We start from the raw sequence: 110,813 nt of genomic DNA on the forward strand, positions 1-110,813 counted from the left end.
CCTCACCACGGATAAAATTGGCCATATTATTTTTTTCTATATATGCACCGCCTGTATTAACATTATTTTTTTGCAGGGCATCGAAGACTTGGGAAATAGAAACGTTTAACGCATTCAGTTTTTCGGGATTAATGGCAATTTCATATTGTTTTATAGAGCCCCCAAATGAATTTACCTCTACTACACCTTCGACGAGGGTCATTTGACGCTTTACGATCCAATCCTGGATGGTACGCAATTCCGTAGGGGAATAAACAGTGTCATACTCTTTTTGGGGCTTTATCGTATATTGATAAATCTCACCCAAACCTGTAGTAATGGGCCCCATAGCGGGACTTCCAAATTTTTCAGGTATTTGGTCCCTGACTTCGTTCAGTTTTTCCTGAACCAGTTGTCGGGGTTTGTAAATGCCCATATCGTCCTCAAAAACAATTGTAACCACGGAAAGGCCAAACCGGGAAACAGATCGTATTTCCGTAACCCCGGGCAGGTTCCCCATTGAGAGTTCTACAGGATAGGTTACAAATTGTTCAATATCTTCTGTTGCAAGATTAGGTGATTGGGTGATCACCTGAACCTGGTTGTTAGTAATATCTGGCACCGATCCCAGGTTGACGGTCATCATGGACCAAATACCCGTACCTATAAGCGCTAAGGTAAGTAGCCCAATAATAAATTTATTATTAATGGAAAATGAAATGATTTTGTTAATCATAGAAAAAGTATTAATTCAGTTTAAACTGCGCAATGCGAATAGATGCAATGCGTTTATGATGTAATGCTTACTTTAAAAAAGCACCAAGTTAGGACATAGCTATCCTTAAAATAACTGAATTATACTTGAGGGGGTTGGAAAAGCGCTTCCAGATATCTGGAATGGAAGTTGATTTTATAGAAGTTGTTCTGTTTTTCATTTTCAATCTTTAATCGATTGAATAGAGGTATATTGTTGTTAGCTATTAATAATACAGGATGACAACATTGATGATGGGAATGGACTGGCATATTCTCCTTATCCTGATCGTTATGATGCCCTTCATTTTTTGAATCATTATCGATGTAATCTTCAACTACATATTCAAGGAAAGAGTCGCCATAAACTTTATGGTCTTGATAATGGGTAATAACGTTTGAAATTTCTTTAATTGGTCCACAAAAGTCCATATCAATGCTAATTCCCTGAAAAAAGAATAAAATTGACATTGATATGGAAAAAAATATTTTCATAAAGTTTGACAAAGATACAAATTAATCGATGCACAGGTTGTGCAAAAAAAATGCTTGGCGGGTAAAGCTTAAAAGTTGATTACACTATCCAATGCCTTATCCGCATCTTTGTGAATAAAGTTTGCTTGGTAATTTATAGTTGTAGTGATGGATGAATGACGGTAAAGTTTTTGGAGCATTTGAATAGGGATTTTATCGCCTGAGATATTACCAAAACTATGTCTTGCAATGTGCATACTCATCTTTTTGGTTATGCCCAGTTTTGTAGCAACTTTTTTCAAGTGTCTGTTTAGGTTTCGCGTTATGGTCTGTGTTCTTACAGAGACCTTCTGCGAATCGTCTAAATCGATATCTTTAAGGTAATGAAAAATTAAATCGTTATCAAGACTATATTTCTCTCGATATCTATTAAGTATTGCACTCGCCTTGTCGGGTGTTTTAAGCGTAACCAATTTACTGTTTTTGTTCATACGATAAACTAACCTGCCATCATTAAAGTCAGACCATTTTAATTTTAAAACATCGCCAACCCTTATCCCAGCGAAATAAAAACTAATGAGCCATACGTGAACTGCGTTCTGTTGAGCCTCGGTTAAGTCTGTGGCATTTTCTAATTTCTGAATTTCTTTGCGGTTCAGTCCAATCTTTTGTGATTCAGGGATTCTTATCTGCACTTTCCCTTTTCCGAATGGATATCTGCCCCGGTCAACTAAAGATTCAGATATGGCGAGGTTGTAAATAGTTCGTATTAGAATCAGATAGTTCACTACCGTTCTCGGCGAACGTTTTTTATCATGAAGCAAGTAGGTCTCGAATTTTTTGAGAAGTGGGACATTAAGCTCATTAAACGATAACTCATTTTTTCTGAGAAAACTCTTAAACTTTTTAAGACGACCTAGCTCAGTATCGTATTGGTGATGCTTTTCCCTATTCTTTAAGTTTTCAAGATGCATATCTGCCACGGCAAAGAAATTAATTTTTTTGTTTTGCCTAATTTTTTTCTTGATCGCATTGACGGTTTGATAATCTTCGTTATTTTCAGCTTCTAAGACTTTTTTATTTGCCTCAGCAATTTTAGTAATTAAAAAGTTATTGATGATGTTGGCATTGGGGTGGGACTTTCTAATACATCTATTTTTTTCATCCCAATGCTTTTCCTCAATATGTTGCCCGGTTCCCAAATAGGAACTTTTTCTGTCTTTGGTGATCCTGATAGCTATCGGATAACAACCTTCCGGATTTTTTTTCTTGCGGAGTACTGCTTTAACTGTTGCCATAATAATTGCTTTAGATTATAAAGATAATAAAAACAGGTACAACATAGGTACAACATTTTATGCTTTTAATTGATATTATTTGGTTGCATATATTATTAAAAGTAGGTTAAATAATTGGTTATCAGTGTTATTGTATATTGTTGATGTTATGCGGTAAAACACTCATAACCCGAAGGTCACTGGTTCGAGTCCAGTTCCCGCTACTAGCAATGACAAGGCTTCACAGAAATGTGAAGCCTTTCTTTTTTGCAATGGGTACAGAATAGGTACAGAATCATAGCATTTTCAATTTGACATTTCTCTTGATTTCAAATGATATCATTTTGTAGCAAAAAACAGTATTGATGAAATATTTTAATACTTAAACGCATTTTTCATTAATTCCATTTCATTTCTGGAGATACCCAAATCAATAGCCATTTGCTCCCATTGGGCCACATTCTGCTGAATTGTATTGATAACAGCATTGGCTTTTTTTTCTTTTAACCGAAAATAAGGAGCGACTTCTCTTACTAAGTCTAAATCCAAAGCATTTTCATTTTCCGAAATATTAAGTTTTAAACCAGTACCATTTGGAGTTGGATTGATATCATAAGCCGGCGAAAGTATCCAACCGGAATCCGTTAAAAGGAATCCGTGATTGCGAAGGTGATCATCCGTATTCGAAATACAAACATTAAACGCAATACGTCTCCATAACTTCTGGAGATCGTTATCAACATCAGCTCCATTCTGCATTAAAAATTCCAGAAGTTCCAAATAACTAACCCCATCTTGATAGTCCGTTCCATCAGTATATCCTAATAAGGTCATTGCAGAAGCAAAATGAATACGGGTGCCATCGTTTTTACGATCAAATCGTTGGGTTAGAAATGTATGTTGATGGTGTGAAAATTTTTGTATCCTTGACGGTGCCATATCAATACCGGATTGAATCGCAAGTCGATAGGCAAGCATTTCCCAAGCACCCATATCTTGCTGGTCATTTTGGCTTGGAAATTTAGCAATCCATAAACTTCCTTCTGTATCCCGAATATTTGCCTTGGGTCTTGCTCCTCCCAAGGAAGACCCTGGTGCCATTAGCATATTGAGCCATTTTAGGTATTTCGGATTGTCTGGGGCGTTTTCTTTTTCAAGTTGTAAGCTGGCAAATTCAAGGTCTCTAAGTGCAGCGAAAGGTGGGGCAGCCATCGCTTCATTATCATCTAAAAAAGCACCGTTCTGTACTGTTTTAAAACGAAGTCCTCCCATTCGGTTATTATCGTAAACCCCGAGTAGATAATCCGACTCCATTAAAGTTTTAGGCCGGCGTTCTTCTTTCCTAGCTTTAGCAGCCTCTTTACGCATCATTAGGACTCGACCCCACCGATCAGGTGAAGAATCTAAAAAAATACCGAAATTGGATTTCTCATTGTTGAGGTACTGGGTACCTTCGAATAATTGTAAATCTGGATCTATGATTTGGGCATAATCCGATTGTAACCACCCTTTATCATATTCAAAAGAAAATATTTCTTTCCCTCTAGATGGCGTGACATATAAACTCCCCATTAGGAATGGTGAGTCTATTCCATCCCAATGCGCATATACCAATATTTCTTTTCGTTCCTGTGTCATTATTTCTTGGTATTTTTTGGACCACGTTCCTTAACGGTTAGATCAGCATCCTGTATTTTTCTGCCCAATATATCATCGTCGGCCAAAATCAATATATCCTTCTCCAGACCTAATACTAATAAAACTTGGAGAATAATACCTAAAGAAACTGAAGGACTCCCTTTTTCTAGGGAAGAAAGTGTGGGACGGGAAATCCCTGCTCGTTCTGAAACCTGATCCATCGTTAGTTTCCTGCGTAAGCGTGCCAACTTGATATTTTCTCCCACTGCTTGTAAAAGCTTCTTATTTTTAGGTAGTAATATAATACTGCTTCTAGACATAACGTTAAATATATTTTGCAAATATATGGAATAAAGTAAATAGTATTTTACGTTACGAAAAAATTTTTTGTTTCCATTGGATGTTTATCCAACTTTTTTACAAATAATTTTAGAAAATTTTTCGGAAGGTGTGTCGCTTGGAATTTTTATGGGTTCATTTATTTCTTCAGCTTTAACCAATCCGTATGCTCCAAACTCTTTTTCCAATGAATGTGAGTCATAAAAGAATAGTTCTATCCCGTGTTTAGTGAGGTATGTATTTCTGCTGATTTACTCACCTTTTCCGAATCGGGCATCATTCGTAGAAAGTGCTATAAAAATCATAATACCTCTATTTTGATTTTATAATCAGGAACAATCCAATCAGAAGAATTAAAGCTCCTGGCCAAAACAAGAAATCGGGAATTTCATCTAGGAATATAATCGCTAAAAATGCGGCCAACAGTGGGGTAAGCAACCTTAATGACGTAACTGTGACCGAAACCAAAACCGAAGAAGCGTAGGCATAACACAGTGTAGGTAAAAGGGTAGCTAAAATTCCTAAGGCCAAGAAGTAATATAAGGCATTAAAATCCAGAAAATTAATAATAGAACCCATATCTCCAGAAAAACCAATGATAAGGAGGCTTATGGCACTGCCGACAAAAAATGTAAAAAAACTTGCTAGTTGTGAGGAGGGTTTTTTCTCAATTGGAATGTTCCTATAAAAAATAGAATATAATGCCATTGCTGCCCCGGCAACTAATGCCATAAAATCTCCTAATAAATGCAACGTACCAGAAGAAAATTGGGGAGAGGAATTTCCTGAGATCACTACTAAAATCACTCCAATCATTCCCAAAGATATGCCCCATATTTCCTGAGACGAAATTGAAAGACCTTTACTTCTTTTGTAAATCAAGGCAAACAATGGAGTTGTATTAGTAAGTATGGAGACTTCTGCTACCGGCGCAATCTGATAAGAGGTCACAACCAGCAAAAAATAGCAGGCCATAAGAGTTCCCAATCCCCAGGCTTGTTTAGACTTCCATATTTTTTTGCCTAATGAGTTTTGGCGAATCAAGAAAAATAAAAGAATAAATATCAGACCAATAAAACAACGTCCAGCTATAATTTCCAAGGCAGAAAAATCCTTTAAAAATCGTACAAAGATACCTGTAGTTGACCAAGCCAATGCTGAGAACAAAGCAGCTAAAAAGCCTAATTGCTTGGTATTTTTAAAACTCATAACTTGTAATTGGTTTTAATGTTAAGATATTATTTTGTCATGAGGTAGTTCTCAATTGCTAAAGTAATTCATAAAAAATACCCAGTCGAAATATTATCTAACTAATAATTGATAACAAATAGCTTTTATAAAATGATAAATGAACCAATTTTTTATTTCCTTTTTGCTATTATGAAATAATTTTCTATTATTTATGAACATATTTTGTCTTTAAGAATGTGTCATTCATAACCGTTTTGGTTTATAGAGAAAATTATATTCTGTACATTAATTAGCTCCTTCAACACGTAAAATGCTATGATCACAAGGATAGTTTGCTATGGGTGTCTCTATATCAAAGTCAATCTTTAAATCGGAGAAAGAGATTTTAAGGCATTTTATCATCTGGTTTCCAGACATTTGATTTGGAGTATTGGTGATGAATACTTCAATCATTATCTTAATTTTATTAAAAATGTTCTTTGGTCAATTCGGCGTTGACCATTGCGCCGGCGAGGTTTCCATTGGCCACGGCAGTAGCCACAGAACGCATCATTGTCGAATTATCTCCACAGACATAGATACCCTCAATAGTTGTTTGCTGAAATTCATTGACCTTGATATGGCCGTGCTCTGTCAATTCACAGCCTAAAGAAACCGGTATGTCGGAATGTTGAGTAGTTGGAAATCCTGCATAAACTGCATCGAAAACTACTTTTTCTCCAGTACTAAAGATTACCTTCTGGAGATAGCCCTCCTGATGTTCAAGTTCTGAAATTTCAGTTTCGATGATATTTATATTATGCGATTCCAGTTTAGCCAGTTGTTCGGATGAGAAATCTGCTTTGCCGGTCGTCAGGATGGTTAAATGATCTGTGAGGTTGTTCACTAGTGAAGCTAGGTGAAATGCACGCTCACCATTCGCCATAATACCTGTTTTCTTATTTCGAAATTCATAACCGTGACAATAGGGACAATGGATCATCGAAATTCCCCAACATTCTGCAAAACCCCTGATATTGGGAATCAAATCCTTTATCCCGGTAGCAAAGATCACCTTCTTGGTAGTAAATTTTTCCCCTGATTTAATAATAACTGAGAAGCCATTTTTACTTTTTTCCGCATTGACAGCAAGATCATTAACAAAATCTATTGTTTTGTATTTTAGAACTTGTTCTTTGGCTTTTGCCGCTATTTCTGCTGGAGGAATGCCATCCTGTGTAATAAAATTATGCGAATGCGGGGTCTGCCGATTACAGGGATGACCGTTATCAATAATCAACACTTTTCGCAGGGAGCGTCCTAATGCCATTGCTGCGGAGAGGCCAGCATAACTTCCGCCCACTATAATTACTTCAAAATTTTTAGTACTCATTGTTTTAAATTTAAACTGTCTCAGAAATGAGACATATTGATGTAAATTTTTTTAAGGTGCTATTGCTTTTATATAGGAAGTCCAGGCGAGCTCCTTGATTTCCTCAAAACTTTTAGTTGTGGTTTGCCTTGCGTTGACCGTACTTTCAATAATTCCGGAATGTAAAACCTGTATCCATTCTGGGGACATTGCTGGACTTATCTTACCCTCTTTCTGTAATTCGATGATAATACCTTGGAATTGGTTATAGATATGATCGTAATCCGCACAATTCTTATTTTGGTGGGTATGTTTATGATCTTTACTTTGATGCAGTTTATAAAAAACGGAATATTTTGCTCCACAATCAATTCCGGCGTAGAGCATCCGTTCTAATTGAATGAGAGCATCATCGCTGCTCTGAATAGCCGATATCATTGCTTTTTTGCAGCTTGATTCTATGGCTTGTTTGCAAACTGCTACAAGTTCATTCCGATCTTTAAAGTAACGATGCAATGTTCTTCTGGTCACTGCTGCATTATCCGCAACTTTTTGCAAAGGAGCAGATAGGTCTTCATTGAAGATCCTGATGGCAGATTCTATGATTCGTTTTTTTGTATGGGTCATAAGACAAGGCAAAGATATAAATATTTCTCAAATGTGTGACATTTGAATTTGGTACAATATTTTCCAATATAAAGTATAATTAGTCCAAAAGGCATTATTCTTTTATGGAGTTTACTCAGCACATTCCTCCATTTTAGAAAAAAGCCTGTCCTGAGCATAGTCGAAGGGCAATATTTCGAGCAATGAATTTTTTTACAAAGTCTCGAACACCAACCACAATTCAATTTGAATACTAAAATCCCTTATTTGATTACTTTTAACTTTTAAGCCTTCAATAAGTTTGTGTGTAAAAAAAACAATATATATGAGCACACAAAAAGTTTGGTTTATTACAGGAGCGTCCAAAGGGATGGGCCTTGAAATTACAAAAACAGTTTTAAAAAACGGAGGTAAAGTAATTGCAACTTCCAGAAATACGGAAACGCTTTTAGAAAAAATCGCGGATTACAAGGGCAATCTACTTCCCGTAAAGTTGGACATTACCAAAGAACATGACGTGGAAGAAGCTATTTCCAAGGGTATAGAAAAATTTGGTCAAATAGATGTCGTGGTCAATAATGCAGGATATAACCTGTTGGGGAATATTGAGGAACTAAGTGATACCGAGTTTAGGGAAACAATGAGCATAAATGTCTTTGCACTGGCCAATACCATCAGGAAAGTCTTGCCGCATTTACGCAAGCAAAAATCAGGGCATATCATTAACACTTCATCAATGATGGGCTATATGGGGTATGCGGGTAATGGAAGCTATAATGCGTCCAAATTTGCTGTGATCGGACTATCAGAGGCTCTTGCCCAAGAAGTTGCTCCTTTTGGGATAAAAGTAACGATTCTTGCACCAGGAACATTTCGTACAAATTTTATGAGCGAGGACAGTCTCAATGTGGCGAAAAATAAAATTGACGCATATAATTTAGATGAACAGGTTGAACAGTTTACGGGATTTGATGGCAAACAATTGGGAAATCCGAAAAAATTAGCGGAAGTTTTACTTAAAATTACCGAAATGTCAAATCCACCCTTACATCTTTCTTTAGGTTCCGACAGCTACAACGCTATTTTAGAGGTACGCAAAAATGAGGAAGAAGAAATGGAAAAATGGAAAGAACTATCTTTATCTACTGATTTTAAATAATTATAAAGTGAAAAAAGCTGCTCCATATAGAATCGGGTCCATTTCTGAACTCCACCGTTTATTCGGTTTGCCAAAGCCAGACCATCCACTGGTGAGTGTTATCAATTTTGAACTTTTGAAATTTGGAGATAGCGAAATCTGGAAAAATTTTTATTATTATTTTTATTGCGTTGCCTGTAAAAAAGGATCTTCGGGTAAGTTCAAATACGGGCAACGTCATTATGATTTTGAAGAGGGTATTATGAGTTTTACCAAACCCGGACAAATTTTTTCCGTTACAGATGTTACAGATGATCCAGTATCAGGATATATGCTAATATTTAAACCTGATCTTATTCGCCATTATGGATTAGGAAAAGTCATTGGAAACTATGGCTTTTTTTCATATTCCAGAGCTGAAGCCCTACATCTTTCGGAAAAAGAGGACGAAATAATTATGTCCCTTCTTCAGCAAATGCAGGACGAACTAAAAACCAACATAGATGGTTATAGCCAAGGTCTTGTTGTTTCACATATTGAACTACTTCTCAACTATGCGGATCGTTTTCATAATAGGCAATTTCTTACTCGAAGTGCGGTAAATAACGATCTACTTACCGAAATCGAAAGCCTGCTGACCGACTATCTAAATAGCGAATCGGCACTTTTGGGCCTGCCAACAGTACAATTTTTATCGGAAAAGCTTAATTTATCTCCTAATTATTTGAGTGATATGTTACGAAGCCTTACTGGACAAAATGCCCAGACCTATATTCAGAAATTTGTAATCGATAAAGCCAAAGACCTTCTTTCAACGACCAATTTAAGCGTAAAAGAAATAGCTTATGATTTAGGTTTCGAGCATCCACAGTCATTTAGTACGATGTTCAAAAAGAAAATCCAAAAAACCCCCCTGCAATTTAGAGCTTCATTCAATTAAACAATTACTGCTAACCACATAAAAAAATACTATCGAAATAAATAAGAATCAATTTGGGTAATCTCTTCAGACTATTTTCTTGCTTTTCAAAAAGCGATCTTATTGTAAAAGAGCTACATTCCCGGAAAAAGACGATTCTCACACAATTTTCACCCCCTACAAATATTGGAATTCCTTCAGGCTTTATATTCCTGTCCTACACTTTCATAAGACATTGACCGGTTTAAAGCTACTATCTTATCGTGATCTTGTTGAAGGTCATATTCTTGAAGTTTATCCATTATTTTATCTCTTGTTTCAGGAGCCTTGTTCCGAACTGCAATATCAAGGGCTTTTTTTAGTTCCGCTGCATTAAGTTCTGTACAATATGCAGGTGTACCGGGCTGTTGCCTCCAAGAGTCAGAAAGGTTACCCGTGTCAACAGTATCAAATCCTGTAATATCTGCCAATTGAGAAGCAGCTTTTTTATGCTCTGGGTTATCTCCAGCGACGGCAATGGCTATCCTATCTTTTCCCCCAGAGGCCTTTCCTTTATTTTTAAAGGTGTACTCCATAATATTATTGAAGAGTTTGGTAAGCGGTCTGCCCAAAACACTGGAAATATAATCGCTTTCGGTCTTATCATTTAATTCGGGGATATCGCCATCACGCATCGGATAATAGTTGGACGTATCAATTATGACAACATCTTTTGGTACATCCTTCAATAAATCTTTCGGTAAATTTTTATAGGCGCTGAAGGGCATTGAAAAGATAATAACATCTACATCTTTTACAACATCTTGCGTAGATGCCGCTTCTGCTCCCAGGTCTTCTGCAATTTTCTTAAGTTCGGGCATTTCCCTGGTATTGGTAACTTTTACCGAATTCCCGGCATTGGCAAATTTCCGTGCAAGGATGCTTCCTATGGCTCCTGTTCCTAAAATTCCTATGTTCATATCTATGTTTTTTAAATTATTAATTTCTGTTTACTTGTTATGGTTTATTAAATCAATTGCTAAGCATTGTAAGAATATGCAGGTTTTTCTTGGTTGATTTCAGTCATAATTTCGCCGAACAATTGGGTGGATTTTATGCGGTCTTCAACTGAATACATCGTAGCCACGGCAATAAGTTCATCAACGCCCGTTTCCTCTAAAAACACTTTGGTCTGTTTTTTTACACTTTCTTTGCTTCCCACAAAAGAATATTTTAACATTTGGTGCACCGAAGGATGATTATACATTCCTTTGAGCTCTTCAGTCATTGGAGAAGGGGGCTGTAAAGGATCTTTTGCCCCCGTAAGTACCCCCACAAACATCCTGATAACCGTGGTAAACAACTTTTCGGCCTCCTCATTGGTATCAGCTACAAATACGTTGACACCGGCCATTGTGTAGGGCTTTTCTAGAAATTCAGAAGCTTTAAATTCCTGCTCATAAATCCGTAGCGAATTATGTAAATGCGTCGAGGCAAAGTGACTCGCAAAGGCGTAGGGCAAACCTTTTGCTGCGGCCAAATGGGCACTATCGGTACTGGAACCCAAAATATATAAGGGTACGTCAGTTCCTTCAGCAATTGTTGCGCGGACTTTCGCGCTCTTATTCTCCAATGAAAAATACTGCTGAATTTTCTCTATTTCCTTTGGGAAAGAATGCGCCGCTTTCATAAAATCTGAACGAATGGCCCGCGCAGTTTGTGGGTCTGTACCCGGCGCCCTTCCAAGGCCCAGGTCGATACGGTCGGGGTATAGATGAGCAAGGGTTCCAAATTGCTCTGCTATAATCAAAGGGGAATGATTGGGTAGCATAATCCCGCCCGAACCTATCCGTAAACTGTTTGTATTTTCTGCAACATAACCTATAAGTATTGAGGTGGCGCTGCTGCCTATATGTTCGGCATTGTGGTGCTCTGCAAACCAATAGCGCTTGTAGTTGGAAGTTTCTGCTACTTTTGCAAGTGCCAAAGAATTGTTCAGGGTTTTTTTTATGGTACCACCTTTGGGAACCAGGGCGAGTTCTAAGATAGAATATTCTGTTTTTTTAGTATTCATATATTTATATGTTTCGATGTGTTATTCAAATAAAAAATCATAATCTCTTTAATGTTGACAGGTAGGCATCCAAAATATCACAATTTAAAGAGTAAAAATAAAAACGACCCTCTTTGTGCGGCTCTATTAGTTCTGCTTCCACCAATTTTTTGATATGATGGCTTACAGAAGGTTGTGCTAAATTGAGGGATGAAGTAATTGTGGTACATTCCAACTTACCCTTATGAGATTGTATGGCCTTTAAAATCTTAAGCCGGTTACTATCCCCAAGTGCTTTCGATATTTTTTCTATTTGTTTTAAGTTCAAAATCAACTATTATATATTTATAAATGCAAATGTATAAATAATTAATGAAGTTATTAAAGCATTTAAGCTTATTCTACCTATTTAGGATTTCCCCTTAGGTTCAATAGATTATTTTATTCCAAGCAATTTGTTCCGCTCAGCACATTCCCTTGCATTCCACGAAAAGCTACATTCCAGGCGGCAGCGCTTCCCTAAAAAGTATTGGATACCATCCCCAATTTCTCCTTTCCATTCCGTTAACCCTTCCCGTCCCGATAGCTATCGAAACTAGAAAACAACACTACATTCCCAATCCAAAACCGTGAACGGAGTCCGCTCCATCGGAATTCCATTTAATCATTTGGTGCCGCTTCCTATATATTGGTACTTCACAAAAGTCTTTAGACCTACTCCCGCACCCTCACTGTCCCTCCCTTTTTTTGACAGCAAAATACCAACATTTGGAAGTTGAAACGGACTGCATAACCGGTCGTCCCTCCCTTTTATAAGTCCTTATCAATTCCAAATATTGAAACTGTATCAGCAACAAAAAAAGGTAACAGCGAGGGCGCTATGGGAAGTAAATCTAAAATGAATCTTATGAAATCGTACAAAAACATCAAAAAGGAAGCGGCACCAAAAAAAACAAAAAAGGAAAACGCTCAAGATATAATAAGTAAATCACTTCAAAAAAATACAAACGCAAACTGTCCGAATGGTTCGGATAGCATTATTAATCTTTAAATATTTTATTATGAGTACTTTAAAAAATCACGTACAGTTAATCGGAAATGTTGGGCAAGAACCAACCATTACCAACCTTGAAAGCGGTAAAAAAATAGCCCGTTTTTCAATCGCCACAAATGAACACTACAAAAACAACAAGGGCGAAAAAGTGCAGTCCACAGATTGGCACACCGTTGTGGCTTGGGGCAAGACTGCTGAGATTATCGAAAATTATGTCGGCAAGGGAAAAGAAATAGCCATTACTGGAAAATTGAGAACCCGCACCTATACCACCGATGACGGAAACCAACGCTATGTAACCGAAGTGGAAGCAAAGGAAGTCCTTTTGCTCGGAAATAAAAATGATAAGTAATCTTTAAAATTTAAGAGGGCGTTCCCGTGGAAAGTAGCGCCCTCTTTTAATTATTAACCAATTAATAAGTTAACAATGAAAAGCAAAGTTAATGAAATAGCTATAAGTTACAGCGGAAGCACAAAGGCAAATTTGCTTCCCAAAGTAACCTGTTCCCAAAGTGCTGCCGATATAGCCTACAGCCAATGGAACAAAGAAACAATTGAACTGCACGAAACCTTTAAAATAATGTTGCTCAATAATGCCAATAAGGTAAAAGGAATTTATGAGGTTTCAAATGGAGGTATCACAGGTACTTTAGTGGATGTCCGCATTCTATTTGCCGTACTTTTAAAGAGCTTGACAACCGCAGTAATTTTACTTCATAACCACCCGAGCGGTACCTTAAGACCTAGTGAAGCGGACAAGAGCCTGACCCAAAAGATTAAAAAGGCTGGCGACTTACTTGATATTAAAGTTCTAGACCATTTGATAATTTCTCCCGATGGCGACTATTACAGTTTTGCAGATAATGGAATCCTTTAAATTGAAAGCTATGATTTATCTAAATTTTACCGACTTGAGCGAAGAGACTCAAAACCGACTTATGGAAAATTCCAAGAAGGATGTGGAACGAAAATTTGGGGAGGACATCCGCAAATACGTAAGGAAAAATCACGCTTGTTTTGAAACGATGATAGCCGAAGAAGCATTACGCAATTTGTATTCCTATACGTTTGTATTCAACATCTGAATTTCTAAACTTCATAGTCAAGCACCTCTAAATTTTTGGAGGTGTTTTTTTGTTGCATCGATTTCAATTCAATAAAAATCACTATCTTTATTTCGCTGAAATTCAGCATTCAATTTCACGTAGGGTTATCCATTTTTTGACTTTCGCCGATAACCGTACCCATCGAAAAAATAACATATCGGAAAAATTATTTTCCTTGAAATGGCAATTGGCTTTTTAGCCAGATTGTACGGAATTTTGTCCCGCTGCGCGAGACGAAAAGGAGTAGCAAGAGGGTAACACGCGATGCGATGTTTAGTACTCCTTTTTATTTACAAATCACTGATATTCAGTAATTTGAAAAAATATAAAATTCCCGACCTTCTACAATTTGCGACAAATGCCCTGTGAACGCCCATTTTTAGGGAAGGATTTGCGACAAATCGGCGAATTATGGACTCATTTATCGGCCTCAGGTTCAAAAAGGAAACGGCAAAACGTTTTCAGGAATTTTCAAGGACACACTTCAAATCACACACTGAAGCATTGGAAACAATGCTCGACTTTTTCTTCTACAATGAGATTTCCCCAAAGGAAAAATTGGGACCGACAGGTAGGACAATCGAAGCTTCACTAAAGAAACGTATCAATGCGGTCATCGCGATAATGAGGGATATGGAAAAGACACAGACCAAACCCACGGTCGCAATGATATAATCCCTTTTTCAGACGAACGAACCTTCAAAAAAACCTTTGATTTTGGAAAAGAAAGCGGTCGAAGAAAAACCTAAAGTAAGATTTCAGGAAAAGCAAAACCATAATAACGAACTCTAAATTTTTGAGCTATGTATATCACAATTACACCTCAAAAACTGGGAGGAAATTATTCACAAAGTTCAGGCGATTTTGTCGGTTATCTGGAGAAAGAAAACCAGGGTTTGGAACAGGAAGAAATGGAACACTTTTTCAACCAGTATGGAGATAAAATTTCCGCTGAAGAAGTTGTGAAGGATATCGATGGCAACGGTGCCAAACTCAAAAAGACCGAACCGAAATTCTATTCCATTACGGTCAGCCCTTCCAAATACGAACTGAACCGGTTACAGAACAGCAGTGAGGATCTAAAAAGATACACCCGTGAACTGATGAAGGATTATGTGGCATCCTTTAACCGTGAAATCAACGGAAGACCCATTACCATCGATGATATAAAATATTATGCGAAAATAGAACACCAACGCACTTTTAAGGGAACGGATTGGCAAATCAAGGAAAACCAGCCTTATGCAACGAAAATCCTTCAGCTTAAAACTGAAATCAGGAATATTGAAGAAGGGCGGGCTGAAGGCAATAGCAAATTATTGCAGCAGAAAATTGACCGACTGGAAAAGGAAGCCCCGCACCAACAGGACGGGAAGCGAATTGTCCAGGGAATGCCCAAGGCAGGAAACCAAAGTCATATCCATATCATCGTAAGCCGAAAGGATGCCTCCAACACTTTTAGTCTTTCTCCGGGAAGCAAGCATAAGGCATCGGAAGTGGAGATGCACGGTAAGAATGTTAAACGGGGCTTTGACCGTGACCAATTTTTTGAACGTGCGGAAAAGACCTTTGACAAGACTTTTGGCTATCAAAGAAACTTCGCCGAGACCTACAAAGCTCGGAAGGATTTTATCAAAAACCCTAAAACCTATTTTGCGTCGTTGTTGAAATTGCCCACCAATGAAAAGACGATTGCCTTTAAAATGATGAAGGAAAGTGGTGTTCCAATGCTACCAAGCATTCCTGTGACACAGGCGCAATTGGCACTGAAGGTATTCAACCGACTACGCCGTGGCGTGGAAGTGGCCATCAAATCAAGTTCCATAGGAATCTAATTCGAGTATGATGTATATAGACAACCTTTTTACCGCTCTTTTAACCATTGGTCTGGCCAGTGCCATATTTTATGGATTGTATCAGGTGTCCAAATATGCATTTCTTGCAAACAGCCTTTTGTTGTTTGCCCTGACCTATTTTTTACAACCTTGGAACGCTTTGATTTTAGTTTTGTTGAATGTAGTCTGTCCGCTTTTGTTGATCAATACGGTATTGTATGTTTTCTTTCATAAAAAGGAGGTGCCAAAAAATGGCGATGACCGATATCAAATCAATTTTGCCACTACCAATGGAAACTTCAAACTGGACAATATCAAACGTGGCGCATCCATCATAGGCTCTGCGGGAAGCGGAAAGACTGAAAGTGTAGTGTATGGATTCCTGAAACATTTCCGGAAGGAAGGATTTTGTGGTATCATCCACGATTACAAAGATTTTGAGCTTACGGAAATGGCGTATCCACTTTTTAAGGATGGGGATATACCTTTTAAGATTATTTCCTTTGATAAAATCATCCATCGGGTCAATCCTATTGCAACAAGGTATTTGGAGAACGAGGAAAGCGTCAACGAGGTTTCCAGGGTACTGATCGAGAACCTTTTGGAGCAACGGGAATCCGGAACTTCGGGAACAACTAAATTTTTCAATGATGCTGCAGAAGGTTTGATAGGGGGATTGATCTGGAAACTGAAAACAAGCTATCCTAAATTCTGCACACTTCCCCATTTGATTGCCATTTATCAATATCTGGACACCGATAGCCTGATACAGTTTTTGGAAACCAACACGACTTCAAGGGCAATGGCAGATGCTTTTATTAGCGGCAAGGATTCGGAACGACAAACCGCCGGGGTAAAAAGCACCTTGGCCAATGCACTGAAACGCCTCAGTACCCAACGGATTTTTATGGCGTTGTCGGCAGATGAAGTACCAATCAATATCAATAGTGAAGAAAATCCTGCGGTAATTTCAATCGTGAACAATCCAAAATTTGAAACATCCTATTCGCCAGTGATTGCTACCATCATCCATACCATTACCAAGCAAATGAGCGTGCGCGGTCAAAGACCGTCTTTTTTATTGATGGAAGAAGCACCTACCATCCGGTTACTGAATATGCACCGCATTCCTGCGACACTGAGGAGCTACGGTATTTCTACAATCTATGTGATGCAGGACAAGATCCAGAACGATATGATGTACGGCGATAAGGCGAGCAAGGCGATATTGAGCAATCTTTCCTATCAGTTTTTTGGAAAGGTCAATGACCCCGATACGGCCAAATACTGTGAGCGTTTTTTTGAAATTATAAAGGACCCAACAAAGAGCGTTAGCCGTGGGCATAATCTGGATTTTGATACACGGGTAACCACAGGGGAAAAGGAAATTCCAAAAATCAGGGCGGATGTTTTCTTTCGACTGAAACAGAGGGAGTTTATTACGTATGCAGATGGAACGGATAAAAAAGTGCAGTTTAAATTAGCCAATATTCAAAGGCGGTTACCAGAGGATTCAAAGCAGTTTTCTCAAGCTGAGTTAAAGCTGGTGATGAATCCTTATCATTATTAGCAATGCAAAATGGAGATTTTAAGGTGTATCAATTATATACAAATTCAGAAGCTAAAATTAAGTCTTACGGAATGACTATTGGTTACTTTAGCCCCCAATAATATCGGAGTGATATTTTAGATTTCAATCAATACCTTTGAAATATGAAATACAAGAGATGGAGTTTATCGCAGAAGTTGGAAATACTAGCATCTTCGGAAGAGATTGGAGTTGTTGAAACCTGTAGAAAGTATAGTGTTAGTACAGGGACCTTTTATAATTGGAAAAAGAAGTTTGATCATAAAGGAGAGGCAGGTCTAAAAATAAACTATGACCTGAAAAGCAAAGAGCTCAAGCAAGTAGAAGAAGAGAACAGAGTTCTTCGTAAACTACTGGGAAACAAAGAAATTGAACTAGAAGTACAACGGGAACTCTTAAAAAAAAAGTTTGGGACATCCGATCCAAGAAAGATCTAGTGGATTTTATCTTTAAGAAGCACCGGTGCAGCAAAACTAAGATCATTAAAATGGTTGGGATGGTCTCCAGTAGTTATTATAGAAAACCCAGTCCGGGCAGAAAGGGAAATAAGCCTTCTAAATTAACCTATAACAAGCACCAAGGTTGGGTCGAACAATCAACTGTATTAAATGCAGTTAAAAAGCTTCTGAGCCATGAATTCATTGATTGTGGATATAGGCTTATGACCTCCTATTTAAAGAGAGAGGGCTACCTGATCAATCATAAGAAACTATATAGGATTATGAAAACCGCTGGCTTGCTAAAATTGGAGAACCGGATCAACAGGAGTGGTGCTGGCCGTAAATTTGTAAAATTCCGAAAAGTGAAAACCTCAAGACCTCTTGAATGTCTGGAAATGGATATCAAGATGGTCTGGATCCCAAGTGTGGGTAAAAATGCCTATTTGCTCTCGGTAATTGATGTACATACCCGTAGGATACTGAAAGATCATTTTTCTTTTTCTATTAAACAGGCTCAGGTAATAACCCTTCTCTGCGAGTTATTTGAGAATTATGAGTATCCTGAAAGTGTGGTTATCAGAAGTGATAACGGGAGCCAGTTCATAGCCAGCAATGTTCGCGAATACTTAGGACTCATTGGGGTTGATCAAGAATTTACCCATGTGGCCACACCAGAAGAAAATGCACATATCGAGGCCTATCACGGTATACTTAAAAAGGAAGTGTTTACTAGGTTTGATTACAGAACATTCGGTCAGATTGAGCAGATCTTAAAAAGATATGTTACATTTTACAACAAGGATAGGCTTCACGGGCTATTAGGAAGAATCACACCAATGGAAAAATGGGAACAGGACCGACACCTGATTTTAATAAAAAAACAAACCGCTTAATTAATCTTTGAAATCTAGAATAATACCCTTGTTTTATAGGGGCTAAAACACAAATACCCCATAGGAAAAAAATGAAGGCAAACCTTTTGATTCGAGTAAATTTGAAATATTTAAAATTCCGTTACTTAACTTATCCACGCCATGAAAAAGCATTAATGCACCAGTTGTAAGTCTAACTATTAAAATTCCTAAATCTTAATTTTTCATTTTATTTTTTTTCAAATTTAATATCAATAGACTGAACATGATTTGTTGAAAAGACCAATGTTCTTTGCTGAAAAGACCAGATATATAATACTTTTTATTGGTAAGGGTTTTATAGCAAGTCTGCTTTTGCTGATGCTATTTTTCCGTCTTTGAAAATAAAGTCAAATATTCCGCCTGTTTGTCCACCTGGAAATTCTCCTGTAAACTCAACTTCAAGATGTGCTTCGTTGTTTGAAATGATGTCTAGCTTAACAAGTCGTGTTTGGGTCTTATAGCCAATGAAATAACTTTCAAAATACTTTTTAATTCCCGAATGTCCCTTAAAAACCTGTCCAACTGATGGGTCGTCAAGAATGGCATTTCTATGCCATTTTTCTAAATAGGCTTGTATGTCGTAAGCGTTGCTTTTGTCAAGCCAATCGTTTATAAATTTATTAATGTCCATTTGCTAGTTTTTTATTCACAAATATCGAAATAAAGAACTTGGTTTTATTTGTTAAAAAATCCAATGATTATTTGTTGAGAGGCTCATTTTTTTTAATATTTATAGGGGTGGTCACCTTACCGCTAACGGTTGTTTTATTCTTTTCATTAATTCAGGTTCATTAGTCCCGTTGTAAATATTACTGAATTACTTCTAATAATTACTGAATTTTCCATTAATTCCACTTCCATACTTCCTGTTCGTTTTGAACATTGAAATGCATTCATTTTACCCTTCTTTAGCTTGTCTGACCAATATTTTGCTAAAAAGCTCTGAACTCCACCAGTAACCGGGTCTTCATCTGCTCCAGACCAAGGAAAGAAATAGCGGTATTCATAGTCGAAGTTTTCACGTTCAGATTTTGCAGTTACAAGTACTCCGCTGATTGTGGTTTCAATATTTCGTAATATTGAAAAGTCGGGCTTTAGGTTTTCAAGTTCCTTGCTACTTTCCAACTCCAACATCAGCATATTGTGAAAAGAATTGTATCTGGAATTTAGAACCTCATTTATTCCCAAGGCTTTTCTTATTTCATCATTAAATTCAGTCGTTTCTGTTTGATGTAAAGGAAATTTCATTTCAATTTTTCCATTGGTTTGGCTTATTTGCAATGTATCTCCGAAATGGGTTTGGAAAATGATTTGGGATAGTTCTTTAAATTCCGTGAAAATTGCTTTTGAAGAAGCCAAAGTAGCGTGTCCGCATAATGGAATTTCTTTTACTGGCGAAAAATAACGTATCAAAAATGAATCTGTATTTTGTTTTATAACAAAAGCTGTTTCCGAAAACCCAAATTCCTTGGCGATATTGAGCATTGTGATTTCATCAAGTTCATTTTCAATTAAACAGACTGCCGCTTGATTTCCCTTGAAAAGCTCTGTTGTAAATGCGTCAATAATGTATGTCTTTATGCTCATTTATTGATTAATCTTCAATTTCAACAATTACTTCAACTTCTACTGCAAAATTTAAGGGCAATGCGTGCATACTTACTGCACTTCTTGCGTGTCTTCCTTTTTCGCCAAATACGGAAAACATTAAATCGCTATATCCATTAATGACCTTTGCTTGGTCAACAAAATCACTTGTGCAATGTACCATTCCAAAAGCCTTCACAATTCGTTTTACTTTGCTCAAGTCACCTAATTCGTCTTTTAATACTGCAATATGGTCGATTGCAACTAAACGAGCAGCTTCATTTCCTTGTTCAACAGTCAAGTCTTTTCCAACTTTTCCTGTTACATAGGTTTTGTCTTCTTTAATCGGTCCTTTGCCTGACAGGAATAATAAATTTCCTGTTTGTACGCAGTTTACATAGCTTGCAATGGGTTGTGAAACTTCGTTTAAAGTAATTGAAAGGTCTTTTAAATTTTGTTCAGGGGTTTTATCCATTTTATGTTGCTTCTGTTCTTAATTTGCCAGGTTCAAGTTATAAGTGCGACTGGCCAAGTAGATTTTAGTTTTTCTATTGTACTAATGTAGCCAAACTTTCTAACTCTTCTATTATTTATTAATTTTTCTATTTCTTTAAACCGTTTAGAACTCACTAAATTAAAGTCGGTCTTTTTAGGTAAAAACCTTCTTATTAAGCCTATTCTGTTCTCTACTGTTCCCTAATCCTGTGATGTGTACGGTCTTGTAAAGTATGTTCATCGTTTTAATTGAACTGTGTTGGCTGCATCGCGAATTTTCTTCCTCGAAATAATATAAGTGATGCTGCCCCAGCAGAAAACAAGAATGAAATGCCCAATGCTGTGCCCAATTGATTCACTTAATAAAAATAAAACACTGATTAATCCCTATTTACTAAAATTTTACACTTTTTTTACAATTGAAAAAAGATCTATCTAGCAAAATGACATAATTTTGAAAAGAAAACCATTCAATGAACCTATCGTGTCAAAAGAAAATCTTTTTGAATGGCCTATTGAATATTTTTCTTTACGTCTTAATAGTGCTGACCTTAAACAATTGCAAATCTCATGAAGAAAGCACTTATATACAAACATCTTCAGGTCTACAATATCGCATTCTCAAAAAAGGAACTGGAGAAAAAGCCGTAAAAGGACAAGAAGTACTTGTTCATGAAACTATGTCTTACCGTAACGACTCGCTTTTGTTCGATTCACGCACGCTACCGAACCCTGTCCGAATAAAGATTGGAGCAAGTCAAGCAATTGATGGTGTTGATGAAGCCCTGATAGGCATGAAAATAGGAGAAATAAAAAAGCTTATTATCCCTCCTAAATTGAGCAAAAGAAGTGGTGAACACAAATTTCCTCATCCAGATTCTATATTAGTCTATAAGGTAGAACTCATTGATATCTTAAAATAATAAAAGGAGAGCACGACGGTTCTCCTTTTATTATCAATACTTCAATTTTTTGTTTTAAAATTGCCATGTCCTCACTAACTTTTTTCAACACTTTTGCGTTTTTTTTGTTGTATTAAAATTTTTATTATTACATTTGAATCGCACACGATTTAATCGATAAAGATGTAAATATGGAGACAAACATATTTCAAAAAATAGCAAGAATTGTATTAGGAGTTGCAATGGCCTTTGCTGGGGTTGCCCACCTTACCTTCCAAAGGGCGGAATTTCAGGCCCAGGTTCCTAGATGGCTTCCTGATAACGCAGCATTTATGGATTTAGTGGTCATATCTTCCGGTGTTGTGGAGATTTTGTTGGGATTGGCTTTGGTTTTTTTAGTGAAACATAAAGTTAAGGTAGGTGTCGCATTGGCCATTTTTTATGTATTGATCTTTCCAGGAAATATTTCCCAATATACCAATGGAATCAATGCGTTTGGTCTGGATACCGACCAAAAAAGATTGATCCGTCTTTTCTTTCAACCGGTATTGATTCTTTGGGCCTTATGGTCCACAGGTGCCCTAAAATATTTAATCAGCCGATCAAAAAATTAAGATTATGGGGCCGACAACGTCATTTTATGATTTTGAAGCAGTCCGTTTGAATGGCGAAAGGCTCAGCTTGGACCGATACAAAGGAAAAGCGGTCATTGTGGTGAATACCGCGAGCAAATGTGGACTTACCCCTCAATACGAAGGGCTGGAAAGCTTGTACCAAAAATATAAGGACGAGGGTTTGGTCATCCTCGGTTTTCCATGTAATCAATTTGGGAATCAGGAAAAGGGGAACTCTGAAGAAATCAAGCAATTTTGTCAAGTGAATTACGGGGTTAGTTTTCCGATGTTCGAAAAAATCGAAGTGAACGGCAAAAATGCCCATCCGCTCTTTAAATTTCTAAAAAAAAGCCTTCCAGAAAGTAGTCTATTGGGCAGCAGTAGTAGTAAAATAGAATGGAACTTTACCAAATTCCTTATCGACAAAAACGGAAATCCCACAAATAGATATGCCCCGAGAATCCTACAGGAAAAAATGGAAAAAGACATTAAAAAAACTATAGTATGACCAAGCAGAATGTGCCCGAACTCTATTTGGACAATCAAGTTTGCTTTCCGCTTTATGCGGCATCCCGGCTGATCACAAAAATTTATGCTCCTTATTTGAATGAGTTGGGAATTACCTATCCACAATATTTGGTGATGCTTACCCTTTGGCAATACGGCGAACAAAGTGTGAAAACAATTGGCGAACGGTTATACTTGGAATCCAACACTTTGACCCCCCTGCTAAAACGGTTGGAACAAAAAAAGCTGATTATGCGGGCTCGCTCAAAGATCGATGAACGTACGGTCCTGGTTTCCCTGACCAATAAAGGAAGGGAAATGAAGGAAAAAGCAAAGGAAATACCCGGAAGGATAGTGGAATCTTTTGACGATAAAACAATCACTGAAGAAGAAATAAGCATTTTTCAAAAAACCTTGTTCAAGCTACTAGTGGTACTAAATAATAAAAGGAATGGTAACAACTTACTCGATAATCTAGATTTAAATGCTCCGGGGCTTGCCCCGAGGTAGTTTACTAATTGATAAAAATTTAAAAAATGATTAAAAAAATGTATACGACCAGTGCCACGGCCGCTGGAGGAAGAGAAGGACACGTAAAATCCGTAAACGGTGAATTGGATGTTGACGTAAGGGGACCAGGAACCCCTGGCAACTATCTTAATCCAGAGATTATGTTTGCGGGAGGGTATTCCGCTTGCTTTGACAATGCCATAATTGGCACCTTACGAATGAATAAAATCAAAGATGTTTCTCACGAAACCACGGTAGAGGTTACACTTGGAGAAATAGAAAAGCAACAATATGGATTCGAGATTACCATAAGTGTCGCTTTTAAAGGGCTGGATATGGAAAAAGCCAATGAGATTATCAATCAAGCCCACCAGATGTGCCCCTATTCCAACGCCATCAAAAGCAACGTAAAAGTTGACCTTAAGGTAGAAGAACTTGCATAGCACAAATGTTTTATCATAGCTTTTTACCCTTTTATAAACATCAATAATTAACATATAAGAAATAAAACAATGAAAAGATTGGAAAATAAAGTCGCAATTATAACAGGCGCAGCAAGTGGTATGGGCGCAGCCGAAGCAAAATTGTTTGCCGAAGCGGGTGCTAAAGTAGTCGGAACAGATGTTCAAAAGGAAAAACTAAAAACCTTTTTTGACGAACTGGAAAAAGAGGGTCACGATGTAATGTGCTTGGTCCACGATGTTTCATCAGAGGAGGATTGGAAAACTGTTGTAGATGCTACAATAAAACAATATGGTAAAGTGAATATCTTGGTGAATAATGCCGGAATTCAAATATCGGAAGATTCGTTTTTGGAATCCAAGTTATCGGACTTTAAAAAAACAGTGGATGTTAATTTAACAGGCCAATTTTTGGGTATGAAAACAGTTGTACCAAAAATGAAAGAAATAGGAGGTGGCTCCATTATAAATATATCATCAATTGCCGGTATTGTCGCAATACCAGGATCCAATCCTGGTTATGCCTCTTCTAAAGGAGGGTCTAGGTTAATTACCAAGACGGCAGCCATTGAATTTGCCAAAGACAACATCCGCATCAACTCTGTGCACCCAGGGGTTATCAAAACACCAATGATAGATGGTCTTGATGAACTTTTAGAGGCAGTGAGTGCTGCCATTCCGATGGGTAGGACCGCTGAACCTGAAGAAGTGGGGAAGGCAGTCTTGTTTTTGGCCAGTGATGATGCCTCGTACATAACAGGAACAGAAATTATTGTAGATGGGGGTTACACTGCCCAATAACGCTCTTTTATAGGGTTCTACTAAAGTAGCCTAACTAGGTAAATTACGAGTGGTGTAATTTTTGGATTGGCTACTGTTTGCCCGATTCTTGTCTTGCTGTTTTTAGCCTCCTAAGACTCTCCATGCACCTATGGCACTACGATAGTTGCCGATGGGGGGCTTATGGCACGCACCAGCCAGCCCGATATAGCCAGTATATTTATGGAAGCCGGAAATTAATTGATTCATTCATAGAGAATACGATCAGAGTTTTTGCGATATTCGGGTACAATTACCACAAATAACAAACCATGACATTTTCAAAAACTTAGGGATCTTAAAACGATTAAAAATCAAGAATGGAAAAATTCTGGACTACGTATCAATATGATATTATTTGGGCAGCCATCGTATTGGCTACGGTAGCTACTTTATGGTTTCTCACCAATGTTTTTATACGTTTTGTACAGCGTCGGATCATTAAAAAGCTGTATAATGTCAAGGACCGTTCCGTACTGCTTATCCGTCGTATTTTGCGGGCGTTATGGATCGTGCTTGGATTGATTGCGCTTAGCTATATTTTTATTGATAAGGACGCTTACCAAGAAGCGACCAACAACTTCAAGCTCATATTATATTTGGGGATCGTGGCCGTTGCAACTATTGTCACGGCAAGTACGGCCAACGAATGGTTTAGCCGAAGCATACGACAGCGTAAGAATGCGGAAATAGATTTTACGAGTTATAAATTCCTAAGATATCTGGCTGTTGTTGGCATCTATTTTGTAGGGGTCATTTTGGCCCTATCGGCCTTCCCGTCTATGCGGGGCATAGCCGCCACGGCCCTTGGGGGTGCAGGTGTTTTTGCGGTAGTCTTAGGGGTAGCCTCCCAGGAAGCACTGTCCAATCTAGTGGGTGGCCTTTTCATCGTGGCCTTCAAGCCTTTTAAGATAGGCGATATCATTAAGGTAACCGATACCATGGTGGGCAGCGTAACGGATATTACCTTGCGACATACCATCATCCGCAATTATGAGAACAAGATGATCGTTATCCCGAACGCGATCATCAATAAAGAAAAACTTATCAATTACGATCTGGGGGAACGTTTTTGCTGCCAATGGATCGAAATGGACATCTCGTACGGAAGTGATATCGATCTGGCAAAGCACATTATGCGGGAGGAATGTGAGTCGCACCCTCTAATTTTGGACAACCGAAGCGAGCTCGAAATGCATAATGAAAAACCAAAGGTGGTCACAAGGGTCATTGGCCTAGAGGAATCTTCGGTCAGGATACGTTGCTGGGCCTGGGCCCGTAATTTTGAGGAAGCATTCTCTATGAAATGCGACCTGTACGAGAGCATCAAGAAGCGATTTGACAAAGAGGGGGTCGAGATTCCCTTTCCCTACAGAACACTTGTTTTTAAGGAGGAGCAATTGGAAAATCTATCGAAGAATATTTCCGTAAGATTGGATAATAATAAGAGTACGGATAAAGAAACAAACCGCTAATTTTCCCTCAAACCTTTCCAAAGAAATGAATAGGGTTGGTGTAGTGGAAAGGTCAGGTTTACTTTTTTACATTCAAAGTTGGACCGTGATAATGCCTATTGGAAACCGGAAATAAAAAATTGAGAAAAAAAGGTTGCCGAAGCCATTGGATTATGTAAATTGAAAAAGGTTAAGCGGTTTCACTGGAAAAGCTAAGGTATAACACGTTATTCAGGGATGAACTACCTAAAAAAAGAAAATTCGTTTGTTTTGATCACATAGCCAATACGGATCATGCTTTGTGATTCTTTATAATTGAGAAGTCCCTCTGCCTGCCCCAGGTACCATTCCAGCATAAAGTATTGGTTGGAACGGTTTTTTTTGAAAGGATTAAAGTATATGCGAGGTCTGAAGGTGCCATTTGCTTCAAAGTTAAGCCCTTTTCTAACCATTAGGGTAAAATATAGCTTGTCCGGTTTCAATTCATGTTCTATGTTTATTTCCCCCAAGCCGGTATACTCCAGAATATCGCTATTACCCTCTTTATATTGAAAAGGTACCCAGAACTCAAAATTTGCCGTGGTATGCTTAAAAATCCTCGTAACATAGGAAAAAGTAATCCGGTTCCAACTTCTGGAGGAAATACTGTCCCGTCCGTTCGATTCGTGATCAAAGGCGGCAACTGCCAACCCTTTTAACTCTTCATTCTTATTAAAGATGGGTTTGCCCAATGAAAGGGAAGGATTAAAATTAATGTCCCTAAAAGGAAATGAATCCTCATAAATGTTCCAAAAAGCCTTTTGTGTATAGGTGAGGAACAAGTATGTATCCCAAGGTAGTTTGTCCCTAGTGATGATCTGTTTAAAACTTACTTGGTATTTGGCATCGGCACTGCTCCCGTTTATTTCTCTGTTTGTGGGAATCCCGGTCACAAAGTAGTTGTCCTTATGAATAGAGAAATAGGGAAGCTTTTGAACAGAATCCCTAAATTGTTCCCTAGTTATAGTTTGTGCCATGGATGTGTATTGGGTAAACAGGGCAAAGCAAATTAAAAGCAAAACTGTGAAATTAATCGATTTTATTTTCATTTTAAAATAACTGTTTGAATATTAGAAAACTGTATACGGGGTTGTAGGTAGTAACGAGCACCACTTTTAATTTTATGGTTGATGCTTTTAGATATCTTTTCTTTCTTTAACGATTCGAATAAAAGGATGGTCGTCTTAACAACTCTCAGCCCTCAACGGCAAATACTTCAATCGGGTGCTCTCTTCCTTCCAATAGTTGTGGTCCTAATGGAGTAACTTTAAATTTCCGGGCTATTTCCTTGTTTTGATTGACCTGCCCGGAGATGAGTATTTTTCTATTGAAAATTTTGCAGAGCCCTTGTATTCTGGAACAAACATTCATGGTGTCACCGTGAAAGGCAATTTCCCTTTTTAGGTCCCCAATTTCAATGGCCGTAACTTTCCCCTCGTGCACCCCGGCACGAAAAAACGGTACCGTTGCATAGATAGAGGTATAATGCTCTTCCCTTTTTTCAAGTCTTTTATGCACGGCAAACAGAAATCTAATAGCATCCAATGTATCGAAATGTTCCAATTTCCATGTCAAGACGATCTGATCACCAACGTACTGATAGATATGTGCCTTGAACTTTTTGGCTATCTGGTTGACATCCATGATGCTTTCCTGGATAAAACTACTATACTTGAGATGCCCCAGTTCTTGGGCCAAATGGGTAGAACCTTTGAGATCCAGAAATATAAAAACCCTGTTTTCTTCCCGGGGGAACCGGTATTTGCCAAGAATCAAAGGCATGGTAAACCCGGGACTGTTTTTACTGACCATTTCATTTATAAAGCTCACAATAAAAATCATAAACAAGGTATAGGTGAGGATAATGATATCAAAATTCCTTGTATTTGAAGGTGTGGCCGGATATCCGCTTATAAATAAGTAACTATAGCTATTCAATACATTTTTAATGATAATCACAATAAGCCATAGGGCAACAAAATAAAAAGTGGTCCTGACCAAACTATCAAAGACCAGGGACCTGCTTTTAAATGGCAATATTTTCAGTAATCCTTCCACTAAAGAAAGAACGGTCCCCGTCAACAACCCAAAGCCCATAAAAAAGAGAAAAAGGCTCCAAAATTTTATGTCGCGGGTTATGCCCAATGGTGTGTGCACCATTTGTGCCGTATAGTAAAGGATGATCAACAGCACGCCATAGGCTATTAACCAAAAGACTACCTGCCTGAAAAACAACCTCAAAAGTGGATATTGGTAAATAAGGCTTAGTATGGACATTTTTTAATATAGTTAATATATGTTTGATATAAAAGATGGGACAACCATTAACTCCTTGCTAATTTTTATAAATTATCCGTAACAAACAAATAATTGGATTCTGCAATCTTATAATTGGCATAGGCATTGGCGTATTCGGTTTCTGCCGATTCTTCTTGTTGCTGCGCGTCTAACAGATCAGTAAGGTTGTTCAGTCCGCTGTTGTAATTATCCCGTTGTACCTTTAGGTTCTCATTGGCGTACTCCAGATTATCCTTAGCATAATTAATCTGCTTATAAGCATCCATCAGGTCGTACCAGGACTTCATAATGCCTATTTTAAGCTCGTCTTTGCGATCTTCGAAATTATTCTGTACAATTTTTTCCTGCAGTGCTTTTTGCTTCACTTTATGGCGACCGGCTCCCCACCAATCGGAGATGGGAATGCTTACCATCCCAAAGGCCACTGGCATAAACTGACTGTCAATTGCATCGTTGAACGTCCCGAAATAACCTGCGTTTACTCCAACAGAAACCTGTGGTAATAAGTCGGCTTTTGTGATTTCCGTCTGTAGTAGCGATGCGGTAATCGATTTTTCAAGCAGCTTGTAATTATTGTTATTTTGAAAATCGAGATCGGGGTTAGGATATTTAAGTTGGGGAGGGGTGACTTGTTTTAAGGTATCTGTGACTACAGTAGTCGTATCGTAAATTTTCCCTACATACAGCCCAAGATCAAGTAATGCCAGTTTGCGCTGATTGCCGAGTTTGCTTTGCTGTAAAAGTACCCGGCTGCGGTTGGTCCGTACCCGTAGCAATTGATTTTTAGCGATAAGTCCGGCTGAAAGCAAATCCTGTTGTTGCTTCAGTAATTCGTCCAGGTAGATTTTACTGGCCCGAATGGCTTTGAGTTGTTCTTGTACCTGTACCAGTTGCCAATACTTTTGTTCGGTATTTAAAATTACCGAATCTGTTGCCTGTTCGGCCTGTATGGTTCGGGTTTCTGCCTGAAGACTTGCCAAAGTACTTGAATTTCTTATTTTCCCACCGGCATAAATAACTTCGGTCGCTGTAGCACCGGCCTGATAAAAATTATCGATGCCTTCTGATAACACATCTGGTATGGGGGGTATAATGTCTTTAAACCCATACAGACCGATTCCCGTTGCACTAATCTGGGGAAAATAATTGGCAATAGCTTCCTGTTTGGCGGCTTCAGCCTGTTCTATTCTTATTTTTCCGTTTTTGATATCGTTGCTGTACGATAATGCGGCTTCCTTAACTTCTTCTAAATTCAGTTTTTCTTGTGCAAGTAAACTTCCGCAGCACAAAAAACTCAGCAGACACCAAATGACAAGGGGTGTACTGTTCTTTATGAATATCTTTTTCATACTAATTCTAGGCGTTTGCATTATTTTCTTGTGTTTCTTCTTTTTCCTCTTCGTCTTTTTGGTTCCTAAAGAACAACCAGTATAATACCGGTAAAACATATAGGGTAAGTACCATAGACATCATTAAACCAAAGGCGATAACGGTTCCTAATGGTCCCCATAAACTTGATCTACTAATAATCATCGGGGTAACTCCAACGGCTGCTGCAGAGGAGGTAAGGAAAATAGGACGCATTCTTCGTTTGGCGGCGTGTGCGGCAGCTTCGTATACCGAATGGTCGTGATGGATTCTTAATTCATTGGCAAAATCGATTAAAATAATACCGTTTCTTACCACGATACCACAAAGTGCCAATAGCCCCAAGAAGGAAGTAAACCCAAAAGGATATTGCATTAACATTAATCCTAAGGCTGCACCGAATATACTAAGGGGCATGGTGATGAAACTTAATACGGCTTGTTTAAATTTCCTGAAATGCCAAAGCAGGATTAAGAAAATAATAAGGACACTTATAGAAAGGGAAATTCCCATAGGGACTAAGTTTTCCTGTGTCATTTCGTGTTCACCTCCATAGCCCAAGGTGATGCTATCGGGGAGGTTCATCTCTTCGATTTTAGGACGAAGCTTGCCTAATACCACATTGGCCACGGCTCCTTTTTCAATATCTACACGTACGGTTAAGCAGCGCATTCCGTTACGCCTTACAATTTGTTCTTGTTCCCAACCCGGGCTTATTTTGGCTACCTGCCGTAGCGGTACTGTTTTACCGGTTGTAGGCGAAATAATGGATAATTCCCTTAGGCTGGAAACCGATTGATCTTGGTGATCTTCAGCCTTTACTTTTACGTTAATCGCATAATCGCCATCCCAAACCTGTGTGGCATTTAATCCTTCCATATTCATTGCTATGGTGTTGGCGATATTTTCACGGGTGAGCCCTATGCGTGATGCTTCGGCTTCATTAACATTAATGGCAACGGTTTGCTGCATTTCCCCATAATTGGTTCTGGACCAAATGGTTTCTGGGGTTTCCCTTGCCAGGTCAATGATTTTATTTCCGTAGCTTTTCAAGGTGTCAATATTATCACCAAAAAGGCGCACTTCTACTTGTGCGGGTTTGGCAATCATATTCAGCTGTTTCATCCTCAAATACGCATTGGTGAACATTTCAGCGTATTTTTTATCATATTCTTTCAGTACTTCTTCTGTAGCATCGTCTGAGGTAGTGGTGACCAAAATTTGGGCATAGTTCTTAGCGGGAAGGTTAGGCGCATACACCATATGGAAACGCGGTGAACTTTCGCCTATAAAACTGGTATAGTCGTGAATACGCTCGTCTTTTTCTAAAACCTTCTCAAACTCTTTTACTACTTTTTCGGTTTCCTCGAGACTGCTGTTTTTAGAAAGATAAACTTCTACTGCAAACTGGTTCCTTTCAATTACCGGAAACAATTCCTGCGATAGGTTAGAGAACAGGAATATTCCCACCACTATGGATAAAATACCAATACCTACCGTAATTTTATAGTGTTTCATTGCGCTTTCCACACTCTTATCGAAAAAGTGCTGAATCCTTTCTAGCATCGATTTTTTCTTCTTTTTGTCATCTTCCTTTCTGTTATGATGCAATCCTTTTTTAATGAATATGGTATTGAAGAAAGGCACCAATAATACAGAAATGGCAAGTGAAAGGAATAATGCAAGCATTATGGTATAGGGGAAAGTACTTAAAAAGTCTTTTGCGGTTCCCGTCATAAAGAATACTAAAGGCAGGAAGGTGGCCGATATGGCAAGGGTTGCCGTAAATACCGATGGGAAAAGTTCTTTGGCACTGTTAAAGGCTGCTTTCCAAACCGATTGTCCTTCATCTAGTTTCTCTACGTGGTTGTCTATCACCACAATGGGGTCATCTACCACAATTCCCAGCACGATGATTAGGGCGGCTAAGGTTACGGTATTCAGCTCCATTCCCAACATAAACATTAACGCAAGGGTAGCGAGAATAGTAATAGGAATGGTGGCTGCGGCAACTGAAGCTACACGAAAGGGTAGGAGCAGTAGCGTTACAATAATTACCCCCATTAGGGCAAAGCCAAATTCTTTAAGGAAGTGGCTTATAGAGTGATGAACTACTTCGGGCTGATTTGCAATTTTTCTTAACTGAATATCCTGCGGAAGTTGCTCTTGAAGTTTATCGAGCTTTTCATCAATTCGGTCTCCAAATTGTACAATATTGTTACCGGAAGCCATCTCAAGCGTAATGATCATCGCTTTGGTCCCGTTGGCGGTAATAAAGGAGTCTGGATCTTCGTATTCCCTTTTTACTTCGGCAATATCTTTTATACGGATCACACGACCGTCCCGATCGGTGCTTACAATGTGGTTGGAAATATCGGTCACATTTTTAAGGAACACCTCCATATTTATAGGACGATCAAAAGTAGGCGACTCTAGCGTACCATTGGGCCTTATGGTTCCCTGCGATTGCAGGCTTTGCATTAAAGCGCCCGGACTAATGCCGTATTGTGCCAGTTTATTTTGATCTACGTAAACCGCAATTTGCTCGGTAAGTCCACCAGAGTGGCTAATCTTTGCCATCCCTTTCACCTGACGAAGTTGATCTTCTATTTCTTCTACGTGTTTTTGCAGGTCTTTGTAAGGTCTGGTTTCAGATTCTACGGCCAGGATCATCGCAGCGGTACTTCCAAAATCACTGTTTACTATAATTCCCTTAACACCGGGGGGAACACTACGCTGTTGAAAGATTAATAAGTCATTTTTAAGTTTGTTCCAAAATTGTTCGGTTTCATTGTGGCCCACACGGTTGGCTACTTCCACATAGATATACATTTCGCCATCTCGCGTGTAGGAGTAGGTTTTTTCTTTATCTACTTCATTATAGCCGAACAGGAATTTTTCGACTTTAGCAGTAAGTTGTTCTTCTACTTCTTGTGAATTGGCACCGGGATAAAATCCCATTACCAATCCTTGTCTAATGGTAAATTCAGGAAATTCGTTACGGGGCATATTGAAAAGCCCTAACAAGCCAATCACTACAAAAACTGAAGCTAATGCCAGTGGAAAAGCTTTGTTTTTCATTGCCCATTCTATCATCGAACCTTGTTTTTTCATAAATAAGGGCTTATTGTTTGTTTATAATTGTAAGAGGGGTATCCTGAGTTAGTTTATGGTAGCCTGATGTTATAAGCTGATCTCCCTTCTGTAAACCTTCAGTGATCGCGATGCCATTATTGTATAGTTTTCCGGTTTTTACAATGCGCCGCTCTGCTTTGTTTTGATTATTAACCACATAGACAAAATTTTCGTTCTTTTCGGTTACCGATACGGTTTCTACCGGAACGACGAAGGTGTTAGAAGTTTCTTCCGAAGCATTTTCTTTTTCAGGAAGTGTAACCGTACAGGCCATACCGGGCTTAATTTTTTTATCGTCATTATTAATGGTGATTTTTGCAGTATAGCTTGGGGTGTTGCTGTCTGATTGTACGGATATTTCGGTAATTTCACCTTCATATTCGGTATCTAGGACTTCTATTTTTACAATGGCTTTATCTCCGGTCTGATATTGGTTTACCTGATTGTCTGGAATTGGAATGATAGCTTTAAGCTTATCGATATCAAAAAAATCGACGATGGGCTGCCCGGGTGAAGCTAAATCTCCGGTTTCCATCATTTTTTCACCAATATAACCGGTAAATGGAGCGATGATACGGGTAAATTTTACATTTTGGTAGCTGGCTTGTGCAGATGCTTCTGCCTGCTTGTAATTAGAGCGTGCTTCTACCATTTTCACTTCAGCAATACTACCTTTGTTATAAACTTCTTCTACACGGTTGTAATTGTCTTTTGCCATTTCAGCTTGCGCTCTTCTTGCCTCATATTGTTTTTGATAGGCTGTGCCGTCTATTTTTGCAATTAGGCTTCCTTTTTGTACAAAATCGCCCATACTTACCGGAAATTTTTCAATGGTCCCGGATACCTGAAAACTTAGTTTTACGCTTTTATCGGCGGCAATCCTACCGGTGGCAGAAAAATGCCCCCCACTACTTTCTGAAGAAGTGTTGCCTACCATTAAGGTTCTAACCTCGATGGGTTGAATTTCCCTTTCTTTTTCTTCTTTTTTACAACTTTGGAGTGTTAACGTTGCCAAATAAAACAAAAGGATGAAATGAAACTTGCGCATATGTTATAATTTTAATTTGTGAGGATTTTAGTTATTGATCGTATTTTAAACCTTTAATAAGAATATTGACAAGCCATTTTAGTCTGACGGTCATATTCTCTATGGTTCCGTAAAGGAGCATTTCCTTTTCTAAACTATTGTATGCGGTGACCATTGTCATCGCTAAAAATTGAATGTTTCCCTTACTAATAGGGGCGATCTCTTTTTTATTCAATGCCCAGGTGATGATGTTTTCAAAAATTTCGGTTTCTACATGCCTTAACTTCATGAACAGATGATGGGCAAAGTTTAAATTTTGTTTAATGTCTTCTGTTAAATAGGTATACTCCTTTTTCTTTTTGATCAAGGTAGAGAGTTTTACCTCATTATAAGAGATAAGGTTTTTTTCAATGCTCTGGTCAGGGGCGATCACTGCTTTTGCTGGTTCGATAATGGAAAGGTATTCCATTTCGGCCATCTGCTCAAAAACCTCTTGCTTGTTACTAAAATAATAGTATAGGGTACTTCTCCCCTTATTGGCCGCCTTGGCAATATCATCCATGGTCACTTTATCGAATCCGAGTTCTTTAAATACCGCCACAGAAGAATTAATAATGTGCTTTTTAACTAAATCATCTTTCATTGAACAAATATATTAAAAATGTTTAATTTTAGACAAAAAAAGTATTTATATCGAAATAAAGATCAAAAGTATAATTATGATCAAAAGTATTTTCCGCTTAGCTTTTTTAGATTAAAGTTCAAATAAGCAATGGAATAAATTAAAAATACTAAGAGGAAATCGCAGTCAATTTTAATTTGTGTAAAAATTTACGTAAATTTGCACATAAATAATTTTAGCTATGAAAACAATATTGTATTTGACCGATCTTTATTTCAATGCAAATGGAAGAAATTACTATGAAGAAGATCTGTTTATTACCTCTAAACTAAGGGAACATTTCAATATCCTGATTGGCAATCCCCAACAGGCGATTGCATTGCTAGACAAGGCAGACCTGGTCGTCTTTAGGAATACCGGAGCAGTAATCGGGTACCAGGAATATTTTGACCGTTTTGTAGATACAGTGAAAAAGGAAAACACCAACATATTCAATTCCTTTGACGGGAAGGCCGATATTAAGGGAAAACAATATTTACTGGATTTAATGGAAACCGAATATCCCGTTATCCCTACTGTAGAGGATATTTCAAACATTGATGCCCTTGGTAATCCCGAGAAGTATATTGTGAAGATAAAGAATGGGGCCGATTCCATAGGAATGGAGATTTTGACCATGAAAGAACTGTTAAAAGCAAAGCCCGATGGAAAACTGATTCAACCATTTTTGGATTTTGAATATGAGGTTTCCTTCTATTATCTAGATGACAAATTTCAATATGCATTGTACGCACCTCAAAAGGACAAGCGCTGGGATCTTCAGGAATACGATGCTACCCCTGGAGATTTGGAGTTTGCTAAACAATTTATACAGTGGAATGACATCAAAACGGGAATTACCAGAGTGGATGCCTGTAGAATGAGAGATGGTTCCCTTCTTTTGGTCGAATTGGAAGACCTAAACCCATTCCTTTCCATTGAACTGCTTCCGGCAGAAAAGCGTGATGTATTTATGGAGAACTGGATAACGGTATTGAAAAAACTCGCCTAAGCCTTTGGTTACCAGAATTAGTTCAGAACTTTTAAAATCTTGAAAAAATGAAAAACAAAGCACCTTTAAGTCCATCGTTACGAATAGAAAATACGGTTTATATTTCAGGACAGGTTGGTATCAATTCGCAAACTTCAAAATTGTCCAATGATAGCTATGAAAATGAGGTAAAACAAATGATGGAAAACATAAAAATACAACTGAATAATAATGATGGAGGTTTTGATAATTTGGTAAGTGTTATTGCCTATTTAAAAAGTATGAAGGACTACGAAGCCTTCAATACCATCTACAGCACCTATTTTAAGGATAAATTTCCGACAAGGACGTGCATAGCCGTATTGGATCTTCCACTTGGAGCTTCTGTAGAAATTTCAGGAATAGCACACATTCCTCAACGTAAATAAAAATATTATGAGAGCAATCATATTATCGAAAAACGGAAACCTCAATCAGCTTACATATACCGAACTTTCATTGCCAAGCCTAAACGAAGGCGAAGTGCTTGTTCAGACCAAAGCTATTGGCATCAATCCTATAGATTTAAAAACAAAAAACAGCAAGGGAATCTATTCGAAGCTACAGGGTGAAAACCCACTTATTTTAGGTTGGGAACTTTCGGGGGTGGTCACCCAGTCTCGTTCAGAAAAGTTTGCCGAAGGTGAGGAGGTATTTGGACTTATAAACTTTCCCGGACACGGACGAACCTATGCCGAATATGTAGCTTGTCCTGCTACTGATTTAGCAAAAAAACCTTCAAACTGTTCGCATTTTGAAGCTGCCGGAACAAGCTTGGCTGCTTTAACTGCGTATCAATCGTTGGTTCATCTCGGAGGATTAAAATCCGAGCAAAAAATCCTGATCCACGCTGCTTCCGGAGGTGTGGGGCATTTTGCCGTTCAGATTGCAAAACATCTTGGTGCTTATGTCGCAGGGACTTCCTCTGAAAAGAATAAAGAATTCGTTTTGGGCCTAGGTGCCGATAAGCATCTCGATTATAAAACTGATGAGTTGGAAAAAGAGCACAAAGACTATGATATTGTCCTGGATACCATTGGTGGAAATACCATTGACCGATCCATTCCATTACTAAAAAAGGGAGGCATTCTTATTTCCATTCCCTCGGGCAAGAATGACGCAGTCGAGGAAAAAGCAGACCAAAACGGAATTAAAGGATTGAAATTCACGGTGCAATCCGATGAAAATGATATGAATGTAATTGCAAGTTTTTTGCAACAAGAGATTCTAAAACCCCATATTTCAAAAATAGTTGAATTTGATGCTATGGAGGATGCCCACGCTCAAATAGCGAGCGGTCATACCGTTGGTAAAGTCATTGTTAGGCTATAAAAATAATATGAACACGATAGAGAAAGCAGGAATACTGGCTATAGCAGCAAAACTGCAAAATGTATTGGACACCTTGAGAGATGCCGGTAATTTATTTTACAAGGCTCACGATATCAATTTTGAGACCAAATGGTTTCCCCCCATTTTTTTGTTGTCCATAGTCGACCAATTAAGTGTAACGGAATTGGCAAAGGAAATTGGATTAAGCCATCCGGCAGCCATCGGATTATTAAAAGAAATTGAAAAAAATGGGCTCATTTCTTCCGTGAAAGATAGCCGGGATGAACGAAAGCGCAACCTTATGCTAAGCCCTAAAGGCCGGGAAGTAGTTTCCGAATTAAAGCCCTATTGGGATAGCATTGCCAGCACCCTATCTGAAGTGACGGCCAATCCACATAACCTTTTTATTGCCCTTACCGAAGTTGAGACGAGACTGGATAAAAAACCCCTTTTGGAAAGGCTCAATGAAAAAGCAGACCAAATTTTAAATCAGCCCAAAGATAAGGACTTTACCATAGAAAGGTGCGATAATTCATTTGCTCTAAATTTGGCGAAAGCCATAAACCGTGAACTATTTACGCATCCGGTTGAAGAAGAAATTAACCCAGATACTGCAAAAAGCAAACCCACCTATTTCCTAGCCAGTGTCAATGGTTTACCGGCAGGGCACACCGCTATTTACTTTACGGACAGCGAAATGGAAATCTACTCTATTGGCGTGCTGGAACAGTATAGAAATCAAGGTGTCGCACGGCATTTAATTCAACATATCAAACAGAGTTACCCATCAATGAAACTAATTAAAGCCGTCTGTGAAATCCATCAAAAAAGTTTTTTTGAGCATTTGGGTTTTGTGTTTAAGAAAGCTGATAAGGAAAATAACAGGATAACAATGGAACTTAAAATTGTTTCATAAAAAAGCATCCACAAGCAAAAGAATATTTTTGATATGAAAAGAGAAAAGACCGACGTACAAATAATTCCTTATGAGGACTCCCATAGGAATGCCTTTAGGGATATCAATTACCAGTGGCTTACCCAATATTTTGAAATCACTGCATATGACAAACCTTTTTTTGAGAACCCTCGAAAAGAAATCCTAGATAAAAGCGGATATATTTTCTTGGCTTCATTGAAAAATGAAATTGTGGGCTCTTTTGCCTTGGAAAAGGTTACCGACAAAGAATACACCTTGGCAAAAATGGGAGTTAAACCAGGTTTTCAAAGGTTAAGGATTGGGCAGTTATTAATGGAAAAAGCTTTGAAAAAAGCTGAAGAGCTGAATTTGGACAGCTTGGTTCTATATACCAACCATCAATTGGTTCAGGCGTTAAACCTATATTGCAAGTATGGTTTTCGGTTTGAGAGGCTTGAAAATCCATTGGTGGAGAGAGCTACTATAAAAATGGAGAAAAAGTTTGGGTAAATATCTACTATAATAAATAAAGCACCTTTTACCAAATTAATTTGATTCTTAAAATATCTGTTTACCATAATTTCTCACTGATTAATTCTGAAATGTTAATTGTATTAGTAAAAAAGTTAAGAGTTCTGTAAGCTTCCCCTAAAACCGAACTGTTTAAAAGTAGAATAATATTCTTAATTTTAAACATTCATTATGAGAAAAAGTAAATTCACACCGACACAGATTGCCAAGATTTTCATACAGTTCGAAACATGGGAAGCCTACACAATGCGTAAGCCCAAACCTTTGGTTTTGTTGATATGGTTTGAAGTAAATTGATTTACGTGTGCATAGATAATACCTATATCATCGTTCATTTTTGTATTCCAATCAAAGCCATAAAGTTCATTTAGGCATTCCGATGGCTTAGTTCTGAACATTATATTTGGACTTTTATAATTGCGTCCGTCGTCCAATAGTATTATCAAAAGATAGACTTTACTAAATCCGATTTCAGCATAGCCATTAGCCTGTTGAGTTCCCTTTTTCTGTAAACTGCTTACCTTATTTATTTTTGGTGGTTGATTCTCTAAAGATTCAGACTTAACAATTTTACATTCAATTCCAATTGCGTTTTCTGGCATTTCATTTTCATAAACAAGTATATCAATATCCCCTGGCATTTTATTGGCAATTGTGATAGGCTCTTTAACGCCACAACCATGGTTTACTGTATTGGATGCAGGAAATAGGTTGCTAAACAACATTCTTCGGAATTCGTTATTGTCCATAAGCCAATTGACAGTTTCATCTACACTCTTGAAAGTACGGGTTACGCTAACCTCTGGTTCGAGATTATTTACGAAGAATGAAATAGTAGATGAACCATCAATACGTTGTCTATCGGAAAACACGTATTGGGTTGTTTCGTATTCAAGTTGCTTTTTTTTCTGAAACAGTTGTATGAGTTTGTTCTTGATTTTTACCAGTAATTTCATAGATTAAAATGGCAAAACCTGTTGGGTAAATTCCTTGAATATTTCACTTGCTAATGCTTTGTCGAATGCCTTGGCAGTAACTAAATCTCCAAGTTTTGATTTTAACAATTGACCAAATGACTTTTTACTTAAATGTGGAATGTCATTGCGAAGCTCATCGAATTCGTCAAAGATAATTTGTTGACCAAAGCCTAATCCTTCAATTTTTAAGAGAGCCTGTTTTATGAGTTCCTTTAGTTCCTCATCGGAACCACTAATTTTAGAATAGTCGGTTACTTTAGCCTTTCTTGCCTGTTCTATGGCATACTTTCCTTCCAGCTTTAACTTGGCATTAACTTCTCGACCATTTATAGTTTCGATAAGACTTCGAGCTTCAAGCATTCTTCCATAGTCCCAATCTTCGCCACGACCATTCAAAGTTACACCGTTACCTTCAAGAATCCAGTTGATGGAATGGTATTTTCCATCTTTATAAAGATCGTAAAGTTTTGAAAGGATAAGGTCAAGGATGCCTTCAGTGTCGAGATTTTGACGTTCATTCAAATCAATTTCATCAGGTCGGACAATTGCATCTGAAATGAATAACATTTTCAAATAATAGTCAAGTCCATTGATTTCATCTTTTAGGGCCTGTATTTCATTCTTAACTTTTTGGTCAACACCTAAATTAAATCCAGTATTGAATCCTTTTTGAGCTTTAAATTCATTTGCAAAATTTCTGTTTTCTGGTTCAAAAGATACACGAACATAGTTGACCACGACAGTTTCCCAGGCTTGCTTATCTTCCTTAAAATTATTAAATTCAACTTCTGTTTTCGAAGATATATGTTTTTCAATAAGAGCACTACCTTCAGACTTAAACCCCTCTATTTCACTTTTAAAATCTTCCCATTTTACTTTTAGGACCATATACAATATTTTAGACAGTAAAGTTAGTGGAATGAAAATGCAAACTGTTAAATTCTTAATTGAAGATTTCAACAGTTCGTAAACAATAATCTAAAAATTAACTGCACTATCCAATGCATCATCTGCATCTTTGTGGATGAGGAATCTAAATAATTTAGGCTTTAGGAAGATGACAATCTTTAAAAGCTTTCCCGCTTTTACAAGGACAAGGGTCATCTTGGGACATAAATGTTTCCTTTACTACAAAATCTGCTTCCCCTTTAAATTTTCCTTCTTTACCAGTTTCCGCAATTTTTAAAACTTCTTCCATTTCAGCTTCTTTTCTTTTTAATTCTTCTGCAGAAGGTTTGAGTCTTCGAGTAAGTTCCATATCAAAAACATTGTCCCATATTCGATACGTTTCAGAATCTTTTACTGGCGGTTCATCAAATACTTTTCCTTCTTCATTTACTGCTTTGAATTTTTTAAAATCGTCTTTAAGTTGTGGTAATTTGACAAAGAATGTATCGGTTGGTTGGACAGCAAAGAAGAGGTTCTTTAAAAATTTGTCATTTGTACTAAACACTCTTGCAAAAGGCGCATAGAACAAGTATTCTAAATCCAAGAGGTTAGTTAACCGTTCCCCACACAAAGAATTATTTATACCAATGAAGTAGAGGCAGACAATTTCGTAACAATACATAGCATAATTGGCAAGGCTATGTAAATCTGGATGTGACTCGTTTTTCCATCGAGCTTGAATAGACTCTTTTAAGTCTGGACTGATTTCAAAATAATCTATTACAAGATTTAATGTGTCTGCGGGTTCAAGTTCAACATAAAGTCGTTCCTGTAATCGTTCTTTTAATGCTAAAAACTTCTCTTCGTTTGAAGGTTTGTGGTCTTTTATTTTGATGTCTTTAAGATGGTCAAACTTTCCTTTAAATTCATCTACTACATTTTCATCTTTAGATTCTGTTCGCCATACTTCAGCTATGATTTCATCTAATTTGTCAAAATCGCCTTTTTTCCATCGCTTAATAGAGAGTTCTTCGGGTGTTTCAACGAATGTCATTCCTTTTTTTGTAGGTGTATTTATTGATTTCGTGGCATTTAGAAAAGGTCGATTATCAGCTGTGGTAAATTCGCCAGTCAATGATTTTTCAACCAGCACCTTATAATTCATATTCACATAAGCATTATATGGGAACATTTTTTTTGCAAGATCAATAACTTGGTCTTTGGGTGTTTTTCTACCTCCCTTTTCTTCTTTTGCAAGGTCACCAAGAATCTCTGAAACCAATAAGGGTGTAATGTTGACGATGTAATATTTATGAAGTTCAACTACATCTTCATAGTTAAGCCCTTGAAAGGTAGATTTATCTAGTACTATTGGTATTGACATATTTATTATTTTAAGCCAAGATAACCCATATACTCTTCGAAAGTTAATACTGAATTCCTTGGATTGGTTGAAAGAGCACTTTGTATCATTGCTTTGTCGGAAGTCACAAAAATAGTTCTAGCTTTCCCAATATAGTTTTGACCAACATAATACATCATCAAGATATCCCAAATAAAATTGGATCGACTATTTTCATACAGATTGAATTCGCTATTAACCAGATTTTCCAAGACAGATTTATGAAGTGCAATGGGTTCTGGAAAAATATTAATAAAATCCTTTGCCATTGGTGGCAATTGAGTTAGAACATCTTTATGCTCTTTATGAGGTAATTTGCCTTCAGCAACTAGTGCAGCTCTAACTATATACATATTACCCATTGCTAACTGTATTGACATTTCTTCTGACCTGATATCTTTTAGAGCTTTTTTTCTTCCAGCTGGATTGTTTTCAAAGGTTTTCCATCCATTAAGATTAGGGTCAAAAATTTCCAAAAACTGTTTCATACCATCCGCAAACTCATCTTCGACAATTTTTACATCTTGTGCGTTTAAATTCAGGGCTCGCTGAAATTTAGTAAAGACATATTTATTCGGGTTCTTGGCGAAGTGAAAAACAATCTGACCTAAAGCGGTATTTGTCTCTACTCTTCTGTCTATAACTAGGTTGAAGAATGCTTTGCTTATCAATAATTCATATATAGGAATCATTGAATAATCAGAGTTATTGCCGCTGTGGTAATACAATGCCTTTATCGCCTTTAGGCACTTATTGAATGAAGGGTCATTTTTATTTGCGATGTGAGCCAAAAGCTCTCTAGCTACAATAGGGTTGAGTAGAGGTTCAATATCATTTTGTTGCTCACGGTGTTTTATTTTCTTTAATATCTTATCTAATTGTCGATTCGTTTTGCCTGTAGCTAAATATCTATATGCGTTGGTATCAAATATTACTTTTTCCATAATTTTTCTATTTTATTGTATACATACTTCTAATATATACTCATAGAAAAAAAAGTAAATATTGTTTAGTGGTTATCTCAATTTTTATCATTGATTTTACTGTTATTTATAATTAAAAGTTTATCACGCTATCTAACGCATCATCAGCATCTTTATGTATGAAATTGGCTTGATAATTTAGAGTCGTTTTTAAGTCACTATGTCGATACAATTTTTGCAGCATTAAAGGGTGAATCTTATCCCCAGCTATATTCCCGAAACTGTGTCGGGCAATATGGTTAGATAAGTTTTTTTCTATTTTACATTGTTCAGAAATCCTCTTCAAATATTTATTAAAAAGCTTTGTGGCATTTCTTGTTTTTATAAAAATACCTTCTGCATTTTTAGCTTCAGCATCTTTCAAAAAAGGAAATACAAAACCATTATTGATTCTTTTTTCTTTTTTGTAGATATCCAAAATTGTTTTTGCTTTATCTGGGATTTTAAGGCTAAGTGGTTTCTCATTTTTGTTCATTACATAAAACAAACGATTATCTTTAAAATCAGTCCATTTAAGCTGTACAATATCGGATATGCGAATTCCCGCGAAATAAAAAGCTACCAACCACACATTACGCGTATGCCAAATGGAAGTTCCTTTTTCTAAGTCTAGATCTTCAACTCTTTCTATCTCTTCTATAGTCAAACCAATTTTATGTCCGGATCCGATTCGTATTTTTTCCTTATCCCCTGCAAACGGATAGTATTTCGAATCTACAACCCCCTCTTTTATCGCTAAGTTGAAAAGTGTCCGGATGAAAATAAGTTGATTGGTAATGGTACGCGTTTTTTGTCCCAAATCAGCTTTGCAAAATGTTTTATACCTTTCAATAAAGCGCTCATTAATATCTTGAAATCGTAATGTTTTATTCTTTTTGAAATATTGAACTGAGTCTATAAAAGAATTTTCCGATTTACGCCCCTTGCTAATGCGTTTCTTACGACGTTCTCTAATGTCATTAATAATTGTGGCCTTGTCCAATGCCGTTTTCAAGTTCAGAAATTCTTCTAGATTGTAAAGAATGGATAATTCGGATTTTGCTACAGAGAAAGTACCACGCTCATATTTGCTTTTTATACGGTCGGAAGCAACGGCAAAAAAAGATTTTGAACCTCTTGCACCTTTGAGTTTTTGTTTAACCTGTTTTGGAGTAACGCTATCTTTTGAATTAAAAGATACATCATTCGCTTCAATGAGCTTTTTCATTAAGAAGTTGTTCAGCTTTTTTGAATTTGGATGGGAACTTTTGACTTTTCCCGTAACGTTATCCCAATCCTTTTCTAGTACGTATAGACCAGTAAAGAAATAATTAGTTTTATAATCCTTACTGATTCGTACTGCGAGTGGAGCAGTACCATCCCTTTTTTGCTTATTTTTTCTTCTTACAATCTTTATGGCTGCCATCGTGAGAAATTTTAAGAGGTATAAAAATAAGGAATATTTTTAAAAATGGGTACAGAATAGGTACAGAATAATTTGATTTTAGATGATATTAATTGATATTTCAAATTATTGAATCCTAGCAATAATCATTGATTTCAGAGGGTTTACGGTAAATATTGAGCCTCTAAAGACAAAGCTCATAACCCGAAGGTCACTGGTTCGAGTCCAGTTCCCGCTACTAGGAATAACAAGGGTTTCAAGAGATTGAGACCCTTTTTTAATGCCCTAATCCAGCTCAGGTAAAACATAGGTAAAACATTTTCCTTTTTTCATATTTTTTGTTGAATATTGATTTTGATTGGCAAACCCAGTGTGTTTTACCAAATAAAAGACTTTGGGAGTCGCTAATCATAAATCTTGTCCAAATCAAAAATTATATTTTTTACTGCTCTAAAATGGCCATCAATTTATGATTTAGATATAGTTTTTCTTTCCCTACCTTTTCAGAGATTAGAAAACCTGTCTTCTCCAAATCTGAAAGATAATTACCAACGGTTTTTGATGTCCCTAATCCAGCGTCAACTAAGAATTGACGTTTAGTGTAAGGCAGTCTAAAAAGAGTCTCAACCAAATCTTTTGAGTACGCTTTAGGTAATGAATTTTTTATTTCCTCTCCCATAGTTTCCATTAAGCCTGTAACACTTTTTAAGCGTTCCAGTCCTTTTTTAGCGGTATAATCAATCATCTCGAGCATGTAAAGTATCCAAGATTCCCAATTTTGATCTTCAGTTACTTGACGTAATTTAGAATAATATTCAGCTTTATTCTTAATAATGTATTCGCTTAGATAAATAGCTGGTGTATCCAGCAGTTTTTCTAATTTCAGATAAAGTAACAACAAAATTCTACCTGTTCTACCATTCCCGTCTCCAAACGGATGAATCGCCTCAAATTGATAATGTAATAATGCCATTTTTATTAAGGGATCTATTGATCTTTCATTATTGATAAATATTTCTAGATTATCTAGTTTTTCCCTTATTACATTTTCGCCTGTAGGCGGGATATATATTGTTTCCCCTTGTAAATTTTTTAGAGCTGTTCCAGGAGTAGATCGTATCCCTGCTTTATTTTTCTTTATACTTTGTACAATTTCAATACACAAATTAGTTGTTATAAAGGGACGCTTCTCTATGATTTTTAAACCGTTCCATAACGCTTCTTTGTAACTAATAACTTCTTTGGTAGCTGGATTGTCAAATTTTTTATCTGCAACTATAGATTTGTATAGGTCATCGTTGGTAGTAATAATGTTCTCAATTTCAGAACTAGCTTTAGCCTCTTGTAAATGAATGGTGTCTAAAAATAAGGTTGGATTAGGTAAATTTGTTAGCATACCATTAAGTTGTGCTAAAGACCTACTAGCCTCAATTGTTTTTCGCAACACAGTTGTAGTTTCTAAATTTGTTTTAGGTGGTAACTGAGGTAAATTATTGTACGGTGTATTTCTATTAAACTTGGTCATTTAAACGAGGGTAAAATTTACATGTGTTATTTAAACGAGAGTAAATATAGTTATTTTTTACCTCTGTTTGATGCTCGAACGTAAATATTACCTTCGTTTACTCGGGATTTAAAGTAACTCCATCTATTAATACCGTGAAAAAGGGCTCTATTAAAACCTTATCTATGATTGTAATTACACAAATTTTGACAAAAACATAATAGTCATTTGCTTAGATGTGGCGGAATTCTAAAACCACCTTCCTACCTCCATTCAATTCTTGCAATTCCACCAATAATTTTTCCTTGTCTCCTAGCACATATTTTGGCAGTACATATACAAATCTAAGTAACTGACCATTCCATATCTTATTATGAGGGTTACAAATGTATATCGGTTTCATTTCAAGTCTTTGGTAAGAAGATTTTCGCTTTTTATTCCCACTGACACTGTAAACTTTTAAAAAATCAGTTTCAAAAGTAATACCCGAAGTATTGGATACTTCCATAACTAAATAAGTTTCAGATTTGTGATAAACCATTTTCTGAAGCTGTAGTTTAATTCCATTCCTTTTTTTAAAAGCTAATCTTTTAGGGGTGGTTTTAAGTAAATATCTACTGAAGGATTTATAGTATGCCATACTTTTCTCCATACTATCCAATGCTATCTGTTTGTGTTTTGGCTTCGCTGAAAGCGGTACTTCAGTACCTATACTTTCTGTTCTTGACACAAAATAATTTAGTTTAGGTAGCTGTTCTGCATATTTTAAAATATATGAATACACCTGCCCATCATCAGTAACAACTAACAAATTACTTGCTTCCCCAGACTGCGCTTGTAATAACCCGAAATACTGTTTTGTCTCCCGATTATAAGTAAATACAAAATGAGAAGCCCCTGTAATTCCTTGACGGATAGCCTGTGGAAAAAACAACGCCACACTTTTCTTATTATTAGCATACAACGTATCCAATATAACTTGGGCATGTAAAGAGCTTGATAGAATTATGGTTATAAGTATAATTATTGTTTTCATGTCTTTATATTTAATGTTTTTCAAATGTCAAATGAAACATCCATACAATCATCTCCTTATATGTTCAAGAAATAACAAAGAATGTCTCATTGCTTGAGTTTTAATATTAATTGATAATTGTCCATTACCGTCACCTTCACTTGTCGGTTACTCCTTCTAAAAAGCTGCTTGATACCACTTACTTGTGGTACTCCAGCTAGGTTGATATCATCTACCACATCACCAACCACTTGTTTTCGTATTTCTTCTTGGAAACTGTTTTCTATATAAATTCCTTTACTCCCGTCATCAAGATCAAAGGCTTCAAATGGAATGTTGCGACCATTAATCTGTTCAATACGTAAGAGGGTTCGATTGGGTTTAAAACTTACAAAACCATACAGTAAGGTATTTTTATCAAGAGTGATTCCATCTACTTTGGCAGAATTGGAAAGTCGCATACGTAATCTATAATCTTGCTTTACGGTTTGCGTACCATCTACTCGCACCCTTAATTCTTCATCTGTATTACGTAAATGCTGTTCAACGTTTTCTTCTGGATTTGAAGCAAAAAAGAGTTGATGTTCCAATCCTATTTCTTTTGCGCGAATCTGTAATTCTTTTTCTTCAATGGTAGAAGTATCGATCTCAGAAATATCATAAACTTGATGTATGGGCTCCTTAGGCTCATCTGAATAATTTTCTTCTAACTGTTTTAATGCTGCTATGTTTTCATATCGCTTTTGGCCCAGAAAATAAACACTGTCAATCATTCTTTTTTTGCGGATACTATCTTGCTCTACATTGTAATATCCTAAAGAGTCCAATAAACTATCATCATAGACACTTGGGGCATTGATTTCCCGCGCTTCTTTTAAGGCCTCTATAGCCTCCATTTTACTTTCATATTGTTTCTGCTCTTTACCTAGTTTAGGGACAAGCACTTGATTGTTTTTAATAGTCGCATCTTCATCCTTTCTAAAAGTGATGATGGCATAAAAAACAATAAATAAGACCACGCTTGCAATGATCAACACCATTACAATTTTACTTTTCTGGATTTTCATCTGTGCTTTTTATTTTTTCAATTGGTCAGATGGAATTCGCCATCTAACATTATAGAGCATCTACTTATTGGTTATGGCTCATTTCATAATCTTCAAGTTTTCTAAGTGTATTTTCAAAATAGTCTGTAATCAATAACCCATGAGGGTTATGCGGAAAGTTCCGATCCACATGAATCAGGTTTCCGCTAGATATAAGTTCATAAGTATCGATTATGGAGCCTCGGTTAATTTGGAAAATGGTTACGGTCTTGAATTTATAAGGTTCGCTCTCCAGTTCAACCTTAGACTGAATACTAATGACGTTCTGTACAAGGGAATATTGCAAAAGACGATTATAAACACCTTCTGCCTGTTTTTGTCGAAACAAATCCGCTACAGCATTGTTACTAAGCCAAAGCGCCTTTTCTATTTGCTTCTTGTAATTATTGGCATCAATATTATAAAAGTAGTGGTGAAAGCGTTCTAAATGTGCCAAGGCCTCAACTTCCAAATTTTCTCGTTGATGTACTACTTTTAAAGGGATGATGTCACCTTTGCTACTTACTACAAAAGCATTGTTTTGGGATTCCCTGTGAATCTTGATGGTCATCAGGATAGATACAACACAAACTAAAGCAGAACAGCCCACAGTTGCTATTACGATAAAACGGTTGGTGCGAAGCACATCAAAGATATTTTTATAAGGTATTTGCATACTGATTTGATTTTAGTTTTCACGAACTTCCAGTAAAAAGTCTTAGGACAAAGGTGCTGGCTTTTCGATACAGTTTAAATTTGAGTAGTACAATAAACCCGATGGAAGCACATTCAACCACTGGAGCAAAAAATTCATCTCCCCAATCTGTACCGAACAAGTCCATCCAAAAATGGGTATTGATTTCAGTGTAAAGGTTGTTTACAAATACATTGACCAAAAAGAAGGCAGGTACAAGCATGTACACCCCCGCATAAAGCTTAAAAAACGTATAAGCTAAACAAAACCTCGCTTCACCGTTTTGCCGTTCATTTCCACTTCCGAAGCTTTGTACTTACTTCCTGGAGACAAGCTATAACGATTAGATGTGTCCTTGCGGCTCACAATAATATGAATATGACTTTGAGGACCTGGTTTGAGCATCCCAGGAACAATTCGTTTTCCATTCAATTGATGTGGTGCTTTTTGTTCTAGATGATTGATCTGTCTTTGAAGTTTCTTAATATTTCCACGCACTTCTCCTCGCTCTATCCGTCGAATATCTTGTTTCAACTCTAATATTTGAGAGGCATAAGGTTGATTTTCCCGAATCTGTTTATCGGTTTCTTTAAAGGTGCGTTGTCGCTCCACCTTGGCATAATATTTAATATCATCAATAGATACAGGCTTCCCGTCAATTTCCCGATTGAAGGCTTTAGCATAGGTTTTCATAGCTTCTCTAGTGTACTTTTTTAAAGCTTCAGGAGCATCTCCAATAGCTCTGAGTTCCCGCTGACTTGGATTCAATGTAATGGAATAAAATTTGGGCTCTGCTTTTTTAAGTTTAGCTGTATTGCTATCAATTTCCTTGACAACCTCTTCGGCGGATATGTCATTATGATGTTGATCAAAAAACTGTTCTAGTTCAGGCATGGGTTTTCCTTCATTCTCTTTTTCGAGATAATCCACAAAAGCGGCTGCACTTTGTCCAAAATTCCCACTAAGACTTTGTGCGGTAATGGTGATGTACATGATTCAACGATTTTTTAAAATTCTCCAATTCATTTTTATCCATATCCAGTTTATGATATCCTTTTCCAAAAGTTCCTTTTACATAGTTTAATTGATTCCATAGCTCCTCTACCCTATTTTTATAATGACTCAGTTCCTTTTGCATCTCTTCATAACGATTACGGTAATGTTCTAATTCGGCATCCCTGGTTAAGAGTTCGGGAGCACCAAAATCAAAGCTTCCCTCCTGTTCTTTCCATTGTTTACTGTGGGATTCCATTTGAGAAACCTCTTGAAATAAAATATCCAACATCGCTTTAGTGGGAAGGGTTTGCTCTTTTTCAATGTTACGAATGATGGCTATCAGGGCATTAATACGTTTTTTGGTATCATCCTTTTTCACTCCAAGATTCTCATTTGGAGAAAGGTTATTCCATTTAAAAAAGTTCAGCATGGCTTCTAGCGTTTCCGAATGTGATTTAGAAACGTCTTTGGAATATCTCCTAAACCGATCTGCTATTTCTTTTTTAATACTAATAGCTGAAAAGCGATATTTTTCATATGTTTTTTCCATATTTACTGTAAAAAAGTCCCTTTTTATGGGCATTCCAACGGTATTTACTGTAAACCCCTGGAAATCGGTACAATTAAATTGTTTTTAAATAATTGATTGTCAGTTAATTAAAATCTAAAAACAAATCGGAACACCGCAACGCGTGTTACCCTCTTGCTACTCCTTTTTGTCCCGCAGGGACAAAATTCATACACCCCACCAAAGTGGGTGCCTTATTTTAATTGTGCTAAAATGGTCATATAAGGAAAGTCAAATCGTTCGTTTGGAAAGCTATCAAAACGAACCTATTTTGATGACCAAAAAGGCTGTTACCTCTTGTTTTAAAGATACTAATTTCAAGGGATTACCCATAAAAAAAGCCCATCATAATCGATGGGCTTGATTGGTATTATTTGCTATTTAGATATTGAAAACATACTTATAATTGTATAGATTTCGTATCGCTTCTTCTTCCAATAGGGATTCATAATTTACATAGTGTTCCCTAGCGTAGTGCTTTAATTGTTTCCCTAATCGACTTTCTATATCTTTTTTTGGACATAGAAAGCAACCGATTTTGGGTTTCCTTATCGAGATTATTGTAATTTAAATAAACCATTATTGTATACTTTAAAATTCAATTTATAACAAACCATTATCCGCAAAACTGAAGTAATTCCCACAGGGGCTTAAAATAATATGGTCTAATACTTTCACATCAAGATACGAACCTGCTTTTTTGATTTTTGTGTAATTTCATTACCCTGTTCACTGGCTTTTAGTGTGCCACTGGGATGGTTATGACATAAAATTACAGCTGTAGATAAACTTTTTAGTAATAACAGCATATAAGATTCTGATATCCACTAAAGTGCCCGTGATACCGCCTATGGAAAGCGTATAGATTCCTTTTACCTTATTCGAATTATTTAACAATAAGACTTTAAAAGTCTCTTGTAAAGCGATGGTATTCATATCAAAGGATTGTAAAAGAATAGCAGCAGCTTTGCTACTACTGGAAATAGTTGTTTCACAACTGGTCAAAAAACTTTCTTTATACGAGAGTTGAATTTCATTAACTTTGTTTAACATAACTATTCAATTTTAAATTGATCCGAAATAGTTAAATACAGCAGGTCGGGGGACCTGCTGTATTGCTTTTTAACTTGCTTGGTTTCCACCAAGAAATAAAATCTCTGAAACGATAACCTCGGTTACATAGCGTTTTACGCCTTCTTTATCCTCATAAGAGCGCGAGGAGAGTTTTCCCTGTACAGCTATCTCTTTACCCGTAAATACATAATCTTCGATTAGGGAAGCCACTTTCCCCCAGGCTACCAATTGATGCCAATCGGTATTGGTTTGTTTCTCCCCTTTGGAGTTTTTAAAGTTCTCATTGGTAGCTAGTGAAATTCTAGCTACTTTTTTGCCATTGTCTAAAACGGTTACTTGTGGTTCTTGCCCTACGTTTCCGATAAGTTGCACTTGATTTTTTAAAGTACTCATAATTAAAAAATTTAAAAGGTTCCTAAATGCCCTTTGTCTGCAAGCTTTTGAGTGAAGTTCTTTAATAATGACGTTTCTTGAATTTTTTACTAGTTTAAAAAATAGTGTTCAACATTTCATTTAAAAGATTCATCCTATTAATAAGCTAACATTTTAAGGGGTGTTTGTTTGCCTTCTTGCGTGCATAGCACTTATAAAAGCAGTAGGTTCTGTCAAGACTTTTGAGCAGAAATCAGGAGTGTCTGCTGACGTCAGTAAACCTTAGGATTTACAAGGAAGTAGAAACCTTATTTCTAAGCAAAACTTGTTATAGTCTTGACAGGTTCTATAGGGGTTTAGGAATGCTTAGCCGATACATTTTTGAAGGCGTGTACGGGAAGTTAAACGCCTAAAAAAATGATTTCGGGTTAGCAATCCTTAGACCACTACCGCTGTTTTTCGTTATCCCGAAAAACAGGTAACGGCTTCTTTTATTATAAAACCCTTAAAATGTAGGGAAGACTCAATTTTTATTTTCAGGACTTTGCCGAGTAAATCCAAGAGAAGGATTTACCAAAAAGGACTTTTTAGAAAATAAAAATGAGGAGCGCGGTGGATTTAAAAAAATACTATCTTAAATAGACTGATTTAAACTCTTAATTTTTTCAATAACGTATAGGATATTTTGAAACTCCCTCTAAAAGTTTTATATTCAAACTAAAATTAACAAACCATGGGAAAATTTGAAATAAACACCGATACATCTGATAAATATCGGTTTAATCTAAAAGCTACGAATGGACAAGTGATCTTAAGTAGTCAAGGGTACACCACTAAATCAGCTTGTGAGAATGGTATCGACTCTGTAAAGAAAAATGCTCAAGATGATGCAATGTTTGAACGGAATACCGCCAAAGATGGAAGTCCGTTTTTTAATTTAAAATCGAGTAATGGTCAAGTAATTGGCACTAGTGAGATGTATTCGAGTACTTCGGCTATGGAAACTGGAATCGCTTCTGTTAAATCAAATGCACCTGATGCAGCAATAGTAGATAATTCTTAACTATAAACACATAAACGCTCTCTTTTGCTATTACTAAAATAGCGATCATGATAAGGCAGACTAACACCTATTAGTCTGTCTTTTTTGTTTACTTACTTTTTTCCTTCTTCAACGGACACTTTTCTAAACTCTTTAAAAAGCTTCGTAAGCTCTAAAGAGGCTTTACGTGCTCTAGTTCCAGCAGCTTTATTTCCACTTTTTAGGTATGCTTCGGATATCGATAGCATTATTTATTTCCTAAGAAGAGATGAAAATTTGCTAGAGAAAAAGATTGAGGGGCTAGGACAAAGTATGGGAGGATTAGCTACAATTGAAGCTTATAAAATGAAAGCTAGATTTGATTTCCTTATCCAATGCTCCACTCCAGTAGGTAATTTGCATTATACCAGCTTATTGTGTTGGGATGGACATAAACACCGATACAAATTGATATAAGCACAATTGTGATATTAAACAATACAATTATGAAAATAGTAATCATTGGGGCAACAGGGTTTTTAGGTTCCAAATTAGTGAATGAAGCAAGAAACAGAGACTTTGAAATAACTGCAATTGCTAGAAATACAGATACAATCATAGATAAAAAAGTGAATAAAATTTCTGTGGATGTCAATAATGTAGAGAAGCTTACTGAAGCATTGAAAGGACAAGATGTTGTCATCAGCGCATTCAATGCTGGTTGGACAAACCCTAATATTTATGAGGATTTTATTGCCGGTTCTAAATCAATTCAAGAAGCCGTAAAAAAAGCGAGTGCTCAAAGACTAATAGTTATTGGCGGTGCGGGAAGTCTCTATACAACTGAAAAGCAACAAATAGTAGATATGGTTGATTTTCCTAAAGAAATAAAACCTGGAGCAACTGCTGCAAGGGATTATCTGAATATTTTAAAAGAGGAAAAAGATATTGATTGGGCATTTTTTAGTCCCGCAATTGATATGCATCCTGGAATAACTACAGGTAGAACAGGCCAATACCGTTTAGGAAAAGACAATCCAGTTTTTGATCAAAACAATGTATCTAGTCTATCAGGAGAAGATGTAGCTGTTGTTATATTAGATGAAGTTGAAAGTCCAAAACATCATCAAGAACGATTTACAGCAGCGTATTAAATTAATGGGTTACCCAATTTAAAATAATCTTTATAAAAAAGGTTACACATTAATTTTTATAAAACAATTTAAAATGAAAAAAATAAAAATAGGACAAACAGACATAGAAGTAGCACCTTTCAACCTAGGGGGAAACGTTTTCGGATGGACTTTAGACGAGCAAAAATCTTTTGAATTATTAGATGCTTTCATCGAAGCAGGCTTTAACTTTATCGATACAGCAGATATGTATTCATATTGGATAAACGGAGGTGTTGGTGGAGAATCGGAAACCATCATTGGAAAATGGATGAAAGCCCGAGGTAACCGCGACAAAGTAATTATTGCCACAAAAGTAGGCGGACCTACCGGAGTACACGAAACAGACTCTAGCAGAAGACACATTTTGGAAGGGGTTGAAAAATCATTGGAAAGATTGCAAACCAATTACATCGACTTGTATTATTTGCATTACGACGACGAAAAAACACCAATAGAAGAAACCCTTAGAACGTTTCATGAGTTAGTAAAAGCTGGAAAAGTAAAACACATTGCGGTTTCAAATATTTCTCCGGAGCGACTTCGTGAATCATTGGAATTTTCAGAGAAAAACAACCTTCCTAAATATCAGGCATTGCAGCCTTTGTACAATTTAGTAGAGCGAAAAGGATACGAAACCGTTTATGCACCCATCGTTGCAGAATATAATTTAACGGTATTCCCTTATTTCGCATTAGCGGCAGGTTTTCTAACAGGAAAATATCGTTCGGAAACTGATTTTAGCAAAAGCCCGCGCGGACAAAGAATGGCTCAGTATCTGAATGAACAAGGTTTGAATATTTTAAATGCTTTGGACCAAATAGCTGAAAAACACAATACCGTTCCTGCAACGGTTTCATTGGCTTGGTTATCTGCTCAACCTCATATTGGTGGTCCCATTGCCAGCGCAACATCCAAAGAGCAACTAGAGCAAATCTTGTCGAGTACATCATTAAAATTAGACAAGGATGACTTAGTATTGCTTAATAAAATCAGCAAGCAAAAACATGCTAATATAGTCTAGATTTTTGTTGAAAACATATGAAAATAAAGACGTTATAATAGTTAAAAATACAAAAATTAAGGGAAAGGGAGTAAAAAAATTGTACCTTGCTTAAACCAGTTATACTGGTTTACTAAAGGCATAATTACTTTAAATATGATGTTACCTTTTACTGAAAAATAATACAATTATGTCTTTTTAACAAAAAAAAAAAATCTAAATACAATAATTATGAGTAAAGAAACAATATTGGCTTGGCCAGAATTTAAGGGAAAATACGATAACTATATCAACGGAAAATGGACACCTCCTGCACAGGGAAAGTATTTTGACAATATTTCTCCAATTAACGGTAAGGTATTTACCAAAGCTGCACATTCTACCGCAGAGGATATTACCTTGGCTGTAGATGCGGCTCACGAAGCTTTTAAAACTTGGAGTAAAACTTCTGCAACCGAAAGAAGCATCATTCTGAACAAAATTGCAGACAGAATTGAAGAGAACCTGGAATACATTGCGACAGTTGAAACCATCGACAACGGAAAAGCAATCCGGGAAACAATGAATGCAGATATTCCTTTAGCAATTGATCATTTCCGCTATTTTGCAGGTGTTATTAGAGCAGAAGAAGGTTCTCTTAGCGAACTGGATCAAAACACAGTTTCCCTAATCGTTAACGAACCGATTGGAGTCGTAGCGCAAATCATTCCGTGGAACTTCCCGATTTTAATGGCGGTATGGAAACTTGCTCCTGCCTTGGCTTCAGGTTGTACTATTGTCTTAAAACCAGCAGAAAGTACACCTACTTCAATCTTAGTTCTGATGGAATTAATTGAAGATTTACTTCCTGCAGGCGTGCTGAATATCGTAAACGGTTTCGGTTCTGAGCTGGGAAGAACTTTGGTTACAAATAAGAAAGTGTCAAAAGCTGCTTTTACTGGTTCAACTGCAACAGGACGTATAGTGATGCAATACGCTACTGAAAACATCATTCCTGTGACTATGGAGTTAGGAGGAAAATCACCTAACGTCTTCTTTAATTCCGTAATGGATGAAGATGACGACTTCTTGGACAAAGCAATTGAAGGCGCAGTTATGTTTGCCCTAAACCAAGGAGAAATCTGTACAGCTCCAACCCGATTGCTTATACAAGAAGATATCTACGACAAATTTATTGCAAGGGTTATCGAAAGAGTTGAAGCCATCAAAATGGGCAACCCGTTAGATAAAACCACGATGATGGGAGCACAAACTTCTAAAGTTCAGTATGACAAAATTTTATCTTATTTGAAGTTAGGAAAAGAGGAAGGAGCAGAATTATTAACTGGTGGTGAAGCTGCTAAGTTGGACGGCGATCAGGAAGGTGGATATTACATCAAACCAACCTTGTTTAAAGGACACAATAAAATGCGAATCTTCCAAGAAGAAATCTTTGGACCTGTATTGGCAGTTACAACTTTTAAAACAGTTGAAGAAGCCATAGAAATATCTAACGATACCCTTTACGGTCTAGGGGCAGGTGTTTGGACTCGCGATGCACACGAATTGTATCAGGTACCAAGAGCCATTCAGGCTGGTAGAGTTTGGGTAAACCAATACCATGCGTATCCTGCAGGAGCTCCGTTTGGAGGATATAAGCTATCTGGATTCGGTAGAGAAAACCACAAAATGATGTTAGGCTATTACCGTCAAACCAAGAATATGCTAATCTCTTATGACAAGAAAAAACAAGGATTCTTTTAATTAACGTTTTGAAAAGAGCAAATTCCATTTAGGGTTTGCTCTTTTTTTAACAACCAAAATCAATAAATTATGATATCTCGCATAGACAGTACAGAAAAAGCAAATGATTTAATCAAAGTGCTGCAAAAAAAACACGGTGAACTAATGTTTTACCAAGCTGGAGGATGTTGCGAAGGTACACAACCACAATGTTTTGAAAAAGGAGGTATTTATTTGCGGATGAATGATGTTTGTATCGGAGAAGTGGAAGGATGCGAATTTTGGGTGGATCACGATTTGTTTGAATACTGGAAACATTCTCATTTTACACTCGATGTAACCGACGGATTTGGAGCTGGAGGATTTTCACTCGAAACACCACTCGGAAAAACCTTTCAGATTCATTACAGACTTTTTACTCCCGAAGAAACAGATAATTTGACTCCGATTAAATTGGCTTAATGCACTAACGTTGTTGCCATCTAATAAAGAAGTCTGTATAATCGTCAAGCGAGTTTAGGGACGGTACAAAAATATACTCACCCCAAATGCACAACTCACCTAAGGAAGAGTTTAACAAACAAACGCTTACCTGTTTGTGTCTTTATGTTGTTCAATTAATAAAGCTGAAAATGCTCATTTTTCAAAAATCATTTTGCTAACAGATATTACATAAACAACAATCCATAAAATATAAAAACGATGAAAATGAACTTATTATCTATATTAACCTTTTTAATTACTTTTCAGTTTACGATAGCACAATCTGATAGCCTACAATGGTTGGACATTGAATTGTCTAACTATCAATATCCTTATGCTGTTTCTATTTTGGAGTTGAAAATACAAGAGCAAGATTTAAAAATGGCTTATATGGATATTACCCCTAAAAATTACAATGGTAAAAACATTGTTTTGTTTCATGGAAAAAATTTTAATGGAGCTTATTGGAAAACAACAATCGAAGCATTAAGCAAAGAAGGTTTTCGTGTCATCGTACCCGATCAGATTGGGTTTGGTAAATCCTCGAAACCAGAACATTTTCAATATACCTTTCAACAATTAGCACAAAATACCAAAACGCTACTTGATACTTTAAACATAAAGGAAACAGCCATTTTAGGACATTCTATGGGAGGTATGATAGCTTCACGTTTTGCCTTAATGTACCCTAAAACAATCACAAAACTAATATTAGAAAACCCTATTGGATTGGAAGATTGGAAACTAAAAGCACCATACAAACCTGTGGAATGGTGGTATCAAAATGAACTTAAAAGTAGTTATGACGGCATAAAGAAATATCAATTAGAAAACTATTATGACAACAAATGGAAATCTGAATATGATCAATGGGTGAACCTATTAGCGGGTTGGACATTAAATTCAGATTATAAAAAAATTGCATGGAATTCAGCATTAACCTATAATATGATTTTTACGCAACCTGTGGTTTACGAATTTAAAAATATTACCGCTCCAACACTTTTAATTATTGGCATAAGAGATAGAACGGCTCTTGGAAAACCGCTTGTTTCTGAAGATGTTAGAAAAACCATGGGGCTTTATAATGAATTGGGTAAAAGAACCCAAAAGGAAATTCCTAATGCACAATTAGTGGAATTAGAAAATATAGGGCATTTACCTCATATTGAGAAGTTTGATAGTTTTATTCAACCGGTAATAAAATTTTTAAAAGAATAAGTTGTCAAAACCCTATCAAAATAATTGAGTGTTAGTCTAATCAATCACCAAATGGGTTCTGGAACGATATGAAAAACATCCTTCCTTCCTAAATCTACAACTCAACTACCGAATAGTGTAACACCTGCACCAATGTATGTAAGTAACTTTGCATTAAACATTAAATATAATTTTTATGAAAACAACAACATGGGCAATAGACCCAGCGCACAGCGAAATAACATTTAAAGTTAAGCACTTAATGATTTCTAACGTAAAAGGAGAGTTTAGAACTTTTGAAGCCTCTATTGATGGTGAAGATTTTACAAATTCAACCCTTTCCGCAAAAATTGATGCCAGTTCTATATCAACCAATAACAATGATAGGGACACACATCTAAAAAGTCCTGATTTTTTTGAAGTAGAACAATTTCCTGAAATCACTTTTAAGAGCACTTCCCTTAAAAAAGGAGATGATGATGAGTATAAGTTGGTTGGTGACCTAACCATTAAAGGTGTTACCAAAGAAATCACGCTTGATACCGAGTTTGGAGGTTTTATGAAAGACCCATACGGAAACGAAAAAGCAGGTTTCTCTATTAATGGAAAATTAAACCGTAAAGACTTTAGACTTAACTGGAATGCTGCCTTGGAAGCAGGAGGCGTTATGGTTGGTAATGAAGTGAAGATTAATGCAGAAGTTCAATTTGTAAAGCAAATTTCATAACTTTTTTATGAAGTGAATCGCAAACAATTTTTAAAATCCTTGGCACTTTTGCCACTTGCAAGTTCGAGTATGAATTTAAAAGATTTAAATAAAATGACCTCAACAATGAGTCGCACAGAAAAAATGCCCGTGTTGTTCCTTGGTCATGGAAGCCCTATGAATGCCATTGAAGAAAATGAATTTGTAGCAAACTTTAAACAACTAGGGAAAGAATTGGTGCGGCCAAATGCGATTCTCTGTATTTCGGCACATTGGGAAACCAAAGGTACTTTTGTAACAGCCATGCAAAATCCGCCTACCATTCACGATTTTGGTGGATTTCCACAAGCCTTGTTTGATGTGCAATATCCTGCACCAGGAAGCCCAGAATTGGCACAAGAAACCAAAAATATCATCACTCTGACCGAAGTTGGATTAGATGACAAATGGGGACTTGACCATGGCGCTTGGAGCGTGATAAAGCATTTATACCCAAATGCAGACATTCCAGTAATACAGATGAGCATAGACTATTCGCAACCTGCAAAATATCATTATGAACTTGCAAAGGAACTAAACAGCCTACGCAACAAAGGTATTTTAATAATTGGAAGTGGCAATATGGTGCATAATCTACGAAAAGTGGCTTGGGATAAACTAAATGAAGAATATGCTTTTGATTGGGCGATAGAAGCCAATGACAAGATGAAAAGTTACATTTTAAGTGGCGACCATCAAAGCCTTATCAACTTTAAATCGCAAGGGAAAGCCTTTGATTTAGCCATCCCAACACCAGAACATTATATGCCTTTGCTTTATACATTGGCATTAAAAGAAGAAAACGAAAACATCACATTATTTAACGATAAACCTGTTGGAGGTTCACTTACAATGACTTCAGTAAAAATAGGTTAAACAAAAAACTGGATTATGAATAAAATAACGAATATTGATTATAGTACAAATTCTGTAAACATTGCACTTTTGATTTTAAGAGTGGGAGTTGCAGTCATGATGCTGGTACACGGTATCCCAAAACTTCAAATGCTATTTAGTGGAGATATCCAATTTCCGGGTGTTATGGTGAAGCCCTAAAACGGATAAAATCAAGTATTGAAGCTGCCGTCCCCGAAACACATATTTCCCTTCAGGAGAAAATACTAAAATTGCTCATTTCAACCCCAAAGGCACAAATAAAACTGGAAGTCAACCAAGCCAATAGGGGTGTAATCGATGGTACTAAGGAAATGATGCTATGCGAAAAAGCCCAAGATGAGTTTGCAGCATTCTGTGCTATTGATGTAGTCCCACTAAGTCAACTTTATGGGGGTAAAATATGTGCTGCTTTACACAGGCAACACCCAAGGGATTTGTTCGATATAAAATATCTAATGGAGAACGAAGGTTATACAGATGAAATAAAAAAAGGGTTTATACTTTGTCTATTGGGCAGCAACCGTCCTTTGCACGAAATACCCAGCCCTAACCTCTCGGACCAAAGGCATGCTATGGAAAATCATTTTGATGGAATGAGCTATGTTCCGTTTTCCCATGAAGATTTTGAAGAAACCAGAAGTCAACTTATAACGGTCGTCAAAGCGAGCCTAACAAAAGAGGATAAAGATTTTTTATTGGGCTTCAAGACTCTTACACCGGATTGGAGCGTTTACGATTTTGAAAGATTCCCTGCTGTGCAATGGAAACTACAGAACCTTCTTAAACTTAAAAACAGTAACGAATCAAAATACAATGAACTAGTTGGGGCTTTGAAAAATGTGCTCTACTAATGGAAGCTTTTCTGTCTCAAATTCATTCTCTTTTTGGGACAATGTAAATTTGAAATTGAGATAAATACGATTGTGATTGACCCTTATAATAATCTTAAATTTTAAATCTTAAAAAATATCAATTACTATCAAAACATATTCTAACTTCAAAAATGGCAAAATGTTGTACCTATGTTGTACCCAAGAAAAAAAGTGAAGTAATTTTTAATAAAAAAAGCCGAAGATTTCTCTTCGACTTTTGTACTGGCTGGGAGATTTGAACTCCCCTACCTCGTCGTTTTACATCTTAAATCTAAACTTTTGATTCTTAAAGATTAATGCTGCAACTTGTCCTTAACCAATCCATACAGAAAAGTACCTACCAACGCGCCAAAAATCACTATTAAAATAGATAAGTAACCAGCACCTGCCAATACATACATTGGACCAGGGCAAGCCCCTGCCAATGCCCATCCCAAACCAAAAATGATTCCACCAATAAGATAACGAGTAACACTCTTTTCTTTTGGATTTAAACTCATTTTGCTTCCGTCGATTGGCTTTATGTTTTTTATTTTAATTATTTGAACACCAATTATACCCAGCACTAAAGCCGAACCTATGATGCCATACATATGAAAGCTGCCAAACTGGAACATTTCATAAATGCGAAACCAAGATGCAGCTTCCGATTTGAACATTATAATTCCGAAGAAAATTCCTATTACCAAATATGTTATATATCTCATTATCTAAAAAATTAAGGGAAACATAATATGAATCATTACCAATCCACCAATGAAGAAACCAATTACCGCAATTAAGGATGGCAACTGTAAATTGCTTAATCCAGAAATGGCGTGCCCAGAAGTGCAACCACCAGCGTACCTTGCTCCAAAACCTACTAAAATGCCACCCACTAAAAGTATCAGTATATTTAAAGGGTCTGATAAGGATTCCAAAGAAAAAATTTCTGGCGGAAGGTAGCTTTCCCCGGCACTTTGAATGTTATAATCAACAGCAAGTTGTTGTGCGATTTCAGGATTAATTTTCACACTACCGTCGCTCATATAATTTGAAGCGATAAAACCACCAATGATGGCACCCAATACCACCATTAAGTTCCAGCGTTCTGCTTTCCAATCAAATTTAAAGAAATCTGCTGCCTTTCCTGCACCCACTACAGCACACGCTGTCCGTAGGTTTGAAGACATCCCAAATTGTTTTCCCACAAGTAACAAAACAAACATTACAAGGGCAATAAGTGGTCCCGCCAAATACCAAGGCCAGGGTTCATATATCAAATCCATACTAAATAATTTTATGCAAATATGACACTTTCGCAAAATTAAAACTGTAACAAGGGTTACAGTAGTGCTAATTAATTTTCATTAACTTTATTAAAATAGAAAGATTATGACTCGTAACAAAAAAATAAACTTGATTTCAGTACTACTTGGCTTAACTGCTGTAGCAATGATTATTATAGGAATAGTTATGAAAATACCAGCACCTGCAGTCACTGGTGTGGGATTTCTTTTGATAGTTTGGGCTTTTCAAATCTTTAAATAGAATAATTAATTAATAACTCGTATCATCCAATTTCACTTTACCGTGAAATGTCTTATATAGGAACAGGAAATAACCAGCTAAAAGAGGTGTACCAATAAGCACAATAGTTAACATTATGCCTAAAGATTTTTGGGATGCTGCTGCATTGTAAATTGTTACACTATATTCTGGACCTATAGTTGATGGTAATAGAACTGGATATAACTGAACTGCAACAAGCATTAACAAAAACGCCATTGTTAAAGACGAGAATATCAAGGCATACGCATATTTCTTTTTTGAGGCTAATCTTGGTACGTTTGCAACAGCCAAAAAAGCCAGTACAGGAATCACAAAATATATAGGATGCTCCTTAAATGTATCGGTAACGCCATGTAAAAACACCAATGTATAAAGTGATGTAGCTGCAAAGCTTACAATGAAAAAAATCATTCCTTTTTTTAGTAAAAATGTTAATCTCGCGTGTAAACGACCTTCCGTTTTTAATAACAGAAAAATAGCACCTTGTGTCATAAATAGTGATACCGTGGTTAAGCCAACCATTATAGCATAAGGGTTTAAAAACGAAAAAAACATACCACCTTTATAGCTGTAGTTTTCGGCTAATTCTATTCCCTGTAAAATGTTTGCTAAAACAACCCCCAACAAAAATGATATAAATACATTTGCTGTAAAGTAAATTATGTCCCACGTCTTACGCCACCAAAGCATCCTCTCTGCACTTCTAAATTTTATAGCTGAAGAACGCAGTACCAAAAACATTAGAAAGAGCATAAAAGGCACGTACATTGAAGATAACATCGTGGCATACATTACAGGAAAACCGGCAAATAATGCACCAGCTCCTATAATGAGCCATACTTGATTAGCATCCCACAGTGGTCCAATAGCATTGATTGCGATACGCCTGCTTAAATCCTTTCTGAAAAATAAGTGCCACATTCCGGCACCATAATCAAACCCTTCTAAAATTGCATAGCCTGAAAATAATAAACCGACTACTAAATACCAAAGTGTTGGGTAATCAATCCCTAAAAAATATTCCATAGTTATTAACTTACGTATTTTAAAAATTCATCCGGGTTTTTAGCTTCATCGTATGGACCGTGCTTTATCTTTTTATTTACAGAGTAAATGAACAATAAAAAAAGTATGGCGTAAACCACTAGGAACAATATCAGTGAAAACAAAATTTGATTCGAAGACACCTCTTGTGAAAAGCCCTCGTTTGTTCTTAAGTGTCCATAAACTATCCAAGGTTGTCTGCCCATTTCTGCTGCAAACCAACCTACTTGATTTGCTATTTGCGGTAAAAGCACGGAGAATGCAAAAATCTTCAGCAGCCATTTTTTTTCAAATAATCTACCTTTCCACCATAAGTAACTAGCGTACAATGTGAGGCCTATTAAAAACATACCTATACTAATCATAATATGATAAAATTGAAAAACCGCATTCACCTGTCCGGGTCTATCTTCCTTTGGAAAGGCATTTAGTCCCGTAACCGGTGCTTCAAAATCTTGGTCAATCATAAAGGATAGACCACCTGGTATTTTTAGGCCCGTGACTTCTTGGGTTTCATCATTTACCCAACCAAACAGATATAAATCGGCCGAACCACTTTCCTCATAATGACCTTCCATTGCGGCAAGTTTAGCAGGTTGGTTTTCGGCAACAACTTCTGCAGAACTATGTCCTGAAAGCAATTGAGTTAAAGAAATAACAGTGGCTATACCCAAAGCGATTTTGAATGCTTTTTTTGAAATTTCAACATATCGCTCCTTTAGTAGATAATAAGCGTGAACGCTTAATACTAAAAAAGCACCGGCTAAAAATGCGCCTTGCCATACGTGAATAATTCTATCTACACTGGATGGATTAAAAACCATTGCCCAGAAATCTGTAACCTCTGCCCTTGCATTAAATCCTTCACCTACAATATGATAACCTGCAGGCGTTTGTTGCCAACTATTAGCCACAACAATCCATACCGCTGAAAACATTGAGCCCAAAAACACCCCTATGGTTGAAATGAAGTGAACTTTCGGCGAGACCCTGTTCCAGCCAAATAGCAGTATCCCTAAAAAAGCACTTTCCAAGCCAAAGGCAAACAAACCTTCGGCTGCCAAAGCACTGCCAAAAATATCGCCAACATATCTTGAATATACAGCCCAATTTGTGCCAAATTCAAACTCCATAATTATACCAGTTGCCACACCTATACCAAAGGTGATGGCGAAGATTTTTAACCAAAAACGGGTTAAAATCTCGTATTGTTTATTACCTGTTTTTATGTACATCCCTTCCATAAAAACCATAATCAATCCCAAACCGATACTCAAAGGCGGGTAGATGTAGTGGAAGGCAATGGTAAATGCGAATTGTATTCGAGCAAGAATTTCTACATCCATAATGTGTTAATATTTTGTTACAAAGGTAGAAAAAGGTCTTTCTAAACTGTGTAACATATGTAACCTTATTGTGAATTATATCGATTTGAATATTAAAATGAACTTAAGTAACAAAGGTTACAAACGATGCACTTTCTTTCTTATATTTTTGTTCCAATCGTGAAAACTAAAACTTACATAGCAGTGCTGCTCACTTTCATCTTTATGGCAAAATTTCTTGCTATAGATGCCAATGGATTGAATGTTCTATTCAGCGGAAGCGATATCACATTTGTAAAACCTCATTGCAAGAAGAAAAATTCTGTAAAAAATTTACAGTCAACATCGGCATTTTCTCAAGTTGACAATACAACTTCACAAGTTGTTGATTTAAGCGGTTTTTGTACATCACAATTTCAGTTGGAATTATTCACTTGGGAAACAAATACCTCCAAGCCTATTGCAGTTTTCAACGAACATTTCAATTCCAACTTGAGTTATCGCTACTTGGATAATGATTCCCCACCTCCACGTTTGGCTTAAATACGATTACTTTCTTAAAATTTAATGTCGGTGCTTCTTTACAAGTTGTTTGTATGCAAGACTTTGTGCTAAATGAATAGTTATGGCCAGACATTAAACAAAATCAATCTTTTTAACTTATTTACAATGACGACAAAAATTTTAATAAGCCGTCGTTCCATACAGCTATTGCGCGTAATGGTAAGCGGTATATTCCTCGTAGCAGGTTTTAATCATCTACTCAATGTAGAGAAAACTGCCCAGCGTATAGAGCAGGCAAGTTTTAAGGGTATCGCACATTTTTTTGGCGAACCCCAGTGGCTAATCATACTTTCGGGTATTGCAATGCTTGTGGCAGGCTTTCTATTTTTAATAGGATATAAAACCAAATGGGCGGCAATGGTGCTGATAGCTGTCTTAATTCCCATCACATTAACAGTTCAAGTGGGACAAATAACAACACTTGGACCACTTTTTAAAAATATAGCAATTCTCGGTGGACTTCTTTTTTTCATATTGAACGATACCAATAACCTTTTAAATAAATAAAAATGAAAACATACATCTTTAGTTCAGTAATCTTAATGTTGACCCTGTTCGGAGCCCTTAATACACAGGCACAGCAAATAGACAATGCCAAAAACAATTACGTGGTACTTACCAAAAAAGTGCCACAGTTACAGCCAATACTATTGACTGCCGAATCCCTAAAAGCTGAAGACGGCGAAGCTTTTGGGGATTTTCAGGTAATTATTTGCGGAAAGGAAATAGGTGATATCACTGATACCGAAAAAATAAGCGACTTCATCATAAAAGCCGAAAAAGCTGGTGTTCAACTAATAGCCTGTGGCTTTTCGCTCAATAAATTCAAAGTAGATAAAACCAAAGTCCCAAAAGAAATTGAGGTTGTTGAGAACGGAATTCTGTACAACTTCCAACTCCAGAAAAAAGGGTATAAAAGTATAAGCTTATAACTATGACAGTATTTAAGAGATATCTCCAAACAACTTTAGTATTAATCGGAATATTATTCGGAATGGTTTCTTGTAAAACAGAAAAATCGAACACAATGGAAACTAATGATTCAGTTAAAGACACATTGAGTATAACGATATTACAGACAGCGGATATACACGGTCAATTGGACACCCATCCTGAACTATTTTGGGAAAATGAAAAGGTAGTATTTAAAAACCGTGGCGGTCTCGCTAATATTAAAACCCTTTTTGACCAGGAACGAGTGAAAAACCCAAATAGAACTATTATTGTAGATGGTGGCGACCTTATACAAGGTAGTGGTTACACTGCTTTATCTGAAGGAAAAGTGATGCCTGATATTATAAAAAATATGGGCTATGATGTCATCATTCCCGGAAACTGGGAAGTGGTTTACGGAAAAGATATAATGATGGATGTAATGAAAGGGTACGACACACAGGTCATTGTCCAGAATATGTATCACGATGACAATGAAGAACCCTTATTTCCAGCCTCTTGGATTAAGGAAATCGAAGGGATTCGCCTAGGATTTATAGGTGTCAATGACCCAGATGTGCCCATTAGACAAAACCCTATTTTTAGCAAAGGAATTGGCTTTAGTGGACTAGACGAAAATCTAAAGAAAATGGTGGACGACTTTAAGGTCAAGAAAAATATTGATGTTTTGTTTTTAGTAACGCATCTTGGAATTTTTAAACAAGTTGAGCTTGCCAATAATTCCATAGCAGAGCACGCAGATTATATATTGGGTAACGATACCCACGAACGTGTGCGTGAACCTATACAAGGCAAATATGCAAAAGTGACTGAACCTGGGGCTTTTGGTTCATTTGTAGGTAAGTTGACCTTGAATTTTGTGGATGGCGTGTTAGTGGATGACGATTATGAACTCATCGATGTTGACCCAAAAGTCTTTTCAGCCGATGAAAAAATACAGGCACTTGTGGATAAGGCAAAAGCACCTTACAAAGCAAATTTAGAAACCATAGTAGGTTATACCAACACACCTATTTATAGATATTTAACGGTAGAAAACCCGATGGACAATATGATAACCGATGCCGCTCGATGGAAAACGGGTGCAGATATCGCTATTTCAAATGGGTTTCGGTTTGGTAACCCCATTGTGCCCCAAAATGGAAAACCGGCACCGATTACGAGAGCCAATCTGTGGAACTTGCTCCCGGTAAATGAAAAGGTAAAAACAGGAAAAGCTACTGGAAAACAGATAAAGGACTGGTTGGAAAAAGAAATGCACAATGCCTTTTCTCAAAACCCGACCGAACGTTTTGGGGGTTGGTTAGTACGCTTTTCAGGAATGAAGGTCAACTTCAATAGCCAAAATGAAAAGCGCAAACGAATCCATAGCATAACCGTAAACGGCGAGCCAATGCAAGATGACCAGTATTATACCATCTCTGCCTGTGTGCGTCCCGGTGACCCTATCGATAATCTTTGTAGGATGCCCAATGTTAAGGATGTTGAAGTAAAGGATTATACCATTCACGATGTGGTGGAAGAATATTTAAAAGAAAACTCGCCAGTATCGCCAACATTAGAAGGCAGGGCCTATTGCGAATATCTTGGCGAGTATTCCTTTTCTACCGTACCCAAAACCGATTATAAATTTCAATAAAGAATAAAATTCACTAATGGGCACTAAAATATAAATCAAGTTCTTTTAAATTCTTTGTATATCGAGGTTACGGCGTTTTTTAACACGGTGACGATTTGAATTGGGTTCAGGATTTTTGCTGTTGCAAAATCCACATCCAATGAATCAAGGTAAATACATTTTTGCTCAGTTGACCGAATTCTTGCCCCGTCGCGTGTTTGACCGCATTGTCAAAAAGCACGATGGGAACAAATATGTCCGAAGCTTTACCTGCTGGAACCAAATGCTCTGTATGGTATTTGGTCAGCTCACCTCCAGGGAGAGCATGCGGGACCTGATGCTAAGCTTGGAAGCCCATCACTCGAAATATTATCATCTGGGTTTCGGAAAATCAATTTCAAGGCGCAACCTGGGCAAGGCCAACGAAAAACGCAGCAGCAAAATCTTTGAGGAGTTTGCCATCGTCCTGATTGAACAGGCTAGAAAGAGCTATTATCGGAACGATTTTGAGGTTAAGGTTGAAGGCAATGTGTATGCCCTGGACTCCACCACCATAGACCTGTGCTTGAACGTGTTTTGGTGGGCAGAGTTCAGAAAGGCCAAGGGCGGGATAAAGATCCATACGCTGTATGATGTAAAAACTTCCATCCCGAGTTTCCTTCACATATCCAATGCCAGTTTACACGATGTGAACGTTTTGGACATCATCCCTTTTGAACCAGGGGGTTTTTAGGTACTCGACAAAGCCTACATAGACTTTGAACGCTTGTACAAACTCCACGGTAAAGAAGCCTTTTTCGTTACCCGGGCCAAGGACAATATGCGGTTCAAGCTGATGTACTCCAACCCGACCGATAAAGCAGCAGGCGTGAAATATGACCAGATAGGCAAACTGGAAGGATATTATTCCCGAAAGGCCTTTCCGGACAAACTGCGCCGGATAAAATATTATGATGAAGAAACACAAAAAGAGTTTGTTTTCTTGACCAACAACACCGAGCTGGACGCCTTGGAAATCGCCCTGTTGTACAAAAAACGGTGGGAGGTTGAACTGTTTTTCAAGTGGATGAAACAACATTTAAAAATCAAATCCTTTTGGGGTACGACCCTAAATGCTGTTAAAATCCAGATTTACTGTGCGATTATTGCTTACTGTTTGGTTGCCATCATAGCGAACACCTTGAAAGTGGAGTGGAGAATCTACGAAATTTTACAGATTCTGAGCATATCGCTACTCGATAAAACACCTGTAAGAGAGATACTTACAAGACACGATTACAAAGGTGTCAATGAACTAAAAAATAAACAACTGAAAATCAATGGGTTTTAAGCGCCCACTAATGAATAAAATTATGGATAAGAAGAAAAAGAAAACTTGGATTCAGTATGGCATTTTTGCTGTGGTGGCGATTTTCCTTTACGCAACCGGACTACATACCGAAGTTATTGGTTTTGCACAGCGTGGACTATTGGCAACTGGCTTGATGAATCCTGATGTAGCTGAAATAGCGCAAGCAAGAAACAATGAAAACACCGAAGCGATTACTGAAAAGCTAAGCCTTACTGAAGGAGATTATAATCTAAAATTGACTGACCGGGATGGTAACATACATTCGTTGGAAGAGTTTAAGGGCAAAGTAATATTTTTAAACTTCTGGGCAACTTGGTGCCCACCTTGCGTAGCCGAAATGCCGAGCATTGATAAGTTACACGAAGAAATGGGTGATGATGTTGCTTTTGTATTATTATCATTTGATGATGATTTTGAAAAAGCCAAAGCTTTTGATAAACGAAAAGGCTATAATTTACCCATCTATGCTCCTGCGAGCAATCTTCCAGCTATGTTTCAATCATCTGCCTTACCTACAACCTATGTAATTGATGCGAAAGGAAACCTTGCTTTAACGCATAAAGGTATGGCTGATTACAGTGACCCGGAATTTAAAAACTTTCTTAATAGTTTAAAGTAAATTTCTACTGCAAAATAAAAAACCGCACTGTTTAATTCATACAATGCGGTTTTTATTTATATCAAAGTACACTCTCTACTTTATTCCCACAAATCGAATCACTTCAGCAATTCCCTGATGATGATTACCTTCGGAAAGCTCAATGGTTCCTTCCTTTAATAATTTAAAGTCGAGTTGCGGGAATTCTGTTTTTATTTCCTCAATGGAAAATAACATTGCTTCATTTTTTGGACCACCAGAAGCATTTCCCAATTGTGCTTTTGCAAACGCTTCAAAAATCACAATGCCATCAGGTTTTAAAAATTTCATCAAATGCAGATGAGCTTGGTTGCGTATTTCTGCGGGAAAATGGGCGTAGCAAAAGCCAATGGCATCAAACTGGGCGTCGCTCTGAAATTCTAGAATATCCGAAATTTTATAGTGGATAGAAACTTGATTTTCAGCTGCCAAACCCAATGCTTTTTCTTTACCTTTTTCACTTATATCAAAGGCAACCACGTCCCAACCTAGTGAAGCGGCATATATTGCATTACGCCCTTCACCTTCGGCAGGCAAGAGGATACTGCCAGGTTTTAACTTGTCAATCTGTTCCTTAAAGAATTTATTTGGCGCTGTGCCGTAGATATATTCTTGGTGACCGAAGCGTTCGTTCCAAAATTCAGCTGGGTATTGTTTCATAGTTCCCTAAATAAATCGTCGTGTTTTCTTTTTATAATCTTCATATTCGGAAAATGTTTGGCCAAGCAACTTTTCTTCATATCTTGACTTGTAATAAAATAAGGTAAATAACACCAATGTAATCAATAGCTTAACTAAAGATTCCTGATATATCGTAAACCCTAGTGCCGAAAAAACCAAAGCTGTGTAAATGGGATGCCTGGAAACTGAAAAGGCTCCAGTTCTAATTAACTTTCCGTTTGAAACTGGTGTTGGAAAAGGTGATATTTTAGTGTTGAGTTGAAGCAATGCAGTTGTTCCTAAAATTAAGGCCATCCCCGTAACAACCAATCCCGAATAGCGCAACCATTCGGGAATGCTGATTGATATTATTTTAAAAGGCACAAAATAGGTGGCAAATATCAAAAATTGAAGTGCTACGAATAGATAGTCTTGATATGAAAGCTTATTTATTTTCAATAGCTTTTAACTAATAAAATGGTTGGTTTTTATTCCAAATAGGATGAAAGCATCCAGACCAATTTTTCTTGCTCAACGATGTAATCACTCATTAAAGCAACAGTACCTTCATCATTTGCTTCGGAAGCCATAGTTAATATCGTTCGTTCTTTTGCCAATAAGATTTTTAAAGCGTCAAGAATTATATTAATTGCTTCTTCACCAACTTTTATGTTTTCGGCAGCTTTTATTTCGGTAGTATCCAGATATTTTTTGAAGGAATGAAATGGCGTTTCACTTAAAGTAAGTATGCGTTCTGCAATTTCATCTACCTTAATCAATGCGTCATTATATAGCTCTTCAAATTTAAGGTGCAATTCAAAGAATTTTTTCCCCTTGATGTTCCAATGAAACCCTCTCAAGTTCATATAGAACAATTGATAATTTGAAAGTAAATCATTCAGATTTTCAGCTACTTTTTTTGATTTTTCTATATTTAAACCAATGTTATTATTGTTTTTAGTGTCCATAATTTATTGTTTAAAATCGTTAATATTCTCACTTAAATCGTACACAGTCACACCTTTCAATTTTTTTTGAAGGATGCTACTTCCCGCCGCACTTCTGTATCCACCTGCACAATGTACAACAATAGGTTTATCTGTAGGTATTTGTCCCGCCGTATCACGCAATTCATTCAATGGATGTGATATCGCATTGTCAAAAAACTTGCCTTCTTCCACTTCGCTGGTATTACGGATGTCCACAATGGTATAGCTGTCCGGATTTTTTTTGAAATCTGCTAAATCCAGTTTTTCAGTAGTAACCAAATCTTCGTCTGAAATCGTAATCACTTTGTTGAGCAGTTTTTCGTAGCCAATTTTTGCCACACGGTGCAACATGGTGTCTTTGTTTTCTTTGCTATCGATAACCAGCGTAAATGTTTCTTCTGGCTTGATGATGGAACCTAGCCAAGTTTCAAATTTTGCATTTTCAGAAACTGCCTGTATATTGAAACTTCCTTTTAAATGCCCTTTTTTAAACGTTCCTTCATCACGCATATCAACGATAAGACCTTCGGAAGTTGAACTTTCAGTAAAAGGTATTTTTTCAATGGACGGTTGTAAATTATCAGCTCCGGTTTTGTTCGTATCGACATCAAATCCAAAATAATGAGGAATAAAGGGTTGCCCATCAAGAATGGTATCCATATATTCTTTCTTGGATTGCTTTTTGAACGCCCAATTCCCCATTCGCTCATTGCCCAAAGTACTGCTGGCAGCGTCGCTTAAGTTCTTTCCGCAGAGTGAACCTGCACCGTGAGCCGGATAAACCAATGCATCATCTGGCAAGTCTGTAAATTTATTTTGAATGGTGTTATACATCATTTCAGCCAGTTCTTCGCGTTTGGCTTTCATATTACCCGCCTTTTCACGTAAGTCAGGACGTCCAACATCGCCTATGAATAAGGTGTCGCCAGTAAATAAAGCTGTTTCATTCCCTTCCTTAGCTATCACGGTAATACTGTCTGGTGAATGCCCTGGTGTGTTAATCGCTTTAAGGGTTACATTTCCTAACTGGATACTATCGCCTTCATCAAATGAAGTGTGTGGATAGTCTGCACCCAACTTTTCACTATTGTATATAGTAGCTCCCGTTTTTTTATGTATTTCGAGATGTGAGCTTACAAAATCTGCGTGTGGGTGCGTTTCGATTACCGCAACAATTTCTGCATTGTTTGCTTTCGCAAAATCATAATACTGCTCGGGATTTCGTTCTGGGTCTATAACCGCCATCTTGCCATTACTCACAATAGCATAGGAATAATGTGATAGTGGCTTATATTCAAATTGTTTGATATTCATAATTTTAAATTTTATATAAAAATAAAAAAGGTTACAGCAAATAGCTGTAACCTTTGATACATAAGTTCAATTTATCTAGCTATTTTCTTGGACAGGTATTAAGACCCACTAATTTGTATAATGGACAAAAGCTCACAAAGCTGGTCAACAGGAAAACCGCCGCAACTGCGATTAATACATAAGCCAAGGTTCCTTCTATGATACCCTGCCAGTAGAGGATACCTATTACAATAGCGATGATAATTCTAATTATGCGGTCTGCACCGCCCATATTTTTTTTCATAATATTTAGTTTAAAAATTCAATAAATAGCACCACAGCAGTTATTATAATGATACACAACACACATACTATAAGAAGCTTTTTTGTTTTCTGTTTATCCAATGCTATACATCTTTACCCTTTAACATTTTATTCCAGTATAGATAGGGAAGGCCGTATTTTTTCAGCATCCACAAACGCCAATGTTCTTTTGAACTATCTGAAATAAACATTTGTTTAAGTTTAGGATCAGGGGTAAAATTATTGTTATAATCAAATTCTGCCAAAACCATTTTTCCATAATCGGTAACTAATGGGCAAGATGAGTAGCCGTTGTACGATTTATTCCCCATTTTATCGTGGTTGATAAGCAAGCCAAGGTTATCCACAACCACAGGCACTTGTTTTCTGATCGCTGCTCCGGTTTTAGCAGTGGGCAATCCGGCGACATCGCCGAGACCAAAAATATTTGCGTACCTATTGTGTTGCATTGTGTGCTTATCTACATCCAACCATCCCGCTTCGTTTACCAAAGTTGATTTACTTACAAAATCTGGTGCAACACTTGGTGGTGCGGTATGTAGCATATCATAATGAATACCTGTTAAATTCCCGTCTTTTTCAATTTTCACATTCTTATGGTTATATTCTTTTTCGTGCTCTGCAAATGAATACCAAGCAATTTTATTTGCTCCGTCTATTTTCTTTAGTTGATACCCAAAACGTAAATTGATATCTTTTCTATCTACAACTTCCATTAAAGTTTTAGCAATTTCCTTTACGCCAAAAATTACTGTTCCGGCGGTGGCAAAAACAACATCAGTTTTTGAACGTGTTTTGCTTTTCGCCCAATGGCTCTCGGCCAAGTACATAATTTTTTGTGGTGCCCCACCGCATTTAATAGGCGTTGTAGGCTGTGTAAATAATGCAGTACCTCCTTTAAAATTCTTCACAACGTCCCACGTGTGCTTTGGGTCTGTATAGTTGCTGCACACCACACCTTTATCAATTGCATCACCCAACCCGGGCACGAGACTAAAATCGTAGGCAAGACCTGATGCTACCACGAGATAATCATACGTGATATTGCCAGAATTGGCTGTACTTACCAAATTATTTTCTGGGTCGAAAGCTGTAGCTTTATCCTTAATCCATTTAGCGCCATTAGGCATTACATCAGCCATTGGCTTTCCTGTTTTTTCATAATCATAGGTTCCAGCACCTACCAGTGTCCAAGCTGGCTGATAATAATGGGTATCGGCTGGTTCTATAATTGCGATATCTTTGGTTTTCTTTTGCGTTATAAGCTGTGATGCTGTCATTATTCCAGCGGTTCCGCCGCCAATGATAAGCACTTGATGATGCGTTGCCATAGTTGTATAGTTTTTATCCTAATAAAGATATAGGATGAACATTTGAAAGTTTGTAACCTTTGTTACACAAATTAGGATTTACTATTCGCTATAATCTTTATAGTGTAAACATTACAGAGGTTTCCCAAATATGGTTATTGATAACGATTTCAGTTCTCGGGATATTAATATAATGATATCCTGATGTGATAGTAATATACTCATTTTCCTGAAAGCGTAAACCGAGAAACATCCAGTTTTGGTCTAGTTTTTTGGGCTGTAGTCTTTTTTTAAAATCAAGAAATACTTCATCGTAAGCCAAAACTGAAATTTTGGGCTTTTTAAAAACTGGTACCTCTATAATAAATCGATAACGTAATCTATTGCCATAATTACTGCCTGTAATTTCAGAGTGGTCCTCTATTGTAGCTATTTTATCTTGAAAGCGCTCTTCAAATCGTAACCTATGAGATAAGGTAAATGAATGAAATGGCTGTTTGATAAATAATTGCTGCCAAAGATTGTTTTCTTGCGTATCTATGGGTGTTGAAAACTCTGAATAAGAATAATTTTGAATAAATGTATAACCTATGCCAACTGTAATAAATGGATTGACCTTGTGCTGAATTGAAGGCCGTAGTACAAACTGTTCCCAATCTTGAAGAAAATTTGTACGTCTAAAATTGAATTCAGATTTTACAAACCAATTTTCATTTATAGCTGCCTTAACTGTGAAGGTGTTCCAACTGCTACTGTGCTCAAATTGCTCCTGTTGTGCTCTTGTAGTCCCTACAAAAAACAAGAGACCTATTAGTAAACTATATCTCATCTATAAATGTTTGTTTAGCCAAAAATATAGTATGCAACGAGAGAAAAAGGTAACCCCTGTTACAGAAGTCAACATTTCGAAAAAAAAGAAAAAAAGAAAAAGGGCAGACCTTAATAGTCTGCCCCTTAACCTAACCAACTATTGGCTGGCTCGCATCAAGTGTACTAATTTAAGCAATGTTCAATTTTCCTGTCGCACAGCTTATAAGAGATTTTGCCTTATTTACGACTGTATTATCAACACCTTCTGGTGGATAGCCCATTTGTGTAAGCATTCGTTCTGCTATGGCAAGGTCATTTACGGTTTCATAGCTAAAACTGACCTCTGAAGTCTCATCGCTTACCTGCACGTTATTTATACCTGATAACTTCAGTAGCCGAACAGCAATGCCATTTGTACAGCCGCCACATTTAATGTTTTGTAATTTAAGTGTTGTTTTCATTTTATTTATTTTCTAGATTTATTAATCGTTCTTCTATTAGTATAAACTTCTTTATGATGGTGATATGTGTTTTGTTGGGTCGATACCTAAAGGGCTATCATTATTATGTACCTCTTTCTCAATTTTATGATAAACTTCTTTGTCAATCATAGTGTAGTTTATAAAGTTAATGAGGTTATCAAGTAGTAAATTGCCCAAGCAGCAAATATGATTATCCCTGCCCACAGCCAAGAGGGTATGCTTTGTGGAGTTTCGCTTCCCTCAATAAGAAAGTGTTTTTTTCCTCCTTTTCCATAAGCGTTAATCATAACGGGCACTTTACCATCTACAATTGCATTTTGTTTTATACCGTCAATATCGATAGCTGGGCCATTACGCACTATAAAATCTACTTTCTTAATACCCTCTTTGCCATAAGGGTCTTTACTGATAATTTTTAAAGTATGCTCGCCATCCACCATTTTGGTTGTGTCGAGTTCAAAATTTATAGGCACCTCATATTCTCCAATAGGTATTGGCTCTTCATCCAAAAATATTATGACCTTATTGCTTTCCATTGTCTTAGTCAAAATTCAATATTTTACGCTTGATGTGCGATGGTTTTGTTTCTCCTGGTTTTATAATCCATTTTATGGAATAATAAAGAGATATAAGGACTATAATGGATGTTAGAATTACAATGACGTAATCCCATTGCTGTTGTGGTCCTGCACCGTGTCCAATACCTTTCAATATTCCAGGTTGACTGCGTTCACATTCTGGGCAGGCCATAGCGGCTAAAGGCAATAACAATGTCACAATTAAAAAATGTCCTTTTTTCATAATCATTGATTTTCGTTCTGCTTTTTAAGTTCTTCCAGAATTTTATTGATTTCTTCTAGGCTTACTTCAGGTGCGTCATTGCTCCAACTGGTACGTTCGTGGTTCATCAATGCAACCAATTCTTCTAGCGATAGGTCATTAATTTGGCCGATTGCGGGCATTTCGCCGTATTCTTCCCTTGCATTATAGCCATACATTATGATATTGACCATAGAGGTTGGGTCTATGCCCTGCACGATGGCACTTCCGTCCAATGGTGGGAACGCACCGCTAACCCCTTTGCCATCGGTTTGGTGGCAACTGGCGCAATAATTGGTATATAATTCTGCTCCGTCTAAAGCGGAAGAACCTCCAGATTCGTTAGCTCCATGTTTTTTCTGTTCCCTTTTGTATAAAAATTCTGGGCTAGGCGTTCCATCTGGAAGTTTAACCTGTTGCAGTGATTTTAAATAGGCGACCAGTGCAATGGCATCTTCGGTGGCGACTACCTTTTTGCTTTTGTCCTTGATGTATCTAGCTGGTAGATTGACTATTTTGTCCTTTTCCGTAATCTTGATAGAATCCTTAAGTTCAAATAACCAAGGGTAAGGTGCCATAACTGAATTTTCTACTACTGCTCTTGGCTGGTAAAGGTGTGTTAAATGCCAATCTTCGCTTGGTTGTCTTTTTCCTATATTGGTCAAGTCGGGACCTGTTCTTTCTGTGCCCATTAAGGTGGCCGTATTTACCCAGAAATTAGTCCGTTCTATACCTGCATAATCCGCTGCGACGTTGGGGCGGCTTCCCCAAACCTTATCTATTTCCACATTACGCACCTGTTGCGTGTGGCAGGCAACACAGCCATTGCCAATATATACCATTTTACCACGCTGTTCTATTTCGGTCAAGGGTATAGAATCGGGTAAGGGTTCGTAGCTGTATTGGTTGTTTAAAGCAGGGAAAATAGCCACGAAAACAGTAAGCGTACCGAATAACAGTATCACTAATAGAAAGAGTCTTTTATGATTGCTGAATATATCCATAGCTATGTCTTTAGGTCTTCTTCAATTTCACTTTCCTTATTGTCGTTTTGCAATAACTGCAATGTCACTTCATGGATATCAACTTCTTTTTCCACTCGTACCATTTTATAGAAATTATAGGCAAATACAATATGGGATAACCACATCAATGTCCCGCCTATGGCACGCCATAGCCAATAAGGCTCCATCAATACTACAGAGTTTATAAAAGGTTCTCCATCTCCCCAAGAAAGTCCTTTGAGCGTCCCACCTATCATAAGAGGTATTGTATAAAATTGAAGCCCTACCAAGGCCATCCAGAAGTGTGCTCCTACCCATAGTTGGGTCGGTTCCTTGCCTGTCAATCTTGGTACAATAGCATAGACGCCTGCAAACAGGGTAAATGTTATAATCCCATACATTGTGATGTGGGAATGTGCTATGGTAAAATCAGTAAAATGCCATAATAGATTGGTAAACCTAAACGCTTCCGCAGTCCCTTGAAGCGAGCCTGTGAAATAATAAATAACCCCAACAAGGAAAAAAGGTAGAGAGTAACTACTGGCCACCTTGTTCCAAGAACCTTTGAAAGTCATCAAAAAGTTTATTGTTCCTGCCGCAACGGGTATCAACATACCCACACTACCCACAATTGCAACGGTTTGCAACCACCAAGGCAGGGAACTAAATACGAAATGGTGCGTGCCAATTAGGGTATAGAACAAAATTTGCGTCCAAAATGCCAATATGCCCAAACTATACGAATAAATGGGTTTATTTAATTGCTGGGGAAGAAAATAATATAACAGCCCCAATACAAACATCATAAACCAAAGCCCTACGGCCTGGTGCATATAATACCCTTGTATAATGGTTTCTCCAAGTCCATCTTGCCAAAAAGGAAGATACGATACTACAGCAATGATGTTAATGAAGATAACAGCTGCTATTATATACCAGTTTGATATGTAAATTTCTTTGGTTTTCCTAATGGCTACAGTCTTGTAATAATTGAAAAGACTCAACATTAAACCAATAACAAACAACAACATTACCGGCCAGATATATTCGCGATATTCGCCACCACCATTGTTTATTCCTGCCATCAACGAAATTGTACCAATGATATGGGATGCGTTTATAAAATAGAGCGAATACCATCCTAATTTTAAACTGGCGATACTCGTGTTACCCACTCGTGGTACTGTATAATATCCCAACCCTAACATTGCAAGGGAAGACCATCCCCAAAAGACCAGATTTGTATGTACAGGACGCAAACGCCCAAAACTTAACCAACTTACTGAATCCGCATCAGGTACAAGAAATTTAATGCCTAAATATTCACCAACACTCGTTCCCAACAACAACCAGAATATGGCAGAACCCAAAAACCAAAGCACCAGCTTTGTCAGGTTTTTATCTATTTTAGGACGCTTGGGTGGTTGGCTCTTTCTGGCAAAGAATGAATTAATCAATTCATTGGTAGGGTTCTGTATTAAACCGCGAACATCCTTTGCGGGTTGCTTTCCAGAAAGTTCCGCATTTGACAATTTATATTCCAGTCGTCGTTTTTTCTCTGCTATTTGTTCCGGATTTAAGCTGGCCTTGTTTCTAACAATTTCTTCTGCTAAAATTTTGGCCTGTTTGAGAGTTTCCTTATTTCTAATTTGCTTTGCAATCCTATACGATTTCATCGTAAGAATGATAATTCCTAAAATCATAGGAATAGCTATAAGTACTATGGTTATCAATACTCCTGGCGAACTCCATAATGATACTTCATCAGGGGTCTGCTCTTGAGCCAATACCATTGAGGGTATCATTAAAAAGAGAATGCTATAAAATATTGATTTCCTCACGTTAGTAGTTCTTATTATTTCTTATTTAAGGCCTTATTCAAGATGTCTAATTGCTTGCTGTCCATCTTATCTAAAAAACGGGATATCTTATCTTTTAAATTATGGCTGGAGAGTCTTTTTAGCTCTTCATACTCATCTGCCACTAATCGTAATCGATATATATACACGCCCACGAAAGCTAGAACCAAGAAGGCAATTACCAGTGCCCAAATTACAAGTGTATTGTCCATAATCTTATTTTTTAAATGGCCAACCCATATAACCTCCCCGTAAATCATAGATTTTTGTAAACCCCATTTCCTGCAACTTTGCAGCGGCTTGTTGGCTTCGATTCCCTGAACGACAGTAGAGATAGATAGGTTCTTTTTTATCTAACTTGTTGAATTCTTCAGAAAATTTTTCCTGCTGGAAGAAATCTATATTTAAAGCCCCTTTAATTGCACCTTCTTTATATTCTTGTGCTGTACGCACATCCACCAATTGGATGTTATCATTTGAAATGGCTTCATTAAATTTTGAAGCTGCAAGGATTTTTATAGAATTGTTTTGTTGCGCTTTTGCGCCGAATAGACTGCTCATAATTATACTTATTTATACGATTTTTTTCATTGTTTTACGCTCTATAAATTTATGAGTATAGTTATAAGTTGTTAGTAACTTATGTTACAGTAGTGCAAAAAAAGCGACGATTGCTCGTCGCTTTTTAACTAACCAACCTTAACTAAAAACTAACTTTGTTGATTACAATGATTTTTTGGCGAGATAAAAATCTACTTTTTCACAGCCGTCATCTGCAATTCTTGCATTCATTTCATCCAATGTTTTCGGCGGTGGCACGATAACCTTATCGCCCTTTTTCCAATCTAATGGCATTGCCACTTTATGTTCATCTGAAACTTGCAAGGCTTCCAGTGCTCTTAAAATCTCATCCATATTTCTACCTACATTCAACGGGTAGTACATTATCAAGCGTATTTTCTTTTTTGGGTCTATAAAGAATACAGCCCGTACTGCTGCAGTTTCGCTCTCGTTGGGTTGTAGCATTCCATAGAGTTTTGATACCTTCATATCAATATCTGCAATGATTGGGAAATCAAAATAGACACCGGTTTTCTCTCTTACGTTGTTTACCCATCCCAAATGCGAGTGTATGCTATCTATGCTCAATCCCAATAATTCTGTATTGAGCGCAGTAAATTCATCATTACGAATTGCAAAACCACTCATTTCGGTTGTACATACAGGTGTAAAATCTGCAGGGTGCGAGAACATCACAATCCATTTATTTTTTGCAAAATCAACCATTTGCATATCCCCTTTAGTTGTTTTCGCTTTAAAATCAGGTGCTTTATCGCCTATTCTTGGCATTGAATGCACTGTAGTTGTTTCCGTGTTTTCCATAATATTTTTTTTATTTGTTGGTATAAAATTATTAAGATTACTTACCGAAAACAGTAACAAGCGTTACACAAACAAGGAATAGTTTCGTTTATATTGCAGAAACGTTAAATCAAATTATATATGGATTACAATACTACTTTTGACGCATTAGGAAACGTTGATATTTATGTCATCGACCAGATATTGAAGGGTCGTTATCTAAATGGCCAATCCATTTTGGATGCTGGTTGTGGTAAAGGACGAAATCTGAAGTGGTTTTATAAGAACGATTTTGAAATATTTGGAATAGATGCGGATTCTGAATTTTTAGCAAATGCCAAACAAAATTACCCTAAAGCAGCATCAAACTTTAGGGTTGGCACATTGGATAAATTGCCTTACGGCGAAAAAAGTTTTGACCACATTTTATGTTGTGCTGTATTGCATTTTGCACAAAGCGAAACCCATTTTACGGCTATGTTTTCAGAATTAATCCGCGTGCTGAAACCTGATGGAATGCTGCTCATTAGGATGGCATCAAATATAGGTTTGGATGGCAATGCCCTAAAAATCATCTTCAAAGACAATGGAAAAAAAGGCAACTACTATCTCACCCGCGAACGTATTACTGATTTAATAACTGAATTTAATATTGATTTGATAGAACCTATTAAAACAACCAATGTTAAAGATGAACGAGCGATGACGACGCTGGTGTTTCAGAAAATGTTTTGATTCATCTTCTTTTTGAAGCTACAAAAAAGAAAGTTTTGTAACGTTTTAAATGGTGTTATATGATTATTATTTAAGCAAGTGATTTTTTCAAAATCATTGCTAAATAACTCTATAAGCTCTTGCTCACAATACTGTTTAATTTTTAGTCCGCTGCATTTTTCAGGCCCATCTTTCGAAAAGGTTCCAATAATTAAGAAATTGGAAACATATTTTTTTGCGATTTGAAAATATTTATCACGTTCTTGAGCTGTTGTAAGAAAGTGAAAGGTTGCCCTATCGTGCCAAACATCATAAGTTTCTGTAGGTTTAAATTCTGTAATATCGCTGACTATCCATTTGATTTGTTTGGATTTATCTCCGAGTCTATACTTTGCTTTTTCCAAAGCTTTGGCTGAAATATCGAGCACGGTAATATTAGTATATCCTTCCTGAAGTAAATAATCCACTAATTTACTGTCTCCGCCTCCTACATCAATGATCTTAGCATCTTTATCTAACATAAAAGAATCTAAAAAATCCAATGATGTTATAGGCTTTTCTTGGGTCCAACTTACTTGTTCTGGATTTTTAGTTTCATATACTGATTCCCAATGTTGCTTGCGATTTAGTTCCTTTGCCCTTTTCATTAGTGTGTTTTCTTTGATAAATGGTATTTTATTTCAATGTTGATGGACAAACATAATCTGTAGTCTCAACACCAGCTTCTTTTATTGCCTTATATCCGCCTTGCACATCGATTAAATTATGTATGCCACGGCTTTTCAAAATAGAAGTTGCAATCATACTGCGATAGCCACCTTCACAATGGACGTAAAAGGTTTCATTTTTTGGATATTCTGCTAGATGTTGGTTTATATTGGATAAAGATGTGTTGTTCGCGTTGAGCACGTGTTCACTTTGAAACTCGGAAGGCTTTCTTACATCAAATACTGGAACATCATAATTGCTATCATCTTCAATTTGTTTGAATTCGCTAGCGGAAATAGATGTTACCATATCGTATTCCCTTGCCGCTCTTTTCCAAGCTTCAAAACCACCATCTAAATAGCCCAATGTATTGTCAAAGCCAACACGCGATAATCGTGTAATTGTTTCTTCAATTCGGTCTTTATCGGCAATCAACAAGATGGGTTGCTTCACATCTTTTATCAAATCGCCAACCCAAGGTGCAAAGCTTCCGTCAATACCTATAAAAATTGACCCTGGAATATGTCCTTTTGCAAAATCGTTTTGGTGCCTTACATCCAGCACCACGACTCCTGTTTCGTTGGCTACGGCTTCAAAAGCATCTGGCGCTAGCGCATTTTCGCTTTGAGCGATTACTTCGTCTATATTTTTATAGCCCTCTTTGTTCATTTTTACATTCATAGGGAAATAGGCTGGTGGCGGTAACAAGCCGGCAGTCACTTCCCTTACAAACTCTTCCTTGGTCATATCGGCACGTAAGGCATAGTTCATTTCTTTTTGGTGTCCCAAAGTATCGACAGTTTCCTTCATCATATTTTTACCACAGGCTGAACCTGCACCGTGAGCCGGATATACCATTATATCATCTGCAAGCGGCATAATTTTATTACGAAGGCTATCGTATAGTGTTTCTGCAAGCTGTTCTTGGGTCATATGTGCAGCCTTTTGTGCCAGATCGGGTCGTCCTACATCACCAAGGAATAATGTATCACCTGTAAACAAGGCTTGGTCTTTTCCATCTTTGCCCTTTAACAAATAGGTGGTGCTTTCCATTGTGTGCCCCGGTGTGTGTAGTGCTATGAAAGTAAGGTCGCCTAGTTTGAATTCCTGCCCATCCTTTGCAGTAGTGGCTTTAAATGTTGGATTTGCATTTGGGCCATAGATGATAGGTGCATCGGTTTTTTCTGAAAGGGTAACGTGACCTGAAACAAAATCAGCGTGAAAGTGGGTTTCAAAAATATATTTGATTTTTGCACCAGCCGCTTCAGCTTTGTCTATGTAAGGTTGCACTTCGCGCAATGGGTCAATAATAGCCACTTCTCCCTTGCTTTCAATATAATAGGCACCTTGTGCCAAACACCCTGTGTAAATCTGTTCTATTTTCATAATTTTTATGTTTTAAGTTATCGCTATTTTAAATTATGCTTTCGCAATTCAACTGCATTAAACATAAACTTGAGCGGGAATTATAGATTTAAAATTATAAGAGATTTTTCTGTTTGTCAGTAACCATTGTTACGCTACTTATCTTTTTTGAAGGGATACTTCATTTGTTTTATAAAAGTATTAGGAAAGTTAGCGTCATCTTCAAACCCCAATTCGATATCACGGCCACTGTCAGGAACGTATGCAGTCCCGAACAGGTAATCCCAAATACTCAAGGTAAGCCCAAAGTTCATTCCGTAAGGGCGTTCAGCTGGTAATGCTTTGGCGTGATGCCAAATATGCATTCGAGGATTGTTGAATATATAACCAAATTTCCCATAGCTCCAGTCGAGATTTGCGTGATTAAGATGCCCAACAAAAACAGTAAACATATGTACAACAAAAAATTGTTCAATACCAAAACCTATCATTGCCAAAGGAATGTATTGAATGGATTTATATACGATAGTTTCCAAAAAATGAAATCGAAATTGAGCAGCAAAACCCATTTCCTTTACGCTGTGGTGCACTTTATGGAATTTCCACATCCACGGAACCCGATGCAGCATTCTGTGCACATTCCATTGCACAAAATCTGCTACTATGAACATAATAAAAAGCTGCATCCATACAGGAAAATCCTGTACTTCTACTGCAACAATATTTTTGATGCCAAATATGCCCAAGCAGTCATTAAATAATTCGACCCCTACATTTGAAAGAGCGTTGTAACCAATTAATGAAAACAGGAAAAAATTAAAGAGGATGTAAAAAGTATCGAGCCAAAACCCTTTTCTAATGACTGACTGTTTCTTACGCCAAGGAACGATGATTTCAAATAAAAACACAAGAATAGAAAGACCTAATAACCAATAAAAATAATTAGTCCAAGAGGGATTGGAAATTTCCTTAATTAGGTAATTGAAGTAACCTGAAAAAGAACGCTCTATTATGTCAATGTATTTCCCCATTGCTATTGATCGGAAATTTCCTTATATATAATATAAATTCCCATTAGAAGTACAAACCAGCCAAATGCCTTTTTAAGTTTTTTGCCATCGATAAATTTATTAAGCCAAATACCTATAAATATACCCACTACTGATATTGAAGTAAATAGCAGCAAAAACAACCAGTCTATATCATAGTTTTGCACATCTCCTAAAAACCCTATCAACGAATTAATAGCAATTATAAAAAGAGAGGTGGCCACCGCTTTTTTCATCGGCAATTTGGCCAAAAGAACCAATGCCGGAATAATTAAAAACCCACCTCCTGCGCCAACCATTCCAGTTACAATTCCAATGAAAAAGCCCTGCACCACCAACAAGAGGTGATTAGATTTTTTTTCAACTATTTCTGTATTAAGTTGCCGATTTCCATTGCGAATCATAGTAATGGATGCCAAAAGCATTACAATGGCAAAAAATAGCATAATGGCCAAATTTTTTGTGACCATAAAATCATTAACTTCAAAAAATCGTTCTGGAATTACAGGGATTAAATAAGCTCTTGTTAAATATACAGCTGTAAAAGCGGGAACGGCAAAAATAAGGGCCGTTTTAAAATCTACCTTACCCTTCATCATATTTTTAAGTGCTCCTACAAGTGAAGTTGTACCCACTACAAATAATGAATATGCTGTAGCAATTACTGGATTAAATGATAAGGCATAAACCAAAATGGGTACAGTTAAAATTGAACCACCACCACCTATCAATCCTAACACAATTCCAATAAATAGCGCACCTGCATAACCAAAAATTTCTATAATGTCCATTTATCTATCTACCTAATGATAGAACAAATGTAAAGGGCATATTAAACAAGTTTGGTAACTGATGTTACAAGACTTCAATAAAACTACGGTGTAATTTTATTTTTTTATTGATTTCCATTTTTTTGAGTAGTCTGGAAACCACCACACGGCTAGTATGTAAATCTGAAGCAATTTCCTTATGGGTTGTATAGATATGCTTACTGTTAATTAGGATAATTCTATTTTGGATATAGTTTTCCAAACGTTCATCCATATTATTGAATGCAATATTGTCAATACTTTCAAGCATTTCCATCATTCGCGCGTGATAGCTAGAAAATACAAAGTTTCGCCAAGATTTGTATTTTCGGGACCATTCTTCCATCATTCCTACGGGAACCATCAGAAGTTTAATGTCCGTTTCAGATACAGCGTGTATTTCACTTTTGGAATCTCCGATGCAGCAACTCATTGTCATTGCACAGGTGTCACCTTTTTCAATATGATAAAGCAACAATTCATCGCCATCGCCATCAGGACGCATAATTTTGATACTGCCAGACAACAGTAACGGTATTGATTTTATATATTGACCAGGTTTCATTAAATCTTGTCCTTCCGGAACTTCCATAAAAGTCCCAACTTGGTTGATTTCTTCCAAAAGTGCAAGTTCAAATTGTGAGCCATAATATTTTTTAAGTTCTTGAATCATTGCTTACTTTTTTAGCGATTTCAGGATTGTATTTTAAAAAGAAATGTGCCCAAATGGATTTTGAAACTGCTCCTATATAGGACATTGTAATAAGCAACGCGGCGACAATACTTAGCATTATTCCTGTTGGACCGAAATCCAAACCAAATATGAGCGTAAGCACATAAGCTGCCACAGCCACCGCAATACCAACGCCATAAGAAACATACATAGACCCTGTATAAAAGCTTGGTTCTATATGATATTTTAACTTACATTTTGGACAGTATTCCCTTACTTTATTCATATTTGAAATTCTATAAGGATGTCCCTCCAGAAATTCCCCTTGACGGCACTGTGGGCATTTTAAGAATAAGATGCTGTATAATTTTGTCTTTTTCAATTTTAAGTCTACCTAAATTTTAGGTAAAAATACAAGGAATTGATTTAATTTTCGGTAACAGATGTTACATAAAATCAAATGAGAAATATAATATTCTGATTATTTGGATTTTTAAATATCTACTTGTGGTCTTTTTAAGTTATTAAAGGATCAATGATATTTCTTTTTAAATTTGAAATATAATATGGAATGATATTAAATGCCTTCATATTCTAAAAAAAATATTTGGGCAGCAAAAATATCAAAATGTTGTACTCGACCCTTTTTTAGGGTGGATTTAGAACAAAAAAAGCCGAAGATTTCTCTTCGACTTTTGTACGGGCGGGGGACTCGAACTCCCACATCTCGCGGCACCAGATTCTAAGTCTGGCGTGTCTACCAATTCCTCCACCCCCGCATTTAATATTTTTATAAGCTTTTTCTTGCTTAATTCCCATGTTTTGCTATTGAACATATAGATAAGTAGAGTTTTACTGTTAAGTATACATATTGACTTATTGAATGCGCCTATTTATATTTTTTTGCACCTAAATTTTATTATATATGTCTTGTAGCGCTCATTTTTCATTTCTTGCACCCGTTTTTAATGGTATCTCTCTTCCTGATGAAGGATTTATTTCAGGTTATGCAGCGATTATTCATGGTTTACAGTTGCCAGTTCCTTTACCAATTCCATTTACAGTGGTAAGTTTGAAAACAGTACGTGTCCAAAATGATAACTTCACTTACTTGCCCAAAAGTTATAAAGTGGATGATTCACTTGAATATACAGAAATACAGGCACTCTATAAACATTTAGTGTTTGCCTTAAAATATGAAGGGGTGAATCTTTTAGTATTTAGTGCCTTAGTAAAACATTATAGTGAAGAGGAGCTGATTCAATTGGTCAGTATTGAGCCTACAGGTCAATATTCAAGAAGAATTTGGTTTTTAATAGAATGGTTACTCGGATCGGAACTTACGGGTATTTCCAGCATTAGTAAAAAAAGCTATGTTGACGTAATTGACACCCAATTACAATATGGTATAAAAGCAATACGGTCACCCCGTCAAATGGTCAATAACAATTTACCCGGAACCGTTGACTTCTGCCCACTGGTTCGTAAAACAGCTTTTTTGGAGCATCATATTCAGGAAAATTTATCAGCCAGAAACAAAATCTATCTAAAGGGTATACGAAAAAGTATTTTACAAAGAGCTGCTTCCTTTTTATTATTAAAAGATTCCAAGGCTTCTTTTACCATTGAAGGGGAAAGCCCCAAAAGCAAACGTACCGCACGTTGGGGATAAGCCATAGGGCAAGCAGGCATGAAAGACCTAAGCCATGAGGAATTTGAACGCCTACAGCAACTCGTCATAGAAAATTCCCGTTTTATTGATATGGGCTACCGTAAAAAGGGAGGTTTTATAGGGTAACGGGATAAGGATACTTTTTCTCCCATCCCAGACCACATTTCCGCAAAACATGAAGATATTCCGATACTGATGATGGGGTTGTTGGAAACTAATAGTAAACTATTGGACGATGAGATAGATGCTGTACTTTCCGCAACCATTATTGCGTTTGGGTTTGTAAACATTCACCCTTTTGTAGATGGAAATGGACGTATTCATCGCTATTTGGTTCATCATATATTAGCTAAAAAAAGTTTTTCGGAGCAAGGAATTATTTTCCCTGTTTCCGCCTGTATCCTTAATCATATTGGAGATTATCAAAAAGTACTGGAAAGTTATTCCACCTCTTTATTGGATTTTATTGAATGGAAGGAGACAACTGACCACAATGTTGAAGTCATCAATGAAACTATAGATTATTATCGTTATTTTGATGCAACTGCACACGCAGAGTTTTTATATGGTTGTGTCAAGGATACCATTGAAAATATCATTCCTCAAGAAGTTGATTATTTGACCAAATACGAAGAGTTTAAGTATTATATTGACAACACATATGCAATGCCTGATGATATGGTGTCATTATTAGTACGCTTTTTGGAGCAAAACAATGGTAAATTCTCTAAACGGGCAAAAGCGAAAGAATTCTCAATGCTTACTAAAAGAGAAATTGAAGATATTCAATCCCAATATAATTTGATTTTTACCTCCTGAAAAAGAATAAAGAGAACTAAAAATCAACAACTTTATCCAAAGCAGCATCAGCCTCTTTTTTCATAAAGTTTGCTTGGTAATTTATAGTAGTCGTCACGGAAGAATGACGGTATAATTTCTGCAGCATTTGAATAGGAATTTTATCCCCGGAGATATTACCAAAAGTATGGCGGGCAATATGCATACTCAATTTTTTATTAATATTGAGTTTATCGGCTACTCGCTGAAGTTTTCGATTGACATTTCTGTTTACCGATTGTGTTCTTGAAAGGAGGGATTTTTTATCATTTAAATCGATTTCTCCCAAATCCGGAAATACTAGGTTATTTTTGTTAGAGAATTGTCTATAGAATTCCAATATGGCTTTAGCTTTTTCCGGAACTTTTAAAGAATCATGTTTTTGATTTTTGCTCATTCTGTAATAAAGCCTGTCATCCTTAAAGTCTGACCATTTTAGAAGTAATAAATCTCCAACCCGTATGCCGGCAAAGTAAAAACTGAACAACCACAAATTAACGGCATGTTTCTGTGGAGGGGTTAAGTTTGGTGCGTTTTCCAATAACCTGACTTCTTCAATACTCAACCCGATCTTTTCAGACTGCGGAAACTTGATTTGAATTTTCCCCTTTCCAAAGGGATAGCTGTCTTTACTAGCCAATGAATCGGAAATAGCCCTGTTATACACTGTACGAATAACCATCAAATAGTTTACCACAGTTCTTGGAGCCTTTTTGTCTTGATGTAACAAATAGGTTTCAAATTTTCTCAAAAGAAAAACAGTGATTTCCCGAAAGGCTAATTCCTGTTTACCTACAAAATTTTTAAACTTTTGGATTCTGTTCTTTTGTGTTTTGTACTGACGGTATTTTTCACTTTTCAAAAGATTGTCTAAGTAGCGTTCGGCAACGAGAAAAAAATCAGCTTTTTTCTTTTCAACGATTTTCTTCTTGATAGTTGAAATAGATTCATAATCATCTTTTGCTTCAGATTCCAATAGTTGACCATTTGCTTCAGAAAGTTTTTTGAGGATTAGTTGGTTGAGTCTTGTAGCATTTGGGTGAGATGATTTTACAAGTCTATTACCTTCATCCCAAAATTTAGGAGCAACATATTGACCAGTATACAAATAGGTAGATCTTCTATTTTTTGTAATTCTGATAACAATAGGATGCTCTTTATCAGCTTTTTTTTTCTTCCATAAAATTGCTCTAATTGATGCCATAAATGATATCTTTAATATAAAGATACAACATCTCAGGTAAAACATAGGTAAAACATTTTACCATTTTTCTTATATTTATTTGGTATTTTTTAACATTCAAAAATATTTAACTAATTGATTACCAGTTAAATTGCATTTTATTGATTTGGACAGGTAATTTTCTCATAACCCGAAGGTCACTGGTTCGAGTCCAGTTCCCGCTACTAGGAATGACAAGGCTTCACAGAAATGTGAAGCCTTTTTTTATTTCACTTAGTACAGAATTTTGGATCCTGGATCATTCCCAATTGTTATAAAATTAATTATCCCCCATCCAACTCCTATTGGGATTAAATTTATAAAACCTGTAAATTTGAAGAAAAAGTACTATGAAGAAAAAACATATGGGATTTGGGGGGCTTATACTCATTCTTGGATTGTTTGTACTTAAACCTTTGCTCACCAACAGTATTAAAAAATATAGGTATGAGAATGAAATTCTTCCTATCCGAAAAGGAATAAAAGAGCGTATAAAGCGAGAACAACAAAGTTTCCCTGGCACTAAGGGAATTATTTATTCCCTCTCTACTTTTCCTAATCCTGAGATTGCTTATGTAACAGGCTATCATGAAGAAAAAAATAGCGCGCTCCCCTATTTTGATTTGACAGTTGAAACTCCTTTAGGACATAGAACTTTTTCAAGAGATACTACCATTGGACAAGTGATAGGAATTTTAATAAACCATCATGACTCTATCCCTGATGAAGATAAAAACCGCATTTTTAATATTTATTACAAACTTGGTACTGATTTAATTGATAAAGAAATAAATCGTTCCGTAAGTATAATGAGAGTATATTTAAAGGATTCTTTATATGATGCCGTATTTATTGCTAATACCTTCACTAAGAATTTCAATAGTAAATCTAATGAATTAGCCAGAAAGCGACTCAAACGTATTGAGAAAGAATTAGGCACAATCAAGACTCAATATTATCAGCAGACCATTAAATAATCTCCCTATAAATTCTTTCTAAGACTTTTAATTCAAGCTAAAAACAACCCCTCCTCCAAGACTAAATTGATAAAATGTAGAGTATGTTACTACGGTTGCTTGGGGTCCATATCCATCAAAATAAAATCCACCACCAGCTCCCTGAACTGCTGAGAGCAATTGCGCTTGCATCCGAATTCCAAAATAGTCGTTCATCCAAAAAATCCCTCCTAATTTAGCTCCCCAACTAAATTTTGTTGCATCAGAGCTTCTTCCATTATCTGGATTGTCTAAGTTTGCTATTACCATTCCCGCCATTAATCCTCCATATCCTTGAAATTGAGAACTAGGTCTCGAAAAATAACGATTTGCACCCAACATTAAGTAATTTATCCCTAAATCAAAATTGGTATATTGCTCTCTTATTGTATTGTAAGTTTGATACCAAGTTGGTGAATTTGTGTCTTGACGTAAATAAGTAAATTCAAACCCCATATACGGACTCGGTTTATATTCCAGTCCTCCACCCCATTGAAAGCCTCCTTTTATTTTTCCTTCGTAATAAGCTTGATAATCGTAATACGAATCGAAACTATCATCAAAAGCATAACTTCCATAAAAGTTAACATAAATATCTTGAGCTTGAGCGCTACCAATTCCTAAAAACAAAACCAATAGATAAAAGAATTTTTTCATTATTATTTTTTTTAATTACACCCTATTATATAATTCAATTTACTTTTTCTTTATTCCGAAGCGATAATTTGCCGATAGCATAATTTGGTTTCTCCCTCTTCCAACCCCAGTTTCAAGACGATACCACCAACGTTTTCCATGGTTATACTGAACCCCTAATTGTAAAGACACATGCCCTAAAGGTTCTTTCTCAAACTGATAGCCCAATGTTCTATCTCCGGGCGTTCTTCCTTCCAGCCAGTCGTCAATTTCTTTTACAATTTGATTTACAACTACCTTTTGAGCTGGTTTCAAACCATCATACCAATTATTTGCTGTATCTGAAATATCATTTTTTATTTCTTGGATTTTCCCTTTATCAACCTTAGAAAACATATCACTTATGCGAAGCTCGCCAGATGAATCTCTTGCCAAATATTGATGTTGAGCTCCTATACTAAAATTAATATTATGAAACCGTTTATGAAATCCGAAACTACGGCCTACACGAAAAGAAGTAACTGTTCCGAATACCTTATCGTCTAAAGAACTTACATCCGACCAAGTTGCATTGAAATTCAAAATAGCAAAATAATTTCCTGCTCCATATGCCAAAACAGTTCCCAATCCATAAGTATCTGCAGTGGGATTAGTTGGGATATCTAATTCGAAAGGGTTTGTTAACTTTATGGCGTTATTGCTTTCTGAATGCGCATATAAGCCATATACATTTAAGAAGGGAAACAACCAAGCTTCTAATCGTACGTTTACAACATTTGCAGTATTTTCAAAAGTTTCAAACTCCAAAAAATCCATATCTACAAATTCGGAGTCGTCCAATCTCAACGCTATATTATCAATATTTAATTTAGTGTCTTGAGCAATATAATTTACCATTATCCCAAAAGGAAGTGGTAAATCATGACCTGTTTTCTGGACTCTGTCTCCATAAATAGGTAAAACATAAGGGTAATCATGACTCATCAAACTGTCTCTATAAGCTTGATCTATCTTCCGAATAGCTAAATCTTGCCCAAAAACATCATTACAATTTACTATTGCAACAATCAATAGTAACCCTATCTTAAAAAAAAAGTCTTTTTTGATATACCTCATATATTATATTTTCACAGGAAAAATAACAGAACCAGTAATCTATTGTATAAAACCTCTCCTATAATAATATCTCCGTTTAAACAAAACTGAGAAAAATTTAAAATGAATATTTATCCTTTATTTCAAACTTAAAATATTATACTTACTCTTCCTTACTCTTCTAAAGCATTAATTTCTTACGCCTTATTATTCTCTTTATGTATGGCATCAATCATATACTTTTCCAAAGTACCATCTCTCCCAAAGCTGTTTAAAGAATTCATTGCATCTTTCATAGAAATAGGGATAAACTCTATATCTACCTTGGCTATAAAACGTATTTCTCCTGCATCCATTCTGGGAGCATCTGGAACATAAACACTAAAAAAACCATCTTTATAACTAGTAATAAAAGCTATTCGGTAGAAGATATCTTCTTTTAAAAGAATGGATTTCCAATTATCATCATCTTTTTTTGCTGGCTTATCTCCAAGCAATCTATACTTCAACATTTGCAAACTTGGAAAAAGTAAAAACAATTTATCCTCAACTTTTTGCCCCCAATCATTCACAAGTCCTTTCTGCACTAGATATCCACTTAGATAGCAAATAAAAACTAAAATTGCTACTGTAAATATGGTTACTGTAGCAGCTCCAAAAACAGAATGAATATTAAAAATATCAACCAATTTTCTACCTAAAGGTGTAGCAAGCTTGATAGCATGTGTAATTAGAACAATAAAAATGAGTAAGGGAATTAGAAAAAATATCCCTCCTAATATTACAGCATTAGTAGATTTATTAAATATTTTCATAGTGTTTCAAGCTAAGTGATTATTTACCTTTCTAATACATCCAAAAATCTACATAAACTGTAAATTAATCCCCGTAAATACTTGAAAAATTGGCTGAGTTCCTGCTGTTAGCATAGAATATTGCGGTTCTATAAAACAATTAATCATTGTATCATTAAGTTTAATAACTTTTCCTATCCCCAACGCTATTGGCACACTGTACGCATCATTTTTAATATCGAAATACCAAATTGGAGCTCCTCTTAAATACAACCCTTTACCTAATTGCCAAAAGTAAAAAGGTTGGAATGCTGCATTATTAGTGCTTTCTCTATCACTTTGTCCAGCAAATGAGGTTTGCCAAGTAACTAAAGCTCCATATTGGAAAATTGGAGATTTAGCAAAGAAAGCAACAAAGGCAAAACCTGCTTGCCATTTCCCTGTACCTAAGGCTTGATTAGTTGAAGTTGGTGCTGTTATTAAAGGCCCTGCACCCATAGTAGTTGTAGGGTTTGAAACAAAATTATAGGACATAAATGCATTCATATCTCCTAAACCATTTAATGTTTTTACATTTCCATTTACTTCGGGTAATCCAATAGTACTTATAGGAGTGGATACTCTTAGTAATAATTTTCCACCAGAAAGCGGTTTAGCAAAGCGTACCCATGCAGTATTCATATATGCATCGTCTGGAGCATTTGACAATTTCGGCATGTAATAATCGTGAAAGTTCAGCGCAGTCATATTTGCAAGCGGATTGTTTGCTTGCGCCGCATTCCCCTCTGCTTCTTGAGAAAAAACTGAAATGCTTATTAAAAAGCACATAAATAAGCACACTCTTGTTCTTAATGTTTTCATAACGAATTTAGATTAAGTAAAATTAACTGAAGGATTTATAGGGGGGATAATCTATATCAAAAATACAATAATATTTCTATAAAAATGATTTAGATGAAAAATAGATTTATTTTATTCATACAATTGTAATCTGTTTCTTAAATATTGAAGCTCTTCATTCATGTTTTCTACCCGATTTAACAAGTGGGAAATAGCTTCCAAGCCTTCTAAGTTTATTCCTAAATCTTGATGCAGACGCACCATTTTTTCTAGTTTAAGGAAATGATGTTCTGTAATCAAATTCCTACCTCCTTCTTTTTTAATTTGAATGATTTTTGCCTCAATAAAATGCGATACAAAAACTTCATCTACTTGATAATTCTTACAAAAATCGTGAATACTAATTCTATATTTGGTCTCCATAACTTACCACATTAAAGATTTGTCTTTTTCAATTCCTCAAAAAGTTCCCTTTGTTTTTCGGTAAGATTTGAAGGTAAATCTATCTGATAGGTAATATATAAATCTCCAAAACTCCCCTCCTTTTTATACTCAGGGAAACCCTTTCCTTTCAATTTAACTTGTTGTCCGTTTTGAACTCCGGGTGCTACTTTTAATTTAACTTTTCCATCAAAGGTTTCTGCTGTAATTTCTCCTCCTAAAACGGCAGTTGTTAAGTTTATTAGAACTGTTTTATAAAGATTTGCTTTCTCTCTCTTAAAAGGAGTATTATTTATAATTGAAAATGTAATATATAGGTCGCCATTTGGACCGCCATTACTTCCAGTAGCTCCATGCCCTTTTATTTTTATTGTCTGTCCGTTTTCAATCCCCGCAGGTATTGTTATTCGGATTTTCTTATTGTTAACGGTTAAAGTTTGTTTTTGAGAGGTATACACATCTCGTAGTTGCAATTGTAGTTCAGCATTAAAATCTTGACCACGAAAGGCTGTTTGCCTTCGCTGATTTCTAAAACCTCCTCCTCCAAACATCGATTCAAAAAAATCTGAAAAGTCTTCATCAGTAGCGCCTCCACTATAAGAATATGAATCTCCAGAGGCATATTGTTGACTACTTTGCTGTTGAGTCTTCGCTTTTTCAAATTCTTCAGCATGCTGCCAATCTTTTCCGTACTCGTCGTATTTTTTACGCTTTTCTGGGTCGCTTAAAACCTCATTAGCTTCATTGAGTCTTTTAAATTTTAACTCCGCTTCTTTATTATTAGGATTTAAATCTGGATGGTATTTCCTTGCTTGTTTTCTATATGCCTTTTTTATTTCGGCTGTAGTAGCACTTTTATCAATTTCTAAAATTTTGTAATAATCAATAAATTCCATACTTCCGAGAAGATTAATTTTGAAATTACGCTAAATGTGTAACTTAAATTTACGGATTTATTTTGAATCTAGAAATCCTATTAATCAGTATTGAATTTAATTTTGTATGCCCGCTTATATGTTTCAACAGTATCAATATCTATTACCAAATCATCAGCTTGAAAGGTTTCTACATCTTGAAAGTGAGCTTTTATAATATGTTTTGCGCCAGTATCTGTATCCAACTTCTTTAAATCCTCAAAATATTCAGCAGAAAAAATTGCAGGCACTCCTACACTTCCAGCAAAGCGAGAAGCAATAATATTTTTTTCTCCTGAATTAAAACTATTTATTAATTCTTTTAAATAATAAGAAGTTACAAAAGGCTGATCTGCCAACATAATTAATACCCCATCAAAATCTAATTTTTGAAGCGTTCTCACCCCAAAAGCAATAGAACTTCCAAGGCCTTGCTCCCAATCTTTATGGTATAAAGCTTCCGCATTCAAAGTTATTTTTTGCTGAATTAACTCGGCATTAGCTCCCAAAACCACAAATAATGATGTATTTTCCACATTTACAGCTGTAGAAACTGCATTTTCTAATAATGTTTCTTCGCCCCATTTCAAGAGTTGCTTAGGAGTTCCCATTCTTTTGGAAGCCCCTGCACTTAGAATTAAAATAGCTACTTTTTTCATTGAAAAGCTTTAAAACCTATATTTCTTTTTCTTCAGAATGTATTCTTCCTTTTTTGTCTTTCAACAAATAAACTTCCTCTTTTCTTACTACAGCTAATATTTCTGCAATAATAGAAACTGCTATTTCCTGAGGGGTTTCTGCTCCAATATTAATTCCTGCTGGCGCATGGATCTTTTCAAAAAATAATGAATCTATAGCTGGATTATGCTCTAATATTTCTTGAAAAAGCTTTTCTCTACGTCTAGCTGGCCCTAAAATTCCGAGATATTTTAAATTTAAATCTGTTAACCTTAAAAGGTATTGTAAATCTTTGGAATAACTATGCGTCATTAAAACAACCGCAGTTTCCTTATCTATTATATTTTGGTTGAATGTTTGCGGACTCACATTTTCTATATGCTTTGCTCCAGGGAAATTTAATAAAGTTTTTGGGTCGCTCTCAGGGGCAACTATAGTTACTTCCCAACCATTTAATGACGCTAGAACACCTAATTGAACCGCATCATGCTCGGCGCCAATAAGTACTAATTTTAAGGACGGTTTTAATTTTTGATTAAAAACTTCTAAACCTTCCTTAACCTTATTGTCTTTATTATCCTCATTTAAATAAAACTGATTTTTATCATCAAAAACAACACAAGAACCAAAATTTACATTCTCCTCATCTGTCATTTTAAAATATGAAGTAATGTAAAATGCTTGTCTATTATCCAATACTTTTTCAAAAGCTTGTAAGAAATGTTTTTGTAATGATAAAGGTTCTATTAATATATATAAAATCCCTTCACAACCTAATCGGTAACGCCCATCATACGTCATTATTTTAGGAATTCGGGTAGTAAAAACCGACTGACTCTGACGAAGAATTTCTTTTTCAACACATCCACCACTAACTGCGCCTGTCATTTTACCATCTTCTCGAATAAGCATTCTAACGCCAGGCCTCCTATACGACGAGCCTTCCATAGCTACTACAGTTGCTAAAACCGACTTTAAGTTTTTCGATTTCGCCTTTAAATAACTTTCTATTATTTGCTTAAATTCATGCGTCATAACACATTATCTGGTTGCTATAAATGGAGCCACTTCTTCTTTTTTATACAATTCTTTATTTGGAGAAAGTGCTATAAATCCATCTGTATGTGCTAAGCTCATTAAATCTCCAGAACCATTCTCTTTTATTGGAAAAGCATACGTAATTCCATTTTTACTTTCAATTTTTACTCTAACAAAAAGGGTTAATTTTGTAGGGTTAAAAAAATCTTCTCCTAGAACAATATTTTCTTTTTTATTTTCTATTCTAAGCGACTCATAAAGCCAATCTTTAAAGTACACATAATAATTAGCAAAGGTAGAAACAGGGTTGCCAGGAAATGAAAAAACAACGGTGTTTGTTTCTTTATGGATTCCAAACCAAAAAGGTTTTCCTGGCCTTTGGGCAACCCGATGAAATATTTTTTCTACCCCCAACTCTTCAAAAGCTTCGGGGATAAAATCAAATTTCCCTTTAGACACTCCACCACTCAACATTAAAACATTATTGGTGCGCAATAATTCATTTAAACCATTTTTTATTTCCTCCTTATCATCATTTAAATGTACATGCGTTGCTAGTATATTTTCTTCCTCTAACAAAGCATGCAGCGAAAGCATGTTTGAGTTTCTAATTTGATGTGGTTTGGGAGTTTCATGTACTGCCACTAACTCATTTCCTGTGGAAATTAAAGCAATTTTTGGTAACTTTTTAACCTTTACCTCTACTTTTCCTACGGAAGCTAAAATCCCAATCTCAGCAGCTGTAATTTTTGTATTCTTCTTAATTACAACAGCGCCTTGCTCAACATCGGTTCCTTGCCTGTGGATATTTTGTCCTTTTTTTATTTCTGAATTAACAATTGCACTTCCATTTTCAATAGTAATATCTTCATACATTACAACGGTATCTGCATTTTCTGGAAGCACCGCTCCCGTCATTATTTCCAAACAGTCATTAGTATTATTTAATTTTACTTTTGGAGTACCAGCTGCAATAATTCCCTGAATTTTAAATTGTTTTTTAGTGTTCTCTCCCGCTCCATAATTAATTGCAATTCCGTCTTTTGTAGCACGATGAAACGGAGGAAAATCTCGATCGGCTAAAATATCTTCAGCTAAAATTCTTCCTAAACTATTGGTGAAAAAAACATTCTCTTCTTCAAAAGAAAGTAGTTTTTCCATCACTTTTTTATGTGCTTCTTCAAAAGAAATCATACCTTTTTTATTTAAAAATCAATTAATCCAAGTCCGTTATTTAATAAAACACGGACTCCTACAATAAACACTAAAATAGCTGTGAGTAATTTTATTCCACGACCACTTAATTTATTTAAACTAATTCGGATTCCTATTTGTCCTCCTATAAAAACCACTGCCAAAAGCACCAACCCTTCCTTCCACGGAAAAACAAACATTCCATTAGAAACTAAGCCTGCAACTCCAGAGATAGAATTTACCAAAATGAAAAAACTAGCTAAAGCTGCTATTTTGATAGACGATTCCCATCGCATGTGGTTTAAAATTGGGGCTAAAAATATTCCCCCTCCAATACCTACAAGTCCTGATAAAAATCCGATTCCAGCTCCCAAAATATAAGTTACCCAAATTGGATACTTCTTTGCTGTAAGCCTTGTTTTTCGTTGTCGTTCCTTTATACTTTGTGTAACTAATAAAATTGCAGAAGTCATTAAAGCCACTCCTAAAATGATAAAAAACACATATTCTTTAAGCCGAAAAGATGCCCCTATAAATGCTAGAGGAATACTAGTAGCCACAAACGGAATAAACTTTTTGACATCAAAATGTCCATTTTTGTAATACAGATAAGTACTCCCAGAAACCACAATTAAATTACACACAAGCGCTACGGAACGGATTACAAAAAAACTTGCAAAAAACAGGGTCAATAATGCTAAATAACTACTTCCCCCACCAAATCCTACCGAAGAATATAGCACTGCAATTATAAAAAAACATAAGGCTAAAATACTAAGAGATTCAGGTGTTAACTGCATGTTTTAAATAATTATTTAAACCACCCTCTAATTCAAGGAAAGTGGTGTTTATTTTATCTTTTAATTGCACTAAGGCTTTTCCACTTCTAACGCCAGATTGACAAACTAAATACACAGGTTTAGAGCTATCAATTTCTGAAATTCTCTCGGAGAGTTCCTGCAAAGGGATGTTCTTCGAAGTATCAAAATGAAAATCTTCAAACTCTAAAGGGGTTCTTACATCTATAATTTGAAGAGGCTTTTTCTGATTTAATAAAGTCGAAAAATCTTCCGCAGAAATTACAGCATCAACATCACAAGAAACATTTTCATAAGTTGCTTCTAGCGCTGTTCGTTTTAAATTTTCTTGTTGAGCGTCAAAAGTTATTTTTTGATATTGTTGACTTAATCCATCAAAAATAAGTAAGGTTCCCGACAATGGCTTTCCTATTCCAGTAATCACTTTTACTGCTTCTAAAGCTTGTAAATTTCCTATAATTCCGGGTACTATTCCCAAAACTCCATTTTCATTGCAATCTGGCATTTCTCCTTTGCTTGGCATGGTTGGAAATAAACAACGATATGTAGGCCCACTTTTGTAATTAAAAACACTTACCTGACCTTCAAACTCGTGTAAAGCCCCATAAACAAAAGGCTTATTTAACAACACACAAGCATCGTTAATTAAATACCGCGTTGGAAAATTATCGGTTGCATCTATAACAAGATCGTAATTTTTTATAATTTCTAATGCATTGTCCTTATGTAAAAAAGTATCGTATGCATTGATTTTAGTTTCAGAATTCTGAGCCTCTAGTTTTTGCTTTATAACAGCTAACTTTGAGAGTCCAACATCTCCTTCTCCGTATATAACTTGTCTTTGTAAATTGGAAAGGTCTATGGTATCGCTTTCCACAATCCCTAAAACTCCAACTCCCATAGCATTAAGGTATTGCAGTACAGGAACTCCTAATCCACCAGCACCAACCACTAAAACTTTGGCTTGTTTTAGTTTCTCTTGAGCTTTAACACCAAAACCCTTCAATAAAGTTTGTCTTATGTATCTATTAGCATTCAATTTCTTACTTATTTTTCAGTTTTTTCACAACTTCTATACGTTGTTTTTCTTCATTTACATTTAAAAGTACGTCATCTTGAAGTGGTTTCACAATTTTGACATTACTATTCCTCAAAAACTTTATTGGAGCGAACGATTTTTGCGCTGCAATAAAAACCTCAGCTTGCTTTAAACCCTCGGCCTCCCAAATAGCACACAGAGGCTCGGGCATTTCTTTAGTGGAAGTAGTAAAAACCGTTGCAATACTATTTACGTCTCTTTCTACAATTAATTGCTTTATGGCACGCTTATTTATTAAAGGCAAATCGCAGGCAATGATAAGCCAAGCACTATTTTTATCAAAATGATGCGCACTTAAAATCCCGTTAAAAGGACCTTTATACACATCTTCATCTATTATTAATTTTTCTTCGGAAGTAAATTCGTTTTCTTGCTCTTTACGGATGCTAATATAGGCTTCATCACAAACCTCTTTTAGCAATTTATAAAGGTATGTACGTTGAGGAACTCCGTGGTATGCAATCAAGCCTTTATCTGTTTTCATTCGGGTACTCAATCCCCCCGCCAATACCAATCCATATAATTTACCTGTTGAAGTCACTTTTTCCTCCCGATTTTTTCTCAAGCTGAATATTGGCAATTTTTATATCGTGAGAAAGCGCCTTACACATATCATAAATTGTAAGTGCACTCACCGAAACACCTGTTAACGCCTCCATTTCTACCCCTGTACGCTCCGTACATTTTACAGTACAATTAATAATAAACGAAGTTTTTTTAGGTTTAATATCAATCTGAATTTTAGACAAAGCTAACTGATGGCAAAGCGGAATTAAATCGGCCGTTTTTTTTACCGCTTGAATTCCTGCAATTACTGCTGTCTGAATTATGCTTCCTTTTTTATTTGAAAACTGATTTTTCTCTAATTCTGAAAAAACCTCAGCAGGAAAAATAACTTCTCCAGAAGCAGTTGCTACTCTTGCTGTTACTTCTTTAGTAGAAACATCCACCATAGTTGCCTCTCCAGCTTCATTTATATGTGATAATTTACCCATTTTTTGTTTTTAGCAGGTAGTATAAAGTATCAAGTACGAAGTATTAAGATTCTAGACTTTACTTGTCTTTGCTCTATATTATTCATTCTAAATACTTGATAATTAATACTTTATTCTAAATACTTTTATCTCTTTGCTCTTTACTCTAAATACCTTGCACTTCAAAAACTACCCTCCAATTGAGGTCATCGAATTATTAAAAACACCTTTGTATTTTTCTTGTTCTTCAAAGCCTGTTTTAGAACGACTCCCTATGGTTGCTAGAATATGTTGTTTTATTTTTTCTTCTGAATTTTCACTTCTTAATAGGGTTCTAATATTCATCCTTGGTTTTCCATACAGGCAAGTAATAACATCTCCAGTAGCAGAAATCCGTAGGCGATTGCAACTTCCGCAAAATGTTCTCGAAAAAGACGGGATAAGCCCAAAAGTTCCTTTATAATCTTTGATTTTATAATTTATAGAGGTAGATGTTTTTTCTGAAACTAATTTTTCAATCGCATCAAAACGCTTGGCAATATGCTCATAAATAGCTTTATAATCCCATTTTATAGTATTGAAGCTTTTTGAACCTCCATTAAAAGGCATTTCTTCCAAAAACCGAACTGAAACATTGTAATATTTTGTGAGTTCTACTAATGGAATAATCTCTTCAATATTCTGCCCCTCTAAGGCAATACAATTAATCCGCACATTAAAACCTTCCGAAATCAATTTTATAAGGTTCTCATAAACCGTTTCATACTGATTTCTTCTGGTTATTCTCTCAAAAACATCTTTATTTATAGCGTCTAAACTTACATTGATGTTTTTTATTCCTAAGGACTTTAATTCGTTTATATAGGGTCCAATTAAAGTAGCATTGGTAGTAACAGAAATATCGTCTAAACCTTCTAAAGAAGCTAAATGACGAAATAAAACCATTAAATCTTTTCTAACAAAAGGCTCCCCGCCTGTTAATCTAATTTTATTAATTCCTTGAGAAACCATTATACTACTCAACCTACAAAGCTCCTCCATTGAAAATAAATCTTTGCGCTTTGCAAAATCAATCCCTTCTTCTGGCATACAATAATTGCAACGTAAATTGCAACGGTCTGTAACCGCCAATCTTAAATAATTTATAACTCTATTATGGTTGTCTATTAACATATAATTTTTTAATAGCTTCATAAAATCATCCGCCACTAACTGGAGGAATCAGTGCAATTTCATCATCAATTGTGATATTATCTTCTTCTTGCGCATACTTATTATTTACAGCAATTGCCAACGAAGAAAGTTTTTTGAGTGCTGGATACTGCTCCATCAGAAAAAGCCTAAGCTGCTGTACAGTTTTTATTTTTTCTTCCGCAGAAATATATAAAGAAGCATCTCCAACTATCTCTCTTGTGATCCCAAAAAGTAAAATATTCATAATTGACACTTCGTTTTCTTATTGACTCGGCAATTGGTATTTAATACATCAAGGCAATTTACACCTCCAATAATAATGGTTAAGTTAACCAAAAACAAAAGATTAGATTAAATTTTTCAGCTTATTTAACACTAAAAATGTACTTCTTTAAATTTATAAATGCTTTTTGCTCGATAATCAAAGTTTAACGCTCCAATACTTACATAACATTTTACTTTTTCAAAAGTGATTTCGACAAATCCTCAAGAGATTTTCCCTTTGTTTCTGGCATTAAAAAGATTACAAATAACAATTGTAAAATCATCATTCCAGCAAAGAAATAGAATATTGGCGCTGGCCCTACAACTTCTGTAAAGTAAGGGAAAAAGTTTGTTATCAATGCTGCAAAAATCCAATGTGTAGAACTTCCTAAAGACATTCCGTAAGCTCTTACTTTATTTGGGAATATTTCAGAAATAAAAACCCAAATTACAGCTCCTTGACCAATAGCATGAGATGCAATAAATATAAATGATAATATAGGCACTATGCTCCCTTCAGTATTTCCTGTATCAAAAGCTCTTCCTATAAAAAATAACGAAATAATATACCCGATAGAACCAATATACATAAGCTTTTTTCGTCCGCTTCTATCTATTAGATACATTCCAACAAGGGTAAATATTAAATTTATAATCCCAATTCCTACCGTAGAAAACATTGAAGATTCACTCCCCAGCCCAGCATCTCTAAATATTCTTGGTGCATAATAAATTACAGAGTTAATTCCTGAAAGCTGATTAAAAAATGCAAATAAGAATGCCAAGAGAATAACAAAACTATATTTCTTAGATAAAAACCTTTCTTTAAGTGATGTTTTAGTTGCATCCATTGCTGCGGAGGCTTTTATTTCTTGTAATTCCTCTTCATAATTATCATTATTAATTAATTTTAAAGTCTGTAGTGCTTCTTCTTCGGCATTGTGTTTTAACAACACCCACCTTGGGCTTCTTGGGAGTTTTCTTACTAAAAGTGCAAAAGCTAAAGCTGGAATTGCTTCTACTCCCAACATCCATCTCCAAGCATTTTCTAAATTTAGTAAACTAATAACATAATTAGACACATAAGCCATTAAAATACCTAAAACTAGATTTAATTGAAAAGACGCTACTAATTTCCCTCTATTTTGCGCTTGAGAAATTTCTGAAATATAAATAGGCGCTGTTACAGAGGATGCTCCAACAGCAATTCCTCCAATAAATCTAAAGATTACAAAGGAGTATATATCTAATGCTAAAGCTGAACCTATGGCCGATATGAGAAACAAAATTGCAATCCAAAAAAGGGTTTTTCTTCTTCCATATTTATCCGAAGGAAATCCTCCAAAAATTGCTCCTATTAATGTACCGTAAAGCGCAACTGCAATTGCAAAACCATGCATCAAGTCGCTTAAACCCCATGTTTGCTGTATTGATTGTTCTGCTCCAGAAATTACTGCGGTATCAAAACCAAATAAAAAACCACCAAGCGAGATGATGATGGCCCATTGTAATACTTTACTCATTCTAAGTTTTCATTTTGAAGCATACTATTCCTTCCGAAACAGAAATGCTTCTGGTTGACTGGTTTTAAAGGTAAGAATTCTATTGAAGTTCCAAAGCCTTTTTTAAATCTAGCTCCGCAACAGAATTTATTATCAAATCTGGTTTAAACGCATAATCGTTTAAATCGTTTTCTTTAGAAACTCCAGAAAGCGTCAAAATAGTAGTATATCCTAATTGGACACCTCCTAAAATATCGGTATCCATTGTATCTCCAATTATAATAGTTTCTCGGGCTTCTAAACCTAGATACTTTCTTGCAGAACGCATCATTACGGGGCTCGGTTTCCCTACAGAAAAAGCTTTTTTTCCAGTAGCTTCTTCAATCATGGCAACAATAGCTTTTATTCCTAAATTAGACCACCCCTTTTTCATAGGAGATGGATCTAAATTAGTAGCTATTAATTTTGCTCCTGAGAGAATCATATCTACTGCATTGTTTACCATTTCTAAAGTGAAGTTTCTTCCTTCTCCAACCACCACAAAATCTGGATTTTGATTTACTAATGTATATCCGTGTTGATGTAAACTGCTTATTAATCCACCTTCACCTAAAACATAAGCTGTTCCGTTTGAGTTCATAAAAGATAAAAAATAAGCCGTAGCCATTGCGCTTGTATAGACGTTTTCTTCTTTTATTTTTATCCCCATCCTCGCCACTTTATTTACTGTGTCTAAAGGGGTACGCTGACTATTATTGGTCATAAACAAAAAAGGGATATTCTCTTTTTGCAATGTTTTTATAAATTTATCAGCGCCAGGAATTAAGGTGTCATTACCATAAATTACACCATCCATATCAATTAAAAATCCTTTCTTCATCTTAGAATCTCTTTATTTCTTTTACTTTTACTTATGCAACTAAATTACAATTTAATATTTTTCTCTTGTAAGAAATAGCAATAAAAACGTCCAATACTACTAGGATTTCACAAAATCAATATTTATACTCAATTAAACTATGGAAAAGACATATTACGACCCAGCAGATTTGAAAAAATTCCCTAAAATAACAGAATGGAGTGAGGAGTTAGGAGAGAAATTTTTTGATTACTACGGAAAAGTTTTTGAAGAAGGAGCTCTTACAGCTAGAGAGAAATCTTTAATTGCATTAGCAGTATCTCATGTTGTAAAATGCCCATATTGCATAGATGCATATACAAAAGACGGTCTCCAAAGAGGGATTACTAAAGAAGAAATGATGGAAGCCGTGCATGCTGGAGCTGCTATTGAGAGTGGCGCTACTTTGGTTCATGGGGTTCAAATGATGAAGAAATACGATAAGTTGTCCATGTAATTGTAAAATATGGATTGTTAGTTGTTATTACGGAATTAAGGGTTATATTTTTCAAAAATATGAATCTGCCACAACTTCTCTAGCAGCAGCTGTAACTGTGTAACAACGTAACTTCATAACTTTACAACTCTAAAATGTAAGGCTTATTTCCTTTACAGGACAATTTTAAAAGACATTATACGCTAACATATCAACATGCTAAAAAAATCGTTACATAAACGAGCAAACCAACTTTCTCAATCGAAAAAGCAATTAGAAATACTTTCTAATGGAATTTTTGCGAATGGAGAACTACCTACTTTTAAAGACAAAATTGCAGAGACAAATCAGTTTCCGCTTCGTCCAAATAAAACAGAAATCCTTCAAATTAATGTGGGATATATGTGCAACCAAGTATGCTCCCATTGCCATGTAGATGCAGGTCCCGACCGTAAGGAAATAATGACAAAGGAAACCATGCAACAATGTCTAGATATTATAAAAAATACGGGGGCTCATACGCTAGATTTAACTGGAGGAGCTCCAGAAATGAATCCTAATTTCCGATGGTTTGTAGAGGAGGCTTCCAAAATTGGAGTGGAAGATTTTATTGTACGAAGCAACCTTACCATTATTGAAGCGAACAAAAAATACAACGACCTTCCAGATTTTTTTAAAAAACACAATATCCATGTAATTTCTTCCATGCCACATTGGACCAAAGAAAAGACCGATAAACAACGCGGACAGGGAGTTTTTAACAAATCAATAGAAGCTTTAAAAAAATTAAATGCTGTTGGCTACGGAATGCCGAATAGCAATTTAAAACTGGATTTGGTTTACAATCCTGCTGGCGCTTTCTTACCTACCAATCAAGCCTCCATGGAAAAGGATTTCAAAAAAGCATTAATAGACGATTTCGGAATTCAGTTTCACAATCTGTTTGCTATTACTAATCTTCCTATTTCTAGATTTTTGGAATACCTCATCGCTTCAGAAAACTACGAAGATTATATGTATTCCCTAGTAGAAGCTTTTAACCCTTCCGCAGTAAAAAATGTAATGTGCACTAATACTATTTCCATTAGTTGGGATGGTTGGCTTTATGATTGCGACTTCAACCAAATGCTCGACCTCAAAGTAGATAGTAAAGTAAAACATGTTAGTGAGTACAATGAAGATATTTTAAACAATAGAGATATTATTATCTCTCAACATTGCTATGGTTGTACTGCTGGCGCAGGAAGTAGCTGCCAAGGAACAGTAGTCTAAAATAATGTGCTTTTAAATGAAAGAAAAAAATATTTTAATCATATTTATCCGTAATCCAGAATTAGGAAAAGTAAAAACTAGACTTGCTAAAGATATAGGTGATAAAAAGGCCCTTGAGATATACATTTTTTTACTCGAACACAACGCCAAAGTTGCCAAAAGGGTTAACAGTAATAAAGTTGTATATTATTCTGAAGAAATTCCGAAAAAAGATTTGTGGAATCTAGAACATTTTGAAAAAAAACTGCAATGTAGTAGTGACCTCGGAGAACGAATGATGCATGCTTTTGACGAAAGTTTCAAAGAAGGTTACCAAAATGTAATAATTATTGGTAGTGATATATACGATATTACTGAAAAACACATTGAAGAAGCCTTCCAAAAACTCAATAATTATGATGCGGTAATTGGACCGGCTACAGATGGAGGTTATTACCTTCTAGGTTTAAAAAGAATGTATCCTAAAATATTTCAACAAAAAAAATGGGGCACAGATACTGTTTTAAGAGAGACTTTAGAAGATTTAAAAACCATTAATGTAGCTTTGTTAGAAGAACTTAATGATGTGGATGTGTATGAAGATATTGAGGAACATCCTGCATTTCAAAAATTTTTAAAAGATTAAATTATGACCAAAAACGAATTACTAGAAACAACAGCATATTTAAAAAGTAAGGGCTTTGAAGCTCCAGAAGTTGGGATTGTTTTAGGAACTGGACTAGGGAAATTGGTAGATGAAATTGAAAATCCAATTGTAGCTCATTACAATCATATTCCATTTTTTCCTTTGGCTACCGTAGAATTCCACAGCGGAAAATTAATTTATGGTGAAATTGAAGGTAAAAAAGTAGTGGTTATGCAAGGCCGTTTTCACCTGTATGAAGGTTACGATTTTATTGATATTACTTATCCAATTCGTGCTATGCATGAACTCGGAATTAAAAAACTACTTATTTCTAATGCTGCAGGCTCTATAAATTTAGATTATAAAAAAGGAGATTTAATGCTTCTTGAAGACCATATTAATTTACAAGGTGGTTCTCCACTAGCATTTAAAGGAGTTAGCGAATTTGGAGAACGATTTGTGGATATGAGTCAGCCCTACGACGTTGACATGAGAAATACAATTATCAACACAGCAAAACAAGAAAATATTTCCCTCCAAAAAGGGGTGTATGTTTCGGTAGTTGGTCCGCAATTAGAAACAAAAGCGGAATACAGATACCTTAAAATTATTGGCGCCGATGCTGTAGGAATGAGCACTGTTCCAGAAGTTATTGTTGCCAACCATTTAAAACTGCCAGTTGCCGCTATTTCTGTAATTACAGATGAAGGAGATCCAGATAATTTAGAACCTGTAGATATTAATGAAATTATTAGAATTGCCGGGGAAGCAGAACCAAAAATGATTACACTCTTCAAAAAACTAATTAAGCAGCTATGAGTTATTTAGAAACTACAAAAGACGTATATAAAAATGCTGCTTTAACTCCAGATGTTGGACTTTGTTGCACCACAAATCCTATTTGGGAATTACCGGGATTAAAAATTCCGAAAATAATGCAAGAGATGAACTATGGTTGCGGGAGCACTGTACACCCAAGAGATTTGGTTAACAATCCAAAAATTCTATATGTTGGTGTTGGCGGAGGCATGGAACTTTTACAGTTTGCTTATTTTTCTCGTCAAAAAAATGGGGTTATTGGTGTAGATGTTGTAGATGAAATGTTAGAAGCTTCTCGTAAAAATTTTAAAGAAGCCGAAACCCAAAACAATTGGTTTAAAAGTGATTTTATAGACTTAAAAAAAGGCGATGCTTTACACCTTCCTGTTGAAGATAATAGTATTGATGTGGCAGCGCAAAATTGTTTGTTTAATATTTTTAAAACTGAAGAATTAAAAAAGGCTATTTCAGAAATGTATCGGGTTTTAAAACCACATGGGCGACTTGTAATGAGTGATCCCACTTGCGAGCAACCAATGAGCGAGGAACTTCGAAACAACGATAAGCTTAGAGCATTGTGTTTAAGTGGAAGCCTCCCTATAAAAGAATATGTAAAAATGCTTACCGATGCTGGTTTTGGAACCATCGAAATAAGAGCTAGAAAACCATATAGAATTCTAGATCCATTGCACTACAATACAGAAGAATTAATTTACATTGAATCCATTGAAGTGGCTGCCATAAAAGATCCAATGCCGAAAGACGGCCCTTGTGTTTTTACTGGAAAAGCTGCCATTTATTACGGTAAAGAGGATTATTTTGATGATAAAAACGGACATGTTCTATTACAAAACCAACCCCTTGCTGTTTGTGATAAAACTGCTAACACCTTGAAAAATTTAGAGAGAAATGATATTTTTATTTCTGAATCTACTTGGCATTACGACGGCGGTGGATGTTGTTAAACTATAACTTAACAGTAAAATCTAACCAATAACATATGTTTTAAAAAGTAAGTTATTGAATAATATTCCGACTTTATTATGGAAAATCCTTATCATAAAAATAGATTTTAAAAGCTAAGAAGAGCATCCTTTGGAAAAGTATTTCGACATTATAAAAAATTCGTATTCAGGGTATTTTAATTACCTGATTTCTGAAATTACCAGCTTCCATTGGGAGAATTACTTTTATGGACTACTCATTATTTCTCTCACCATTTGGGGGCTCGAAATTTTATTTCCTTGGCGAAAAAATCAGAAAATTTTTAGAGAAGATTTTTGGTTAGATACCTTCTATCTCTTCTTTAATTTTTTCTTATTAAATCTTATTGCATTAATTGCACTATCCAATACCGCAGCCGAGATTTTTAATGATTTCCTAAATGTTTTCGGAGCTTCACTTTCTAATTTTCAACTTTTTGATGCTTCAAAACTACCTTGGTTATTAGGCCTATTTATCTTTTTTATAGTAGCCGATTTTATTCAATGGGGAACACATATTTTATTACACAGGATTCCATTTCTTTGGAATTTTCATAAAACACATCATTCCGTAAAAGAAATGGGATTTGCAGCTCACTTTCGCTATCATTGGATGGAACCAGTGGTTTATAAATCTATTTTATACATTCCTATTGCTATTATTGGAGGTTATAACATCGAAGCAGTGGCTATTGTTCATTTTTTTAATATTACTATTGGACATCTAAACCATGCAAATATTGGTTGGGATTATGGTCCGTTTAAATACATTTTAAACAATCCTAAAATGCATATTTGGCATCATAGTAAAGAAATGCCAAATAAATATGGGGTTAACTTCGGAATTACATTGAGTATATGGGACTATATATTCAAAACTAATTACATTCCTTACAGCGGAAGGGATATTGAATTAGGTTTTCATGATGACGATGAATATCCGAAGAAATTTATAAATCAGGAATTATATCCATGGAGTTCTAAAGAGAATTCAATAAACAAAAAAAAGTAAACTCCTTGCGGAAAAACTGCAAGGCATTAAGAGGGATAATCAACTACCTCGGGGCAAGCCCACGAGGTATTCAAAGGAAACAAATTTAACTCATTTCGACGCAGAGCGTCGGGGAATTAGACCCTCTATGAGGGATTAAAAATATTTAACCCTAAGCTCTTGGCAAACTCAGCACAGACTTTAGGGCATTAAAATCTTAAATAGTGAGTAAAAGCACTATTTTTCGCTCAAACTTAAAAAGTAAAGATGAGTTCAGTATATTTGAACTATAAATAATAAAAATATGGCAACTAATAAGATTCAAGATAAAATAGATGCAGCGCTTTTAGAAGAAAGAAAAGTTTTTCTTTGGGGCCAAGTAGATGATAAATCAGCAAAACATGTTATAGACAGATTGTTGTATTTAGATTCTATAAATAATGAAGAAATTAAATTAATAATAAATAGTCCAGGAGGGTATGTTACTTCTGGTTTTGCTATTCATGATACCATGAAGTCTTTAAAAAGTCCTGTTTCTACAATTTGTACAGGTTTAGCAGCTTCTATGGGTTCTATATTACTTTCAGCAGGAGAAAAAGGAAGACGTTTTGTTTACCCATATGCAAGAGTAATGATTCACCAGCCAAGTGGAGGTGCACAAGGACAAGCTTCTAACATTGAAATTCAGGCAAAAGAAATTATTAAAACAAAAGAAATTGGTGCAAGAATTTTAGCCGATAACTGCGGACAAGATTTCGATAAAATAATGAAAGATTTTAATCGTGATTATTGGATGGATGCCAAAGAATCTTTAGAATATGGTATTATTGATGGGGTTTTAGAATAAAGAACCATTTATTTATATAACTAAAAGGATGTTTTACATGGTAGAACATCCTTTTTTTATGTTTTTTAAGTATCTTTCTTCATT

128 protein-coding genes and 7 pseudogenes are annotated in these 110,813 nt (G+C 36.1%); 52 read left to right on the forward strand and 83 right to left on the reverse strand.

Annotated elements, in window-relative coordinates:
- The 9 genes from JOOMADRAFT_RS00005 to JOOMADRAFT_RS00050 form a co-directional block, all read right to left on the reverse strand.
- Positions 1-715 (reverse strand): efflux RND transporter permease subunit (locus tag JOOMADRAFT_RS00005; RefSeq protein WP_008610521.1); only part of this gene is annotated, 715 nt, incomplete at its 3' end.
- Positions 716-834: 119 nt separating this feature from the next.
- The gene (locus JOOMADRAFT_RS00010) at positions 835-1,164 is read right to left on the reverse strand and encodes a hypothetical protein (protein ID WP_245547630.1); all 330 of its coding nucleotides are present in this window, start codon (positions 1,162-1,164) and stop codon (positions 835-837) included.
- 131 nt (positions 1,165-1,295) lie between these two features.
- Positions 1,296-2,504, reverse strand: coding sequence for a site-specific integrase (locus JOOMADRAFT_RS00015; RefSeq protein ID WP_008610523.1), 1,209 nt, complete (start codon positions 2,502-2,504; stop codon positions 1,296-1,298).
- Positions 2,505-2,858: 354 nt separating this feature from the next.
- Entirely contained in the window at positions 2,859-4,121 is a 1,263-nt protein-coding gene (locus JOOMADRAFT_RS00020; protein ID WP_008610525.1) for a type II toxin-antitoxin system HipA family toxin, read from the reverse strand.
- The gene (locus tag JOOMADRAFT_RS00025) at positions 4,121-4,441 is read right to left on the reverse strand and encodes a helix-turn-helix domain-containing protein (protein WP_008610526.1); all 321 of its coding nucleotides are present in this window, start codon (positions 4,439-4,441) and stop codon (positions 4,121-4,123) included. Before JOOMADRAFT_RS00025 ends, JOOMADRAFT_RS00020 begins: the two co-directional genes overlap by 1 nt.
- Positions 4,442-4,772: 331 nt before the next feature.
- A complete protein-coding gene (locus JOOMADRAFT_RS00035; protein WP_008610527.1) occupies positions 4,773-5,669 on the reverse strand; it encodes a DMT family transporter in 897 nt (298 codons plus the stop codon).
- A 267-nt stretch (positions 5,670-5,936) separates the two neighbouring features.
- Positions 5,937-6,104 (reverse strand): hypothetical protein, encoded by a 168-nt coding sequence (locus JOOMADRAFT_RS20080; protein ID WP_008610528.1) that lies wholly within the window; start codon positions 6,102-6,104, stop codon positions 5,937-5,939.
- A gap of 13 nt (positions 6,105-6,117) precedes the next feature.
- Positions 6,118-7,023 carry an NAD(P)/FAD-dependent oxidoreductase gene (locus tag JOOMADRAFT_RS00045; protein WP_008610529.1) on the reverse strand — a complete coding sequence of 302 codons (906 nt, stop codon included), beginning with the start codon at positions 7,021-7,023 and terminating at the stop codon, positions 6,118-6,120.
- A gap of 51 nt (positions 7,024-7,074) precedes the next feature.
- A complete protein-coding gene (locus JOOMADRAFT_RS00050; protein WP_008610530.1) occupies positions 7,075-7,629 on the reverse strand; it encodes a TetR/AcrR family transcriptional regulator in 555 nt (184 codons plus the stop codon).
- A gap of 304 nt (positions 7,630-7,933) precedes the next feature.
- Between JOOMADRAFT_RS00050 and JOOMADRAFT_RS00055 the strand changes: the two genes are divergently transcribed.
- Both JOOMADRAFT_RS00055 and JOOMADRAFT_RS00060 read left to right on the forward strand, forming a co-directional pair.
- Positions 7,934-8,767, forward strand: a complete 834-nt coding sequence (locus JOOMADRAFT_RS00055) for an SDR family NAD(P)-dependent oxidoreductase (protein ID WP_008610531.1) — start codon at positions 7,934-7,936, stop codon at positions 8,765-8,767.
- Positions 8,709-9,686, forward strand: a complete 978-nt coding sequence (locus JOOMADRAFT_RS00060; RefSeq protein ID WP_211206186.1) for a helix-turn-helix domain-containing protein — start codon at positions 8,709-8,711, stop codon at positions 9,684-9,686. The genes JOOMADRAFT_RS00055 and JOOMADRAFT_RS00060 overlap by 59 nt, the downstream gene beginning before the upstream one ends.
- 176 nt (positions 9,687-9,862) lie before the next feature.
- On the opposite strand, the gene JOOMADRAFT_RS00065 is transcribed toward JOOMADRAFT_RS00060, so the two are convergent.
- Genes JOOMADRAFT_RS00065 through JOOMADRAFT_RS00075 form a run of 3 tightly spaced genes read right to left on the reverse strand, consistent with a single transcriptional unit; the run spans position 9,863 to position 12,031 of the window.
- A complete protein-coding gene (locus JOOMADRAFT_RS00065; protein ID WP_008610533.1) occupies positions 9,863-10,624 on the reverse strand; it encodes an NADPH-dependent F420 reductase in 762 nt (253 codons plus the stop codon).
- 59 nt (positions 10,625-10,683) lie between these two features.
- Positions 10,684-11,718 carry an LLM class flavin-dependent oxidoreductase gene (locus JOOMADRAFT_RS00070; RefSeq protein WP_008610534.1) on the reverse strand — a complete coding sequence of 345 codons (1,035 nt, stop codon included), beginning with the start codon at positions 11,716-11,718 and terminating at the stop codon, positions 10,684-10,686.
- A 37-nt stretch (positions 11,719-11,755) separates the two neighbouring features.
- The gene (locus JOOMADRAFT_RS00075; RefSeq protein ID WP_008610536.1) at positions 11,756-12,031 is read right to left on the reverse strand and encodes an ArsR/SmtB family transcription factor; all 276 of its coding nucleotides are present in this window, start codon (positions 12,029-12,031) and stop codon (positions 11,756-11,758) included.
- Between the two features lie 573 nt (positions 12,032-12,604).
- On the opposite strand from JOOMADRAFT_RS00075, the gene JOOMADRAFT_RS20250 reads away from it, so the two are divergent.
- From JOOMADRAFT_RS20250 to JOOMADRAFT_RS00115, 9 genes and pseudogenes are all read left to right on the forward strand, one after another.
- Positions 12,605-12,748, forward strand: coding sequence for a hypothetical protein (locus tag JOOMADRAFT_RS20250; protein ID WP_169313480.1), 144 nt, complete (start codon positions 12,605-12,607; stop codon positions 12,746-12,748).
- 10 nt (positions 12,749-12,758) lie between these two features.
- Entirely contained in the window at positions 12,759-13,103 is a 345-nt protein-coding gene (locus JOOMADRAFT_RS00080; RefSeq protein ID WP_008610538.1) for a single-stranded DNA-binding protein, read from the forward strand.
- 75 nt (positions 13,104-13,178) lie between these two features.
- Positions 13,179-13,628, forward strand: a complete 450-nt coding sequence (locus tag JOOMADRAFT_RS00085; RefSeq protein WP_008610539.1) for a JAB domain-containing protein — start codon at positions 13,179-13,181, stop codon at positions 13,626-13,628.
- A 10-nt stretch (positions 13,629-13,638) separates the two neighbouring features.
- A complete protein-coding gene (locus JOOMADRAFT_RS00090; RefSeq protein WP_040879834.1) occupies positions 13,639-13,836 on the forward strand; it encodes a hypothetical protein in 198 nt (65 codons plus the stop codon).
- Between the two features lie 432 nt (positions 13,837-14,268).
- Positions 14,269-14,649 (forward strand): annotated as a pseudogene (locus tag JOOMADRAFT_RS00095) (BfmA/BtgA family mobilization protein).
- 11 nt (positions 14,650-14,660) lie between these two features.
- The gene (gene mobB, locus JOOMADRAFT_RS00100; protein ID WP_008610541.1) at positions 14,661-15,692 is read left to right on the forward strand and encodes a MobB family relaxase; all 1,032 of its coding nucleotides are present in this window, start codon (positions 14,661-14,663) and stop codon (positions 15,690-15,692) included.
- A gap of 10 nt (positions 15,693-15,702) precedes the next feature.
- Positions 15,703-17,262 (forward strand): type IV secretory system conjugative DNA transfer family protein, encoded by a 1,560-nt coding sequence (locus JOOMADRAFT_RS00105; RefSeq protein ID WP_008610542.1) that lies wholly within the window; start codon positions 15,703-15,705, stop codon positions 17,260-17,262.
- 143 nt (positions 17,263-17,405) lie between these two features.
- Positions 17,406-17,717: a transposase gene (locus tag JOOMADRAFT_RS00110; protein WP_008610543.1), complete on the forward strand. Its 312-nt coding sequence runs from the start codon at positions 17,406-17,408 to the stop codon at positions 17,715-17,717.
- Positions 17,717-18,613 carry an IS3 family transposase gene (locus JOOMADRAFT_RS00115; RefSeq protein WP_157136639.1) on the forward strand — a complete coding sequence of 299 codons (897 nt, stop codon included), beginning with the start codon at positions 17,717-17,719 and terminating at the stop codon, positions 18,611-18,613. Before JOOMADRAFT_RS00110 ends, JOOMADRAFT_RS00115 begins: the two co-directional genes overlap by 1 nt.
- Before the next feature lie 42 nt (positions 18,614-18,655).
- On the opposite strand, the gene JOOMADRAFT_RS20690 is transcribed toward JOOMADRAFT_RS00115, so the two are convergent.
- From JOOMADRAFT_RS20690 to JOOMADRAFT_RS20790, 5 genes and pseudogenes are all read right to left on the reverse strand, one after another.
- Positions 18,656-18,799: a DoxX family membrane protein gene (locus JOOMADRAFT_RS20690; protein ID WP_394358997.1), complete on the reverse strand. Its 144-nt coding sequence runs from the start codon at positions 18,797-18,799 to the stop codon at positions 18,656-18,658.
- 130 nt (positions 18,800-18,929) lie between these two features.
- On the reverse strand, positions 18,930-19,265 hold the full coding sequence (locus tag JOOMADRAFT_RS00120) for a nuclear transport factor 2 family protein (protein WP_008610545.1): 336 nt from the start codon (positions 19,263-19,265) through the stop codon (positions 18,930-18,932).
- A 146-nt stretch (positions 19,266-19,411) separates the two neighbouring features.
- Entirely contained in the window at positions 19,412-20,221 is an 810-nt protein-coding gene (locus tag JOOMADRAFT_RS00125) for a PhzF family phenazine biosynthesis protein (RefSeq protein ID WP_008610546.1), read from the reverse strand.
- Between the two features lie 7 nt (positions 20,222-20,228).
- Positions 20,229-20,696: a RidA family protein gene (locus JOOMADRAFT_RS00130; protein WP_008610548.1), complete on the reverse strand. Its 468-nt coding sequence runs from the start codon at positions 20,694-20,696 to the stop codon at positions 20,229-20,231.
- 32 nt (positions 20,697-20,728) lie between these two features.
- Positions 20,729-20,953: pseudogene (locus JOOMADRAFT_RS20790) on the reverse strand (IS30 family transposase); the annotation flags it as partial.
- A gap of 236 nt (positions 20,954-21,189) precedes the next feature.
- Here JOOMADRAFT_RS20790 and JOOMADRAFT_RS00135 point away from each other — a divergent pair.
- The 7 genes from JOOMADRAFT_RS00135 (at position 21,190) to JOOMADRAFT_RS00165 (ending at position 26,004) form a co-directional block, all read left to right on the forward strand.
- The gene (locus JOOMADRAFT_RS00135) at positions 21,190-21,639 is read left to right on the forward strand and encodes an FKBP-type peptidyl-prolyl cis-trans isomerase (protein ID WP_008610552.1); all 450 of its coding nucleotides are present in this window, start codon (positions 21,190-21,192) and stop codon (positions 21,637-21,639) included.
- Between the two features lie 170 nt (positions 21,640-21,809).
- Entirely contained in the window at positions 21,810-22,232 is a 423-nt protein-coding gene (locus JOOMADRAFT_RS00140) for a DoxX family protein (RefSeq protein WP_008610554.1), read from the forward strand.
- 4 nt (positions 22,233-22,236) lie between these two features.
- Positions 22,237-22,740, forward strand: coding sequence for a glutathione peroxidase (locus JOOMADRAFT_RS00145; RefSeq protein WP_008610556.1), 504 nt, complete (start codon positions 22,237-22,239; stop codon positions 22,738-22,740).
- A complete protein-coding gene (locus tag JOOMADRAFT_RS00150) occupies positions 22,737-23,249 on the forward strand; it encodes a MarR family winged helix-turn-helix transcriptional regulator (protein ID WP_008610558.1) in 513 nt (170 codons plus the stop codon). The genes JOOMADRAFT_RS00145 and JOOMADRAFT_RS00150 overlap by 4 nt, the downstream gene beginning before the upstream one ends.
- A 38-nt stretch (positions 23,250-23,287) precedes the next feature.
- The gene (locus JOOMADRAFT_RS00155; protein ID WP_157136640.1) at positions 23,288-23,692 is read left to right on the forward strand and encodes an Ohr family peroxiredoxin; all 405 of its coding nucleotides are present in this window, start codon (positions 23,288-23,290) and stop codon (positions 23,690-23,692) included.
- Between the two features lie 69 nt (positions 23,693-23,761).
- On the forward strand, positions 23,762-24,511 hold the full coding sequence (locus tag JOOMADRAFT_RS00160; protein ID WP_008610561.1) for an SDR family NAD(P)-dependent oxidoreductase: 750 nt from the start codon (positions 23,762-23,764) through the stop codon (positions 24,509-24,511).
- Between the two features lie 338 nt (positions 24,512-24,849).
- The gene (locus tag JOOMADRAFT_RS00165) at positions 24,850-26,004 is read left to right on the forward strand and encodes a mechanosensitive ion channel family protein (RefSeq protein ID WP_008610562.1); all 1,155 of its coding nucleotides are present in this window, start codon (positions 24,850-24,852) and stop codon (positions 26,002-26,004) included.
- Positions 26,005-26,225: 221 nt separating this feature from the next.
- On the opposite strand, the gene JOOMADRAFT_RS00170 is transcribed toward JOOMADRAFT_RS00165, so the two are convergent.
- The 6 genes from JOOMADRAFT_RS00170 to JOOMADRAFT_RS00195 form a co-directional block, all read right to left on the reverse strand.
- Complete coding sequence (locus JOOMADRAFT_RS00170) at positions 26,226-27,071, reverse strand: phospholipase A (RefSeq protein ID WP_008610563.1); 846 nt, start codon at positions 27,069-27,071, stop codon at positions 26,226-26,228.
- Positions 27,072-27,216: 145 nt separating this feature from the next.
- Positions 27,217-28,299 (reverse strand): adenylate/guanylate cyclase domain-containing protein, encoded by a 1,083-nt coding sequence (locus tag JOOMADRAFT_RS00175; RefSeq protein WP_008610565.1) that lies wholly within the window; start codon positions 28,297-28,299, stop codon positions 27,217-27,219.
- A 65-nt stretch (positions 28,300-28,364) separates the two neighbouring features.
- A complete protein-coding gene (locus JOOMADRAFT_RS00180; protein ID WP_245547631.1) occupies positions 28,365-29,669 on the reverse strand; it encodes a TolC family protein in 1,305 nt (434 codons plus the stop codon).
- A gap of 7 nt (positions 29,670-29,676) precedes the next feature.
- Entirely contained in the window at positions 29,677-32,802 is a 3,126-nt protein-coding gene (locus JOOMADRAFT_RS00185; protein WP_008610569.1) for an efflux RND transporter permease subunit, read from the reverse strand.
- Between the two features lie 10 nt (positions 32,803-32,812).
- Positions 32,813-33,871 carry an efflux RND transporter periplasmic adaptor subunit gene (locus JOOMADRAFT_RS00190; RefSeq protein ID WP_008610571.1) on the reverse strand — a complete coding sequence of 353 codons (1,059 nt, stop codon included), beginning with the start codon at positions 33,869-33,871 and terminating at the stop codon, positions 32,813-32,815.
- Between the two features lie 31 nt (positions 33,872-33,902).
- Positions 33,903-34,493, reverse strand: coding sequence for a TetR/AcrR family transcriptional regulator (locus tag JOOMADRAFT_RS00195; protein WP_008610572.1), 591 nt, complete (start codon positions 34,491-34,493; stop codon positions 33,903-33,905).
- 220 nt (positions 34,494-34,713) lie between these two features.
- On the opposite strand from JOOMADRAFT_RS00195, the gene JOOMADRAFT_RS00200 reads away from it, so the two are divergent.
- Genes JOOMADRAFT_RS00200 through JOOMADRAFT_RS00220 form a run of 5 tightly spaced genes read left to right on the forward strand, consistent with a single transcriptional unit; the run spans position 34,714 to position 38,299 of the window.
- A complete protein-coding gene (locus tag JOOMADRAFT_RS00200) occupies positions 34,714-35,523 on the forward strand; it encodes a hypothetical protein (protein ID WP_008610574.1) in 810 nt (269 codons plus the stop codon).
- Between the two features lie 47 nt (positions 35,524-35,570).
- Complete coding sequence (locus JOOMADRAFT_RS00205; protein WP_008610576.1) at positions 35,571-35,930, forward strand: RidA family protein; 360 nt, start codon at positions 35,571-35,573, stop codon at positions 35,928-35,930.
- A 7-nt stretch (positions 35,931-35,937) separates the two neighbouring features.
- Positions 35,938-36,873 carry an NADP-dependent oxidoreductase gene (locus JOOMADRAFT_RS00210; RefSeq protein ID WP_008610577.1) on the forward strand — a complete coding sequence of 312 codons (936 nt, stop codon included), beginning with the start codon at positions 35,938-35,940 and terminating at the stop codon, positions 36,871-36,873.
- Positions 36,874-36,880: 7 nt separating this feature from the next.
- The gene (locus JOOMADRAFT_RS20090) at positions 36,881-37,789 is read left to right on the forward strand and encodes a helix-turn-helix domain-containing GNAT family N-acetyltransferase (protein ID WP_008610578.1); all 909 of its coding nucleotides are present in this window, start codon (positions 36,881-36,883) and stop codon (positions 37,787-37,789) included.
- Positions 37,790-37,822: 33 nt separating this feature from the next.
- Positions 37,823-38,299, forward strand: coding sequence for a GNAT family N-acetyltransferase (locus JOOMADRAFT_RS00220; protein WP_008610580.1), 477 nt, complete (start codon positions 37,823-37,825; stop codon positions 38,297-38,299).
- A gap of 260 nt (positions 38,300-38,559) precedes the next feature.
- Here the strand turns inward: JOOMADRAFT_RS00220 and JOOMADRAFT_RS00225 are convergent, their stop codons facing one another.
- From JOOMADRAFT_RS00225 to JOOMADRAFT_RS00290, 16 genes and pseudogenes are all read right to left on the reverse strand, one after another.
- Positions 38,560-39,276 carry a hypothetical protein gene (locus JOOMADRAFT_RS00225; RefSeq protein WP_008610581.1) on the reverse strand — a complete coding sequence of 239 codons (717 nt, stop codon included), beginning with the start codon at positions 39,274-39,276 and terminating at the stop codon, positions 38,560-38,562.
- A gap of 3 nt (positions 39,277-39,279) precedes the next feature.
- A complete protein-coding gene (locus tag JOOMADRAFT_RS00230) occupies positions 39,280-40,185 on the reverse strand; it encodes a hypothetical protein (RefSeq protein WP_008610582.1) in 906 nt (301 codons plus the stop codon).
- Between the two features lie 154 nt (positions 40,186-40,339).
- Positions 40,340-41,569: an SEC-C metal-binding domain-containing protein gene (locus tag JOOMADRAFT_RS00235; protein WP_008610583.1), complete on the reverse strand. Its 1,230-nt coding sequence runs from the start codon at positions 41,567-41,569 to the stop codon at positions 40,340-40,342.
- A 5-nt stretch (positions 41,570-41,574) separates the two neighbouring features.
- The gene (locus JOOMADRAFT_RS00240) at positions 41,575-42,531 is read right to left on the reverse strand and encodes a hypothetical protein (RefSeq protein WP_008610584.1); all 957 of its coding nucleotides are present in this window, start codon (positions 42,529-42,531) and stop codon (positions 41,575-41,577) included.
- A gap of 112 nt (positions 42,532-42,643) precedes the next feature.
- Positions 42,644-43,975, reverse strand: coding sequence for a site-specific integrase (locus JOOMADRAFT_RS00245; protein WP_008610585.1), 1,332 nt, complete (start codon positions 43,973-43,975; stop codon positions 42,644-42,646).
- Positions 43,976-44,396: 421 nt separating this feature from the next.
- A complete protein-coding gene (locus JOOMADRAFT_RS00250; RefSeq protein ID WP_008610586.1) occupies positions 44,397-45,479 on the reverse strand; it encodes a Fic family protein in 1,083 nt (360 codons plus the stop codon).
- Between the two features lie 211 nt (positions 45,480-45,690).
- Complete coding sequence (locus JOOMADRAFT_RS00255) at positions 45,691-46,494, reverse strand: DUF4138 domain-containing protein (protein WP_008610587.1); 804 nt, start codon at positions 46,492-46,494, stop codon at positions 45,691-45,693.
- An 86-nt stretch (positions 46,495-46,580) separates the two neighbouring features.
- The gene (gene traM, locus JOOMADRAFT_RS00260; RefSeq protein ID WP_008610588.1) at positions 46,581-47,540 is read right to left on the reverse strand and encodes a conjugative transposon protein TraM; all 960 of its coding nucleotides are present in this window, start codon (positions 47,538-47,540) and stop codon (positions 46,581-46,583) included.
- Between the two features lie 64 nt (positions 47,541-47,604).
- Complete coding sequence (locus JOOMADRAFT_RS00265) at positions 47,605-48,234, reverse strand: conjugal transfer protein TraK (RefSeq protein ID WP_008610589.1); 630 nt, start codon at positions 48,232-48,234, stop codon at positions 47,605-47,607.
- Positions 48,235-48,253: 19 nt separating this feature from the next.
- Positions 48,254-48,514 (reverse strand): annotated as a pseudogene (locus JOOMADRAFT_RS20405) (hypothetical protein); the annotation flags it as partial.
- Positions 48,515-48,516: 2 nt separating this feature from the next.
- A pseudogene (mobB, locus tag JOOMADRAFT_RS00275) lies at positions 48,517-49,245 on the reverse strand (MobB family relaxase); the annotation flags it as partial.
- Positions 49,214-49,798, reverse strand: coding sequence for a BfmA/BtgA family mobilization protein (locus JOOMADRAFT_RS00280; protein WP_040879414.1), 585 nt, complete (start codon positions 49,796-49,798; stop codon positions 49,214-49,216). The pseudogene mobB (JOOMADRAFT_RS00275) and the gene JOOMADRAFT_RS00280, both read right to left, overlap by 32 nt.
- Positions 49,799-50,197: 399 nt before the next feature.
- Positions 50,198-50,396, reverse strand: a pseudogene (locus tag JOOMADRAFT_RS20410) (hypothetical protein).
- A 23-nt stretch (positions 50,397-50,419) separates the two neighbouring features.
- A pseudogene (locus JOOMADRAFT_RS20695) lies at positions 50,420-50,625 on the reverse strand (JAB domain-containing protein).
- On the reverse strand, positions 50,576-50,869 hold the full coding sequence (locus JOOMADRAFT_RS00285) for a JAB domain-containing protein (protein ID WP_394358995.1): 294 nt from the start codon (positions 50,867-50,869) through the stop codon (positions 50,576-50,578). The pseudogene JOOMADRAFT_RS20695 and the gene JOOMADRAFT_RS00285 overlap by 50 nt, the downstream one beginning before the upstream one ends.
- 69 nt (positions 50,870-50,938) lie before the next feature.
- Entirely contained in the window at positions 50,939-51,283 is a 345-nt protein-coding gene (locus JOOMADRAFT_RS00290) for a single-stranded DNA-binding protein (protein ID WP_008610593.1), read from the reverse strand.
- Between the two features lie 712 nt (positions 51,284-51,995).
- On the opposite strand from JOOMADRAFT_RS00290, the gene JOOMADRAFT_RS00295 reads away from it, so the two are divergent.
- Entirely contained in the window at positions 51,996-52,325 is a 330-nt protein-coding gene (locus tag JOOMADRAFT_RS00295) for a YegP family protein (RefSeq protein WP_008610594.1), read from the forward strand.
- Positions 52,326-52,417: 92 nt separating this feature from the next.
- Here JOOMADRAFT_RS00295 and JOOMADRAFT_RS20060 read toward each other — a convergent pair whose 3' ends face one another.
- Positions 52,418-52,552, reverse strand: coding sequence for a histone H1 (locus tag JOOMADRAFT_RS20060; protein WP_085942216.1), 135 nt, complete (start codon positions 52,550-52,552; stop codon positions 52,418-52,420).
- 237 nt (positions 52,553-52,789) lie between these two features.
- Here JOOMADRAFT_RS20060 and JOOMADRAFT_RS00305 point away from each other — a divergent pair, with 237 nt between their 5' ends.
- From JOOMADRAFT_RS00305 to JOOMADRAFT_RS00340, 9 genes are all read left to right on the forward strand, one after another.
- Entirely contained in the window at positions 52,790-53,437 is a 648-nt protein-coding gene (locus tag JOOMADRAFT_RS00305) for an NAD(P)-dependent oxidoreductase (RefSeq protein WP_008610595.1), read from the forward strand.
- Between the two features lie 73 nt (positions 53,438-53,510).
- Complete coding sequence (locus JOOMADRAFT_RS00310; protein ID WP_008610596.1) at positions 53,511-54,479, forward strand: aldo/keto reductase; 969 nt, start codon at positions 53,511-53,513, stop codon at positions 54,477-54,479.
- Between the two features lie 210 nt (positions 54,480-54,689).
- Positions 54,690-56,201, forward strand: coding sequence for an aldehyde dehydrogenase family protein (locus JOOMADRAFT_RS00315; protein ID WP_008610597.1), 1,512 nt, complete (start codon positions 54,690-54,692; stop codon positions 56,199-56,201).
- Between the two features lie 69 nt (positions 56,202-56,270).
- Positions 56,271-56,642, forward strand: a complete 372-nt coding sequence (locus JOOMADRAFT_RS00320; protein ID WP_008610598.1) for a DUF779 domain-containing protein — start codon at positions 56,271-56,273, stop codon at positions 56,640-56,642.
- A 246-nt stretch (positions 56,643-56,888) separates the two neighbouring features.
- Positions 56,889-57,884 (forward strand): alpha/beta fold hydrolase, encoded by a 996-nt coding sequence (locus JOOMADRAFT_RS00325; protein ID WP_008610599.1) that lies wholly within the window; start codon positions 56,889-56,891, stop codon positions 57,882-57,884.
- Between the two features lie 175 nt (positions 57,885-58,059).
- Positions 58,060-58,590 carry a YceI family protein gene (locus JOOMADRAFT_RS00330; RefSeq protein ID WP_008610600.1) on the forward strand — a complete coding sequence of 177 codons (531 nt, stop codon included), beginning with the start codon at positions 58,060-58,062 and terminating at the stop codon, positions 58,588-58,590.
- Positions 58,591-58,659: 69 nt separating this feature from the next.
- Positions 58,660-59,484 (forward strand): 4,5-DOPA-extradiol-dioxygenase, encoded by an 825-nt coding sequence (ygiD, locus tag JOOMADRAFT_RS00335; RefSeq protein WP_050989628.1) that lies wholly within the window; start codon positions 58,660-58,662, stop codon positions 59,482-59,484.
- A gap of 15 nt (positions 59,485-59,499) precedes the next feature.
- Positions 59,500-59,664, forward strand: a complete 165-nt coding sequence (locus JOOMADRAFT_RS20095) for a DoxX family protein (protein ID WP_157136641.1) — start codon at positions 59,500-59,502, stop codon at positions 59,662-59,664.
- 71 nt (positions 59,665-59,735) lie between these two features.
- Entirely contained in the window at positions 59,736-60,356 is a 621-nt protein-coding gene (locus tag JOOMADRAFT_RS00340) for a nucleotidyl transferase AbiEii/AbiGii toxin family protein (protein WP_050989629.1), read from the forward strand.
- Between the two features lie 314 nt (positions 60,357-60,670).
- Here JOOMADRAFT_RS00340 and JOOMADRAFT_RS00345 read toward each other — a convergent pair whose 3' ends face one another.
- Together JOOMADRAFT_RS00345 and JOOMADRAFT_RS00350 are read right to left on the reverse strand one after the other, a co-directional pair.
- Complete coding sequence (locus JOOMADRAFT_RS00345; RefSeq protein ID WP_008610602.1) at positions 60,671-61,084, reverse strand: DUF6691 family protein; 414 nt, start codon at positions 61,082-61,084, stop codon at positions 60,671-60,673.
- Between the two features lie 3 nt (positions 61,085-61,087).
- The gene (locus JOOMADRAFT_RS00350) at positions 61,088-61,645 is read right to left on the reverse strand and encodes a YeeE/YedE family protein (RefSeq protein ID WP_008610603.1); all 558 of its coding nucleotides are present in this window, start codon (positions 61,643-61,645) and stop codon (positions 61,088-61,090) included.
- A 106-nt stretch (positions 61,646-61,751) separates the two neighbouring features.
- Here JOOMADRAFT_RS00350 and JOOMADRAFT_RS20260 point away from each other — a divergent pair, with 106 nt between their 5' ends.
- Positions 61,752-61,907 carry a hypothetical protein gene (locus JOOMADRAFT_RS20260; RefSeq protein ID WP_008610604.1) on the forward strand — a complete coding sequence of 52 codons (156 nt, stop codon included), beginning with the start codon at positions 61,752-61,754 and terminating at the stop codon, positions 61,905-61,907.
- Positions 61,908-61,916: 9 nt separating this feature from the next.
- Here JOOMADRAFT_RS20260 and cydB read toward each other — a convergent pair whose 3' ends face one another.
- Both cydB and JOOMADRAFT_RS00360 read right to left on the reverse strand, forming a co-directional pair.
- A complete protein-coding gene (cydB, locus tag JOOMADRAFT_RS00355; RefSeq protein ID WP_008610605.1) occupies positions 61,917-62,954 on the reverse strand; it encodes a cytochrome d ubiquinol oxidase subunit II in 1,038 nt (345 codons plus the stop codon).
- 5 nt (positions 62,955-62,959) lie between these two features.
- Positions 62,960-64,318, reverse strand: coding sequence for a cytochrome ubiquinol oxidase subunit I (locus tag JOOMADRAFT_RS00360; RefSeq protein ID WP_008610607.1), 1,359 nt, complete (start codon positions 64,316-64,318; stop codon positions 62,960-62,962).
- Positions 64,319-64,522: 204 nt separating this feature from the next.
- Here JOOMADRAFT_RS00360 and JOOMADRAFT_RS00365 point away from each other — a divergent pair, with 204 nt between their 5' ends.
- From JOOMADRAFT_RS00365 to JOOMADRAFT_RS00390, 7 genes and pseudogenes are all read left to right on the forward strand, one after another.
- Entirely contained in the window at positions 64,523-64,840 is a 318-nt protein-coding gene (locus JOOMADRAFT_RS00365) for a hypothetical protein (RefSeq protein ID WP_040879418.1), read from the forward strand.
- 126 nt (positions 64,841-64,966) lie between these two features.
- A complete protein-coding gene (locus JOOMADRAFT_RS00370) occupies positions 64,967-65,368 on the forward strand; it encodes a DoxX family protein (RefSeq protein ID WP_008610609.1) in 402 nt (133 codons plus the stop codon).
- Positions 65,369-65,370: 2 nt separating this feature from the next.
- Positions 65,371-65,793, forward strand: a complete 423-nt coding sequence (locus JOOMADRAFT_RS00375; protein WP_008610610.1) for a DsrE family protein — start codon at positions 65,371-65,373, stop codon at positions 65,791-65,793.
- A gap of 2 nt (positions 65,794-65,795) precedes the next feature.
- Entirely contained in the window at positions 65,796-67,454 is a 1,659-nt protein-coding gene (locus JOOMADRAFT_RS00380) for a bifunctional metallophosphatase/5'-nucleotidase (protein ID WP_008610611.1), read from the forward strand.
- 139 nt (positions 67,455-67,593) lie between these two features.
- On the forward strand, positions 67,594-68,166 hold the full coding sequence (locus tag JOOMADRAFT_RS20380) for a DUF4372 domain-containing protein (protein ID WP_211206187.1): 573 nt from the start codon (positions 67,594-67,596) through the stop codon (positions 68,164-68,166).
- A gap of 12 nt (positions 68,167-68,178) precedes the next feature.
- A pseudogene (locus tag JOOMADRAFT_RS20385) lies at positions 68,179-68,763 on the forward strand (IS4 family transposase); the annotation flags it as partial.
- Positions 68,764-68,785: 22 nt separating this feature from the next.
- Positions 68,786-69,403: a TlpA family protein disulfide reductase gene (locus JOOMADRAFT_RS00390; protein WP_040879845.1), complete on the forward strand. Its 618-nt coding sequence runs from the start codon at positions 68,786-68,788 to the stop codon at positions 69,401-69,403.
- Between the two features lie 75 nt (positions 69,404-69,478).
- Here JOOMADRAFT_RS00390 and JOOMADRAFT_RS00395 read toward each other — a convergent pair whose 3' ends face one another.
- The 15 genes from JOOMADRAFT_RS00395 to JOOMADRAFT_RS00460 all read right to left on the reverse strand — a co-directional run bounded on the left by JOOMADRAFT_RS00395 (position 69,479) and on the right by JOOMADRAFT_RS00460 (position 80,354).
- The gene (locus JOOMADRAFT_RS00395) at positions 69,479-70,081 is read right to left on the reverse strand and encodes a class I SAM-dependent methyltransferase (protein ID WP_008610614.1); all 603 of its coding nucleotides are present in this window, start codon (positions 70,079-70,081) and stop codon (positions 69,479-69,481) included.
- 6 nt (positions 70,082-70,087) lie between these two features.
- Entirely contained in the window at positions 70,088-70,540 is a 453-nt protein-coding gene (locus tag JOOMADRAFT_RS00400) for a methyltransferase family protein (RefSeq protein ID WP_008610615.1), read from the reverse strand.
- 29 nt (positions 70,541-70,569) lie between these two features.
- Positions 70,570-71,049 (reverse strand): Dps family protein, encoded by a 480-nt coding sequence (locus JOOMADRAFT_RS00405; RefSeq protein ID WP_008610616.1) that lies wholly within the window; start codon positions 71,047-71,049, stop codon positions 70,570-70,572.
- Positions 71,050-71,052: 3 nt separating this feature from the next.
- Positions 71,053-72,384, reverse strand: a complete 1,332-nt coding sequence (locus JOOMADRAFT_RS00410; RefSeq protein WP_008610617.1) for an MBL fold metallo-hydrolase — start codon at positions 72,382-72,384, stop codon at positions 71,053-71,055.
- 79 nt (positions 72,385-72,463) lie between these two features.
- Positions 72,464-72,667 carry a YgaP family membrane protein gene (locus JOOMADRAFT_RS00415; protein WP_008610618.1) on the reverse strand — a complete coding sequence of 68 codons (204 nt, stop codon included), beginning with the start codon at positions 72,665-72,667 and terminating at the stop codon, positions 72,464-72,466.
- A 103-nt stretch (positions 72,668-72,770) separates the two neighbouring features.
- Positions 72,771-74,018, reverse strand: a complete 1,248-nt coding sequence (locus JOOMADRAFT_RS00420) for an NAD(P)/FAD-dependent oxidoreductase (protein WP_008610619.1) — start codon at positions 74,016-74,018, stop codon at positions 72,771-72,773.
- A gap of 97 nt (positions 74,019-74,115) precedes the next feature.
- Positions 74,116-74,826 (reverse strand): DUF2490 domain-containing protein, encoded by a 711-nt coding sequence (locus JOOMADRAFT_RS00425; RefSeq protein WP_008610620.1) that lies wholly within the window; start codon positions 74,824-74,826, stop codon positions 74,116-74,118.
- Positions 74,827-74,995: 169 nt separating this feature from the next.
- Positions 74,996-75,268 (reverse strand): heavy-metal-associated domain-containing protein, encoded by a 273-nt coding sequence (locus tag JOOMADRAFT_RS00430; protein ID WP_008610621.1) that lies wholly within the window; start codon positions 75,266-75,268, stop codon positions 74,996-74,998.
- 158 nt (positions 75,269-75,426) lie between these two features.
- Entirely contained in the window at positions 75,427-75,825 is a 399-nt protein-coding gene (locus JOOMADRAFT_RS00435) for a hypothetical protein (protein WP_008610623.1), read from the reverse strand.
- 4 nt (positions 75,826-75,829) lie between these two features.
- A complete protein-coding gene (locus JOOMADRAFT_RS00440) occupies positions 75,830-76,090 on the reverse strand; it encodes a hypothetical protein (protein ID WP_245547633.1) in 261 nt (86 codons plus the stop codon).
- A 2-nt stretch (positions 76,091-76,092) separates the two neighbouring features.
- The gene (locus JOOMADRAFT_RS00445; protein WP_008610625.1) at positions 76,093-77,112 is read right to left on the reverse strand and encodes a cytochrome c; all 1,020 of its coding nucleotides are present in this window, start codon (positions 77,110-77,112) and stop codon (positions 76,093-76,095) included.
- Positions 77,113-77,114: 2 nt separating this feature from the next.
- Positions 77,115-78,917, reverse strand: coding sequence for a cbb3-type cytochrome c oxidase subunit I (locus JOOMADRAFT_RS00450; protein ID WP_157136707.1), 1,803 nt, complete (start codon positions 78,915-78,917; stop codon positions 77,115-77,117).
- Between the two features lie 50 nt (positions 78,918-78,967).
- Positions 78,968-79,183 carry a hypothetical protein gene (locus tag JOOMADRAFT_RS19595; RefSeq protein WP_008610627.1) on the reverse strand — a complete coding sequence of 72 codons (216 nt, stop codon included), beginning with the start codon at positions 79,181-79,183 and terminating at the stop codon, positions 78,968-78,970.
- A 4-nt stretch (positions 79,184-79,187) separates the two neighbouring features.
- Complete coding sequence (locus JOOMADRAFT_RS00455; protein ID WP_008610628.1) at positions 79,188-79,532, reverse strand: rhodanese-like domain-containing protein; 345 nt, start codon at positions 79,530-79,532, stop codon at positions 79,188-79,190.
- A gap of 162 nt (positions 79,533-79,694) precedes the next feature.
- A complete protein-coding gene (locus JOOMADRAFT_RS00460; protein ID WP_008610630.1) occupies positions 79,695-80,354 on the reverse strand; it encodes a peroxiredoxin in 660 nt (219 codons plus the stop codon).
- Between the two features lie 120 nt (positions 80,355-80,474).
- Between JOOMADRAFT_RS00460 and JOOMADRAFT_RS00465 the strand changes: the two genes are divergently transcribed.
- Positions 80,475-81,068, forward strand: coding sequence for a class I SAM-dependent methyltransferase (locus JOOMADRAFT_RS00465; RefSeq protein WP_008610631.1), 594 nt, complete (start codon positions 80,475-80,477; stop codon positions 81,066-81,068).
- Here JOOMADRAFT_RS00465 and JOOMADRAFT_RS00470 read toward each other — a convergent pair.
- The 6 genes from JOOMADRAFT_RS00470 to JOOMADRAFT_RS00495 all read right to left on the reverse strand — a co-directional run bounded on the left by JOOMADRAFT_RS00470 (position 81,053) and on the right by JOOMADRAFT_RS00495 (position 85,937).
- Positions 81,053-81,694: a class I SAM-dependent methyltransferase gene (locus JOOMADRAFT_RS00470; RefSeq protein ID WP_008610632.1), complete on the reverse strand. Its 642-nt coding sequence runs from the start codon at positions 81,692-81,694 to the stop codon at positions 81,053-81,055. The genes JOOMADRAFT_RS00465 and JOOMADRAFT_RS00470 overlap by 16 nt on opposite strands.
- Positions 81,695-81,722: 28 nt before the next feature.
- Entirely contained in the window at positions 81,723-83,141 is a 1,419-nt protein-coding gene (locus JOOMADRAFT_RS00475) for an MBL fold metallo-hydrolase (protein ID WP_008610633.1), read from the reverse strand.
- 134 nt (positions 83,142-83,275) lie between these two features.
- Positions 83,276-84,151, reverse strand: a complete 876-nt coding sequence (locus JOOMADRAFT_RS00480; protein ID WP_008610634.1) for a sterol desaturase family protein — start codon at positions 84,149-84,151, stop codon at positions 83,276-83,278.
- Positions 84,152-84,153: 2 nt separating this feature from the next.
- Positions 84,154-84,960, reverse strand: a complete 807-nt coding sequence (locus JOOMADRAFT_RS00485) for a sulfite exporter TauE/SafE family protein (protein ID WP_008610636.1) — start codon at positions 84,958-84,960, stop codon at positions 84,154-84,156.
- Positions 84,961-85,024: 64 nt separating this feature from the next.
- Positions 85,025-85,651, reverse strand: coding sequence for a Crp/Fnr family transcriptional regulator (locus JOOMADRAFT_RS00490; protein WP_008610637.1), 627 nt, complete (start codon positions 85,649-85,651; stop codon positions 85,025-85,027).
- Complete coding sequence (locus JOOMADRAFT_RS00495; protein WP_245547634.1) at positions 85,635-85,937, reverse strand: DUF983 domain-containing protein; 303 nt, start codon at positions 85,935-85,937, stop codon at positions 85,635-85,637. Before JOOMADRAFT_RS00495 ends, JOOMADRAFT_RS00490 begins: the two co-directional genes overlap by 17 nt.
- Before the next feature lie 639 nt (positions 85,938-86,576).
- Here JOOMADRAFT_RS00495 and JOOMADRAFT_RS20415 point away from each other — a divergent pair.
- Both JOOMADRAFT_RS20415 and JOOMADRAFT_RS20420 read left to right on the forward strand, forming a co-directional pair.
- Positions 86,577-87,323: a hypothetical protein gene (locus tag JOOMADRAFT_RS20415; protein ID WP_245547635.1), complete on the forward strand. Its 747-nt coding sequence runs from the start codon at positions 86,577-86,579 to the stop codon at positions 87,321-87,323.
- Positions 87,324-87,485: 162 nt separating this feature from the next.
- The gene (locus JOOMADRAFT_RS20420) at positions 87,486-88,142 is read left to right on the forward strand and encodes a Fic family protein (protein ID WP_280985320.1); all 657 of its coding nucleotides are present in this window, start codon (positions 87,486-87,488) and stop codon (positions 88,140-88,142) included.
- Positions 88,143-88,158: 16 nt separating this feature from the next.
- Here JOOMADRAFT_RS20420 and JOOMADRAFT_RS00510 read toward each other — a convergent pair whose 3' ends face one another.
- Entirely contained in the window at positions 88,159-89,409 is a 1,251-nt protein-coding gene (locus JOOMADRAFT_RS00510; protein ID WP_317133716.1) for a site-specific integrase, read from the reverse strand.
- Between the two features lie 323 nt (positions 89,410-89,732).
- Here JOOMADRAFT_RS00510 and JOOMADRAFT_RS00515 point away from each other — a divergent pair, with 323 nt between their 5' ends.
- Positions 89,733-90,359, forward strand: a complete 627-nt coding sequence (locus JOOMADRAFT_RS00515) for a hypothetical protein (RefSeq protein ID WP_008610640.1) — start codon at positions 89,733-89,735, stop codon at positions 90,357-90,359.
- A gap of 27 nt (positions 90,360-90,386) precedes the next feature.
- Here JOOMADRAFT_RS00515 and JOOMADRAFT_RS00520 read toward each other — a convergent pair whose 3' ends face one another.
- From JOOMADRAFT_RS00520 to JOOMADRAFT_RS00600, 17 genes are all read right to left on the reverse strand, one after another.
- On the reverse strand, positions 90,387-91,034 hold the full coding sequence (locus JOOMADRAFT_RS00520) for a hypothetical protein (RefSeq protein WP_008610642.1): 648 nt from the start codon (positions 91,032-91,034) through the stop codon (positions 90,387-90,389).
- A 39-nt stretch (positions 91,035-91,073) separates the two neighbouring features.
- A complete protein-coding gene (locus JOOMADRAFT_RS00525; protein ID WP_008610644.1) occupies positions 91,074-92,129 on the reverse strand; it encodes a hypothetical protein in 1,056 nt (351 codons plus the stop codon).
- Between the two features lie 176 nt (positions 92,130-92,305).
- Positions 92,306-92,923 (reverse strand): DUF502 domain-containing protein, encoded by a 618-nt coding sequence (locus JOOMADRAFT_RS00530; protein ID WP_008610645.1) that lies wholly within the window; start codon positions 92,921-92,923, stop codon positions 92,306-92,308.
- Positions 92,924-92,971: 48 nt separating this feature from the next.
- On the reverse strand, positions 92,972-93,763 hold the full coding sequence (locus JOOMADRAFT_RS00535) for a hypothetical protein (RefSeq protein ID WP_008610646.1): 792 nt from the start codon (positions 93,761-93,763) through the stop codon (positions 92,972-92,974).
- 111 nt (positions 93,764-93,874) lie between these two features.
- A complete protein-coding gene (locus JOOMADRAFT_RS00540; RefSeq protein ID WP_008610647.1) occupies positions 93,875-94,165 on the reverse strand; it encodes a chaperone modulator CbpM in 291 nt (96 codons plus the stop codon).
- A gap of 11 nt (positions 94,166-94,176) precedes the next feature.
- Positions 94,177-95,079, reverse strand: coding sequence for a DnaJ C-terminal domain-containing protein (locus JOOMADRAFT_RS00545; protein WP_008610648.1), 903 nt, complete (start codon positions 95,077-95,079; stop codon positions 94,177-94,179).
- 80 nt (positions 95,080-95,159) lie between these two features.
- Positions 95,160-95,756, reverse strand: coding sequence for a nucleotidyltransferase family protein (locus JOOMADRAFT_RS00550; RefSeq protein ID WP_008610649.1), 597 nt, complete (start codon positions 95,754-95,756; stop codon positions 95,160-95,162).
- Between the two features lie 16 nt (positions 95,757-95,772).
- Positions 95,773-96,810, reverse strand: a complete 1,038-nt coding sequence (locus tag JOOMADRAFT_RS00555; RefSeq protein WP_008610650.1) for an XdhC family protein — start codon at positions 96,808-96,810, stop codon at positions 95,773-95,775.
- A 6-nt stretch (positions 96,811-96,816) separates the two neighbouring features.
- Positions 96,817-98,007: a molybdopterin molybdotransferase MoeA gene (locus JOOMADRAFT_RS00560; protein WP_008610651.1), complete on the reverse strand. Its 1,191-nt coding sequence runs from the start codon at positions 98,005-98,007 to the stop codon at positions 96,817-96,819.
- Between the two features lie 11 nt (positions 98,008-98,018).
- Entirely contained in the window at positions 98,019-98,807 is a 789-nt protein-coding gene (locus tag JOOMADRAFT_RS00565) for a sulfite exporter TauE/SafE family protein (RefSeq protein WP_008610652.1), read from the reverse strand.
- Positions 98,791-99,864: a HesA/MoeB/ThiF family protein gene (gene moeB / locus JOOMADRAFT_RS00570; protein ID WP_008610653.1), complete on the reverse strand. Its 1,074-nt coding sequence runs from the start codon at positions 99,862-99,864 to the stop codon at positions 98,791-98,793. The genes JOOMADRAFT_RS00565 and moeB overlap by 17 nt, the downstream gene beginning before the upstream one ends.
- 4 nt (positions 99,865-99,868) lie before the next feature.
- On the reverse strand, positions 99,869-100,465 hold the full coding sequence (mobA, locus tag JOOMADRAFT_RS00575) for a molybdenum cofactor guanylyltransferase (RefSeq protein ID WP_040879420.1): 597 nt from the start codon (positions 100,463-100,465) through the stop codon (positions 99,869-99,871).
- Complete coding sequence (gene moaC, locus JOOMADRAFT_RS00580; RefSeq protein WP_008610655.1) at positions 100,449-100,919, reverse strand: cyclic pyranopterin monophosphate synthase MoaC; 471 nt, start codon at positions 100,917-100,919, stop codon at positions 100,449-100,451. The genes mobA and moaC overlap by 17 nt, the downstream gene beginning before the upstream one ends.
- Before the next feature lie 168 nt (positions 100,920-101,087).
- Positions 101,088-102,071 (reverse strand): GTP 3',8-cyclase MoaA, encoded by a 984-nt coding sequence (gene moaA, locus JOOMADRAFT_RS00585; RefSeq protein WP_008610656.1) that lies wholly within the window; start codon positions 102,069-102,071, stop codon positions 101,088-101,090.
- Between the two features lie 25 nt (positions 102,072-102,096).
- The gene (gene moaD, locus JOOMADRAFT_RS00590) at positions 102,097-102,336 is read right to left on the reverse strand and encodes a molybdopterin converting factor subunit 1 (RefSeq protein WP_008610657.1); all 240 of its coding nucleotides are present in this window, start codon (positions 102,334-102,336) and stop codon (positions 102,097-102,099) included.
- Positions 102,337-102,547: 211 nt separating this feature from the next.
- Positions 102,548-103,879 carry a sugar porter family MFS transporter gene (locus tag JOOMADRAFT_RS00595; protein WP_008610658.1) on the reverse strand — a complete coding sequence of 444 codons (1,332 nt, stop codon included), beginning with the start codon at positions 103,877-103,879 and terminating at the stop codon, positions 102,548-102,550.
- 79 nt (positions 103,880-103,958) lie between these two features.
- Positions 103,959-104,738, reverse strand: a complete 780-nt coding sequence (locus tag JOOMADRAFT_RS00600) for an HAD-IIA family hydrolase (protein ID WP_008610659.1) — start codon at positions 104,736-104,738, stop codon at positions 103,959-103,961.
- 139 nt (positions 104,739-104,877) lie between these two features.
- Between JOOMADRAFT_RS00600 and JOOMADRAFT_RS00605 the strand changes: the two genes are divergently transcribed.
- From JOOMADRAFT_RS00605 to JOOMADRAFT_RS00635, 7 genes are all read left to right on the forward strand, one after another.
- The gene (locus JOOMADRAFT_RS00605) at positions 104,878-105,213 is read left to right on the forward strand and encodes an arsenosugar biosynthesis-associated peroxidase-like protein (protein WP_008610660.1); all 336 of its coding nucleotides are present in this window, start codon (positions 104,878-104,880) and stop codon (positions 105,211-105,213) included.
- 195 nt (positions 105,214-105,408) lie between these two features.
- Positions 105,409-106,464 (forward strand): arsenosugar biosynthesis radical SAM (seleno)protein ArsS, encoded by a 1,056-nt coding sequence (gene arsS / locus JOOMADRAFT_RS00610; RefSeq protein WP_008610661.1) that lies wholly within the window; start codon positions 105,409-105,411, stop codon positions 106,462-106,464.
- Positions 106,465-106,480: 16 nt separating this feature from the next.
- The gene (locus JOOMADRAFT_RS00615; protein WP_008610662.1) at positions 106,481-107,089 is read left to right on the forward strand and encodes a TIGR04282 family arsenosugar biosynthesis glycosyltransferase; all 609 of its coding nucleotides are present in this window, start codon (positions 106,481-106,483) and stop codon (positions 107,087-107,089) included.
- Positions 107,090-107,092: 3 nt separating this feature from the next.
- Positions 107,093-107,908: a purine-nucleoside phosphorylase gene (locus tag JOOMADRAFT_RS00620; RefSeq protein WP_008610663.1), complete on the forward strand. Its 816-nt coding sequence runs from the start codon at positions 107,093-107,095 to the stop codon at positions 107,906-107,908.
- The gene (gene arsM, locus JOOMADRAFT_RS00625) at positions 107,905-108,873 is read left to right on the forward strand and encodes an arsenosugar biosynthesis arsenite methyltransferase ArsM (protein ID WP_008610664.1); all 969 of its coding nucleotides are present in this window, start codon (positions 107,905-107,907) and stop codon (positions 108,871-108,873) included. Before JOOMADRAFT_RS00620 ends, arsM begins: the two co-directional genes overlap by 4 nt.
- Positions 108,874-109,003: 130 nt before the next feature.
- On the forward strand, positions 109,004-109,903 hold the full coding sequence (locus JOOMADRAFT_RS00630) for a sterol desaturase family protein (RefSeq protein ID WP_008610665.1): 900 nt from the start codon (positions 109,004-109,006) through the stop codon (positions 109,901-109,903).
- A gap of 283 nt (positions 109,904-110,186) precedes the next feature.
- Positions 110,187-110,729 (forward strand): ClpP family protease, encoded by a 543-nt coding sequence (locus tag JOOMADRAFT_RS00635; RefSeq protein ID WP_008610666.1) that lies wholly within the window; start codon positions 110,187-110,189, stop codon positions 110,727-110,729.
- The last annotated feature ends 84 nt before the right edge of the window (positions 110,730-110,813 follow it).

Source organism: Galbibacter orientalis DSM 19592 (assembly GCF_000260115.1).
Classification (GTDB): Bacteria; Bacteroidota; Bacteroidia; order Flavobacteriales; family Flavobacteriaceae; genus Galbibacter; species Galbibacter orientalis.

What these genes read in the sequence shown, in the direction of transcription:
- JOOMADRAFT_RS00240 (WP_008610584.1), bottom strand. Translation starts at nt 42,531, where the DNA reads ATGGAAAAAGTAATATTTGATACCAACGCATATAGATATTTAGCTACA.
- JOOMADRAFT_RS00425 (WP_008610620.1), bottom strand. Translation starts at nt 74,826, where the DNA reads ATGAGATATAGTTTACTAATAGGTCTCTTGTTTTTTGTAGGGACTACA.
- JOOMADRAFT_RS00455 (WP_008610628.1), bottom strand. Translation starts at nt 79,532, where the DNA reads ATGAGCAGTCTATTCGGCGCAAAAGCGCAACAAAACAATTCTATAAAA.
- JOOMADRAFT_RS00135 (WP_008610552.1), top strand. Translation starts at nt 21,190, where the DNA reads ATGAACCTATCGTGTCAAAAGAAAATCTTTTTGAATGGCCTATTGAAT.
- JOOMADRAFT_RS00050 (WP_008610530.1), bottom strand. Translation starts at nt 7,629, where the DNA reads ATGACCCATACAAAAAAACGAATCATAGAATCTGCCATCAGGATCTTC.
- JOOMADRAFT_RS00145 (WP_008610556.1), top strand. Translation starts at nt 22,237, where the DNA reads ATGGGGCCGACAACGTCATTTTATGATTTTGAAGCAGTCCGTTTGAAT.
- JOOMADRAFT_RS00045 (WP_008610529.1), bottom strand. Translation starts at nt 7,023, where the DNA reads ATGAGTACTAAAAATTTTGAAGTAATTATAGTGGGCGGAAGTTATGCT.
- JOOMADRAFT_RS00470 (WP_008610632.1), bottom strand. Translation starts at nt 81,694, where the DNA reads ATGAAAAGGGCAAAGGAACTAAATCGCAAGCAACATTGGGAATCAGTA.
- JOOMADRAFT_RS00285 (WP_394358995.1), bottom strand. Translation starts at nt 50,869, where the DNA reads ATGTTAAACAAAGTTAATGAAATTCAACTCTCGTATAAAGAAAGTTTT.
- moaD (WP_008610657.1), bottom strand. Translation starts at nt 102,336, where the DNA reads ATGAATATTTTACTTTTTGGGATCACAAGAGAGATAGTTGGAGATGCT.
- JOOMADRAFT_RS00090 (WP_040879834.1), top strand. Translation starts at nt 13,639, where the DNA reads ATGATTTATCTAAATTTTACCGACTTGAGCGAAGAGACTCAAAACCGA.
- JOOMADRAFT_RS00330 (WP_008610600.1), top strand. Translation starts at nt 58,060, where the DNA reads ATGAAAACAACAACATGGGCAATAGACCCAGCGCACAGCGAAATAACA.
- JOOMADRAFT_RS00615 (WP_008610662.1), top strand. Translation starts at nt 106,481, where the DNA reads ATGAAAGAAAAAAATATTTTAATCATATTTATCCGTAATCCAGAATTA.
- JOOMADRAFT_RS00010 (WP_245547630.1), bottom strand. Translation starts at nt 1,164, where the DNA reads ATGGACTTTTGTGGACCAATTAAAGAAATTTCAAACGTTATTACCCAT.
- JOOMADRAFT_RS00220 (WP_008610580.1), top strand. Translation starts at nt 37,823, where the DNA reads ATGAAAAGAGAAAAGACCGACGTACAAATAATTCCTTATGAGGACTCC.
- JOOMADRAFT_RS00475 (WP_008610633.1), bottom strand. Translation starts at nt 83,141, where the DNA reads ATGAAAATAGAACAGATTTACACAGGGTGTTTGGCACAAGGTGCCTAT.
- mobB (WP_008610541.1), top strand. Translation starts at nt 14,661, where the DNA reads ATGTATATCACAATTACACCTCAAAAACTGGGAGGAAATTATTCACAA.
- JOOMADRAFT_RS20415 (WP_245547635.1), top strand. Translation starts at nt 86,577, where the DNA reads ATGTCTTGTAGCGCTCATTTTTCATTTCTTGCACCCGTTTTTAATGGT.
- JOOMADRAFT_RS00205 (WP_008610576.1), top strand. Translation starts at nt 35,571, where the DNA reads ATGAAAAACAAAGCACCTTTAAGTCCATCGTTACGAATAGAAAATACG.
- JOOMADRAFT_RS00465 (WP_008610631.1), top strand. Translation starts at nt 80,475, where the DNA reads ATGGATTACAATACTACTTTTGACGCATTAGGAAACGTTGATATTTAT.
- JOOMADRAFT_RS00065 (WP_008610533.1), bottom strand. Translation starts at nt 10,624, where the DNA reads ATGAACATAGGAATTTTAGGAACAGGAGCCATAGGAAGCATCCTTGCA.
- JOOMADRAFT_RS00310 (WP_008610596.1), top strand. Translation starts at nt 53,511, where the DNA reads ATGAAAAAAATAAAAATAGGACAAACAGACATAGAAGTAGCACCTTTC.
- JOOMADRAFT_RS00015 (WP_008610523.1), bottom strand. Translation starts at nt 2,504, where the DNA reads ATGGCAACAGTTAAAGCAGTACTCCGCAAGAAAAAAAATCCGGAAGGT.
- JOOMADRAFT_RS00360 (WP_008610607.1), bottom strand. Translation starts at nt 64,318, where the DNA reads ATGGATGTAGAAATTCTTGCTCGAATACAATTCGCATTTACCATTGCC.
- JOOMADRAFT_RS00565 (WP_008610652.1), bottom strand. Translation starts at nt 98,807, where the DNA reads ATGCAGTTAACACCTGAATCTCTTAGTATTTTAGCCTTATGTTTTTTT.
- JOOMADRAFT_RS00435 (WP_008610623.1), bottom strand. Translation starts at nt 75,825, where the DNA reads ATGGAAAGCAATAAGGTCATAATATTTTTGGATGAAGAGCCAATACCT.
- JOOMADRAFT_RS00230 (WP_008610582.1), bottom strand. Translation starts at nt 40,185, where the DNA reads ATGGTCCTAAAAGTAAAATGGGAAGATTTTAAAAGTGAAATAGAGGGG.
- JOOMADRAFT_RS00060 (WP_211206186.1), top strand. Translation starts at nt 8,709, where the DNA reads ATGAGGAAGAAGAAATGGAAAAATGGAAAGAACTATCTTTATCTACTG.
- JOOMADRAFT_RS00545 (WP_008610648.1), bottom strand. Translation starts at nt 95,079, where the DNA reads ATGGAATTTATTGATTATTACAAAATTTTAGAAATTGATAAAAGTGCT.
- JOOMADRAFT_RS00290 (WP_008610593.1), bottom strand. Translation starts at nt 51,283, where the DNA reads ATGAGTACTTTAAAAAATCAAGTGCAACTTATCGGAAACGTAGGGCAA.
- JOOMADRAFT_RS00160 (WP_008610561.1), top strand. Translation starts at nt 23,762, where the DNA reads ATGAAAAGATTGGAAAATAAAGTCGCAATTATAACAGGCGCAGCAAGT.
- JOOMADRAFT_RS00180 (WP_245547631.1), bottom strand. Translation starts at nt 29,669, where the DNA reads ATGAAAAAGATATTCATAAAGAACAGTACACCCCTTGTCATTTGGTGT.
- arsM (WP_008610664.1), top strand. Translation starts at nt 107,905, where the DNA reads ATGAGTTATTTAGAAACTACAAAAGACGTATATAAAAATGCTGCTTTA.
- JOOMADRAFT_RS00525 (WP_008610644.1), bottom strand. Translation starts at nt 92,129, where the DNA reads ATGAGGTATATCAAAAAAGACTTTTTTTTTAAGATAGGGTTACTATTG.
- JOOMADRAFT_RS00210 (WP_008610577.1), top strand. Translation starts at nt 35,938, where the DNA reads ATGAGAGCAATCATATTATCGAAAAACGGAAACCTCAATCAGCTTACA.
- JOOMADRAFT_RS00195 (WP_008610572.1), bottom strand. Translation starts at nt 34,493, where the DNA reads ATGAAAGATGATTTAGTTAAAAAGCACATTATTAATTCTTCTGTGGCG.
- JOOMADRAFT_RS00020 (WP_008610525.1), bottom strand. Translation starts at nt 4,121, where the DNA reads ATGACACAGGAACGAAAAGAAATATTGGTATATGCGCATTGGGATGGA.
- JOOMADRAFT_RS00105 (WP_008610542.1), top strand. Translation starts at nt 15,703, where the DNA reads ATGTATATAGACAACCTTTTTACCGCTCTTTTAACCATTGGTCTGGCC.
- JOOMADRAFT_RS00395 (WP_008610614.1), bottom strand. Translation starts at nt 70,081, where the DNA reads ATGAAACAATACCCAGCTGAATTTTGGAACGAACGCTTCGGTCACCAA.
- JOOMADRAFT_RS20095 (WP_157136641.1), top strand. Translation starts at nt 59,500, where the DNA reads ATGAATAAAATAACGAATATTGATTATAGTACAAATTCTGTAAACATT.
- JOOMADRAFT_RS00255 (WP_008610587.1), bottom strand. Translation starts at nt 46,494, where the DNA reads ATGAAAACAATAATTATACTTATAACCATAATTCTATCAAGCTCTTTA.
- JOOMADRAFT_RS00235 (WP_008610583.1), bottom strand. Translation starts at nt 41,569, where the DNA reads ATGTCAATACCAATAGTACTAGATAAATCTACCTTTCAAGGGCTTAAC.
- moaA (WP_008610656.1), bottom strand. Translation starts at nt 102,071, where the DNA reads ATGTTAATAGACAACCATAATAGAGTTATAAATTATTTAAGATTGGCG.
- JOOMADRAFT_RS20250 (WP_169313480.1), top strand. Translation starts at nt 12,605, where the DNA reads ATGAAATCGTACAAAAACATCAAAAAGGAAGCGGCACCAAAAAAAACA.
- JOOMADRAFT_RS00155 (WP_157136640.1), top strand. Translation starts at nt 23,288, where the DNA reads ATGTATACGACCAGTGCCACGGCCGCTGGAGGAAGAGAAGGACACGTA.
- JOOMADRAFT_RS00125 (WP_008610546.1), bottom strand. Translation starts at nt 20,221, where the DNA reads ATGAGCATAAAGACATACATTATTGACGCATTTACAACAGAGCTTTTC.
- JOOMADRAFT_RS00410 (WP_008610617.1), bottom strand. Translation starts at nt 72,384, where the DNA reads ATGAATATCAAACAATTTGAATATAAGCCACTATCACATTATTCCTAT.
- JOOMADRAFT_RS00320 (WP_008610598.1), top strand. Translation starts at nt 56,271, where the DNA reads ATGATATCTCGCATAGACAGTACAGAAAAAGCAAATGATTTAATCAAA.
- JOOMADRAFT_RS20090 (WP_008610578.1), top strand. Translation starts at nt 36,881, where the DNA reads ATGAACACGATAGAGAAAGCAGGAATACTGGCTATAGCAGCAAAACTG.
- JOOMADRAFT_RS00295 (WP_008610594.1), top strand. Translation starts at nt 51,996, where the DNA reads ATGGGAAAATTTGAAATAAACACCGATACATCTGATAAATATCGGTTT.
- JOOMADRAFT_RS00620 (WP_008610663.1), top strand. Translation starts at nt 107,093, where the DNA reads ATGACCAAAAACGAATTACTAGAAACAACAGCATATTTAAAAAGTAAG.
- JOOMADRAFT_RS00175 (WP_008610565.1), bottom strand. Translation starts at nt 28,299, where the DNA reads ATGTCCATACTAAGCCTTATTTACCAATATCCACTTTTGAGGTTGTTT.
- JOOMADRAFT_RS00140 (WP_008610554.1), top strand. Translation starts at nt 21,810, where the DNA reads ATGGAGACAAACATATTTCAAAAAATAGCAAGAATTGTATTAGGAGTT.
- JOOMADRAFT_RS00280 (WP_040879414.1), bottom strand. Translation starts at nt 49,798, where the DNA reads ATGGAAAAAACATATGAAAAATATCGCTTTTCAGCTATTAGTATTAAA.
- JOOMADRAFT_RS00380 (WP_008610611.1), top strand. Translation starts at nt 65,796, where the DNA reads ATGACAGTATTTAAGAGATATCTCCAAACAACTTTAGTATTAATCGGA.
- JOOMADRAFT_RS00450 (WP_157136707.1), bottom strand. Translation starts at nt 78,917, where the DNA reads ATGATACCCTCAATGGTATTGGCTCAAGAGCAGACCCCTGATGAAGTA.
- JOOMADRAFT_RS00480 (WP_008610634.1), bottom strand. Translation starts at nt 84,151, where the DNA reads ATGGGGAAATACATTGACATAATAGAGCGTTCTTTTTCAGGTTACTTC.
- JOOMADRAFT_RS20260 (WP_008610604.1), top strand. Translation starts at nt 61,752, where the DNA reads ATGACTCGTAACAAAAAAATAAACTTGATTTCAGTACTACTTGGCTTA.
- JOOMADRAFT_RS00405 (WP_008610616.1), bottom strand. Translation starts at nt 71,049, where the DNA reads ATGGACACTAAAAACAATAATAACATTGGTTTAAATATAGAAAAATCA.
- ygiD (WP_050989628.1), top strand. Translation starts at nt 58,660, where the DNA reads ATGAATTTAAAAGATTTAAATAAAATGACCTCAACAATGAGTCGCACA.
- JOOMADRAFT_RS00390 (WP_040879845.1), top strand. Translation starts at nt 68,786, where the DNA reads ATGGATAAGAAGAAAAAGAAAACTTGGATTCAGTATGGCATTTTTGCT.
- JOOMADRAFT_RS00110 (WP_008610543.1), top strand. Translation starts at nt 17,406, where the DNA reads ATGAAATACAAGAGATGGAGTTTATCGCAGAAGTTGGAAATACTAGCA.
- JOOMADRAFT_RS00035 (WP_008610527.1), bottom strand. Translation starts at nt 5,669, where the DNA reads ATGAGTTTTAAAAATACCAAGCAATTAGGCTTTTTAGCTGCTTTGTTC.
- JOOMADRAFT_RS00460 (WP_008610630.1), bottom strand. Translation starts at nt 80,354, where the DNA reads ATGGAAAACACGGAAACAACTACAGTGCATTCAATGCCAAGAATAGGC.
- JOOMADRAFT_RS00495 (WP_245547634.1), bottom strand. Translation starts at nt 85,937, where the DNA reads ATGAATAAAGTAAGGGAATACTGTCCAAAATGTAAGTTAAAATATCAT.
- JOOMADRAFT_RS00490 (WP_008610637.1), bottom strand. Translation starts at nt 85,651, where the DNA reads ATGATTCAAGAACTTAAAAAATATTATGGCTCACAATTTGAACTTGCA.
- arsS (WP_008610661.1), top strand. Translation starts at nt 105,409, where the DNA reads ATGCTAAAAAAATCGTTACATAAACGAGCAAACCAACTTTCTCAATCG.
- JOOMADRAFT_RS00485 (WP_008610636.1), bottom strand. Translation starts at nt 84,960, where the DNA reads ATGGACATTATAGAAATTTTTGGTTATGCAGGTGCGCTATTTATTGGA.
- JOOMADRAFT_RS00510 (WP_317133716.1), bottom strand. Translation starts at nt 89,409, where the DNA reads ATGTTTTACCTGAGATGTTGTATCTTTATATTAAAGATATCATTTATG.
- JOOMADRAFT_RS00170 (WP_008610563.1), bottom strand. Translation starts at nt 27,071, where the DNA reads ATGAAAATAAAATCGATTAATTTCACAGTTTTGCTTTTAATTTGCTTT.
- JOOMADRAFT_RS20080 (WP_008610528.1), bottom strand. Translation starts at nt 6,104, where the DNA reads ATGATTGAAGTATTCATCACCAATACTCCAAATCAAATGTCTGGAAAC.
- JOOMADRAFT_RS00080 (WP_008610538.1), top strand. Translation starts at nt 12,759, where the DNA reads ATGAGTACTTTAAAAAATCACGTACAGTTAATCGGAAATGTTGGGCAA.
- JOOMADRAFT_RS00600 (WP_008610659.1), bottom strand. Translation starts at nt 104,738, where the DNA reads ATGAAGAAAGGATTTTTAATTGATATGGATGGTGTAATTTATGGTAAT.
- JOOMADRAFT_RS00530 (WP_008610645.1), bottom strand. Translation starts at nt 92,923, where the DNA reads ATGAAAATATTTAATAAATCTACTAATGCTGTAATATTAGGAGGGATA.
- traM (WP_008610588.1), bottom strand. Translation starts at nt 47,540, where the DNA reads ATGAAAATCCAGAAAAGTAAAATTGTAATGGTGTTGATCATTGCAAGC.
- JOOMADRAFT_RS00185 (WP_008610569.1), bottom strand. Translation starts at nt 32,802, where the DNA reads ATGAAAAAACAAGGTTCGATGATAGAATGGGCAATGAAAAACAAAGCT.
- JOOMADRAFT_RS00515 (WP_008610640.1), top strand. Translation starts at nt 89,733, where the DNA reads ATGAAGAAAAAACATATGGGATTTGGGGGGCTTATACTCATTCTTGGA.
- JOOMADRAFT_RS00535 (WP_008610646.1), bottom strand. Translation starts at nt 93,763, where the DNA reads ATGAAAACATTAAGAACAAGAGTGTGCTTATTTATGTGCTTTTTAATA.
- JOOMADRAFT_RS00560 (WP_008610651.1), bottom strand. Translation starts at nt 98,007, where the DNA reads ATGATTTCTTTTGAAGAAGCACATAAAAAAGTGATGGAAAAACTACTT.
- JOOMADRAFT_RS00120 (WP_008610545.1), bottom strand. Translation starts at nt 19,265, where the DNA reads ATGGACATTAATAAATTTATAAACGATTGGCTTGACAAAAGCAACGCT.
- JOOMADRAFT_RS00550 (WP_008610649.1), bottom strand. Translation starts at nt 95,756, where the DNA reads ATGAAAAAAGTAGCTATTTTAATTCTAAGTGCAGGGGCTTCCAAAAGA.
- JOOMADRAFT_RS00150 (WP_008610558.1), top strand. Translation starts at nt 22,737, where the DNA reads ATGACCAAGCAGAATGTGCCCGAACTCTATTTGGACAATCAAGTTTGC.
- JOOMADRAFT_RS00350 (WP_008610603.1), bottom strand. Translation starts at nt 61,645, where the DNA reads ATGGATTTGATATATGAACCCTGGCCTTGGTATTTGGCGGGACCACTT.
- JOOMADRAFT_RS00305 (WP_008610595.1), top strand. Translation starts at nt 52,790, where the DNA reads ATGAAAATAGTAATCATTGGGGCAACAGGGTTTTTAGGTTCCAAATTA.
- JOOMADRAFT_RS00085 (WP_008610539.1), top strand. Translation starts at nt 13,179, where the DNA reads ATGAAAAGCAAAGTTAATGAAATAGCTATAAGTTACAGCGGAAGCACA.
- JOOMADRAFT_RS00190 (WP_008610571.1), bottom strand. Translation starts at nt 33,871, where the DNA reads ATGCGCAAGTTTCATTTCATCCTTTTGTTTTATTTGGCAACGTTAACA.
- JOOMADRAFT_RS00130 (WP_008610548.1), bottom strand. Translation starts at nt 20,696, where the DNA reads ATGGATAAAACCCCTGAACAAAATTTAAAAGACCTTTCAATTACTTTA.
- JOOMADRAFT_RS00025 (WP_008610526.1), bottom strand. Translation starts at nt 4,441, where the DNA reads ATGTCTAGAAGCAGTATTATATTACTACCTAAAAATAAGAAGCTTTTA.
- JOOMADRAFT_RS00165 (WP_008610562.1), top strand. Translation starts at nt 24,850, where the DNA reads ATGGAAAAATTCTGGACTACGTATCAATATGATATTATTTGGGCAGCC.
- JOOMADRAFT_RS00315 (WP_008610597.1), top strand. Translation starts at nt 54,690, where the DNA reads ATGAGTAAAGAAACAATATTGGCTTGGCCAGAATTTAAGGGAAAATAC.
- JOOMADRAFT_RS00070 (WP_008610534.1), bottom strand. Translation starts at nt 11,718, where the DNA reads ATGAATACTAAAAAAACAGAATATTCTATCTTAGAACTCGCCCTGGTT.
- JOOMADRAFT_RS00415 (WP_008610618.1), bottom strand. Translation starts at nt 72,667, where the DNA reads ATGAAAAAAAATATGGGCGGTGCAGACCGCATAATTAGAATTATCATC.
- JOOMADRAFT_RS00265 (WP_008610589.1), bottom strand. Translation starts at nt 48,234, where the DNA reads ATGCAAATACCTTATAAAAATATCTTTGATGTGCTTCGCACCAACCGT.
- JOOMADRAFT_RS00520 (WP_008610642.1), bottom strand. Translation starts at nt 91,034, where the DNA reads ATGAAAAAATTCTTTTATCTATTGGTTTTGTTTTTAGGAATTGGTAGC.
- JOOMADRAFT_RS00370 (WP_008610609.1), top strand. Translation starts at nt 64,967, where the DNA reads ATGACGACAAAAATTTTAATAAGCCGTCGTTCCATACAGCTATTGCGC.
- JOOMADRAFT_RS00595 (WP_008610658.1), bottom strand. Translation starts at nt 103,879, where the DNA reads ATGAGTAAAGTATTACAATGGGCCATCATCATCTCGCTTGGTGGTTTT.
- JOOMADRAFT_RS00055 (WP_008610531.1), top strand. Translation starts at nt 7,934, where the DNA reads ATGAGCACACAAAAAGTTTGGTTTATTACAGGAGCGTCCAAAGGGATG.
- JOOMADRAFT_RS20060 (WP_085942216.1), bottom strand. Translation starts at nt 52,552, where the DNA reads ATGCTATCGATATCCGAAGCATACCTAAAAAGTGGAAATAAAGCTGCT.
- JOOMADRAFT_RS00345 (WP_008610602.1), bottom strand. Translation starts at nt 61,084, where the DNA reads ATGAGATATATAACATATTTGGTAATAGGAATTTTCTTCGGAATTATA.
- moaC (WP_008610655.1), bottom strand. Translation starts at nt 100,919, where the DNA reads ATGGGTAAATTATCACATATAAATGAAGCTGGAGAGGCAACTATGGTG.
- JOOMADRAFT_RS00245 (WP_008610585.1), bottom strand. Translation starts at nt 43,975, where the DNA reads ATGGCAGCCATAAAGATTGTAAGAAGAAAAAATAAGCAAAAAAGGGAT.
- JOOMADRAFT_RS00365 (WP_040879418.1), top strand. Translation starts at nt 64,523, where the DNA reads ATGGCAAAATTTCTTGCTATAGATGCCAATGGATTGAATGTTCTATTC.
- JOOMADRAFT_RS00605 (WP_008610660.1), top strand. Translation starts at nt 104,878, where the DNA reads ATGGAAAAGACATATTACGACCCAGCAGATTTGAAAAAATTCCCTAAA.
- JOOMADRAFT_RS00250 (WP_008610586.1), bottom strand. Translation starts at nt 45,479, where the DNA reads ATGACCAAGTTTAATAGAAATACACCGTACAATAATTTACCTCAGTTA.
- JOOMADRAFT_RS00225 (WP_008610581.1), bottom strand. Translation starts at nt 39,276, where the DNA reads ATGAAATTACTGGTAAAAATCAAGAACAAACTCATACAACTGTTTCAG.
- JOOMADRAFT_RS00445 (WP_008610625.1), bottom strand. Translation starts at nt 77,112, where the DNA reads ATGGATATATTCAGCAATCATAAAAGACTCTTTCTATTAGTGATACTG.
- JOOMADRAFT_RS00325 (WP_008610599.1), top strand. Translation starts at nt 56,889, where the DNA reads ATGAACTTATTATCTATATTAACCTTTTTAATTACTTTTCAGTTTACG.
- JOOMADRAFT_RS00200 (WP_008610574.1), top strand. Translation starts at nt 34,714, where the DNA reads ATGAAAACAATATTGTATTTGACCGATCTTTATTTCAATGCAAATGGA.
- JOOMADRAFT_RS00420 (WP_008610619.1), bottom strand. Translation starts at nt 74,018, where the DNA reads ATGGCAACGCATCATCAAGTGCTTATCATTGGCGGCGGAACCGCTGGA.
- JOOMADRAFT_RS19595 (WP_008610627.1), bottom strand. Translation starts at nt 79,183, where the DNA reads ATGGACAATACACTTGTAATTTGGGCACTGGTAATTGCCTTCTTGGTT.
- JOOMADRAFT_RS00440 (WP_245547633.1), bottom strand. Translation starts at nt 76,090, where the DNA reads ATGAAAAAAGGACATTTTTTAATTGTGACATTGTTATTGCCTTTAGCC.
- cydB (WP_008610605.1), bottom strand. Translation starts at nt 62,954, where the DNA reads ATGGAATATTTTTTAGGGATTGATTACCCAACACTTTGGTATTTAGTA.
- JOOMADRAFT_RS20380 (WP_211206187.1), top strand. Translation starts at nt 67,594, where the DNA reads ATGAATCAAGGTAAATACATTTTTGCTCAGTTGACCGAATTCTTGCCC.
- JOOMADRAFT_RS00555 (WP_008610650.1), bottom strand. Translation starts at nt 96,810, where the DNA reads ATGACGCATGAATTTAAGCAAATAATAGAAAGTTATTTAAAGGCGAAA.
- JOOMADRAFT_RS00430 (WP_008610621.1), bottom strand. Translation starts at nt 75,268, where the DNA reads ATGAAAACAACACTTAAATTACAAAACATTAAATGTGGCGGCTGTACA.
- JOOMADRAFT_RS00635 (WP_008610666.1), top strand. Translation starts at nt 110,187, where the DNA reads ATGGCAACTAATAAGATTCAAGATAAAATAGATGCAGCGCTTTTAGAA.
- JOOMADRAFT_RS00375 (WP_008610610.1), top strand. Translation starts at nt 65,371, where the DNA reads ATGAAAACATACATCTTTAGTTCAGTAATCTTAATGTTGACCCTGTTC.
- JOOMADRAFT_RS00540 (WP_008610647.1), bottom strand. Translation starts at nt 94,165, where the DNA reads ATGGAGACCAAATATAGAATTAGTATTCACGATTTTTGTAAGAATTAT.